This window comes from Aquimarina sp. 433, from assembly GCF_054054605.1.
On record NZ_JBSWZK010000003.1, the window covers coordinates 1 to 115,343 of the forward strand.

Sequence of the window (115,343 nt, forward strand, 5' to 3'; positions counted from 1 at the left end):
TATAGCATCGGGGCTCACCTCTTACCATTCCGAACAGAGAAGTTAAGCCCGTTAGCGCCAATGGTACTACAATCGTGGGAGAGTAGGTCGCCGCCTTCCTTGAAAACCCTTCATTATGACAATGAAGGGTTTTTTTATGCAGTAAACTGAAGCTGTATAGAATACATACCACTTACTGCTCATAGCAGCAAACAACTAAAAAGCACTCAGACAACAACCAAGAATACGTGCTACTGGAAAACCAGGAAGAATAGGCCTACATTGAGAAGCAACACTACAACTCTGACCAGTAGCACCACTGCCATTAGATGGACAACTAGACTGATAACCACTATTTATAATGGATTACCCTTGCTTGTTTAATTGAATAGTTAATAGATTGGTCTAGGGTAAATATTATGGATTTATTTTTGCTAAAAATAAACCCCCAAATTGGTACTTCAATTTGGGGGTTTTTAATAGAGATTATTTAACTAATTAGTCTCTAAGAATAGCTCTTGAAATTACAATTTTTTGTATTTCGCTAGTTCCTTCATATATCTGAGTGATTTTAGCATCCCTCATCAATCGTTCTACATGATATTCTTTCACAAACCCGTTTCCTCCGTGAACTTGTACAGCTTCTACGGTTACGTCCATGGCAGCTTGAGAAGCAGCTAATTTTGCCATTGCACCTGATAAATCATAATTTTCATGATTATCCTTGTCCATAGCAGCTTTGTATACTAGCATTCTTGCAGCTTCTATCTGTACATGCATATCTGCTAATTTGAATGCGATTGCCTGGTGATTCATAATCTCAGTGCCAAAAGCTTTTCTCACTTTAGCATATTCTTTGGCTAATTCATATGCTCCTTGCGCGATTCCTAATGCTTGGGCTGCGATACCGATACGACCTCCAGCTAAGGTTTTCATCGCAAATTTGAATCCGAACCCATCTTCACCGATACGGTTTTCTTTCGGTACTTTTACATCGTTAAAAATTAATGAGTGTGTATCACTACCTCTAATTCCTAATTTATCTTCTTTAGGTCCTATTTCGAATCCTTTCCATCCTTTTTCTACAATAAAAGCATTGATTCCTCTATGTTTCTTTTCCTTATCGGTTTGTGCTATTACTAAATAATAATCTGAAGTACCACCGTTAGTAATCCAGTTTTTGGTTCCATTAAGAACATAATGATCACCCATGTCTATAGCAGTAGTTCTTTGGGATGTTGCATCACTACCAGCTTCGGGTTCTGATAAACAAAAAGCTCCAATAGATTCTCCAGTAGTTAGTTTGGTTAAATACTTTTCTTTCTGTTCAGGTGTTCCATAAGTATCAAGTCCCCAACATACCAAAGAATTATTCACGGATACGATTACAGAAGATGATGCATCGATTTTGGATAACTCTTCCATAACAAGAACATAGGATAAAGTATCCATTCCTCCACCACCGTATTCCGGAGATGCCATCATTCCTAAAAATCCAAGTTCTCCCATTTTTTTTACTTGTTCTGTAGGGAATTCTTGTTTATTATCTCTTTCTATTACTCCTGGTAAAAGTTCTGCTTTCGCAAAATCACGAGCAGCATCACGTATCATTAATTGTTCTTCGGATAATTTAAAGTCCATATTTGATCCTTATTTACTGTGCGTGCATAACACGCAAATTCAACATTTCGATGAAAATAAATCGAGATAACCTCGATTTTTTTATTAATTCTACAAATATAAGCTATAATATGATAGTTTTGATGTTTTTTTAATTTTTTGATATTTTCTTTCAAAGGTTTGAATTTTGATTCCATTTTTATTGAATTTAGTGTTGTTTTGAAGCTTTATTATTCATTTGTCAATAGAAAATATTTTTGAGTTATTATTTTTTTAAATTCAGGGTTTGACCTGTTTAGTTTTTTATATTTGTGAAGTCACTTTGATGTGATTATATATTCAATTTATTAAATGATTTTTTATGAGACAGCACTAACTCCGTTTTAGGAGTGATTATTAATTATAGAAGTTAGGTTTTTAACAGAGACTGTTAGTAAAAGTGTGTTTAATAAATTGAAATTAAAAAATGAAAGAACTATTAAAAAAATACGAGAATAAAGCCCCAGAAATTGTTTTTAATTGGAGGGATTCTGAAACTGAAGCAGAAGGTTGGACTGTAATCAACTCTTTAAGAGGAGGTGCTGCTGGTGGTGGTACTAGAATGCGATTAGGATTAGATATGAATGAAGTACTTTCGCTAGCCAAAACGATGGAGGTTAAATTTACCGTATCGGGCCCTGAAATTGGAGGTGCGAAGTCAGGAATTAATTTTGATCCCAATGATCCAAGGAAAAAAGGAGTTTTGGAAAGATGGTATAAAGCGGTTTCTCCATTACTAAAAAGTTATTATGGAACTGGAGGGGATTTAAATGTAGATGAAATTCATGAAGTAATTCCAATTACTGAAAATTGTGGTGTTTGGCATCCTCAAGAAGGTGTTTTTAATGGACATTTTCAACCAACAGAAGCTGATAAGATTAATAGAATAGGACAACTACGTCAAGGAGTGATTAAAGTATTAGAAAATACAGTGTTTTCTCCAGATGTTTCTAGAAAGTATACTGTAGCCGATATGATTACAGGATACGGAGTGTCAGAAGCAGTTCGACATTATTATGATATCTATGGTGGATCTGTAGAAGGCAAAAGAGCTGTAGTGCAAGGTTTTGGTAATGTTGGATCCGCTGCAGCGTATTACCTTTCGGAAATGGGAGCGAAAGTAGTGGGTATTATTGATCATGCTGGAGGATTGATTAAAGAAGATGGATTTTCTTTTGAAGAAATCAAGGAATTATACCTTAATAAGAAAGGAAATAAACTATATAGCGAAACACTCATTCCTTTCGAGGAGTTGAATAGTAAAATTTGGTCTTTACAGACGGAGATATTTGCTCCTTGTGCAGCATCCAGATTGATTACTAAAGACCAGATTACCCAAATGATCAATTCTGGTTTAGAAGTGATTTCTTGTGGAGCTAACGTTCCTTTTGCCGATAAAGAAATATTTTTCGGCTCAATTATGGAATATACAGATGAGCAAGTAAGTTTGATTCCAGATTTTATTTCTAATTGTGGAATGGCAAGAGTTTTTGCCTATTTCATGGAAAGAAGAGTATTAATGACAGATGAGGCGATTTTTAATGATACTTCTAAAACCATTAAAGATGCCATTCAGAAAATTTTTAATAAAAATAGTTCTAAAACAAATATTAGTAGAACAGCGTTTGAAATAGCATTCAAACAATTAGTATAATCGTCACATAAATAATTTAAATATATCATGTTAAAATATTTTTTAGGTAATAGTCCAAAATGGTTCAAAATGGTAATGATAGGTTTTTTGCTTATCAATATCGCGGTCTATTTTATAAACCCAACAGTTTGTGCTTGGCTTTTTATTGCTGAATTTATATTCACACTTGCTATGGCATTAAAATGTTATCCTCTACAATCTGGAGGACTTTTAGCTATAGAAATTTTAGCGTTAAACCTTACAACTCCAAAAAATGCTTATCATGAGGTAGATCAAAACCTAGAAGTAGTATTATTACTAGTTTTTATGGTAGCTGGGATTTATTTTATGAAGCCTTTACTAATGTATATTTTTAGTAAAGTGTTTACAAAGATTAAATCAAAAATGGTACTGTCTGTACTATTTGTTTTTCTAGCAGCGGTACTATCAGCTTTTCTAGACGCACTAACAGTTACGGCAGTTCTGATTAGTGTAGCGGTAGGTTTTTATGGTGTGTATCATAAAATTCATTCGATGCCAGAGTCTGATTTTGATAAAGATGGATCTTTGGACAGAAAGGATTTGAGTGGAGAAACTTTAGAGCAGTTTAGAAGTTTTCTAAGAAGCTTAGTGATGCATGGTGTTGTGGGTACAGCACTTGGTGGTGTTTGTACTTTGGTTGGAGAACCTCAAAACTTACTAATCGGAGAAAGAATGGGATGGGATTTTATAGAGTTTTTCTTAAAAATGGCTCCGATTTCATTGCCAGTGCTAGTTGCAGGAATCATAACAACAATGGTGCTAGAAACTACAGGGTGGTTTGGCTTTGGTGAAAAATTACCAGAAGTAGCCAGAAGAATTATTGAAAATTATACCGATGAAGAAGATGCGAACAGGTCAGATAAATCAAAATATGGATTAATTGTACAAGGTGTATCGGCGATATTACTAATTATTGGATTAGCATTGCATTTGGCACCTGTTGGGTTTATTGGTTTAGCGCTGATCATTGTACAAACTGCTTTTATGGGTATTACAGAAGAACATCAGTTAGGAAAAGCGTTCGAAGAAGCATTACCTTTTACAGGATTACTAGTAGTTTTCTTTGTTATTGTAGCAATGATTCATGATCAACACCTATTCTCTCCAATTATCGAATGGGCATTGTCATTAGATCCTGCAAAACAGCCTTCTATGTTTTATGTGGCAAATGGAGTATTATCAATGATCAGTGATAATGTGTTTGTAGCGACAGTATATATTGGTGAAGTTAAGCAAGCTTTTGATAATGGAGCAATCACTAGAGAACAGTTCGAAAAATTAGCAATAGCCATAAATACAGGAACAAATTTACCAAGTGTTGCAACACCTAATGGTCAAGCAGCGTTTTTATTCTTGTTAACCTCTTCCTTGGCTCCTCTAATTGGCTTGTCTTATGGGAGAATGGTAAAAATGGCTTTGCCTTACACGATAATATTAGGTGGAGTAGGATTATTAGGAATAATTTATGTATTATAAGATTTAATAACAATATACTTAACCTATAGAATTAACGTTAGTATACTAACACTAAATTAACAGAAGGACATATGACCTATTTATTGACGCTCGGTATGTTAGCCCAAAATACCAAAGAAATTGATCCGGAAGCAGAAGAGAAAACACTTTCCATAATTGACTTATTATTAAGTGGTGGAACTGGTGGAGTAGTTATTATAGCCATTCTCTTTGTGCTTTTGTTTGTTGCGGTTTATATATATTTTGAAAGGATATTTGCCATCAAGGCGGCTTCAAAATATGATGAAAGTTTTATGCATCAGATAAGGGATAATGTAGCTAGTGGTAAAATTGAAGCTGCGAAAATTTTATGTGCACAAACAAATAACCCAGTTTCAAGATTAACGGAAAAAGGGATTTCTAGAATAGGAAACCCCCTTGAGGATATTAATAAGGCAATAGAAAACGCTGGTCGTTTAGAAGTTTATAAATTAGAGAAGAATGTAAGTATACTTGCTACTGTGGCAGGAGCAGCACCAATGATTGGGTTTCTAGGTACCGTAATTGGTATGATCTTAGCATTCCATAATTTGGCTTCAAGCTCTGGGAGTGCTGATATGGGATCATTAGCTGAAGGTATTTATACAGCTATGACAACAACGGTTGCAGGATTGGTAGTTGGTATTGTTGCATATATTGGATATAACCATTTGGTGGTTAGAACCGATAAGGTCATTCATCAAATGGAAGCAACTACGGTAGATTTCCTTGATTTACTTAACGAACCTGCATAATATGAATTTGCGAGGAAGAAATAAGGTAAGCCCAGAATTTAGTATGTCCTCAATGACGGATATAGTGTTTTTGTTGTTAGTGTTTTTTCTTTTAACATCCCCGACAATTACTCCAGAGGCATTAGATCTGATATTACCAAAGGCAAAAGGAAAAAGTTCTAATGTTCAGAATATATCTGTTAGCATAACAAATAAGTTGCAATACTACGTAGATAGTGAAAGAGTAAGTCAAACGAGGTTAGAATCTACATTGAAATCAAAGCTAGCAGGACAAAACGAACCTACCATAATACTAAGAGCAGAAGAAGGAGTGCCTATCGAGAAAGCAGTAGGTGTTATGGATATAGCAAATCGAAATAAATTTAAAGTAATCCTGGCGGTAAAACCAGAATAGTTTTAATGCTGAAATTAGATACTAAACATAAAAAGAAATCTTTTGTTATTACCACGATATTACACGTGTTAATTATACTGCTGTTGTTTTATTTAGGATTAAGTAATATCGATCCTGATCCTGAAGGAGGTATTGCGGTTAATTTTGGAACTACATTAACTGGTTCGGGTAAAGTACAGCCAACAGAGGCAATTAAGTCTTCTCCTAAACAAACCACTCCGGAATCTACACCAGTCGATCCATCTGAACCAGAGCCTGAAACACCTGAGATTACAGAAGAAGTCGTTACCCAAGATGTTGATGATGCTCCAGTGGTAGAGGAAAAACCTAAAAAAGAGCCTAAAAAGAAGGTTGAAAAGCCTAAGGAGAAACCAAAAGACAAACCTTCAGAAGAAAAACCAATAGATAAGCCTGTAAAAAAGCCAGTGGAGAAGGTTGAAGAAAAGAAACCGGATCCTAAACCTGATAAATCTACTTTAGACATCCTAGATAGCTTTGCCAATGGTCCTAAGAGTGATGGTAAAGCTAAAGGGGGAGAAGGAGATGATGGGAAACCTGGAGATAAGGGGAATCCTAACGGAAATCCTTATGCTACTAGTTATTATGGGCAGCCTGGTCCTGGAGGAACAGGAGGTGTAGGATACGGTCTTAATGGACGTGGACGTCCTACGAATTCTAAAGTTGTTCAGAAATGTAATGAAGCTGGTAGAGTGGTAGTTAAAATTGTAGTAAATAGACAAGGACGTGTTATACAGGCAATTCCTGGTGTTAAAGGAACTACCAATAGTGCACAATGTCTTTTGGATCCTGCAAAGAAGACTGCGCTTACTTTTAAATGGAAAGCAGACCCTAAAGCTCCTGCAAAACAAATAGGTTTTGTAGAAGTTACCTTTGGTTTAGGAGAATAATTAGTGTTTCCAGATATTCATTTTTTTTAAATAGCAGATATTAAATCTAAAGTATAGAATCATCAACTATAAAGAGACTACAGAATGGATGTTTGCGCAATTACCCATGTATCAACGTCAAGGGGCAAGTGCATACAAAATAGATCTAACTAATATTATCAAGTTAGCAGCTCATCTAGATAACCCAGAAAATAAGTTTAAGAGTGTTCATGTTGCAGGTACCAATGGAAAAGGGTCTACGAGTCATATGTTGGCTTCAGTGTTACAAGAATCAGGCTATAAGGTAGGTTTGTACACTTCTCCACATCTAAAAGATTTTAGAGAGCGTATTCGAATAAATGGTATTGTGATTGATGAAAATTATGTAGTGGATTTTATTGCTAAACATAAATCTTATTTAGAAAAAAATCAATTATCCTTTTTCGAAATGACAGTCGGTTTAGCTTTTCAATATTTTTCAGATCAGAAAGTTGATGTGGCGATTATAGAAGTAGGTTTAGGAGGCAGACTGGATTCTACTAATATTATAATGCCAGAAGTTTCTGTTATTACAAATATAGGCTTGGATCATACCCAGTTCTTAGGAAATACGCTTGCTAAAATAGCTTATGAGAAAGCTGGGGTTATTAAAGAAGGTGTTCCAGTTGTTGTAGGTAGAACTACACCAGAAACTAAAAAAGTGTTTTCAGAAATTGCTAATGAACGCGAGAGTGATATTTTATACGCATACAACTATGCAGGACCTGTATATGAAAGTGACTTAAAAGGAAATTATCAACAAGAAAATATAAAAACTGCATTGCAAACGATATCTATTTTAAAAGATAGAGGATGGAGCGTACAAGAAGAAGCTATTAAATCTGGATTAGCTAATGTAGTAAGAAATACAAGTTTGCTTGGCAGATGGCAAATATTAAAAAGTTCACCCAAAGTAGTGTGTGACACCGCTCATAATCAAGATGGGTTGAAAATTGTAATGGATCAGTTATCCGAAGAAAAATATCAAAAATTACATATCGTATTAGGAGTTGTTTCTGATAAAAATTTAGATGAAATTTTACCATTGTTTCCGAAACATGCTACGTATTATTTTGCAAAACCTGATATTAAAAGAGGTTTGAATGAAAAAAAATTACAGGAGCAAGCGTTAAAATTTAAATTAAAAGGAATAGCATATAATTCCGTGCAATTGGCGTATGATACTGCTATACAGAATGCTATGAATGAAGATTTGATATATGTAGGAGGTAGTACGTTTGTGGTTTCAGAAATAATTTAATTTTTCTTTCAAAATCTTTTGGTAGACTGCAAAACTGTGTTATATTTGCATCCGCAATCACGAATAAGGGTTGTTAAAAACATAAGGGCAATTAGCTCAGTTGGTTCAGAGCACCTCGTTTACACCGAGGGGGTCGGGGGTTCGAATCCCTCATTGCCCACAAGAAAATCCATTCATTTATGAATGGATTTTTTTATACACAATAGTTGCCTATAAAAGTAGTTTCTATTTATAAAAACTGTGTAGATAAAGTTTATAGCTAGAATAACATGTGTTTTAAGTAAATTATAAAATATAAAGATCATATGGAAAGATTTGGACTTACTAAAGAGAATTGGGATCAGTTTTTAGAATGGTTATGGAATTTTATACCTGATTTGATCTCTGCTGTCATTATTTTTTTTGTAGGAGTGTGGGTGATTAATATTTTTAGCAAAGCACTGCGTAAATTCTTTCAACAAAAAGACTATGACGAAACATTAGAGAGATTTTTATACGACTTAATTAATATAGGTCTTAAAATTTTATTAGTGGTGTTAGTTGTAACTCAATTAGGAGTTCAGACATCTTCACTTGTAGCGATTTTGGGTGCAGCTGGTTTGGCAATAGGGTTAGCGTTACAAGGATCTCTTTCAAATTTTGCTGGAGGAGTTCTAATCCTGTTTTTCAAGCCATTCAAGATTGGAGATTATATAGAAGCGCAAGGTGTATCTGGTACAGTAAAGGAGATCTCGATATTTACAACAAAAGTAAATACTTTTGGAAATCAATTAGCTGTCATACCTAATGGTAAGATATCTAATGGAAACATTATCAATTATTCGGCAGAAGAAAGAAGAAGAGGAAAGATAGAAATTGGTATTTCCTATGAAAGTAATATTAAAGAAGCGAAAGAAATTCTTTTAGATCTTATCAACAATCAGGAAAAGGTGATTAAGGATCCTGCTCCAGAAATTTATGTTACCGAATTAGGGGATAGTGCTGTAACCTTATCTCTAAGGTTTTGGGCTCTTAATGATGACTTTTGGCAAGTTCATTTTTATACAATTGAAGAGGCTAAGAAAAGATTAGAGGATAAAGGGATATCTATTCCGTTTCCTCAAAGAGATGTGCATTTATATTCACATGATAACAAGTCTTAAAGATGGATAAAGATTAGTTAGTTATTTCCTTAAATAATTTATAAAAAGAGTTAGTGTTGAGTATAAATCGTTAGATTTAGAATTAGTTTGTAGAAAAAAGTACTAAATGTCTAAATCTTTACTATTTATCCCTGATATTTCTGGGTATACACAATTTGTCCAAACTACAGAAATAGAGCATAGTCAGCATGTAATAGCAGAGTTGTTAGAGGTGTTAATTAATGCTAATACCCAAAATTTAAGACTAGCAGAAGTAGAAGGGGATGCTTTGTTTTTTTATAAAGAAGGAGAAGTGCCTTCCCAAGAAAAGCTATTAGCACAGATTGAAACTATGTTTACTGCTTTTTATAGTCATCTCAAGTTGTTGGAGAATAATCGTATTTGTCCTTGTAATGCCTGTGCTACAGCACCAAATCTTCAGCTTAAGATTATTGCGCATTGTGGAGATTTGCAATTTATTACTGTTCAGAATAAAAGAAAACCATTTGGTCAAGTTGTGATAGAAGCGCATAGGTTGTTAAAGAATTCTATTCCTAGTGATAATTATGTTCTTTTAAGTAGAGATTTGTCGTATCAAATAGGGCTTTCGGATGACTATAAAAGTCAATTATTTAATTTTTCGAAAGGAGAAAATGAATATGACGGTAAGAAGATTGATTATTTGTATTCTGAGATTGATAAACAATATCTTAAACTTACTTCTTATGAAACTCCTTATGAAGTACATTTTGATAAAGCCCCTTTCTTAACAATCCAAAAAAAATATAAAACTTCCGCAGAGGGTTTGTTGGAATATATTACAAATTACAGTTATCGTCATCATTGGGTTAAAGGTGTTGATGAGTTCGAGTACAATCCAGATGAAGTTACTCGTTTAGGAACGGAGCATGTTTGTGTGATTGATGGAAAACGACTCAATTTTACTACGGTGACAAAACCTGTAGATACTGGTAAATTAATTTATGGAGAATATACAACCGATATTCCTATTATTGATGGGATGTATCAATTTTATACTATCATTCCTGTGTCTCAAAGTTCGTGTGAAATCATAATAGAATTGTATCCTAAAGCGAACTCAATTTTTAAAAAGATGATCCTGTATTTTATAATGAAACGAAGTTTTCAAAAATCAATAAAAGAATCTCTTAATAACCTAGAGAATTATATAGCTACAGCTTAAGATTAGGTAGCGCCTTAGTTTAGAATATCCAAAACACGTTCTAATTTCATTCCACGAGATCCTTTGATTAGAACAGTACCTTGCAATTTTTCAAATGTTTCGTTTTGTTGTAAATCTTCAAAAGATCGATATTTTTTAACCCTAGGATCTGTCGTAGATGCTTGATAGAAATTTTCTCCAATTAGAAATATAACATCAAAAGATGTGGATGACGCCTTGTCTGCTATTTTTTGATGCTCCTCTTCTGCTGTTTTTCCAAGTTCGAACATGTCTCCAAGAAATACTGTTTTCGGATAGCTTTCTAATTGTTTTAAATTATCAATTGCAGCATTCATGCTCGAAGGGTTTGCGTTATAAGCGTCCATGATAATGGTAAAGTCATTTTTAGCAATGATTTGAGATCTATTATTCGATGGAATGTAAGATTCTATAGCTTTCTTGATTAATTTCTCGTCTACTTTAAAGTAAGAACCGATTGCTATTGCAGCTGCAATATTGGTAAAATTGTAAACTCCGATTAGGTTACTTTGGATTTCTAGATTTTTATAGGCGACGCTAACCATGGGATCTGCGTTCTGTAATTGTATACTAGCGTTACTACTGCCTTGTTGAGAAAAAGTGTAGGTGTTCATGCCGCTTGATGCTTTTAGAAGCTTAGGGTCTTCTGAATTCAAAAAAACGAGTTTGTCTTTTTCTCGTAGATGTTGATAAAGTTCGGTTTTTCCTTTTAAGACTCCTTCTATTCCTCCGAATCCTTCGAGATGAGCTTTTCCTATATTGGTTATGTATCCAAAGTCTGGCTGTGCTATATTGCATAAAAACGCTATCTCTCTTAAGTGATTTGCTCCCATTTCTACAATTCCAATTTCGGTGTTCTTATCCATAGATAATAAGGTTAAGGGAACGCCAATGTGGTTGTTTAAGTTGCCGCTGGTCGCTGTGGTATTAAATTGTGCAGAGAGAACGCAATTGATCAATTCTTTAGTAGTTGTTTTTCCGTTACTTCCGGTAAGTGCAATTATCGGAATGGCAAGATAGTTTCTGTGATAAGTTGCTAAATGCTGCAATGTATCTAGTACATCATTAACTACTATAAATTGGTCTGAAGTATGATATTGTTTATCATCAATTATGGCATAAGATGCTCCTTGTTTAATGGCTTCTTCTGCATATTCATTACCGTTAAAGTTTGCTCCTTTTAAGGCGAAAAAAAGATTGTTTTTCGCAATTTTTCTGGTATCTGTGCAAATGCCGCTACTTTCGAGAAATAATTGATGTATGTTAGAGATGTTCATATTATGAATAATGTAATTGTATTAAAAAGCCCTGAACAAATGTCAGGGCTTTATATATTTTAACGAACTTTTCTTAAAGTTTCTATCTAGGCTTTCTGTGCTTAGGTGTTTTCTTGCTTTTTGCTTTTTCACCTACACGAGACATTGCATTTCGGAATCCAATATAATCCGTAGCCATATCTTGTGGGAAGAATCTTCTCTGAGCAGGGTCTAACCAATATGCTCTATCCTTCCAAGAACCTCCTTTGTAAACTCTTACCTCTTCACTTACAATAGTAGTCCTCTTACTAGATTCATCATATCTTCTATCTAGCTTAGTACTGTCTGCTGCACTTGGTTCCACACTATGGATAGGAGAGTTGTACATTCTTCTATTAGGAATGTTTTCATCTTGGAAACCTTCGTAATATCTTGAAGAACTTTTGTCACCGTCTCTAAAGTTACGGTTGTCACTTTGTGTAAAGTTAGTTCTTAAATACGTTTCATTCTCATCAACTGGAGTTTGTAATATTCCTCCAGGTAAAACTCTTGCTACGATTTTTCCATTACTTAAAGTATCGTATATAATAGAATCTGTAGTAACAATTTTTACTGTTCCGTCAGGATTGATTGCATTTTTAGTGTATACATTTCCTCTGTAGTAGTTGAAATCGTTATACTCATCGTCTACGATTGGTCTGTAGACATCTGCTACCCATTCTGCAACGTTTCCTGCCATGTCATAAAGACCATAGTCATTAGGATCGTAAGAAGCTACTGGAGCTGTAATATCTGCACCATCATCACTCCATCCAGCGATTCCACCGTAGTCACCATCACCTTGCTTAAAGTTAGCTAATTGGTCTCCACGAGTTCTTCTTTTTCCAGAACGTGTATATTGCCCATCCCATGGGTATTTTTTTCTACCTCTGTAAATATTATAACTTCTTAATTCTACAAGTCCTAGAGCAGCATATTCCCATTCTGCTTCTGTTGGTAGTCTGTACTTTGGAAGTAATAATCCATCTTTACGCTGGATATATAATCCTGTAGAATCATTTCTTTTTTCATATTGCTCTGACTTCTTTCCTCCTCTGGTAGCTTCGTCATTACCTCCGTAAGTTTGTGAAGGTGCATTTAGATATGTGTCAGTATTAAAAGTGCTCTCAGCAGAAACATCTTCGAAAGGAGCATTTTCCTTAATTACTCTTTCTTCTTCAAGAATTCTTTCATTAACTCTGTCTGTTCTCCATTTACTGAATTCCACTGCTTGGATCCAGTTAACACCTACTACTGGATAGTTAGCGTATGCTGGGTGACGAAGATAGTTGTTCGTCATCATTTCATTAAATCCTAATCGATTTCTCCAAACTAAAGTATCTGGAAGTGCTCCGTGATAAATATTTTTATATTTTGGTTCTGTAGGAGGATAAACCCCTTTTAACCAATCAAGGTATTCCAAATACATCACATTGGTTACCTCTGTTTCGTCCATATAAAAGGATTGAACGTGTTGTTGTGTTGGAGTATTATTCCAATCATGCATCACATCATCCTGAACTCGTCCCATAGTGAAGGTACCTCCTTCAACAAAAACTAATCCTGGTCCTGTTTCTTGTTCTTTGTAATTTGTGTTTACCTGGAATCCGCCGTCTTTGGAATTATATTTCCAGCCAGTGGCTCTAGAACTGCTGCCGTAATCGGTTTTGTTACAACTAAACAGTAAGGTGCTAATGGTTAGGGCCATCAGAGACTTAAAAACTAACGCGTTTTTCATAATCTTAAGTTCGTTAAAGTAGAAATTAGGGCTTGCAATATAATAATTAACGTTAAATTTACCCTAATATTTTTAAAATAATATCAAATCTTTGAAAATTTATGTTTTCACGATTGACTTTGGTTTAACGTAATATTTTTGTCTTTATTATTATTTTTGAAGAAAAACAATAATTTTAGAGACACTAAAACGGCGCCAAACCCGTTATACGCTATGATGAAGAAAATTACAATTTTATATGCGCTATTGATTTCTACGTTTATTTCGGCACAGAAATCGATTCACATAGACATAAACTGGAAAGATGTAGAAATAAACACTTCTACTATTTCATTTACAGTTCCTGGGTTTGATGAAGAAAATTTTGAATACCAGGATGGCTTAGGAGTTCAATTTGTGACCAGATGGGAAGAAACTTCTCCGATAAATAATCAGACAGCAAGACTAGAAAACGTAGTATATAAAAGTATTTCTAGACAAGAGTTAAAAGGTTTGAATATTGATTTTATTCCAAGAAAGTTAAGCTATAATATTAGGTCTACATCGGCCAGGAATAAAAAAGCAGGCTTTTTAAGTGTTTTTCCTATTATAAGAATAGGTAATAGCTTTAAGAAAATCATTTCATTTGATGTGGTTTATCAAATAGGAAGAAGCGCAAGTGCAGTTGCGAAGAGAGCTCCTATAACTAATTCTGTATTGGCTACAGGAGACTGGTTTAGATTTTATGTAGATAAAACCGGTGTTTTTAGGATTACTCCAGAGTTCTTAGCTAGCTTAGGAATGAATGTTAGTGCTATTAATCCTAGTACCATAAAAATTTATGGTAATGGAGGTCGAATGTTACCATTGCTTAATGAAGAAAATAATGAGTTCGATCTTAGAGAAAATGCTATTCAGGTAGTAGGTGGGGAAGATGGTACTTTTTCTGGAAGTGATTACATTTTATTTTATGGTGAAGGGACTGAAGGATATTATAGCGAAGAAAATATTACGAACCTAAATTTATATGCTGATAAGTCTTATTATTACATAACTGCGGATGGTTCTAACGGAAGAAGGATCTCTAATTACACAGAGCCAACAGGAACAGCAGTTACTCAGATAAACTCGTTTACAGATTATCAGTTTTACGAAGTAGACGAATATAATATAGTAAAAGTAGGTAGAAGATGGTTTGGTGATAGATTTGATATACAAAGTGATCGCACCTATGATTTTGACTTTCCTAATTTAATTACTTCAGAACCCATAGAACTTAATGTTTACGCTGCGGCTACATCGGCTAGAACCTCTAGTATGAATGTAACAGTCAATGGCACTCAAGAAGCAATTTTGAGTTTTTCGCAGATCACTGGAACTACTTTAGGTTCTCCTAGAAACATTACTCAAGATATAACATCATCATCAGATAGAATAACAGTTGGGTTAAGCTATAATAATAATGGTAATCCCTCAGCAATAGGATATCTTGATTTTATAAGTCTGGAGGCTAAAAGAGCTCTTACAGGAACGAATAGTCAGATGCCATTTGTTTATGAGGAAGCGGCCACTTTAACCGGTATAGGTCAATATAATATAACTAATGCTTCGTCAATATCTCAGGTATGGGATGTTACCAATCCTGAGGCGATTAGTCGAATTTCAAATGATAGTAATGCTGCTACTCTAAGCTTTAGAGCCACAATGGGAGAAGCTAGGCAGTATATATCAGTTGTTCCTACAGATTATTTTAATCCATTAGCTGACCAGACCAGTAGGGTAAATAATCAGGATATTAAAGGAACTATATTTTTAAATAGCCAAGGTCAATTCGAAGATATTGATTATTTAATTGTAGCAAATAATGATTTAGTGCAATCTGCTAATCGTTTAGCAGATCATCATCGCAATCTTAATAATTATAATGTAAAAGTAGTTACATTAGACCAAATATATCACGAATTTGGAAGTGGTAAGCAAGACATTTCCGCCATTAGGAATCTTGTGAGATATATTTATGATAATGCTTCAGATCCAAATGAGCGACTAAAATATGTATGTCTTTTTGGAGATGCTTCTGTGGATTATAAAGGAATATTACTTAAAGAAAATTGTCCGGACAGTAATATTGTACCCACCTTTGAAAGTTTGAGTAGTTTTTCGTTGGTAAGTTCTTTCGCAACCGATGATTTCTTTGGTTCAATGGATCCTGTAGAAGGAAGAATGATTTCTAGTGATCAATTGGATGTTGCAGTAGGACGAATTTTGGCAGATTCTCCACAATTAGCAGATGCTATGGTTACTAAAATCATCAACTATGATAGTGAGCAATCTTATGGAAGATGGAGGAATTCTGTTCTGTTAATTGCAGATGATGTTGATGAAGATTGGGAGGAAACTATTCAGAGAAACTTAGATGAGCTTGGTGATGATTTAATAGTAAGAAAACCGTACCTAAACCTAACGAAAATATATGCCGATGCTTTTCAACAAGAATCTTCAGCATCAGGGAGTAGGTATCCTAAAGTAAATGAAGCAATCTCCACCGCTATAGAAACAGGTGCTGTGGCAATAGATTATTTTGGTCATGGTGGAGAAGATGGCCTAGCAAAAGAATTTATATTTAATAAGTCCGATGCGGTAGATTTAGCAAATACAAATCGCCTTCCTATATTTATAACGGTTACTTGTGAATTTACAAAATTCGATAATCCTTGTAGGGATTCTGCAGGTGAGCTTACCTATTGGAATACACAAGGTGGAGCAGTAGGTTTAATTAGTACTACCAGAGATGTTATCGTTACATTTGGTATTTCAGTAAATGACCGATTATCAGAATTTTTGTTTCCTGATGGTTCCGAATATCCTTCAATTGCAGAAGCAGTTCGGCAATTAAAGAATACCTATACAACCAATAGTAGGCGAGTAGTGTTCTTTTTTGGAGATCCTGCAATGAAAATGGCAATTCCTAAACCAAATATTCGGTTAACTGCTATTAATGATGCTCCTGTAACGGGAACAGTAGACACTTTTGAAGCCTTAGCTAGGATGAAAATTTCTGGAGAAGTGGTCAGCGAATCAGGTACTTTATTGTCTGATTATAATGGTGTTTTGTCTACCACAATATATGATAAAGATGTGGATAGAGTTACATTAGCCAATGATGGTGTACGAAATAGTTCGGGAGAAATCATTAAGTTAGACTTTGAAACCCTTGGAGAAATTATTTTTAGAGGAAAAGCATCTATCACAAATGGATTGTTCGATTTTGAATTTATAGTTCCTAGAGACATAGGTATACCAGTAGATAATGGAAGGATAAGTTTTTATGCATCAAGAAATGGAGCTTTAGAGGATCAAACAGGATCAGACGAAACCATCTTAGTAGGTGGACTCAATGAAAATGCACCTGAGGATAATGTGGGGCCACAAATTCAATTGTTTATGAATGATGAAAGTTTTGTTTCTGGTGGTGTAACTAATGACTCTCCCATATTAATAGCAAAATTAGAAGATGAAAATGGAATAAATACAGCTAGTGGAATTGGTCATGATATTTCAGCAATACTAGATGGAGATGAATCTAATCCTTTTATTTTAAATGATTTTTATGAAACCGAATTGGATGATTTTACTAGAGGTATTGTCAATTTCAAGTTCAGAGATTTGGAACCTGGTTTACATACGCTCACATTCAAAGGTTGGGATGTTTATAACAATTCTTCTACACAAGAAATACAATTTGTTGTAGCAGATGCATCAGGTTTTGCACTTAATAATGTATTAAATTACCCTAATCCTTTCGTAAGTCATACCGAGTTTTGGTTTGAGCATTCTGGGGCTATAAATGATGTTTTGGAGGTTCAGGTTCAGGTGTTTACCGTTTCTGGAAAGGTAATTTGGACCAACAATCAAACCTTGTCTGGTAAAACGAGTTATCGAGAAGACATCCAGTGGGATGGGCGAGATGATTTTGGAGATAAATTAGGAAAAGGAGTATACGTATACAAGATATCTGTAAAATCGACGTTAACAAATCAGCGGGTTGAGAAATTTGAAAAACTCGTCATCTTATAATAACTAAATAACTATATATTTGTCTAAATTAATTTTCACATGAGAAAAATCATAATCCTTGGCTTAGTGTTTTTCACACTATTCAACTACAAGACACAGGCACAAGAAGAACCGAATCGAGCTATAACAACAGCTACGCCATTTCTTTTAATTGCAGCAGATGCTAGAGCAGCTGGTCTAGCTGATCAAGGAGTTGCAACTTCAGCAGATGCATTTTCACAACAATGGAATCCTGCAAAGTATGCGTTTATTGGTAAGCAACAGGGAGTTGGTATTAACTATACCCCTTATCTGAGTAATCTAGTTGATGATATCTTTTTAGGGAGTGTAAATTACTACAACCGTTTTGGGCAAGATGGTAGAAGTGCTGTTGCAGCTAGTTTTAGATATTTTAGTTTAGGAGATATCGAATTTAGACAAGGGCCTAATGATGAACCAAATGTTCAAAAGCCAAATGAATTAACATTAGATGTTTCTTATGCATTACAATTAAGTCCAACATTTTCTATGGGTATTGCTGGTCGTTATTTGAGATCAGATTTAAGATTGCAAGGTTTGGGAGCCGATGCAAGTGCTGCAGGAAGTTTTGGAGTTGATGTAGCTGCTTTTTACCGTAGTGAAGAAATAGCATATAATTCTTTTAACGGTAGATGGAGAGCTGGATTAAATATTTCTAATATAGGACCTAAAATCAAGTATGATGATGCAGGTCAGGAAAACTTTATACCAACTACATTTAGATTAGGTGCTGGATTTGATTTCCTATTAGATGAATATAACAGGATTACACCTTCTTTAGAATTTGCTAAACTATTAGTTCCTAGTCCACAAGATTTTGATGGAGATGGTGATATAGATGCAGAAGATAATGCGGAGTACCAAAGTATCAGTTCTTTTGGAGCAATATTCTCTTCATGGGGAGATGCTGATGGAGGTTTTAGCGAAGAATTACAAGAATTCACATGGTCTCTGGGAGCGGAATATGTTTATAAAGATGTTTTCTCTTTTAGAGGAGGATACTTTAACGAAGCTGAAGAAAAAGGAGCACGTAAATTTGTGTCTCTTGGTCTTGGGTTTAAGTATACCATAGTGAATCTAGATGTGTCATATTTATTTAATGCTTCTTCTGTACAGAGTCCATTAGAAGGAACACTTCGTTTTGGTCTTTCATTCAATTTTGGAGAAGATTTTTACGACAGATAAAAGTTTCAGAAATAATATGAGAAAAAGTATCAGGCTTTATGTTTGATACTTTTTTTGTTTATAGTACATTGTGCAATCCTATAAGAATATTAAATAATCAATAATTTCTGATATCCATATTTTTAAAAATAGACAAGAAAGTGATAATAAGGATTCTCAATTTTGTAATCATTTTTTTGATATTTAATTACAAAAATGCAAGCATGTGAAAGAAATAGAAATTAAATCAACGCTACAGGTGTTCGACTCTTTCGAAGAGTTACCATTAGATGTTCAGAGTTTGATGGAAAAATCTTTTAAAATAAGAGATCAAGCATATGCTCCATATTCTGAATTCTTAGTAGGGGCAGCTTTGCTATTAGAAAATGATGAGATTGTGTTAGGAAATAATCAGGAGAATGCCTGTTATCCTTCAGGCTTATGTGCTGAGAGAGTGGCTATATATGCTGCAGGAGCTAATTTTCCTGGTGTACCTATTATAAGAATGGCGCTTTCGGCAAAATCCCTAAAACATCAGTTAGTAATACCGACTCCACCCTGTGGAGCTTGTAGGCAAGCAATAGCAGAATATGAATTGAACCAAAAGAAGCCAATTGAGATTTATTTTATGGGAGAGACAGGAAAAGTAGTAAAATCTTACTCTTTAGCTAATTTATTGCCTCTTATTTTTGATAATTCGTATTTATAACGTTTTCGTAGATTTTTATCCAAAAACTGCTTTCTCCTTAGTAATGAATATCTTATTTTTGTTTTTCGCTTAATTGAAAAATTAGCAGAAAAATTCTGTAATTGTTAGAGAGGTCAGTTGTGAAACTGACTTAATTTTGAAATATCATTACATTTTAGATGAAAAAAGTAACCAAAGAAGTTTACCTGAAGTGGTACGAAGATATGCTCTTCTGGAGAAAGTTCGAAGACAAATTAGCACAAGTTTATATCCAACAAAAAGTAAGAGGATTTTTACATTTATATAATGGTCAAGAGGCTATTTTAGCTGGAGCATTACATGCAATGGATCTTACTAAAGATAGAATGATTACTGCATACCGTAACCATGTTCAGCCAATCGGAATGGGAGAAGATCCTAGACGTGTAATGGCAGAATTATATGGAAAAGGAACTGGAACTTCACAAGGAATGGGTGGTTCTATGCATATTTTTTCTAAAGAACATAGATTTTATGGAGGTCATGGTATCGTAGGAGGACAAATACCTTTAGGTGCTGGACTTGCATTCGCAGATAAATACCATAAAAGGGATGCAGTTACTTTAACATTTATGGGAGATGGTGCAACAAGACAAGGATCACTTCACGAAACGTTCAATTTAGCAATGCTTTGGAATTTGCCTGTAGTATTCTGTGTAGAAAATAACGGATATGCTATGGGAACTTCTGTTGAAAGAACTGCAAATCATACAGATATCTGGAAGTTAGGATTAGGTTATGAAATGCCTTGCGGACCAGTAGATGCTATGAATCCAGTAAAAGTAGCGGAAGCTATGGATGAAGCGATTACAAGAGCAAGAACAGGAGGTGGACCAACTTTCTTAGAACTAAAAACGTATCGTTATAGAGGACATTCTATGAGTGATGCCCAAAAGTATCGTACAAAAGATGAGGTTGCTGAATATCAAAAAATAGATCCAATTACTCAGGTATTGGATGTTATCAAAGAAAAGAAATACGCAACGGATGATGAAATAGCAGCAATTGATAAAGCTGTAAAAGATAAGGTAGCAGAATGTCAAAAGTTTGCAGAAGAATCAGCATTCCCTGAAAAAAACCTTATGTATGATGTTGTTTACGAACAAGAAAATTATCCGTTTTTATCACACAAACCACAATAAATTATGGCTACAGTAATTAATATGCCGCGATTGAGCGATACCATGGAAGAAGGAGTGGTTGCGAAGTGGCTTGTTAAAAAAGGAGACAAGATTAGCGAAGGAGATATTCTTGCAGAAATTGAAACTGATAAAGCAACAATGGAGTTTGAATCCTTTTACGATGGGATTTTACTTCATATTGGGATAGAAGAAGGAGAAACAGCTCCTGTTGATAAACTATTGGCGATTATAGGAGATGAAGGAGAAGATATTTCAGGATTATTAAACGGAAGTACACCTTCTTCCTCATCTGATGAACCAAAAGAAGAAAAGGTAGAAGAAACAAATACTAGTAGCGAGGCATCTGCTGAAATTCCTGAAGGAGTAGAGGTAATTACCATGCCAAGACTTAGTGATACTATGGAAGAAGGAACAGTGGCTTCTTGGCTTAAAAAAGTTGGAGAAACTGTCGAAGAAGGAGATATTCTAGCAGAGATAGAAACTGATAAAGCTACTATGGAATTTGAATCCTTCTACAATGGTACCTTACTGCATATTGGTATAGAAGAAGGACAAACAGCACCTGTGGATGCTTTATTAGCCATTATAGGGCCTGCAGGAACTGATGTGTCAGGTATTAAGGATGGAGGTGTCACAAAAGCTTCAGCTCCAACAAAAGCTGAAGACGCGCCAGCTCCTAAAAAAGAAGAGTCAGTTGCCGCTTCTACAAATAATACATCATCTGGAGGAAGAATATTTGCTTCTCCTTTAGCTAAAAAGATTGCTGCAGATAAAGGAATTGATTTATCTCAGGTAAAAGGTACAGGAGAGAATGGAAGAATAGTTAAGAAAGATGTAGAATCATTTACTCCTGCTGCTGCACCGACAAGCACTGACAGTGTTAAAGAAACAACTTCCACACCAACAGTACAACCATATGTGCCTGCTGGAGAAGAAAGTTTTGAAGAAGTGAAAAATTCTCAGATGCGTAAAGCAATTGCTAGAGGACTTTCTGCTTCAAAGTTCAATGCACCTCACTATTATCTAACTATAGAAGTAGATATGGAGAATGCAATGGCTTCTAGGAAATATATTAACGGATTACCAGATACAAAAGTGTCATTTAATGACATGGTTGTAAAGGCATGTGCTATGGCGCTTAGAAAACATCCACAAGTAAATACACAATGGTCTGATGATGTTACCAAGTATGCAAAACATATTAGTATCGGAGTTGCTGTTGCGGTAGCTGACGGATTAGTAGTGCCAGTATTGCCTTTTACAGATCAAATGTCACTTACACAAATTGGAGCGAATGTAAAAGATCTAGCAGGTAAAGCAAGAAATAAAAAATTAACTCCTCAGGAAATGACTGGAAGTACATTCACAGTTTCTAATTTAGGTATGTTCGGTATTCAAGAATTTACTTCGATCATTAATCAACCTAATTCTGCGATATTATCTGTAGGTACTATTGTAGAGAAACCAGTTGTTAAAGATGGTCAGATTGTAGTAGGTAATACGATGAAAGTAACCTTAGCTTGCGATCATAGAACTGTTGATGGAGCTACAGGAGCACAGTTCTTACAAACCTTGAAACAATATCTGGAAAATCCAGTAACGATGTTAGCATAATTCCAGAAATGGAAATTTCATACTATAGATCCTACTTCTTGTGAAGTAGGATTTTTTATTTAATTCATTTCCATTAAAGTAAAACTTTTTCAAATTAATGAAAGCACATATTAGTAATATCCAAAGCACAACTTTATCAGATAAAACTTTCTTACTAAAAGAATATACCTTCAACTATCAGCATACAGAAGATGATATTGTCGAAGAACATTTAAGGGAGGTATATGATCATGGAGATGGAGCTTCTGTTTTATTATATAACCGATCTAAAAATACAGTTGTATTAACTCGACAATTTAGATTACCAACCCTTTTGAATGGGAGTTCATCGGGTATGAGTATAGAAGTATGTGCCGGATCTTTGGATGGTGATACTCCAGAAGTATGTGCTAAAAAAGAAGCGGAGGAAGAAACAGGATTTATTATTGAGACACTTGAAAAAGCATTTGAAGTATACGCTTCTCCAGCGGTAATGACAGAAATTGCCCATTTGTTTATTGCTGAGTATGATGATAATCAAAAGGTAAATAATGGTGGAGGTTTATCAGAAGAACAAGAATATATAGATGTTTTAGAGATCGAGTTCGAAAAAGCATTTGGTATGATAGCCTTAGGCGAGATCAAAGATGCAAGAACAGTAATGCTTTTACAATATCTAAAGATAAAAGGTATAATGAAAAGCTAATTCCAGTTAGATAAGTTCGCTTTTTAAGTATATTTAGCAAAAAATAATTCGTTAATCAAAATAAGAACTATAACGAGTATCACAAAAGGATATTAAATTATAGTAATGAAAGAAGTAAAAAAACAGAATATGAAACGTATTGCACTTTTTATAATAGCTATAGTGTTTATTAACTGCAAACAAGTAACTACAGCTCAGTCCAGTGAATCAAAAATTAAAGCTTCAGAAGTAGAAACTATTATGAATTTTTTAGCTAGTGATGAGTTAGAAGGCAGAGATACTGGATCTGAAGGATTGAAAAAAGCAGCAAAGTATATAGAAGATATATTTAAAAATTCTGGTATTAGTCCATATTTCGACACCTATTTACCATCTTTTGATGCGAAAGGAACGGAAACCTATGATGTAGTAGGATATTTAAAAGGTACAGATCCTGATTTGGCGAATGAATTTGTAATAGTGGGCGCTCATTTCGATCATATCGGAAAAGGAAAAGAAGTTAATGGAGATATTATTGCTAATGGCGCTAACGATAATGCTGCAGGAAGTACAGCTGTAATTTCTTTAGCCAAACATTTTGCAAAAGCTAAGGATAATAAGCGTAGCGTTCTGTTTGTGTTATTTGGAGCAGAAGAAAAAGGTTTGCTTGGATCAAAGCATTTGGCTAAGGTTTTAAAAGAGAAAAACTTGAATCTATATACGATGGTAAATTTTGAAATGATTGGAGTACCGTTGAATGACAAGTCTTATAAAGCATATATCACAGGATTTGAAATATCTAATATGGCGGAGAAAATGAATGAATACGCAGGGAAGGAATTAATAGGGTTTCTGCCTAAAGCTAAAGAGTTTCAGTTATTTCGCAGAAGTGATAACTATCCTTTTCATAAAGAATTTAATGTGCCTTGCCAAACGATTTCAACATTCGACTTCACTAACTATGACTACTACCATCATGTAGATGATGAAGTATCAGAAATGAATTTTGAATTTATGGCAGAACTTATCAATGATTGCGTTCCAGTAATGACAAACATATTAAATTCGAAAACACAGGAGATCAAACTCAAGTAATCCTTCGAAAAATACCTAAACGACTAAGTCTAGATCAAACCGAAATGTTTCTATACGACCGCGAAGAAACGATAAAACAACCAAATGAAAAACGTAATAATTACTGGAGCCAGTAGAGGAATAGGATTCGAAATGGCAAAATTATTCGCTGATGAAGGGCATCAGGTACTTGCACTTTCAAGAAATGAAAAACCTATATCAGCGTTAAACCACAAGAATATTTATGCTTTTTCTTGTGATTTATGTAGTTCCGATGATCTTTCAAAAGTGTCCAGTTATATTAAAGAAAATTGGAATAGCGTAGATATTTTGATCAATAACGCAGGTAAATTATTGAATAAACCTTTTGCAGAAATTAGTTCCAAAGAATTTGAAGAAGTATATAAAGTAAATGTTTTTGGTGTAGCAGAAATCACACGTTTATTACTGCCTTTTATGAAATCTGGAAGTCATGTTGTAACTGTAAGTAGTATGGGTGGAATTCAGGGAAGTATGAAGTTTCCAGGTTTAGCGGCATACAGTTCTAGCAAGGGAGCGGTTATTACTTTAAGCGAATTATTGGCAGAAGAATATAAAGATAGCGGAATAGCATTTAATGTATTAGCACTAGGAGCAGTACAAACAGAAATGTTGGAAGAAGCATTTCCAGGATATCAAGCACCATTGACAGCAATAGAAATGGCGACATATATCACTAATTTTTCACTTACCGGAAATAAGTTTTACAATGGTAAGGTATTGCAGGTTTCAAGTTCCACTCCTTAATTCATTTGGATCTTAAATTTTTGATTTTAAGTGTTATCTATTTAAGTAGATTAATTTTTCTATTTTAGAGAAGCTAATTTTCTTTAATAAATACTCACAAAATCATTTTAAATATGTCTAAAAAAATAGGATTACTTCTGCTATTGGTAATCTTAATTTCCTGTGCAAAAGAAAAACCAAATCTTACCGCAGAAATCAGTCAGAATTGGAAGTTTAAAAATACCAGAGATACACTTTGGCTTCCTGCTAATGTTCCCGGTACCGTTCATACCGATTTATTGAAGAACAAGAAAATCGAAGAACCATTTATTGGTAATAATGAAGAGAAACTACAATGGATTTCAGATGAAGATTGGGAGTATACTACAATATTTCAATTAAACGAAGAACAGTTAAAGAGAAAATATCATCAACTTCATTTTAAAGGATTAGATACCTATGCTACTGTTTTTTTGAATGATAGTTTATTGATCAATACAGATAATGCTTTTAGAACTTGGGATATTGATGTTTCTAATCGAGTTCGTAAAGAGAATACGCTTAGAATTATATTTAAGCATACTGATACGATCGAAAAACAAAAGATGAGTAAACTAGCTTATGAACTTCCGGTATCGGGAAGAGTTTTTACTCGCAAGCCACAATTTCACTATGGATGGGATTGGGGACCTACGTTCATTACTTCTGGCGTATGGAGGCCAATTATTCTAGAATCTTGGGATGATGTTTTTTTAAATGATTTATATCTCAAACAACAATCCCTTACAGATCAAAAAGCATCGTTGCAAGCAAAGCTAGATCTTACCATAACATCAGAAATTGAGCTCACCTGCAAGGTTTATGTTAATGATTCTGTGGTTTTACAAAAAGAGATTGCTTCCGTTCCAGGAAATCACTTATACGATTTGGATTTTGAGATTTTGAAACCTAAAAGGTGGTGGACTCATAATCTAGGAGAACCATATCTGTATGATATCAAACTACAGATAATTAAGGGTAGTAAAGAGATCGTTTCCAAGAGTGTTAAGAAAGGATTGCGTACTATAGAATTAATACAAGATCAAGACAGTGTAGGAAATACTTTTTATTTCAAATTGAATGATGTTCCTGTATTTATGAAAGGAGCCAACTATATTCCTCAACATATTTTTCAACCAGAAGTAAGGACTGAGGATTATCAACAAATCTTTACAGATGCTATGGCAGCCAATATGAATATGCTTCGTGTTTGGGGAGGAGGAATTTATGAAGAAGATATTTTCTACGATTTAGCCGATAAAAATGGAATCCTGGTTTGGCAAGATTTTATGTTTGCTTGTGCGATGTATCCTGGTGATGATGAGTTTTTAGAAAATGTAAAGCAAGAAGCTGTAGACAATATCAAAAGATTACGTAATCATTCAAGTATCGCTGTTTGGTGTGGCAATAATGAAAATAATGAAGCTTGGCATAATTGGGGTTGGCAAATCGATAGATCCGAAGAAGAAAAAGAAGAAATATGGAACAATTATCAAAAGCTTTTTAATGGAATCTTGCCAGAAGCAGTAGCAAGTTTAACAGATAACTCTTATTGGGAAAGTTCTCCTAAATACGGACGAGCAGATAAAAGATTTAAGCTAGAAGGAAGCGCACACGATTGGGGCGTATGGCATGATGCATTACCTTTTGAAAGATTTGAAGAAGAAATTCCAAGATTTATGAGCGAATATGGATTTCAATCTTTTCCATCCTATGAAGCAATTAGATATTTTACGCAGTTAGATAGCATCAATATTAATCATTCTAGTTTCCAAACACATCAAAAACATAATAGAGGATTTTCATTGATTAGAGAATATATGGAAAGAGATTTTCCAGTTCCGTCTGATCCAGAAGATTATGTATATGTTAGTCAATTGTTACAAGCGTATGGTATAACGAAAGGTATTCATGCCCATAGAAGAGCAATGCCCTATAATATGGGATCGCTATATTGGCAGTTTAATGATTGTTGGCCAGTAGTGTCATGGTCTGGAATCGATGGATTAGGAAACTGGAAGGCCTTGCATTACAAAGCAAAGAGAAGTTTTGAAAACTTAATACTGTCCTCACAAGTAAAAAATGATTCTTTATATCTACATGTTGTGAATGATCATCTTCATGCCAAAGAAGGAGCTTTAAAGATAACGTTCATGGATTTTGAAGGGAATGTATTGTGGAAGAATAAAGTGAATATAAAAGCTAAAGCGAATGCCTCAACAAAAGTATTAGAGCAAAAAATACCAAATGAAATTGTAGATGCACAAAGCGTGGTCATTACAACTGAATTTGAAGGAAAAAAAGCTAATTTTTACTTGGTGCGTCCCAAAGATCTAAGATTACCCGATCATAAAGTGCAATTAGAGATGACCAAGGTTTCCGACGGATACGAAATAACAGTTTCATCTTCATCATTACAGAAAGATGTATTTCTGTACGCTGATAAGAAAGGACATTTTGAAGATAATTTTTTTGATGTTTTACCCGGAGAAACCAAAAAGCTTTTATTTCAAACTAAAGGTGATATAAAGCTTGAAGATATCAAAGTCAAAACATTGAATAGTGTTATGGAAACCACATCTGTATAAGAAATGTATAGGAGTATAAGTAATTTAGCGATGCTATTGATATTATATTTTATCAGTAGCTGCGGTATGCCTCAAGATCCTGTAGTGTTTGGAGGTATTATTCCTCTACCTACAGAACAAAAAGTAGGAAAGGGTCATTTTCTGTTTTCTCAAAATACGTCCATAAAGTATCATCCAGATCTTAAAAAAACTGTACTGTATTTTAATAAACTGGTTGAAAAAGGAATTGGAAAATCGCTGGAAATACAACCTTCCAAAAATGAAAATTTTATCTCTTTTGAAATAGATACTACCATCACTAATATAGAAGGTTATCAACTAACCATTTCTGAGAAAGAAGTTTTGATCCGTTCCAAAGATCCTAAAGGTAGTTTCTATGCAATCCAGACGTTACGACAATTATTTCCGCCTTGTTTTGAAAATAATAGTTGTAATACTCCTTTTCAATTACCAGTGATTTCAATTTCTGATACGCCTAGGTTTTCGTATCGTGGAATGCATTTAGATGTAGGGCGACACCTTTTTTCTGTTAAGGATATCAAACAATATATAGAGATTCTTTCCTTATTAAAGTTCAATACGTTTCATTGGCATCTTACCGAAGATCAAGGTTGGAGAATCGAAATCAAAAAATATCCGAAGCTTACAGAAGTAGGAGCGTACCGAAAGGAGACTTTGGTAGGCCATTATAATGATCAACCACATCAATTTGATGGAAAAAAATATGGTGGATTTTATACTCAGGAAGAAGTGAAAGAGATTGTTGCATTTGCACAAGAACGGAATGTTACGATCATTCCTGAAATCGAAATGCCAGGACATTCTAAAGCAGCAATTGCAGCATATCCAGAGCTTGGTTGTGGAGATAAAATTGTAGAAGTTGCTACAAAATGGGGAGTTTTTGAAGATGTTTATTGTCCTACCGAAACGACATTTACTTTTTTACAAGATGTGTTGGATGAGGTAATGGAAATTTTTCCGAGTGAGTACATTCATATCGGAGGAGATGAAACCCCAAAAGCACAATGGAAAGCTAATGAATATTGTCAGAATCTCATTCAGAAAGAAGGACTTAAAGATGAGTTTGGATTACAAAGTTATTTTATCAAAAGAATTGAAAAATATTTGAATAGTAAAGGAAGAAAAATTATTGGTTGGGATGAAATTCTAGAAGGTGGTTTAGCGCCAAATGCTGTAGTAATGTCCTGGAGAGGTACAGAAGGAGCTATTTCTGCGGTTAAAGAAAAGCATCAAGCTATTTTAACACCATCTTCTCATTGCTATTTTGATTATTATCAGAGTGACAGAACCGATGAACCTCTGGCGATAGGAGGATATTTGCCATTAGAGAAAGTATATAGTTTTGAGCCAATTCCAGTCGGAATATCAAAAGAAGAAGCAACATACATTATTGGAGCTCAAGGAAATGTTTGGACAGAGTATATGAAAACTTTTGATAAAGTAACTTATATGGCATTTCCTAGAGCTATAGCATTAAGTGAAGTAGTTTGGAGTCCAGCTGAAACAAAGGACTATTCTGATTTTGTAAATCGATTAGTGCCTTTTCAAAAACGATTAGATATGCTAGGTATTTATTATGCAAATCATTTATATGAAATTAATGGAGATATAGATGTTAAGAATCACAATGTAAAGTACTCTTTGGAAACATTTTTTAAGGATAAAACAATTAGATATACTTTAGATGGAACTGATCCGATTGGAACCTCATTAGTATATGACCAACCTATTTTGATTGACAAAAATTATATGCTAAAAGCGAAGGTCTTTCAAGGAAAAGAGCCTTTGGGAGCTTTATTTACTCAGAATTTTTTGATCCATAAAGCAATTGGTGCTGCCGTAACTATAGATACAGAACCGCATCCATCATACAATGCTGGTGGTAAAGAGGCTTTAATAAATGGGATAAATGGTAGTAATAGTAGGTATGGCGATAAGGAGTGGTTAGGATTTTGGGGAGACGATGTGGAAATTACTTTAGATCTAAAACAAGCATCAGAAATACATGCAATAAAAACTCGGTTTTATAATGCAAATGGACAGTGGATCTATGCACCCAAAAAGGTTGAAGTTTCCTTCTCTCAGGACAATGTTTCTTATTCCAACGGAGTTTCTAAGGAATTAGATATGAAATTGTCAAAAGGATCGATTGTGCCGATTGCAATTGATAACAATATAAAATGTCGTTTTATAAAGATAAAAGTCAAAAATTACGGTGTCATTCCAGAAGGGCTACAAGGAGCAGGAAATAAAGCTTGGACATTTATTGATGAAATTATAATAGAGTAATAAATAGTATTGAATTATTGTGAAAACAGTTGTAATAGAGGTTTGTGCTAATTCTTTTGAGTCTGCTGTGAATGCGGAAAAAGGAGGAGCAGATAGAATTGAACTATGTTCAGAATTGGCAGTAGGAGGGATTACTCCTTCTTATGGTTTGATAAAAAAAACTGTAGAAGAAATTGCTATTCCTATTCATGTATTGATTAGACCCCGAAGCGGAAACTTTACGTATTCAGATACTGAATTCGATATTATGAAAAAAGATATTGTTTTTTGCAAGTCCATAGGTTGCACTGGAATTGTTTCTGGAGTTTTACACGAAGATCATACACTAGATGTAAAAAGGACTGAAGAATTGATTGAGCTTGCTTCACCACTATCTTTTACATTTCATAGGGCCTTTGATTGGATCCCTAATCCAGAAAAGACAATTCGAATTTTAGAAGAGATAGGAACAGATCGAGTTTTAACCTCAGGACAGCAGGTAAAAGCTCTGGATGGTATTAATTTACTTGTAAAGCTAAGGGATAAAGTTTCAAAATTAAAGATTTTACCTGGAGGGGGAATTGATGCAGATAATGCTAAAGTTTTTAAAGACAATAATTTCGAAGAAATACATTTATCTGCAATTTCAATTGTAAAATCAGGAACACCTATTAAATTATCTATGAATAATCTTAAGATGGTTGATGATGACTTGACTACGTTTTCGGATTTACAAAAAATTCAGAAAATTAAAGAAGCTATAAAATGATAAGGTAATTTTTTTGTAATAATTGTCGATTAAGAGTAGGGTTTTTACTAGTACAACTGTTTTTTATGTATGTCACACAGTTTAATAATTTACTCTTAATTCAAAAAAATGAAAAAATTTTTATTTTGTTTGTTATGTTGTTTTTACATAACAAGTTTGTTTTCACAACAAGGGGTTGGTCCAAGTACGATTGCAAAAGGAAACTACAAAGGAAAAACCAAACCGTTTAAAGATTATCCAACTATTAGTCAGTCTAAAGCTGAAGAATCTGTTAAGGATCTTACAATAATTTTTAATAATCTTCGAGCTAATGAAAAAGTAAATCAAAATGCTTTGCCAATAGGGGCTGATCCTAAAAGACAGGAACAGTTTGGTATATCTGCGAATAATAATTTAGGGCTTAATATAGAAGGTATAGACCGTAATGATGCAGGAGGCGCATTACCTCCTGATCCATCAGGAGCAGTTGGTCCTAATCATTATGTTCATGGAGTTAATGTTGCTATAAAGATATTTGATAAAAGTGGGAATGTGTTGGCAGGTCCTACTTCATTATCTGATTTTTTAGGTTCTGGTAACAATGATGGAGATCCAATAATCATGTATGATCACTTAGCAGATCGATTTTTTGTAAGCCAATTCAGAGTTTCTGATAATGCCTTAATCGTAGCTATTTCAGAAACACCAGATCCTACAGGAGCTTATAATATGTATGAGTTTCCATTAGATGCATTTCCTGATTATCCTCATTATGCTATCTGGCCAGATGGATATTATTTAACCGCAAATAAAAACGCAGGAAATACTACATATGTTTTAGATCGTCAGGCCATGATTGCGGGAGATCCAGATGCTCAAATTATAGGATTTGATCTTCCAGGAATTGAAAGAAATCCTAATACCGTTTTTAGTCCAGAGCCTGCAAATTTGGTTGGAAACGACTTTCCTGTAGATGTGCCTGGGTATATTGTGTATTTCCAAGATGATGGATGGAGTAATTCAATTACCCAAGATGAATTAAAAATATGGGAGATTGAGATCGATTTTACCAATCCAGGTAATAGTACAATCTCACAACCTTTAGATATTCCTATTACTGCTTTTGATAGCGTTTTTGCTCCTTTTGGAACAGGAGACGTTGAACAACCTGGAACTTCTCAAAAGGTCGATATGATAGGAGGAGTGATATCGTATGCGGCTAACTATAGATCGTTTACAGATCATAACTCTTGGCTGATTACTTTTAACGTAGATGTAGACGGTAATGATACTGCAGGAATTCGTTGGATAGAATTAAGAAATAGTGATACCGAAGGTTGGTCTGTATACCAAGAAGGAACGTATGCTCCAAATGACGGGCATAGTAGATTTATGGGAAGTGGATGTATTGATGCTTTAGGAAACATCGGTCTAGCATTTAATATTGCAAGTGCAACACTAGAGCCTGGTATTAGATATACTGGACGATATGTAAATGATCCATTAGGACAAATGACATTAGCAGAAGAGACTATTATAGATGGAGCAGGAGTACAGACAATATCAAATAGATTCGGTGATTATTCTCACTTAACGATGGATCCTGATCAATTTACTTTTTGGCATACGGCTGAATATTTTAAAGATGATAATATATGGGCCACTAGAATTGCTTCTTTCAGTCTTACTTCTGGTTTGCCTACTGATGTTGGGGTAAGTGCTATTGTTTCGCCAAATGACGGCTTGCTTACCAATGCAGAAACTGTAGAGGTAAATATTAGAAATTTTGGTACAGATCCTCAACAAAATATTCCTGTAGAATTAAGAGTTGATGGGGTTTTAATCGCTACTGAAACTTTTACAGGTACAGTGAATCCAAATGAATCCGTAAGTTATACGTTTACTGCTACTGTTGATCTTTCTAATCCAGGGCAAGTATATACCATAGAAGCAAATACTGTGTTAACAGGTGATGGGTTAGCACAAAATGATGACGCTTCAAAAGAAGTTAAAAGTTTATTAGCAAGAGATGTAGGTGTTGTTGATATTTCTGCTCCTTCAACTGGATCAGGATTAGGTTTAGAAGATGTAATGGTGGATATCACTAATTTTGGAGGAGAAACTGCTACCAATATAGAAGTACAATACATTTTAGATGGAGGTACACCTGTTGTAGAGACTGTTCCAGGACCAATTGCACCGCAAGAAACTGCTAGTTATACATTTACAGCTCAGGCAGATTTAAGTACGATTAATGTTACTTATACGATAGATGCTAGAACAAATTTTAATGGAGATCAATTAGCAAGTAACGATGATTTTTCTAAAAGCGTTACTCATACGGTTTGTACGCCAGAGGCTACTGCGGGATGTAATGTAGATGGAATTAAACAATTTGTTCTTAATACAATTAACGCCGATGATGGAGGTAGTGGGTGTAATACAGAAGGAGGTCTTAACGTTAACGGGTATTCGGACCGTACCAATCTATCTACGGTATTATCTAATGTTGATGGTGATAACGAATATATATTACAAGCACAACACAATTGGCAAGATGGAGCTGATATAGAAGCACTTTCGGTTTGGATCGATTTTAACGACAACTTTATTTTCGAACCATCTGAGCAGCTAATTGCCGGAGAATTTTTCCGATCTTTTGGTGTTTTAGAAGACTTTAATTTGGTAATCCCAGTCGGAGCTAATCCAGGAAGTCACATTTTAAGAGCGAAAGCTATTGATACATCAGCAGGTGGAGATATTAATGATCCTTGTGGGGATTTTGATTTCGGAGAGGTACACGACTACACTGTAGAAATTGATCAGACATTAAGTGTAGATGAAAGAGAATTTAACAATGCTCAATTAACAGTGTTAACGAAACCAGATAATAAGTTTGAAATTAGTTTGGTTCCTCAGAATACATTAGATACAGAAATTTATATCGGTGTGTTTAATATGTTAGGACAACAACTAAAAGCATCTTCTCTTAGCCGAATAGGAAATGAGTATAGAATAAATGTAGATATGGCACAAGCAACAACAGGCCTATATTTCTTTAGAATAGGAGATGGGAGCAATCGATTTGTGAAAACTGTAAAGGTAGCAGTGCAATAAAACTTTTAGGTTGATTAGAATTTGTAAGCGGTTGTGACCAAATTTATAGGTTGCAACCGCTTTGTTTATAGGATACAATTTAATTTGAAGATTATAAGATGGTTTTACTCTTCATCCATCCATAATATAGGATATATCCGTAACAACAAATCACTAAAATAAATGCAAGCTTAAAGCCTATATGATCAGTTAGCAAACCAAATAAAGGAGGGATAATCGCTCCTCCTACTATAGCCGTACATAACAATCCCGAAGCTTTTGGTTTTAAATCTCCCAGTCCATCGATGGCCAAAGTAAATATAGTTGGAAACATAATGGAATTAAATAATCCAACTGCCAGAATACTCCACATAGCTATGTAACCACTAGTAGCGATAGAAATTAATATTGATATGATTGCCAAAGAAGCGAAAAGTGCTAAAACTTTTCCTGGTTTCATGATTTTGGTAAGATAAGACCCCACAAAGCGCCCAATCATAGCCCCAGACCAATAAAAAATTACAAAAATTCCAAGTAGTGCTTTTGCATCTGCTCCTTCCAAACTTTTAAAGAAAATAGTGGCAACAAAATCAGCTATACTCATCATAGTACTACTCTCTTTAATAAGAGGAACCATATTCATGTCTAGAAAATAATTGACCAAATAGCTACCAATAGCTACTTCTGCACCTACATAAAAGCAAATACCTAAGACTCCTAAAATAAGTCCTTTTTTTGCAAAAGCTTCCGCATAAGTTCCAGTAGATGTTTCATTAATTAGTTTTGGGAGTTTGGCAAAAAAGAAAATACCACTTATCGCGATTATAAATACTGCTAAACCTAAAAAAGGATTTTGAACAGCAGCAGCTTCTGATGCTAAATACGTTTCCTTAACACTTTCCGATAATTGCTCGATTTCCTCCTTACTTTTGATAGTATCGCTTAAAATAAATAACGCTCCTACTGCAGGTGCGATTGCGGTCCCAAGAGAGTTAAAAGCTTGGGAGAGATTTAGTCGACTCGATGCTCCATCTTCACTACCTAGTACAGCCACAAAAGGATTAGCGGCAACTTGCAAAATGGTCATTCCGCCAGCGAGTATAAAATAAGCCAGCATAAAAATCCCGAAAACTCGATAGGAAGCTGCTGGATAAAATAGTAAACAACCTGTTGCCATGGTTAATAACCCTAAAATAATTCCTTTTTTATATCCAATTTTTGAGAGAATGTAACTAGCAGGAATGGATAATAAAAAATAGGCTCCAAAAAAGGCAAATTGTACTAATCCTGCCTGAAAATAAGATAAGGTAAATAGCTCTCTTAGTCTAGGGATTAAAGAATCTACTAACACCGTAATAAAACCCCAAAGAAAAAAGAGTAGAGTTAACAAGATAAAAGAACTACGATAAGATGTGTTGTTTGACATGGCTATGGTTTAAGAGGTATGATAAAATTTAGTAAGTACATTCTCATTAACTCCATCTTGGTATTTCATAATAGAAAAACCTTCATGGATGCAATAATGACCAATTTCTCCAGCTTTATTAATAGCAACATAAGCTACTTGAAAATCTTTGTATTTGTCGTTTTTGGTCACAATACGACGAATCGCTTCTTCGCATGCTTTTTGAGGGCTCATACCGTTACGCATTAATTCTACGATTAGAAAACTTCCCACAGTTTTTAGAACTTCTTCGCCCATTCCTGTAGCCACAGCACCACCTATCTCATTATCTATAAATAAACCAGATCCAATGATGGGAGAATCACCAACGCGACCTTTCATTTTATACGATAAACCCGATGTGGTACAGGCACCTGCAATATCGCCATTTTTGTCAATCGCTAGCATGCCTATAGTATCGTGATTTTCGATATTAATGATAGGTTTGTACTCTGAAGTTTTTTTCCATTCTTCCCATGCTTTTTTAGATTCTTCGGTGAGTAAGTTTTCTTTAGCAAATCCTGATTGATATCCAAATTCTTCTGCTCCTTCACTGGCAAGCATAACATGTGGAGTATCTTCCATAACTTTTCTGGCTAAAGCAGCAACATTAGTGATATTTTCTACACACAAAACCGCACCGTAATCTCCTTCAGGGTTCATGACACAAGCATCTAATGTTACATTACCTTCTCGATCTGGAGCACCTCCTTTTCCAACGGTTGTATTTTTTAGATTTTCTTCTTCCACAGCAACTCCTTCGATTACAGCATCCAACGCAGGTTTTCCAGATGCTAGCGCTTCTCCAGCTTTTGCATTTGCTTTGGTAAAACGCCAGGTGCATACTGCAATTGGAGTAGAGGTTGTATTTGTCATAATTTCTTGTTCTTTTCGTGATTGTTCCTCAGATTGTTTTTTACAACTTATTAGTGTGGTTCCTAAAGTAATTCCAACACTGGTCAGTGAGGTGTTTTGAATAAATTTTCGTCTTTTCATTAGTTTACAGTGATTTCGTCTGCAAAAACCCAAGCTTTGCCATCATGGTTACTACCAATATGCCATTCTGGAATGGTCCCAACGGTTTGCGCTTTAATTTTTATAAACTGAGCCTTGTTTACAATGGAGGAAGCTTCTACTTTTTTTATAGATACTTCCGCAGAAGGAGTTGTCGATTTTATAAAGGTATTTTTATCTAATAGATTCCACTGTTTTCCATCTTCAGAGATCCAGAATTCTACTTTTTGTGGATAAAAGATCCAACTTCTTTGATCTTCTAGAAAACCAATGGATATGGTGTTGATATTTTTTATTGATCCTAAATCCAGAGTAGCGATAAGATCTCGATTATGAAAGCCTTGCCATGAACCTGAACGATAATCCATAGCTCCTTTGATACCATTAATTAAAGCATCGGGTCCACCACCATTATAGCGATTGGCATATTCATTCTCGAGTGATATTTTTAGATTAGGATTAATTTTAAAAAATTCGGTTTCTATAATTGGACTTTTAATTCCATTTTCTACGGCAAAGGTTTTTAAAATTGAAGGTTGAGTAATACTGATTGGAGTTTCATATTTTTTGAATTCTTCATTATCTAATGCGAAAAAGATCTCTGCTTCTTTATTGATACTTTGTAACGTAATTTGAGATTTCTCTTTAAAAGCAATATCACCTTCTGCTATAAAAGGAGGAGAGGTAATTAAGTGCTCTTCGATTTGTGTTTTTGGGATGTCGGTATCATTGGTTCCCCAAGTTGAAGGAGTGTTTGTCATCTCAAACACCAACGAACCTCCATTCGTGATATCTTGATGTTTGATGTAGGTATATGGATACTCTTTTCCGTTTAAAGAAGCACTAGCGATATATTTGTTAGCATCGTTGATGTTGTTTGCTACCATAGTAAATTGATTGCCGTTTTCTAATTGTATCGTTCCTTTTTCGAATAATGGAGTACCAATCACATAATGATCACTACCAGGAGTAACCGGATAAAAACCTAAACTGCTTAACACATACCAGGCACTCATCTGTCCACAATCCTCATTACCAGAAATCCCATCAGGAGTATTGGTATATAACTTGGTTAGTATTTCGTGTACTTTTTCTTGAGTTTTGTGTGGTTTGTTGATAAAGTTATAGAGGTAAGCTATGTGATGACTAGGTTCATTACCATGTGCATATTGTCCTATCAGTCCGGTAATATCAACTTGATGCGCTCCAGAAGTTTGATCTTTTGCAGTAAAAAGAGCATCCAATTGCTGCTCTAACGCTACTTTGCCACCCATTAGGTTGATAAACCCAGAAATATCCTGTGGAACGTAAAAGCTATACTGCCATGAATTTGCTTCGGTATAATTAAAGTTCACTTCATAAGGATCAAAAGGTGTAAACCACGTATTTCTATAACGGCCTCTCATAAATTTAGTAGACGGATCAAAAACGTTTTTATAATATTGAGCACGTTGGGTATAAGTTTTTGCATCGTCAGATTTACCCATTGCTTGCGCCATTTGTGCAATCGTCCAATCGTCATACGCGTATTCTAGGGTTTTGGATACCGATTCTGCCTCTTCTTCCACAGGAATAAAACCTCTACTTTTATAAGATGCTAACCCTAATTTGTTTTGAGTAGCACTATGTTTCATAGCTTTCAATGCTTTTTCGGGATCATAATTCGAAATTCCTTTTAGGTAAGCATCAGCAATCACCGGTACAGCATGATATCCAATCATACAATGGGTATAGTTACCGGCTAGATCCCAAATTGGCATAATACCACCTTCATCATATTTGGCCAAAAATGTATTGATATAATCATTAGTCCTTTTTTGATCAATGATCGTATACAGAGGATGGGTTGCACGATAGGTATCCCAAAGAGAAAATACCGAGTAGTATTCAAAGTCTTTGGTGTTATGGATGTTGAGATCCATGCCACGATAACGTCCATCCACATCTTGATATAAATTAGGAGCGATCATCGTATGATATAAAGCCGTATAAAAATTTGTTTTGTAATCTGTATTAGGACTTTCGATTACTATTTTTTTAAGCTCTTTTTCCCAACTGTCATTAGCTTCTTGTTTGATTTGATCAAAGGTTTTATTGCCAACTTCTGTAGTGAGGTTTTGTAAAGCACCCTCTTCATCAACTGCAGAGATTCCTATACGGATGCTTAATTCTTCAGAGGTTTTGCTATCAAATTCTAAGGCTACTTTAGTTCTATTTTCGTTAAAAGTTTTGTTGGTAATTGGTTTTGAAAAATGCATATGATAAAACAACAATTGTTTTTCTGCCCATGCTTTGGAATGACGATAGCCATTAATTTCTGTATCAGAAATGATGTTTATGTTATGATCGAGTAAAGCATCTCTATGTTCTAGATCCAAAATCACCAATTGTTTTTGACCTTTTGGGAATTTATAGCGGTGTATGCCCGCTCTTTTGGTTACTGTCAAAGCTACATCTATATTGGTAGTGTCTAAATGTACTTGATAAAATCCTGGAGCAGCTTTTTCGTTAGCATGTGAAAAATGCGCTCGATAGCTCTTTTGACCATCTGCTCCATTATTAAAAACAATCGTATCGGTTGGCATTAATAAGATGTCTCCGTAATCAGATACTCCAGTACCACTAAGATGTGTATGGGAAAACCCATAGATATAGGAATCCGTATAATGATATCCAGAACAACCATCCCAACCGTCTAGTCTGGTATCAGGGCTTAATTGCATCATCCCAAAGGGCATTGTTGCACCTGGATATGTGTGTCCATGACCACCAGTACCTATAAATGTATTAACATAACTAGTAAGGGGAACATCGCTAGAAGCTGGATGAATGATGGGTTTTTGTGTGCAAGAAAAGAAAAAAGTTATTGCAAGTATTGCAAATACCTTAGAAAAAGACGTCATAAGTTGTGTGAATCTTAACGTTAACGCTTCTAAGGTACTAAAAAAAGAGATTTTTATTGTACTCTTAACTTCATGTTATCTATTCAATTGGATACTAGGCTTCGAGATGGATGCTGAACTTGTCGAAGTACAGCCCTCTGCGAAGTACAGTCCCCTAATAATCCAATCGAACCCTGAGGTTCTCGAAGGGTGAGAATTGTAAATGAATCTATCAAATAGCTAGTTGTATAAACAAACAAAAAAACAGGTACGGCAGCCAAACTCAATTTAGACATCGCCGCACCTGTTACATCCTAATAATGGTACTGCAATTATGAAGTATACAATGTCATTTTGTATCAAATTAGGACACATCACATATTAATCACTCTAAGTTCATTGCATATGACATTACCTTACTGAATAGTTGCTATATCAATTACCAGCGTACATGATAATTCTAGTACTTTCGATATTATCATTAAAGCCGCCACCAAGTGTACCAACTTCTCTATAGATCTGATAACCATTGACATTTGGATTTCCACTATCTATCCAATACTCTCTTGTACCTTGTGATTGATTTTGTCCTTTGAACATAGTAAATCTTACAGAGCCACTTTCTCGTCCTACCTGCCCCCACAGGGTCAAACTTGAAATTTTATTCGTCGATAAAGGTAGAACATTTTTAGCGTAGTTCTTTTGAGTGCCCTTCCAAAGTTTTGCTGTCGTAGCCCAATGAGCATAAATACCTCCGTTTCCATAGGTATCAACAAATCCAGCCAACATTGCAACGCCCTTATTGGGAGCTCTGGAAGTACCACCAGTTCTTTTTAGCATTTCATTAGCTATCCATTCTGTTATCTCTCTTTTGGATTTCTTACTTCTACCATCATCTTCCATTTCATCTTCTGAAAATAAAACGATATCTGATTTTTCCTTGTCGTCTATATCTTGTACTACAGTTCCATAAGCGTTTTTAAATATCTCGAACAGTTCTTCATCTTGCAATACCTCTAATGCAGGATACGTTTTGCCATTATAAGGCATGGTTATTTTGTCTGTAGTTAATAAGACTTCTCGATACTCTTCATCAAGGATAGGAATCAATGCTGTTTCATCTTGTATTTCGGTTTCTTTTTCGCAAGAGGTCATACTACTTAATAGTATGGCTATGATAAGTATAATATAATTTGTTGCTTTCATAATTTTATTTTTAATATAATTACATACCTTTTAATCGTAATATCCGTTTCTCCAGCATTTTCTTGCTTGATTTATACATGAAATAGATACTGAACTAAAAGCTACAACACCGATAACCCTCCTACAATTATTTAAAGAGTATTCAGATATGTCAAGTTGAAGATTATTATTTGTACCATCACAGGCCTTAGTAGATAATGAGCTAAAACCAACATTTATGAACATGCATCCAAGAAAGTCAGGTATGCATTCCCAATCTGTTTTTGCGTTTACATTGGCTAATACGTTACTCTCGTTATCGGAAATAAAATCCGTGGTAAGTTTATTGATTTGATTTTTAACGATGCTTGAATTGGTTAAATACTCGATAACATCATCTTTCTGATTTTCCTGTAAATGTTTAAACTCTTTGAGATATAAATCAGATTCATTAAATACGTCAAAATCTTCTGATAAATGTTCCATAAAGTTTGGAGTAACCCCCAATAAGTTTGCCTGTGTAATGATATCGTTGTCATAAACGGCTTTCATGAATTCACTAGTAAAAGAAGATCGTTCTTCTGGAGTTAAATCAAGTTGGATCTCAGTACTTCTTGTACTTAAAAAATTAAAAGCCGCTTCGGATTTAAAAAATCTTCCATCCTCAATCATTTTTTCGGCAAGCAGCTGGCCTGTTGTGTCTTTTTCGATAGCACTCTCCTTCTCGCAAGAGACAAAGATCGATGTTAAAAAGACCAATGCCATAATGGTCTTAAAGTTTACATAATTTTTCATAAATTTTGGTTTTAAAAATTAAACAATTTGTGTGTATATAAATCGCGATTATATTCGATTGTTGATTATAAGTTTTGTATGTCTTCATCCTTAATAAAATAATTCGGTTAATCCCTTGATATTTTAAGCGTTCCCGTTATTCTGTATCTTACATTTTGCATCTACAATATAATTTATGGTGCAATCTAATTAGTTGGAGAATGTAGTGATGGTTTCTTTACTACAATTCAGAACATCTGATTTATTTTTAAGCATGGTGACCTGTAGATATAGAGAATACACTAAAAACAATATTCCTAGCAACGATAATACTAGTACTGTTCTGAAAATATTTTTGATGTTCTTCAAAATGTTAAGGTTTTAAAAGTGAAAAAAGTTTGTGTCTAAATTCACAAATGGTGATTTTGAAAATTATAATTCTGAGGTAAATTTATTTGTTTTGATTACAAAAAATAGACTGTAGTGTTTATCAAAAAGTCAGCTAAGTTGTCAGCAAAATGTCACCGGAATTAAACAATTTTGTTTTGTGATATTTTTTTTATGATATTACATCGTAGCTTCTTAGAACATTAATAGTTTCTATAATATATTGCGTTTAAAACCTATGAAAATGATTTCTAAAAAACTGATAGTTATACTTCTTGTTCCTTTATTATCTTTTTCAAAATCTGATTCGTTATTGCTAAAAAAACGTATTGATAGTTTATCATATTTGCTTTATGATTATTGTCATAGAGATTATCTGCAATATTGTGATATATTAGAAAACGCTAAAGAAATTGATTATCATGAAGGAGTTTTGAGGTCACACATTGGACTAATTGGCTACTTTAGTTTTTATAAAAATTTGGATTCAGTGTTTTATCATAGTAAAGAATATGAAAAATATGAACAGATTTATTCTAACAAAAAGATAAAATTTCAGTACCATAATGAAATGGCAATGTCTATGACATACTTTTTTTATCAACCAAGTATTGGGTTTAATCATATTATTGAGGCCTATGCTATAGCTGATAGCGATAAAAAAAGAGCGGATATAAGTCTAATGCTAATGGATAACTTTTCTTTGAAAAATCAATATGCGAAAGCTGTTGAATTAGGTGAATCTTTAATAGAAAAAGGTCTTTTCAACAAGCAGACCAATCCAAAGGCATTTAATGATTTAGAATCTGCTTTACATTATGGTTATCAAGGTCTTGGTAATGTAGAAAAAAGTGTTTCTCTGATTGCTTCATTAGAGAAATATTATTTTGAAAATGAACAAAAAGATAATCTTAGCAAACACATATTAGCCTATATAAAATTGTACAAAAGTTATAATTATTATCTACAACATCAGTACCAAAAGGCTATTGACTCTTTAAATGCGAATTATGATTTTGTAAGTACAAATTGGGATGCCGGACTATCGATACATCATGAATTTTTAGCTTTATCTTATGCAGGTTTAAAAGATTTTTATCAAGCAAAAAAAGCAATCAAAAGATCTTTTAAGCAAGCTGAATTTAATAGGTTACCAGAGCTTTATTATAAAACAGCAAGTTACTATAAAGAATTAAATAAAAAAGATTCTGTTATTTATTATTTTGAACTTCGGGATCAATTGATTGATAGTATACGAGATGAAGAAGAAAAGTTATTTATAGATTATTTTCAAACTAAAAAAGAAAACATAGATATTACTCTTGATAATAAGGCCATATCTGAAGAAAAAGAATTGTTAACCAAACAAAATTATGATAAAACAAAGTCACTATTAGTATTGGTTTTGTTTCTGGTACTCCTAATTTTCATTTTTGTATGGCTGATAAAACAATATAAAGTAGTGCGGAAAAAAGTAGTTTTTGTCAGTAAAGAAAAAAATCAACTACATACCAAAATAGCAATCAAAGATCATAAAATCACAACTACGTTAGTGAGACAAGAACAACAATTAGATCATTTAAAAAACATTAGGAATGAAATGGGACTATACTTAGAGTCTGATAAAAGTAAAATATTCAAAAAAAATTTAAGTATGCTTGAGAAATTTATTACTAAAGGTATTGGTAAAGATGATGTTATTGATGAGTTGATCTATCAAAATCAAGAACTAGTAGTCGCCTTAAAACAAAAAGTTTCCAAATTATCCAAAACGGATCTGGTACATTGTATCCTTGTTTATCGAGAGATTAATATTAAGGATTCTGCAGATCTATTACATATAAATAATAATACAGTACGCACAGCGAGGTATCGTGCGAAATCTAAATTAGGTCTATCTAAAGAGCACTCTATGTCACAATTTCTTGATCAATTGGTAAAAGGTGGGGAAGTGAGTTTGTAATGTACAATTTTTTATTTCCAGTAACATCAATCGATCTAATGATAATTGGGATTTCATCGAGAGATGCAAGGAATATATATAAAATATCCCCACTAAATATCCGTAAGTTTTAAATACTTATAAAACTGGTGTACAGTAAGTACTTTTTTAAAATCTTCGTTTTGGAAGTACACGATATTACTTAAATCTTTGGATTTTTCACTAGCTGAAGCATTTGATTGAATTACCTTATTCGCTTGCTTAGAGTATTTAATGATCATCTTTTTGATACGATCACTGGCATAATTGCTTAGATTTAATTCCTGCTGTAATAAAACTGCTCTTTTTTCCGCTAATTCTATAAATCTTTTGTCCTCAGCTTCTTTCTTTTTCTTTTCTTCTTTTTTCTGCTCTTTGGTTAGTTCTACCGTTTCCGTATGAACTTCCAATTGATCTTGCGCCATATTAGAGGAACAGATCATAAGTACTACTAAAAATGTAAAAATTCTCATAACTTTTTCCTTTAAATTTTCCCTTCCAAATGTTAAATCTTGGGTTTCAAAAATATTAATAATTGATTAACAACAAGTTAAAAAGTTAAAATACTCGATAAATGCTAATTTTTTTACGATAAACAACCTTGTTTTTAATGGTTTTATGTGTTTAAGTAGGTGGTAAAACCGTAAAAAACAGATAAAAACAAGGATTCTACTTTTGCTTTTTGGAGGTTTTTAACCTTTCAAAAGAAACTTTAGAGGTTCTAAACTTAACTCCATCAATCAGTGTTGATGAAGTTTTGATGTAAGAAATAACTGTGTCTTTTTCTAAGTTACCAAACTGAATTTCTGTAGTTATTATTGTAATTGAGTCCGAAAAGTTTTTGGGTTGATCTAGAAACCTTATTTTTTCAATGTGATTACGATTCTTGAGATCGAATAAATATGTAGTGTCAGTTACGGTTTTAAATTCTGGATGTTTTTGAATGAGTAGCTGTTTATCCAAGTAGTCTTGTAATTTTTCAGAAACTAGAATCGTGTATGAATCTTCAAGAATATCAAAGGACATTTCTTCTTCGTAAGAATCCATAACAATTTCATCATTAATCACTTCAGTAGCTTCCATGTTTTTGTAAGAGTTGTTGGAGCACCCTAGAAGTATAAATGATATGAGAATATACATAAGTTGTTTCATGATTTGATCTTAAATTTTAATTTAACAACTTGTCCTTCGGATCTTCTGGATTCGATAATCTCAATATTTTGCAAGCTTTTTGTTGGGGTAGTTAGCTTATTTATAAATTCTATTTTAGAATATACTTCTATTCCTAATCCCGATGGTAATACTTGGAATATCACGGCATCATCGGCAATCATTTTTGATAACTCCTTCTTTCTATTCTTCCAGTTATCCAATTTTCCATTGGCATAATAATGAAGCATTAAAGCATAATCATCCGTGCTAACTCTAATATTTTCTTTAGTTATAGTAGATATACTTCTATAAATGGTATCGGTTTTGTGATAAGGTGATTTAATGACAAAATGAATAAAATCATCTTTGGTTGTCCAGGTAAAACAGCCTAAACTGTCACTTTTTGTATAGTAAGGAGATTGTTCATTATTGAGTACGATAATCTCGATAGGGTTTTTAGTAATCGGTTCGTTTCTGTCTCTATCTATAAAGCAAAAATTAAAGGTGTTCGATTTTGGTATCAAAAAGTACGCTGAGGTTATAAATAAGATTCCAATGAGAAAGAAAACAATCCATTTCCGTTTTGCAGTTTTCTTTTTGGTATTGTTGGATATTATCTTAGAATTTTGAGTCTTAAAATCGTTCCAATTTTCATAGCCACAATATTCGGATAACATATTAAGGATGTCAACTCTTGGAATTTTTTCTGAAGAGGTTTTAAAATAATTATAGAATGACTTTTCACTAATACTACCCTTTACTTCTTTCCTTAAGTCTTCTTGAAACAAGATAATATCTTGCCCTTTCCACTCGGTTATATCATTAGTGGAGGCAGAATTATGCTTCAAAAATTGTATTGCTACCTTTTTTTTGAGAAGGGAAAAAACGATATGTTCTTTTGTTTGTTCGATTATAATGTGTTGGAGTATAGTGGTTTATATTTTGTAAAATAGTTTACAAAGGTTTTACAACAGGTCTACAAGCCTCTCTACTATGGTGATACTAGGTTTGTTTTCAGTTTAACAATGTAAAAACAATTAAGATGAAAACAAAGACAATTAAGAAAATCGAATATGCATTTCTGGTTTTGTGTATGATGATATTAAGTTCATGCAATCAGTATACGAATAGAAGTTATAATGTAACAGAAAGTATCGTGTTAGATACAAATGATGAACTTGCTTTAGAGACAGCAGCTAATGCTGAAAATTATAAAGAAATTATAGAAAATGATTTTAAAAGAGTAGCATTTTCTCCGTTATCTACATTCTCCATAGATGTTGATAAAGCCTCCTACAGTAATATTCGAAGAATGATTAATAATGGCCAAGAGATTCCTGCAGATGCTGTGAAGATCGAAGAAATGATTAATTACTTTAAGTATAGCTATGAACAACCAAAAGATCAACATCCTTTTGCAATTCATACAGAAGATATCAATACTCCATGGAATGAAGGTACTCAATTAATAAAAATCGGAATCAAAGGAAAAGAAATACCCACGGATGATTTTCCTGCATCCAATCTTGTCTTCTTAATAGATGTTTCTGGATCGATGAACGCTACTAATAAACTTCCTTTATTAAAGAAAGCTTTTAGATTACTTGTAGGACAGTTAAGACCAAAAGACAAGGTGTCGATTGTAGTATATGCGGGAGCTGCTGGTGTGGTTTTAAAACCAACATCTGGTAAAAACAAAGAGAAAATATTAGAAGCACTAAATAATTTAGAAGCGGGTGGATCTACTGCGGGTGGAGAAGGGATTCAGCTTGCCTATAAAATAGCTCAGGAGCATTTTATAAAAAATGGAAACAACAGAGTGATTCTAGCTACTGATGGTGATTTTAATGTGGGAGAAAGTAGTGATGTAGCAATGAAAGAATTAATAGAGGAGCAAAGAAAAACAGGGGTGTTTCTTACTTGTTTAGGTTTTGGAATGGGAAATTATAAGGATAGTAAGTTAGAAGTACTTGCTGATACTGGAAATGGGAATCACGCATATATAGATTCTATGCAAGAATCACAAAGGGTATTAGGAACAGAATTTGGAGGAACGCTTTACACGATTGCAAAAGATGTGAAAATTCAGGTAGAATTCAACCCTAATAAAGTACAAGCATATCGATTAATAGGATACGAAAATCGTTTGTTACATGATGAAGATTTTATAGATGATACTAAAGATGCAGGTGAATTAGGTAGTGGACATACTGTCACCGCTTTATACGAAGTAATTCCAGTAGGTATAGAAAGCAAGTATCTTAAAGATATTTCCAATTTGAAGTATACAAAAAAAGAAGCTTATGATTCTTATCAGGATGAATTATTCACAGTAAAGTTTCGATATAAAAAACCAAAAGAAGATCAAAGTATAGAAATCATCCATACACATACAATGGATATGGAAAAACTAATGTCTAGCGATTTTGGATTTGCTGCTTCGGTAGCTTGGTATGGAATGAAATTAAGAAACTCTAAATATTTAGAAAATAGAGCAGTGACTGATATCATTTCGCTTGCACAAGAGAACAGAGGAGATGATGAGTTAGGTTATAGAGCAGAATTTATACGGTTAATGAATAGCTATGAAAATTATGAGTAGGAGAAATAGAAATTTAGAATCTTGAATTTGATGATTTTTTTGGAGAAAAAAGAAATCATAATTTAAATAAAGCGCATCGAGCGGATGCGCTTTATTTTGTATTTTGCGAAAATGAAGGAAATCTTAGCAAGATACATTCCGGAAAGAGCATTAGACCCAGCATTTGACCTTATCGTAAAATGCAATGTGCATCTTAAAATTGTTAATGAACGAGTTACAAGGCATGGTGATTATAGAAAAACTCCTGATGGGAGGCATCAGATTACCGTAAATGCTTCTCTTAATTCATATCGTTTTTTGATCACTTTAATTCACGAAATAGCTCATTTAGTAGCTTTTGAGAAATACGGACGTTATATAAAACCTCATGGTATTGAGTGGAAACGTACTTTTCAACAATTAATGCTTCCGTATATTAATCCAGATATTTTTCCATCAAAATTATTACCTGTTATTGCAAATCATTTTAAAAATCCAAGAGCAAGTAGTGATACCGATACAAAATTAGCACTTGCTTTAAAACAATTTGATCCAGAGAATGATAAAAATTATATCTTTGAAATACCGTTGGGAGGAAAATTCAGATTGTATAATGGGAAAATTTTTCAAAGAGGGAATAAACGCGTAAAACGATACGAGTGTATTGAAATCAGCACAGGTAGGATTTACCTATTTAACCCCAATGCTGAAGTTGAACTATTATAAATGAACTTATGAAAAAAAACTATTATGCTATTTTAATGGCAGGTGGCGTGGGGTCTAGATTTTGGCCTGTAAGCACCGCAGAGTTTCCGAAACAGTTCCATGATATGTTAGGAACAGGCGAAACATTGATTCAAAGAACATTTAAACGTTTGGAGAGAATTATTCCAACAGAGAATATTTTTATTCTCACAAATGAACGTTATAATGATCTGGTATTAAGTCAGCTTCCAAAGGTGACACAAAGACAAGTTGTTACAGAACCAGCAATGAGAAATACTGCTCCTTGTATTTTATATGCAGCTCTAAAGATTCATAAAGAAAACTCTGATGCTGTTATGGTGGTGGCGCCGAGTGATCATTGGATTGAAGATGAAACAGCTTTTACCAATAATTTAGAGCAGTGTTTTGAAGCTTGTGGCGCTCAAAATATTTTAATGACATTGGGTATTCAACCTACTTTCCCAAATACTGGATATGGATACATACAGTATCAAGAAGAGGCTAAGCCTATTAAAAAAGTAGCTCAATTTACCGAAAAACCAGATTATGAAACTGCAAAACAGTTTTTGAATCAAGGAAATTATTTGTGGAATGCAGGAATCTTTATTTGGAGTGCCAATAATATTTTAAGTGCTTTTAAAGAATTTCAAAAAGAAATGACAGCATTGTTCGAAAAAGGAATGGATGTTTACAATACCAATGAAGAAGAAGATTTTATAGCGAATAATTACCCTCTTGCGGAAAACATATCTATAGACTATGCTATTTTAGAAAATGCTAAGAATGTATATGTACTTCCCGCTACTTTTGATTGGAATGATCTGGGAACTTGGGGCTCTTTGTATGATAAATTAGAAAAAACAGAAAGTAATGATGCGATCGTTAATGCTAGGGTACTTTCGGAAGATGCATCGGGGAATATGATTCGAACGTCGGATGACAAAATAGTTGTTGTTGATGGTCTAAATGATTATATTATTGTGGATAAAAAAGAAGTACTATTAATTTATCCTAAAAAGAAAGAGCAAGACATAAAACAAGTACTGAAAAAAGTTAAAGAGACCTACGGGGAAAAATACGGATAATACGAATGGAAGAAAATACAAATCAGCCTATTAATTCAGATCACGAGGGACACAAAGAATCTGTAAAAAGAGATGCCAAAGGACTTTTTGAAAGTATGAAGCTATTTCTTTCTGGCTTATTGGATATAAGATCTGATACTGATCGGGATCAAACCATAGAAGATGTAAAAAAGGATATACCTTTTAAGGGGCATACGGCTTGGATTTTGATATTTTCAGTATTTGTGGCTTCTATTGGTTTAAATGTTAGTTCAACGGCAGTCGTTATCGGAGCCATGTTAATATCTCCATTAATGGGTCCAATCGTTGGAGTAGGATTGTCAATTGCCATTAATGATATCGATACACTCAAGCGTTCTTTTGTGAATCTAGGAGTAATGGTTGGACTTAGTGTACTTACTGCTACGTTATATTTTGCCTTATCTCCGTTAACAGAATTAACGCCTGAGTTAGAATCAAGAACTGCTCCTACTATTTTAGACGTATTTGTAGCTATTTCAGGTGGTTTGGCACTAATTGTGGCTAAATCTAAAAAAGGGACTATGCCTAATGCTATTGCTGGAGTAGCAATAGCTACAGCATTAATGCCTCCTTTGTGTACGGTAGGATATGGGATTGCAGAGCTAAATGCAGGATATGCGTTAGGTGCCTTGTATTTATTTAGTATTAATGCAATTTTTATTGCCTTATCTACTTTTATTGTAGCAAAGTTGTTACGTTTTCCAATGTTGCGTTATGCCAATGCAGCTAAAAGAAAACTTACTGCTAGAATAGCCTCTGCAGTAGCAATTATCATGGTGATACCGGCAATTTGGACGTTTTACAATATTCTGAACGAAACAAATGCAGATCGTGATTACAAAGGGTTCTTAGCTAACGAAATAGAGGCAAATGAAAGTTTGTATTTGCGGAAAGAGTTTTATGATTTTGATAATAAGTCGATCAAGCTATATTTTGATGGAGAGATTGCAGATGCAACCGTTAGTGATTTGCAAAATGAACTTGAAAAGTATGAACATATCAGTGACTTTACACTGAAAATCAGCGGTAATAAAGCACGAGGAATTGAACAAATATCAAAAGCGAATGATCGATACATTGTAGAATTGAATCGATTAGAAACAGAGAATGAAGCCTTGTTGGATAAAGTAGAAGATCTGAAAATTCGTCTAGCATTGCTTGAAACCCAATTAACAGAGGCGCAAAAAGTAGTTCCCGTAGATATACTTCCTTATAATAATATCGCAAAAGACGCTAAAATTCGTTTCCCAGATCTTTCTGAGTTAGGATATGGAGAAGTGCTACAATCTAATTTCTTAAAAGTAGATACCGTAAAAGTTATCTTCCCTCAATGGAAATTTCAGGTTTCTGATAGCTTGAATACGGTTAGAAATAAGGATTTACGAGAATGGATTACTGCAGAACTAAAGGCAGATACTTTATTGGTGAGGTAATATTGTCGATTTTAGAAATAATAAGTTTAAGCTTTCAAAATGATTAGACCAAAAATAATAAGTGTCTTACTTACTTTATGTACGATTTCAATAGTCTATTCTCAAAGTAATTTACATATACCGAGGGAAATACAAAAAGCTTATAAAAATCAGACGAGATCTGTTGATGGTAAACCCGGAAAAAAATATTGGCAAAATTCTGTTGATTATAAAATAAACGTAAGGGTATTTCCAGAGACAAGAATAGTGGAAGGGAATGAAATTGTGAATTTTACCAATAATAGCCCTGATGAATTATCTGAAATGGTTATACGTTTATATTATGATGTATTTAAAAAAGGAAATAAAAGAGATTCACGTGTAAACCCGAAAGATATAGGAGAAGGTGTAGAACTGAAAACGATTATCGTTGATGGAGTTGATTATGATCTTGCTAATAGTGATAATATCAAAAGATATGGCACCAATTTGACTGTTAGACTAAGAGAACCTTTAAAGTCAGGTCAAGATTTAAAGCTGGAATTTGAATGGCAACAAAAAGTGACATTAACTCTTGATAGAACAGGAGCAAAAGATGATACTTCTTTTTTTGTAGGATATTGGTATCCACAAGTATCCGTTTATGATGATATTTTTGGTTGGGATAGGCTAGATTATACTTTAGATACTGAATTTTATAACAACCTATCTAATTTTGATGTAAATATTACAGTTCCAGATAATTTTCTAGTTTGGGCTACTGGTACGTTAGAGAATGGTGAAAAGGTATTGCCTAATAATATTTACAAAAAATTTTTAAAAGCAAAAGAATCTAAAGAGGTAATAGAGGTTGTTAATGAGAAAGATCTAGAAGGATTAAAACTAAAATATAATACTTGGAATTTTACAGCAAAGGAAGTTACAGACTTTGCTTTTGCGATGAGTGATCATTATTTATGGCATGCAGCTTCGGTAAATGTTGCTGGGAAAGATATACTAATTAATTCTGCGTTTCCTAAAGATGAGGTTGAAAAACACAAGAAACTCACTTCTATTCAGCAAAAGGCAATGAAGCACTTTTCTGAAGATGTTCCTGGTATTCCTTATCCTTATCCTGTTTTTTCAACATTCATCGGTCTTAGATATTCTGGAAGTGGTATGGAATTTCCGATGATGGCTAATAATGGTGGTTCTGGGGTGCCGGTTACTGTTCATGAGTTGTTTCATATGTATTTTCCGATGTATGTTAGAATAAACGAGAGACGATTCGCATGGATGGATGAAGGTTGGGCGGACTTTATGGAGAATTTAGTGATTCATAAATTCTTCAATGAAGATAAATCTAATTCTTTTTACTCTCGTTTTAAATTAGTGACACAAGGTACCTTAGGTACTATTGGAGATTTACCAACGGTAACGTCTTCTCAATACACTGGTGATAGTTACGGATATCAAGCCTATAGTTTGCCTTCGCTTACTTACGCTTTGCTATATCAATATTTAGGAGAAGAAAAGTTTTTCGAATGCTTTAATTCTTATGTAAAGAGATGGGCAAAGAAGTCACCAACACCATATGATTTCTTTAATACATTTGAAAATGTTAGCGGAGAGGATTTAAGTTTTTTCTGGAAACCTTGGTATTTTGAAATGGGATATCCTGATTTAGGAATCAAATCATTTGAGGAAGGAAAATTAATTGTAGAGAAAGTAGGATACAAACCAATACCAATAAGTATTGAGGTAGTCTATAAAAATTCAAAAAAAAGCTACTCTAAAATTATAGATCTTTCTGTCTGGAAAAATGATAATAGAACCTATGCTATTCCAATTCCAAATCATGATCAAGTAGAATCAATAGTTTTGAATTCAGATTTTCCTGATTTTAATGAAACAGATAATTTTTTCCCTCCTTTAAAAGATAGTTATGAAGAAAAGGGAGTAAAGAGTTCAATCGTTGGTCAGTATTATGTAGAAGATTATAATATAGAATTGAGCATTGCAAAAGAAAATGAGGCTTTAGTTATTTATTCGAATTCTTGGGTATGGCTAAATACAATTCTTATTCCTAAAGATTCAGTTAATTTTAATACTTCGGACAAAACAGGAGTTTTAAAATATCTAGAGGATGTATCAGGTAGGGACGAAATTGAACTTGAGTATCCAAAATATAATTTAAAGCTTAAAGGAATTAAGAAATGATATAATTGCTTGTTTTCTGAAAATCTAAAAATCGGATGAAATTAATATACTGGATATCTACTTCGCTAATTGCTCTGTTTTTATTGTGGAGCTCATATTCTTATATGTTTAGCAAAGCTACTATTGATGGCGTTAGAGATTTGGGATTCCCGGATTTTTTCAGAATACAATTAGCGATCCTTAAGATATTAGCAATCGTTATATTAATAATTCCACAAGTTCCGCTTCCGATAAAGGAATGGGGATATGCTGGTATTGGATTATTCTTTATAACTGCAATCGTTGCACATATCGCTCATAAAGATTCTATATTCATCTCGTTAATAAATATAGTTTTTATTGGGTTGCTGATACTTTCTCATATGTATTTGCATAAAATCCTAAAAATGTAAATTTTAGTTTTTAAAATCGACACTTTAAAGAATTGTCATTAGCAAAGTAAACGAGAATAACTATTATTTGAGTTGTTGTTACAATCCTTTTAATTGTGCGTCTCTAACTTTTTTGAATAGGTTAGAAGAGTATACAAACTCGGTAACGGCTTCGTTATCCGTTCGGAAAATTTGACTTTTATCACCTTCCCATTCTAAATGACCATATCGTAGGAAGACAATCTTTTCTCCAATTTCCATAACAGAATTCATATCATGTGTATTAATGATGGTAGTAATGTCATTTTCTTCAGTAATCTCCTTGATGAGGTTGTCAATAACGATTGCTGTTCTAGGGTCCAGGCCAGAGTTTGGCTCATCGCAAAATAAGTATTTTGGCCTTGTTACAATTGCTCTCGCAATGGCAACACGTTTCTGCATACCGCCACTAATTTCCGAAGGAAGTTTGTTATTCGCATTTTCTAGATTTACACGTGCTAATACTTCATTTACACGTACCAGCATTTCTTCCTTTTTTTGTTTTGTAAACATCATCAAAGGAAACATTACATTTTCTTCTACCGTCATAGAATCAAATAATGCACTTCCCTGAAAAACCATACCCATTTGCTCTCTCAGATCTCTTTGCTGTTGCTCGTTTAACTCAGAATAAGTTGCGCCATCATAACAAATGCTTCCTTGCTCTGGAGTAAACAAACCAAGCATGCATTTTAAGAAAACTGTTTTACCACTTCCACTAGTACCAATAATTAGATTGGTTTTTCCTCGTTCGAAGGTAGTAGTAATTCCTTTTAAAATTTCTTCTCCATTAAACCCTTTATGTATGTCTTTTACTTCTATCATTAGCTTAATAATAATTGAGTTAGTACATAATTAGCGATAATAATTACTACTGTTGTCCATACGAATGCGGATGTACTGGCTTTTCCCACACCTAAGGCACCACCTTTCATATAATATCCATGAAAAGAAGGGATCGTTGCCAATAAGAAAGCAAAAATGGTTGTTTTTATAAAAGCATATACCAAATGATATGGAATGAACTCTTCTCTAAGTCCTGCTAAAAATTCGGTACCAGATACAAAACCTCCATAAACACCTGCTATATAAGCTCCGAATATCCCAACAAACATAGCGATGGCAATTACAAATGGGTACATAAACATCGCGATAACCTTTGGGAAAACTAAGTAGTTTAGAGAATTAATTCCCATTACCTCCAAAGCGTCAATTTGTTCGGTAACTCTCATAGTACCAATGCTAGAAGTGATATATGAACCCACTTTACCTGCCATAATCACCGATAAAAAAGTAGGAGCAAATTCCAGTATTACCGATTGTCTAGATGCAAAACCAATGAGCTGTTTCGGAATCAAAGGATTGGTGAGATTTAGTGCAGTTTGAATCGCAACTACAGCTCCGATAAAGAATGCTAAAAACACTGTAATTCCTAAAGACCCAAGAATAAGGTCATTAATTTCTTTAAAAATCAAATTTTTAAGTACAGACCCTTTAGTCATTCGACTAAAAACACCTCTTAACATTAAAAAATAGCGACCTATATCGTCGAGATAAAACATAAACTCTTCGTTAGAAGGGCTAAAATAGAAAAAAAAATATCGACAGCATTTAACCTTCTATTAAAGTTTTACTTTTGTGGATATGGTATTTTTGTCATCCAAACGAGAACAAGAAATGATAAGGAAGATTTTTTTAGGTATAATTTTGTTAGTTATCACCATTCAATGCAACACAAAAGAAACGAATGTGGTAGCTGTTAATTCTGATCAAGCAATTTCTGTACGTCCAAAATTGGTCGTTGGTATTGTTGTAGATCAAATGCGATACGATTATTTAACTCGATTTTATGATCGCTTTGGAGAAGGAGGTTTTAAAAGAATGGTGAAAGAAGGATTTAATTGTAAGAATAATCATTTTAATTATATCCCTACGTATACAGGTCCTGGACATGCTTCGGTTTTTACAGGTACTACTCCGCAAAATCATGGTATTATTTCCAATAATTGGTATGATAAATTTGGAAAAGCGATGGTGTATTGCGCGAGTGATTCTTTGGTAAGAGCTGTAGGTTCGGATAGTGAGATGGAAAGGATGTCTCCTCGTCGAATGAAAACTACCACATTTGCAGATCAAAACAGGTTACATACCCAACTAAAAGGAAAAAGTATTGGTATTGCCATAAAAGATCGAGGAGCAATTCTACCAGCGGGTCATTCAGCAAATGGTGCGTATTGGTTTAGAGGAAAGGATGAAGGAAAATGGATTACGAGCACATATTATAGAGATGACCTACCAGAATGGGTAGAAAAATTTAATAATTCAGATGTCGCAGCATCTTACTTAAAGGAATGGAATACTTTGTACGATATTTCAACTTATGAAGAAAGCGGTGATGATGAAAATGATTTTGAAAGAGGTTTTAAAGGAAAAGAAAAAGCTACGTTTCCTTATGATTTAGCACAACTTAAAGATCAAAATGCGGGGTATGATATTATCAAAGGATCTGCATTTGGGAATAGCTTAACGACAGATTTTGCAATCGCCGCATTGGATGGAGAGTCACTGGGAGCGGATGATATTACCGATATACTTACGCTTAGTTTTTCTAGCACAGATTATGTTGGGCATAATTTTGGAGTAAATTCTAAGGAGATTCAAGACACTTACTTGCGATTAGATAAGGATTTAGAGCGCTTTTTTACAACATTGGATGCTAAAGTTGGAAAAGGAAACTACACGGTTTTCTTAACCGCAGATCATGGTGCTGTGCATGTACCTTCATATCTACAAAAAGTAAATATACCTTCTGGTTATTTTGATATGGTTGAAATAGCAACCAGTATTATGGAATTCACCAAGAAAACCTTTAAAGTAAAAGGGTTAATAGAGAAAGTAGCTAATGATCAGGTATTTTTTGCGTATGATGTGTTAGAGAAAAACAATATTGATACACAGGAATTACAAAAAGCAGTAGCACATCATATATTACAGTATGATCAGATTGATAAGGTCTTTACTAGAGAGCAATTGCAAACAGGAACATTTACCGAAGGTATTGCTGCACTGATTCAAAAGGGATATAACCAGAAGAGAAGTGGTGATGTAGTATATGTGTTGAATCCTTCTACGATTGCATATTCTAGAACAGGTTCTACCCATGGAAGTGGCCTAAACTATGATACACACGCACCATTATTATTTATGGGAAAAGGAATTAAACAAGGAAGCACTACGCAAAAAACGACTATTCCAGATATAGCACCCACCATTTCCGCTTTGTTAGGAATTACATTTCCTAATGGAGCTACTGGAGATGTATTGTCTTTTGTACTGGATGAAAAATAAGAAATACTACTAAAACCCTTATTATGTTTGATAATAAGGGGTTTGTTTTTTAGAATAGAGTGTCTTTATTATAATTTTAATTCTTTAAAAAGCGTAACCAATCTAGGGTCTGAAGGCCTTGGAGCATCCGCATTTACAATTTTACCTTCTTTGTCAATAAGAATAAATCTTGGAATACCTTGGACATCATAGTCTCTGATAAACTTCGAGCTCCAACTATTATCAGCAAATAGTTGAATTCCTGAAAGTTCTTTTTCTTTTATCATAGTCTTCCAAGCATCATGATCTCGTTTGTTGTCTACAGAAATACTAACAAACTTAATTTTCTCATCATATTCTTTTTCAAGTTTTTTTAAGGAGGGTATTTCTGCTATACAGGGTTTACACCAAGTTGCCCATACATCGATATATACATAATGATCTTTTAAGTCTGCAAGTTTTGTAGAACCACCGTTGTAGTTTTCATAATCGAAAGTAGGAGAGTCATTTCCTTTTGTTAGCAACTTGATTTTATTAAAACTTTCTGTAATTCTTCTTTGAAAAGCTGTGTCAGTTGACTTTGCCATTAAAGCCTTGTATATTTTTTCAGACTCTGGATTTCCTGCTGAGATATACCATGTCATTTCATCCATAAGACTATTTCTTATATAGTCGTTTTTAACATCAGATAAACCATCAATAAAAGCATCATAATAGGGAATACTATCTTTAAAAGATTGTTTTCTTTTTTCTCTACCATAATTGGAAGAAACTAGAAATCTGTATGCATTTGAAGTTTTAAAATCACTTTCATTGGTGAGATCAATACTATTTAATTCTTTTTCTAAAGAATTAGTAGTTATTGAATCTGATTTGCTTAGTGTTGATGGATTATAATACAGGTAAAAATTGATGTGAAATAAATAATCATAATGATTATATTTTTGTTGCTCACTAATAAAAGTGGTATCATTTATTTTACTATTAGTAAGTAAGCCAGAAAGCTCATTTTTATGAGAAAGAATTTTTTGTTTAAAATCGACGGGATTTGAATTGTTTAAAGTATCTCTTTGACCTTCAGTTTCTTCAAATTTTTCTTTTACAAGATATTTGGTAGCAAGATAACTATTAACATTAGCGGCTTTTCCTGTGTATTGTATGGATTCATCAAATTCCTTTGTATCAATAGATAAAGTAAGGTCTTCTCCTTTTTTTAGATAAATTTCAGATGATTCTGAACCAATAGAAAAGCGATAGTATCCATTTTTAGTAATATCCAAGGTATCCATAAAAGTTCCGTCCTCTTGGATGTCAATTTTTTTAGTGAAATCATTTCCTCGAACCGAAAGTTTATCTGCATTTTTATTAACTACTTTTCCTGAAAAAATGACATATTCTATAGGTGTAGTTTTTTCTTTTGAACAAGAAGCTAATAAGAAGGCGGTTATAAGAGTATATAATATTTTAGTTTTCATCTATTATGGATATTTATGGTTTTTACTGATGAGACGGAATCATCAAAGAGTCATTTGATTATTATAAATTTAATTCTCTTAGTTTATTTCATAAAGGTAAGATTTGTTTTTAAAGATAGAATTTAATTCTAAGATCATCTAATATAAAAAGGGATGGAATTCAAATTAATCGTTTGTAGATAGATTCGGCACTATGAACTGCTCCTTCCATATATCCTCCATGTATTGGAGACGTTTCTGTTCCTCCGATGAAAAAACTGTTATTTAAATATCCTTGCTGATAATATGCATGGCCATTATTTTGATGTGGGAAAATAAATTCTGATGCTGGAAAAAGTGTATAGATTTCGTTTTTCCATACCATATCTTCGTATGATAAGTAATTTAGTGCATCATCACCGAATAATTTTTGTAATTGGTTAAATACTTTAGAAATTCTTTCCTCTTTTGAATATTCCGACATTCCGTTTTGCAGGAATCCTTTTAAAGCAAAACGATCATTTTCTACATTAGAATGATCATATAATTCTGTAATGGGGCCAACATTACTAAATACAGTACCAGAATACTTTTTTTCTTTCCAAAATGGCTTTGTATACGAGATTCCAAATTTAATAGATTCTCCCATCCAGGTATGGGTTTTGTTTACGATCGTAGTTAGTTCTGGCGGTAATGGTGGATATATTTCAATTGAATTTGCTAGAAGCCTTGGTGGGAGTGTAGAGACAACTTTATCGCAGAAATAGGTGTTGCGTTCTGTTTTTATAGCGAACTTATTATGCTCATATTCGATGTTCGTTACTTTCTCGTTAACAAGTAATTCTGTGTTGTCCAGAAAAGATGAGAGTTTATGAATAATAGTGCTAGTTCCATGCTGAATTCTATAACTGGGTTGTTGATTCGTAGGTAATTGAATTTTTTGTGGAGGAGCTGTAGAAAGCGGTTCAAAAAGAGCAATTCCTTCCATAAATTGCTCAAAAATTGGGATTTCCAATTCTTCTAATAATTGTAGTAGTCTTTGATGATGCTTTCCAAACCAAGTGGCACCCATTTCTATTGGAGTGTTTTTTGCAGAGTTTATAGTTAGTATTCTTCCTCCAATTCTATAATTGGCTTCTAAAACCTTAACAGGAACACCACTGTTTTTTAACCTGTAAGCTAATAATAAACCGGTGAGTCCAGCACCTATGATAAGTACTTCTGTTTTCATTTTGTAGTGTAAAAGTAAAAGAGTAAAACTCCTAAAAATAGGAGTTTTACTTCTAAAATCTAATTAAGAGATTACTCGTCCATTAAATGTGTGCCGTGAACAACTGCGGCTCCTGCTCGTAATGCAGCAGAAATAAAAGTCGCTTCCGCCAACTCTTCCTGCGTGGCACCTGCCTTAATAGCATTCTTTTTATGAATTTCTAAACAATATGGGCATTGCGTAGTAAGCGCTACAGCAACTGCCATGAGTTCTTTATATTTCACAGGAATTGCTCCTTCTTGTAATGCAATGCTGTCAAAAGCCTGAAAAGCTTTCATAGCTTCTGATGCATTCTTTCCTAGTGTACCTAATTTCTTTAGGTGGTTCATGTCATACATAGCTATTCTTTTAGGGGTTTAGTTTCTTCCTGCGATTACACCTCCATCAGTATCCCAAATAGCTCCTGTTACCCAAGATGCTTGATCTGATAAAAGGAAAGTGATGCTATTAGCTACATCCTGTGCGGTACCATTTCTTCCAATCGGATGAAAGTTATTAAATCCTACTAGTGCTTTTTTAGCTTCGTCAGCACCTCCAAAAACACCATTATAAACAGGGGTTTCTACCACTGCAGGAGATACTGCATTTACTCGGATACCATGATCCGCAAGTTCCATGGCCAGATGCTGTGTTAAAGAATGTAATCCTGCTTTTTGCATTGAGTAGGCAGAAGAAGGTGTAGCTTTTACGGCCTGTTTTGCCCACATAGAACCTACATTAACAATAGATCCTGTATTATTTTCTTTCATTTTTTGAGCAGCAGATTGTGTGATAAAAAAGAATCCTCTGTTTAAATCTTGATATGAATCGTAATCCTCTACCGTATGATCTAAAAATGCTTTTGGTCCAAAAATACCGGAAGCATTTACTAAATAATCCAAACGATCTAAATTACCAATAGCAGTACGTAATTGTTCTACATTACTCTTGTTCGTGATATCTACCTGATGCTTAATGATATTTTCCCCATCCGCAATCTTAGAAGTATTTCTTCCTACTACATGCACTGTAGCGCCACCATTGATTAATGATTCTACTGTTGCTTTTCCGATTCCACTTGTTCCACCAATTACTAGTGCTACTTTGTCTTTAAATTGTGTCATTGTATTATATTTAGTTTAATTAATAATTAGACAGACAAGTCTGTCTTTGTGTATTCAAATTTTTTTATTCTAGAATTTTTTTACATAGCGATAACGAAGCTTCAATAGGCCAAGTGTTTTGATGTAGTTTGCTTTCTGAAATGGCTCCTTCATATAGTAAATAAACCTTTCTGGCTAATATCATATTTTCATTATCAGATTCTTGACTATGATTTTCTGCAATCAATTCTTTAATGAAGTCTATAAAATCATTCTTTTGTTGCTGAATCTCTTCTCGTACAGTTTCATTTTCTTTTGGCATTTCCGTATAGGTATTTAGACACCAACATCCATTAAAGTCTTTTTGGTCAAAAAACAACTTTAAAAATTCAAATAGTGCGTAGATACGATCTTTACCTGGAGCTGCCTGATTTACAAATGCATTGATATCTTTTGTAAAAGTGACATTTTTGGATTGCAAGTATGCGATACATATATCCTCTTTAGAAGGGAAGTGATTATACAACGTAGCTTTGGCAATGCCAGCTTCTTTTATAATCTCATTGATTCCAGTAAGATTATATCCTTTACTATAGAATAAATTAGAAGCAGTTGTTACGATATGATCCCTAACTTTTGAGTGTCTCATGGTACAAATATATAAAAAAATCACAAAAGTAGACAAGTCTGTCTACTTTTGTGATTTGATTAACAAGTTTTACACTTGGTAAAAGTTTTAGTGAATAAAAGAATTCAAAAAAAATGAAGCCTTAATCCAATGCTGTATATCCTTTATATTTTGGTGTAAAAGTTAATGGGTCGTTGGTGTTTATTCTTTGGATGTTAGGACCTGTTCGATCTCCAAAAGATTCTATACGTCCAGAATTAATTAAGCTAATATGGTCTATTGTGCTAATAGCCCATCCCGGATCTTCATATTTTATTGCTCGCCCTCCTTTTCCTGAATCGACAAAAACCAAATTATCCATATTCAGTTTTTGAACGCCCCATAACAGTACCACGCTTCCTAGATCCTTGTTGTTTACATTTACAAAAGTCGAGTTTTTTAATTCTAAAAAAGGACCAGTTGTACTTTCATCATTACCCATTCGTAATAAGGATATTGCATTACCCATTACTTTACTAAAATGACAATTGTCTATTTTGATATATTCCGCATTATAGCGACCTCTATTTTCATTTTCGCCATCCAAACTAATTGCGTTTCCAGAAATATTATGAAAAATAGAATTCTTAAAAACAATAGTATCTGCGTACGTATTTTTGTGAGCTCTAAATGCTGTTTTTCTACTTGCATCGAAATTTTTGAATTCGCAGTTGTTTACCTTTAGTTTATAATGAGCAATCATTGGTTTTGAAGAAGTTGTAATTGCAGATTGTGCAATACCATTTTCAGAAGCCCCATCGAAAATAACACCATCTACAGAAAGACTTCCTCCGTTATCAATAATAATCAATGGTTTTTGAAATTCATTTTTGTCGTAGGTAAATACTGTCGGCGTTTTACTGTCAGAATTGATAAGAACAATGGACTTATCCAATATCAACGGTTTAGAAAATGTATATGTTCCTGGTTTTAAACGGATCGTATCCCCAGAAGAAGCACTTTTAATGGCTTGGAACAAAACATCATTTTCATTTCCTGATACTTGCACGGCGCTGGAATTTTTATTGACTATCTGATAGTATTTTTTTTGAGGAGTATACCAAGTAGGACCTACTTCTTTTTTGGTAAAAGGAAGTTTAGGTTGGTAAGATGTGCTTTTTAATAAGCCATCGTCTGGATCTTTAGTAAACTCTAGATTCGTTGTTTGAAAACCTTTATGGTTAAATGTTTTATCCGAAGAAACTACTTGATTTTCAGAAAAGGTAAATGTCCCATATTCAGAAATGGCTTCAAATACCTGTTTTCTATTGGGATGGTAAAAGATGTTATTTGTAAATCGTATATCTATTGGAGGATCCGTTCTCTCATTATCGGCTCCAACTCCAAACTGAATATGATCACACTTTAGAAATTTATTCCCTACAATATCTGTGTTTTCTGCTTTATGGTATCTGTTTATTAGGGAGTTAGGAACTCCATTCATAATGGGTAAAGCTCCAAAGAAACGTTTTCCCTTTAGTTCTTGAAAATGATTATTTTTTATCGTGTGTCCTGCATTGATAACACGAACACCACCTGTTCCCGGTTTATTATTTCCGATAAAGAAATTATTTTCAATTAGATTTCTATTTCCGTGTCTAAGCGCTAATACGCCTGCAGATTCATAAAACACATTATTTCTAACAATGTTATCACTAGATTTTAGAGAAACAATTTCTACTTCACCATCACACTGTTCGAAATAGTTATTTTCTATGATCGTTCTGGATGCACTCAAGGAATATGTAGAGACACCTACTCTTAGCGTTTCTCCTCCGTTTGACCCAAGATTAGGTCTATAGCCAAAATAGTTATGATCAATCTGGTGGTGATTCTCAAGACTATTTTTATTGTTTAATCGAACAACTAAGGTAACTCCTGCGTTTAGTTTTCCTCCAAAATAACTATGATCCACTCTATTATGCTGACCATGTAGATGTATCCATTCAGATTTGTCAAATCTATTTTCTGGATTAAAATGATCGATTGCAATTTCTGTTAATCTGCAATGATTAGCCAATTTACCATCATCTGTTTTGAAACTTATTAGAGCATCTTCTTTGGTAAAACCATCTGTAAAAACAAATCCTTTTAAAATTAAATGTTGTCCACTTATTTTTATAGAAGTATTACCAGAAAAAATTACCTTACCTTTTTCTTCTGCGCTAATGATAATAGGTTTTTCTTCTGTTCCTTCGGCAGAGATTACTAATTGGGCGTCTTTCCAGATACCATTTTTTAAAACGATCTCATCTCCAGGTTTTGCACTTACAATGGTTGCATTAAATTCTTTAACATTGGTTACGGTTTGGTCGTCATTAGAAGCTTTGGTTTTGTTCGTTTCAGAACAAGAATTGATAACCAGAAGCATTGCCATTAAATAACCGTAGAATCCACTTTTTTTCATTTGTTTTTTTTGAAATATTCGTACTAAACATTTCCCATTAAACACTATAATTGTTCAATGCTTCGGTTGAAGTGGATACCTAAAATTGTGTGTGAAGGCAATTTAGTTTTAATTTTTATAACTACCAAGTTATACTGGTAGTTTCGGTTTGATGCCATAAAAAAAGACAATGTGCAGAAGGATTAACGTCTGCACATCATTAGAGGTGTTATTCGCAATAACAGGCAGGTTGTAAAGGCCAAGCGTCTAAAGAATCACATACCCATGCCGGACAAGCCGGTTCGCCACCTTTTACTTGTTTTTGTGTGTTCTTACTAAGAACTTCTACCCCTTTTACATCTAGAATTTTGTGTAACATAATAATAATTTTATTGATTCTATTTACTTAGTGCTATAATCGGGGAATATGTTACTTTAAAAGAATGTTAAATTTGTGGCAATATTTGAAAAATGAGCAAGTCTTATTTGTTCCTAGTGATGTCCGAATTTTGTGTTGAGTTATTCAGATCACAAAATTTTGCTAAGCATTTTTTTCCATCTTAGTTTTCGAATAAATGTTCCTTCCGAAGCAGATACCAGAAATGGTTGCTCTGCATTTTTTGCTTTTAAAAAACCTCTGATATAATCAATAATTAGTTTTGGTTTCTTTTTTAATAAAGCCAATTTTATAGAAGCAATTAATGTAATGATAAAGCCATAGCGCATTCTGTAAAAAGCTTCACCTTGTTTGTATTTGGCCTTTGGATTATAAGTGTTACCTGTAGGTTTTAAGTGCTTTACGTGTAAGGATGTGTCGGTCTTTATTTCCCAATTATGGTACTGTGCTAGGAGCTCATCTATAGTATCCCAACCCATTGCGGGTTTTAATCCTCCAATAGCATCAAAACAAGCTTTTCGATATGATTTTAACGCACCTCGGATATGATCCTTGTTAGTTAAGTTTTCCAAAACCCATGCATCGTTTTTTTGGATATAACAAAAACCTCCGAACATCCCTGTTTTGGGATTGTTTTTAAAATTAGCAATAAGAGTTTCCAAATAATTTTTGGGAAAAATAAGATCAGCATCAAATTTAGAAATGATATCGTAGTTACTGTCTAAAGTTTTAAAACCCTGATAAAAAGCATTGATGACTTTGCTTCCTGGCATATGATCTGTAGAGGAGTTGGTATTTACTAAAGAAATATAAGGGTGTTTATCTATAAATTTTTGAACTTTAGCAGAGGTGCCATCGGTAGAATTGTCGTCTACTACGACTATCTTTTTTGGAAGAACTGTTTGGTTTACTAATGATGTTAAGGTTTGACCAATCAAAAGTTCTTCGTTATGTGCTGGTATGACAATATAGATGTTCAAAAGTATCCGAATTGATAAAATCTATTTCCGTTCTGCGTATACAATATAATATCGTGGTGTAAAATACCTTAGTAAAGGTCTAAAACCAATTTTTTTAATTGGATGTGTCCATTTCTTTTTGGCTTTTATCTCCCAACCAGCTTTTTCTAGTAACCAATCGAATTGCCAATCTTCAAACTCATGATAATGTCGATCCCAAGGATCTGTTTTACTTCTATAGGCTGGAGAAAACCAGAGTTTTAATGGTATGGAAGCAACTAATTTGTTGGCTTTAATATCTCTTAAAACATTGAAAGGAGCGATGAGGTGTTCGAAAATTTCGAAAGCAGTAACCACTTCGGCTTCACTGGTCATTACTGCTTTTGTTTCTAGATCAAGATCTTCTCCAGATGTATTGCTTACTGTATAACCCTCTTTTTCCATGAATTCTACAAACGGATTGGGAACTCCCAGATCCAGTATCGTAGCAGGAGCAGTTACATGCGCTCTTAAGAATTCTAGTGTTTCTTTGTATCTCTTGTGAGGAAAAGTTCCTTCGTACATCTACTTGCTGATTATAATCTTACTATTGGATGTAAAAATAGACATTTAGCAAGATCCAGATGTTGTTTGTAGTAAATTTTGTTACGAATCAATTGATTTTTAATTGAATCACTGTAGCAATTGATAGCGCTCTTGTTTTCATAAGATTGGCTTTTTCGCCTTTAAAGCTTTGATCTATAACACTTGTAAATAAATCCATCCACGTATCAAAATCAATTTTTTGCATTGTCTTTTTTGAGTTTAAGTTTTGATGAATTTGTAAGACGTTTTTTTTATAACTTCCAGTATAGAATAACTGCTGTTCCCAGAAATCAGTGATATGGGGTATGTGATCTTCTAGATTGATTTGAGCAATTTCTGTGAAGAAAACACCAATTTTGTGGTTTTTAATAGCTCGCCGATAAAACTCCCAAAGGATATATTCAATATCCTCGCGACTTTTTATATCATTAATAAAACTCTTGTCCAAAAATACCCTGATTTACTTAAAAAGAACAAAATTACAAGGTATATGGACAAGAATGATGGTTTTGGGTTACATTTTTTGTTTGGATACGATTAAATCTCTTAGTTCTTGTTGTTTTTCTTTTTCGATCATTTTTTGATGTGCAAATGCAAAAATGGCATTCTCAACAACTTCATTTTCTCGTTCGCCAGAGAGAATATAGGATATACTAGTTTTTGAATATTCTTTTTTATTCGGATTATAGATTTTGTTTTGATTTAAATATGCTTGTATTTTTTTTACGTGCTTACTTCCAATAACCTTTAGAATTGCAGCACGCTCCTCTGGTGTGATCATAAATAAGTTGGCTAATGTTTTTGGTATAAGTATCTTTGTGAATATAATGTTATCGTTTTGGTATACAATATTATATAAAATATTGGATATACACAAATAATAGTCAATATTTTGGATAAAAAAGATAAAATTTTAGATAGAGTTATCCTATTTGCAGCACATCTAGGCGTTAGTTTAAGAAGTTTTAGCCTTTCTATAGGGGCAAGTGCGGGTTATTTGCACAGATTACAATCCGCAGATAGTAATATTGGTGGTGATTTTATAGAAAAAATTATACAATTGTATACAGAAATTAATCCAGTTTGGCTGATTACTGGAGAAGGGGATATGCTAAAAGAAGGGCAGATGATGCAAGAATCTGCAGCTTTATATGGTAAAAATGATTTGTTTAAACAAGTTTTACTCCAATATCTTGATGATAAAGATATTAGAGAAAAACTTGCTGAGATTACTAACAATTTTGATCATTAGATCGAGAATTATAAAGGATTTTTAGCACTCCTTTTTAATAAATTTCTTTCGTTTTTATAGCCTCTTCAAGATCTATATTTACTGTGTTTAAACTATTAAAAAACTTCTTTCCGTCTTTTCTTTTTACAGTAATAACGGTCTTCGATTTTTTTTCTGCTCTTTCGGTTACGGTTACCTGTAATCCTATGATTTTCTTGTAATTTGGGTTTCCTCCTCTTTTTATGATAAAGTTAGTTTTTGGAAATAAAATGTGTTGATAAGTGTTTCCAGAAGGTGCCCCAATGGTAATAACGTCTCCCACAGTCACGGTTTCGGAATTTAGTTTGTTCGAGTCTTGAGCTTGCAGTATGCCTATAGAAAGACATGCAAGGAAAATTAATTTTTTCATGTTTATACGTATTGAGTTAATAATTGAGAAATGTATAGCCTAAATTTACAGGTATTTAGGTTAACACTAAAACATAAACTATGGTTAAATAATAGTTAATATATTATAATATGATAGTAATACTATTAATTTTGTGTCAAATAGTTTTACTTATGAAATACATACTTCAAGACTTAAAAGTAAATATCAACAATAATATATATTTAAAAGATCCAGAATCATCTGATTTAGGTAAGAAGATTGTGGAGTTCAGCATTCTTTTAATAAATGATATAGGGTTTGATAGTTTTACCTTCAAAAAACTAGGAGCAAAGATTGGCTCTAATGAAAGCTCTATCTATAGATATTTCGAAAACAAGCATAAACTCTTATTGTATCTTACTTCGTGGTATTGGGGTTGGTTAGAATATCAGTTGGTCTTTACTACGAACAGTATTTCAGACGCCAAAGAAAAACTAACCAAAGCAATTGAAATTATTACAAGAGCTACTAAAGAGGATTCTGCATTTTCGCATATCAATGAAGTACTGCTTAATAAAATTGTTATTAACGAATATTCAAAATCGTATCTGACGAAAGAAGTCGATAATGAAAATAAAGAAGGATATTTCTCTATTTATAAAAGACTAATTAATCGTATTAAAGATATGATCATAGAGGTGGATAATACCTATCGTTACCCTACAAGTTTAGCGAGTACTGTAGCTGAAGGTGCTTTGCATCAGCATTTTTTAAGAGATCATTTTTCGTCATTAACAGATTGTGATGACCAAATCACCCCTACAACCTATTTTATCGACTTAGTATTTAATTCATTAAATCACACAACTAATGGCTAAAAATATTCTTACCGCTTGGCAACGTCTTATGGGGTTACTAAAGCTGGACAAAAGAGATATTCTACAGATTTTTTATTATGCAATTTTTGCTGGATTGGTAAGTTTATCGCTTCCTTTGGGTATTCAGGCGATTATCAATTTGTTGCAAGGAGCTCAGGTGAGTACATCTTGGGTGATTCTTGTGATTTTGGTAACAGCTGGTGTGCTGTTTGTGGGAATACTGCAGTTTATGCAAATACGTATTATAGAAAATGTGCAGCAAAAAATCTTTACAAGAGCCTCATTTGAGTTTACGTATAGATTTCCAAAAATAAAAATGAGTGAGTTACGAAATTACTATCCGCCCGAATTAGCGAATAGATTTTTTGATACGCTAACCATACAAAAAGGATTATCTAAAATTTTGGTTGATTTCCCAACTGCATTGGTACAGATTGTATTTGGGCTTTTATTACTATCTTTTTACCATCCGTTTTTTATTATATACGGATTACTATTATTGGTGCTAATTTACATTGTATTTAAGTATACTGCTACAAAAGGATTGGAAACAAGTTTAAGTGAATCCAAAAGTAAATACAAAGTAGCACATTGGATACAAGAAGTTGCTAGGTCTATAGTAAGTTTCAAATTGTCAGGAAGAACAAGTTTAGCGCTTAGTAAGAATGATAATCTAGTGGCGGATTATTTGGATTCTCGAGAGAGCCATTTCCGAATTTTAGTACTCCAATTTATTCAGATGATAGGTTTTAAAGTATTGGTAACGGCTGGTCTGCTGCTTATTGGTGGAGTACTTGTATTAAATCAGCAAATGAATATAGGACAATTCGTTGCAGCGGAAATCATTATCATTTTAGTGATAAGTTCCGTTGAAAAGTTGATCGTAGGATTAGAATCTTTTTATGATGTTTTAACTTCTTTAGAAAAGATAGGTCAAGTTGTGGACAAAGAATTAGAACCTCAAGAAGGTGAAAAACCTTTTAAAGATGATGAAGGATTTGAGATAGAGTTAGACCACGTTTCTTATGCAGTCCCAGATCGAGATAAAAAAATTATCGATGATATTTCATTAAAAATTACAGAGAGTTGCACCATTCTAATTCAAGGGCCTAATGGTTCAGGCAAATCAACACTTTTGCGATTGATTGCCGGATTGATAGAACCAGATAATGGAAGTATCTATATCAATAATATTTCGCTAAAAGGGGTGAATCTCAACTACTATCGTGGATATATAGGGCAATCTTTGATCGAGGAATCTCCTTTTGAAGGAACCATTTTAGAAAATATCACTTTTGGAGATCCAAATATCTCTAGCGAGCAAGTATACTGGGCTTTGGAAAAAGTAGGTTTGCTACAATTTGTAAAAGAACAGCCTAAAGGATTATTAACTATGTTATATCCAGAGGGTAAACAAATACCGTTTACGGTAGCTAAGAAAATAGTATTAGCTCGTGGGATCGTTACGAAACCAAAATTATTAATACTGAAAGATCCTTTAGATCAGTTTAATGAAGCCGAAGCAACTAGAATTATGGACTTTCTGGTAGATCCTGAAAATCCTTGGGCACTAGTGGTTGTAAGTGAGAATACGAAATGGATCTCAAGATGTGGAAGAGTGATTACAGTGGATAATGGTAAAATAATTAGTGAAAAGTAAAAGAGTCATGTTAAATATTTCAAATAAAAAATTGAATAAAACTGTTGATATTTTAGGGTATAAAGCATCACAGAAAGTATTTGGGAAAGACCATTATAAGTACTTTAATAGATTCTTATTGGCTTTTACGATTATAGTATTTATAATTTTATTTTTTCCTTGGACGCAGAATATTTCGGGAACTGGCTATGTTACTACATTAACGCCAGATCAAAGACCACAAACAATCCAATCACCTATTCCAGGTCGAATAGAAGAATGGTATGTAAAAGAAGGAGATTTTGTAAAAAAGGGCGATACTATTTTACGAATTTCTGAAATTAAGAATGAGTATTTTGATCCAAATCTGGTAGAGAGAACTGGAAAGCAGATCAAAGCGAAATCCATGGCTGTTACTTCTTATGAAGAAAAAGTAAAGGCACTAGGAAATCAGGTAACGGCGCTTACACAAGAACGAGCTTTAAAATTAAAGCAGGCCAATAATAAACTACTACAGTCTAGATTAAAAGTTAAGAGTGATAGTATAGATCTTGAAGCAGCTAAGACGAATATTAGTATTGCAGAGAGACAATATAACCGTACGCTACAATTAGAGAATGAAGGTTTAAAATCGCTAACAGATGTAGAAACGAAACGACTAAAACTTCAGGAAACACAGGCAAAATTAATTTCTCAGGAAAACAAATTACTAGCTAGTAAGAATGATGTGATCAATGCACAGATCGAGATGAACAGAATTCAGGCAGAGTATGCTGAGAAGATTTCAAAATCTCAGAGTGATCGTTTTACAGCACAATCCAGTCAGTTTGATGCTGAAGCGCAGGTGACAAAACTGGAGAACGAGTATACCAATTATGAGATTAGAAATGGCCTTTATTACATTAAAGCACCTCAAAATGGATATATCAATAAAGCCATTCAATCAGGAATCGGAGAAACATTTAAAGAAGGAGATCGATTGGTAGGCATTATGCCTTCGGATTATGATTTGGCTGTAGAAACTTTCGTAAGGCCAATTGATTTACCCTTAGTTCATCTTGGAGAGGAAGTTAGGATACAATTCGACGGTTGGCCGGCTATTATATTTAGTGGATGGCCCAATGTTTCTTACGGTACCTACGGAGGAAAAATTGTAGCCGTAGAAACCTTTATAAGTCCTAACGGAAAGTATAGAGTTTTAATATCACCAGATACCAATGATCATGCTTGGCCTGATGGAATACGGGTAGGTTCTGGAGCCAATACCATTGCCTTATTAGAAGATGTACCTATTTGGTTCGAGCTTTGGAGACAATTAAATGGTTTTCCTCCTAATTATTATCAGCCAGAAGATAAAGTAGCCACTACAGCAAAAAAATAATCTATGAACAAATTTTTGTTACTCAGTTTTCTTTTTGTCTCAGCAACATTGTTTTCGCAAGAGCAAGATCCTTTAATTCTTAATTTCCAGGAGTACTTAGGATTTGTAAAGAAACATCATCCTATTGCGAAGCAAGCGGAACTAACAATTAGTGTAGGTGAAGCAAACTTGTTAAAGTCAAGAGGAGGTTTTGATCCCAAGATCGAAGTTGATTACGATCGTAAAGATTTTAAAGGTTCGGAATATTATGATTTGCTAAATGCTACTTTTAAAGTGCCAACGTGGTATGGGATTGAGTTAAAAGCAAATTTTGAACAGAATGAAGGAATCTTTCTAAATCCTGAAAGAACAGTACCAGATGAAGGACTGTATAGTGCGGGAATTTCAGTACCTATCGCTCAGGGATTGCTCATTAATGAGCGTATGGCCGCCCTTAAAAAAGCGAGGTTGTTTAGAGATCAGACTAAAGCAGATAGAGATATTTTGGTGAATGAGATTTTGTATAATGCGTCCTTGGCCTATTTTAACTGGTTGGAGGCTTATAACGAAAAAGAAATCTATCAAAATTTCCTAATCAATGCGCAAACTCGTTTTGAAGGAATAAAGAAAAGTGCATTGGCAGGTGATAAAGCCATTATAGATACGGTAGAAGCTAAAATTACGGTGCAGAACCGCCAATTGAGCTTGGAACAATCTAAAGTGAAGCTGATGAAATCATCCTTAGAGCTTTCTAATTTTTTATGGATCGGAAATAATATTCCTATAGAGTTACAGCCTAATGTTATACCTGATAATGATGTAGACGCGGTAATCGATCAGACACTGCAAATACAACAAGCTATGATTTCTGAAGTGGATTTAGAAAATCATCCTAAGCTAAGATCTTTAAATTACAAGATTGAAGGATTAGAAGTGGATCGAAAACTAAAAGCAAATAAATTGTTACCAAAAATCAATTTAGAATACAATTTTTTAACACCATCACCAGAAGTTGCTAATTCGTTTAATAATGCGGACTATAAAGGAGGAGTGACTTTCGAGTTTCCTTTGTTTTTGCGCAAAGAACGAGGAGCTGTAAAGTTAGCGAAGTACAAAATTCAGGATAGTCAATATGAGTTGGCTAGCGTACAATTACAAATCGAAAATAAAGTTAATGCAATTACCAATGAATTGGATTCCTTTACCACGCAAAATCAACTTATTGCTGATATCGTAAATGATTATACCACGCTTTTAAGAGCGGAAGAGCGCAAGTTTAGTTTTGGCGAAAGCTCAGTTTTTTTAATAAATTCCAGAGAAAGTAAATTAATAGATGCTGAGTTAAAACGAAACAAATTGCAAAATAAATACTTTAGTACTAAAGCTAAATTGTTTAAAAATCTAGCGGTAAACCCAGAGAATTTATAATTTTTGTCTTTTTCTGTTCCGTATATCGTAGAGCACCAATGGGTTATCTTTTGTTGGTGATTTTTTCTAGAATTATTGAGCTATTTATAATTAAAATATGGGAATATTCCCTATCATTGCAAAAAATAGAAAAACGGGTATATTCCCCTATTTTTAAAAAAAACAAGGATCTGTATTTTTAGCGATGGAAAACACCCCATTAAAGTAATTATAAAGAATACTCAATATGTCGACCGCATTTTCTATGATGGTTACACAAATTGTAAGTGAAAGTAGTGCAGATTCCATTCCCAATCCTGCTCGATCTGGATACTTTTGTAAGCCAAGTAAATTTTTATCAGAATTAATTCGATTTGTATCCATGATGCAAGTAATGAAAGTAGGGGTAAGTAGTGAAATTGCTTCGATAAAAAATGATTTGGAAATCGCTAACCAATCTCCAGTAATTACCAGATCAGATAACCGATTATATACGCTGATGGTAAAAGCAATTGATCGAATTCGTAAGGTGTGCGTAGCAGAAGGAACTGCTGCAGAAAATAGTAAGGAAAGAGAACTGGCAGAAACCTACGCTTGGTCGGTAGCAGGTTGTAATATGTTCTTGCAATATTCTGAATCTATTGGAGATTAATAATCATATGCCAATCATATTGTTATCTTCATATCTATAAGTCGGTGTAGATTGATTTTTCAAATCATAGTAATTCGTATTTTTGATCAACATGCTCTAAAAACATTTAGGAATGGATCAAGATGTTGTGCTAAGACCTTTAGAAATATCCGATAAATCTGTATTAGCTAAGCTTGCTAATAACAAGAAGATATGGGATAATTTACGAGATTATATACCTTTTCCGTATGATGAAAACGATGCCGAATATTTTATCAATCAAACACTAGAAGAAAATCCTAAACAGAATTTTGGGATTGTCTATCAAGGAGAACTTTGTGGCGTCATAGGAGTGATTCTACAACAAGATGTATATCGTAAATCAGCAGAGATTGGATATTGGATAGGAGAACCCTTTTGGGGAAATGAAATTGCCACTAGAGCAGTACGATCAATAACCGAATATGGATTTAATGATTTAGATGTACAAAGGATCTATGCAGCTATTTTTGATTACAATAAAGCTTCTATGAAAGTACTAGAAAAGAATGGATTTCAGAAAGAAGGTATATTTAAAAATGCCATTTTTAAAAATGGAAAATTATATGATGAACATAGGTTTTTTAAGCTTAAATAAATGTGTTTATTAGTTTCGAGGTAGTTTTTAAATATATGTTTTTTAATTATATCTAAACATGATCTATTTAACCATGTTAATTTATGTAAAAGAAGGGAAAGAAAGTATTTTCCATGAGTTTGAAGATATGGCAATTCCTTTATTGATTGAATATAATGGGAAACTTATTTATAGAATCCGACCTACAAAAGAAACTTTTATATCGTATCAAGAAGAATTACCATACGAGATTCATTTTTTATCATTCCCTTCTGACGAGGATTTTATCAGTTTTGCCAATGACAAACGCAGAAAAGAGTTTCTGCATCTCAAAGAAGCTTCTATCCAATCTAGTTTTTTGGTAAAAGGTGAGCGTTTATGAATATCTTAATACATATGTTTTTATGGCTTACAAAAACGTTGTTTACAGTCACGTCTGGAAACTTTATAAATATTATAAAATACAATGAAGACTGAATTTAAAATTCAATCTTCATTGTATATAGCGATGAAATTATGATCTTATACTTTTAATAAGAATTCTTTATTACTTTACTGGTGTTCAATATTTTGTTGTTCGAGTTAAATAGTCTTATAAAGTAAATTCCGTTAGGAAGGCTTTTGGGTACGTTAAGACTATTAGAAGATCTTATGTTATCTGTTTTATATACTTCTCTACCATATACATCCACAAGTTGTATACTGAAGGTTTCAGTACTATTATTAGGTAGTTCGATGGTTAGGTTTGTTGAAAAAGGATTAGGGTATATAGAAACATTGATGATCTCATTAACCCCCGTTCTGTTAGATAGACTTTGACTAGCGCCAGCACAAATTATTTCGAATTCTCTGATCGACGACCAATTTCCGGTATAGCCAGAGGCACCAGTAATGGTAAGCTTTACATATCGGACAGATTGTGTAGAAAAACTTCTATGAATTACAGCGCCACCAGATGTGTTATTAGAAGCATCAGTTAACACAGAAAAATCTGAAGTCGCAGAACTGCTAGAGCCTTCTACAATAAACTGATAGGCTCTATTATTATAAGGATACACATTAATTTCGCCAACTGGGTATTCATCTCCCATATCTATTACTACATTTTGAGGAAAACCTTCTGCAGACCATCTGTTTTCTGTATTATCATCTATAATGTTGTTTGCAGGATTAGTAGTCTGTTGATTGCTATAAGAAGAGACGCTTCCACCTAAACTCAAGTTGCTTCCAGAAGTACAATTTGGAATATCTATAGCGTTGCCAAATGCTCTAAATTCTAATATACTAATCCATGGTCCAGAATATTCGTATGCTCCAACAACAGTAACTCTAATATAGCGAGCCTCAATAGAAGAGATAATATCAGTTACAGGAGCGGAGATTGTTCCTGGTGTGGTATTATTTCTTCTGTCAATTATTTCAGTAAAAGAACCATTAGATTCAGTGGCGATTTCTAAAGAGTATTGATATACTCTATCTTGATAAAATACCAATTCTGTTTTCTGAATGCTAAAAATATCACCAAGATCTACTGTAAAAGATTGCGGAAAACCGTTAACGGACCAACGTGAATTGGTAGATCCATCAACAAGATTAGAGGCAATATTACCTCCATCTGGTGTTCCAGTAGCAGTCACAGGTTTGTTTAAAGCTAAATTGGTTCCAGAGGTCAAAGGAACTACAGTTATTACAGTGGTATCTGTAAACTGACCATCTTCTGTTGTTACTGTAATAGTGGCTTCTCCTGTACTGAAGGTATTGATAAGTCCATCTGCATTGATAGTGGCAATAGCTGTATTACTACTAGTATAAGTTATATTTTGATTAGTGGCGTTAGCAGGAGATATGATCGATGTTATAAATGTTGTACTTCCAACTTCTATAGGACTATCAAGAGGAACAATACTCACCGAATCTACTGGAATATTAGATGTTGTGCCCGATTGGATAATGGTAATTGTTCTGGTTATAGAACCGCCAGTCACGGTTACAATACCTGTTCTTGAAGATGTTTCCGAATTTGCTGTTACGCTAATGTTGGTAATTCCATTATTAATACCAGAAGTAGGGCTTACCGAAATCCAAGAACTGTCGTCAGAAACCGTCCAATTTACATTAGAAGTAATTGTAAGTTCTTTACTGCTAGCACTAGCATTAAAATTATCTACAGAAGATACAATTAATACATCTGTTGTAGAGTTGTCACAGGAATTTAAAGGATTGCCATTAGCATTTACAAAACAAGCACCAACATTTACAGCAATATCATTATCACTATATGGCGATTGTGAGATAGAAGATCCAGCATTAGTCCCCGAAATAGTAAATATTTCTCCATTACTAGATGCAGATAAGTTTGTTGCCGAAAATCCGCTTATTGATGCTCCTAAAGTTGTATTGCTATATACATTTCCAGAATAAGATAAAGAGGAGCCAATAGCCGAAAAATCACCATTATCATCTTCGGTGATAACATCAGTTGTATTTGGTGATCCATCGGAAAAGAAAATAACATTATTAGAAACAATCCCAGTATTGTCGTTGGTACCTTTGTCTCCGTTAAAGAATAATGGAGCATTGGTGTTTACTATGGTATTATTAGAAACGGTAATATCTTCAGATTTTTGATAACCATTAGATACACTTGTGGAGTTGCAATTATCTTGAGAATTTGTAGAGCCTCCCATAAAAGTAATTCCGTTATTCCATTTTGCCTGATCAATTACTGTAATACAATCCTGAATGTAGTTATTGCTTATTTCGTGGTCGCTATCTACGATTCTAATTCCGCCTGTTCCGTCAACATTTTCTCCTAAAAAGTAATTGTTTTTTACTGTCGCTCCAGAACCATGACGTAGAGTTAAAGATCCTCTACATCGTCGAAATGTATTGTTCTGATAGGTGTTATTATCACTTTTATTGGTAATTATTTCATTTTCACCATCTGCTTCAACAAAATAGTTGTTGCTAACGATGGTTCTACAATCTACATTCTGAAATTCGCTAGTTCCTACTCGGATGGTTTCACTATCTCCAGAATTTGACAGAGAAGGATCTATTTTTTCGTATTTATAAAAATAATTATGGCTTATGGTATGTCCTACAATATCACAGCGATTATTTGCTGCATTGTATTCCAGTTCTACTAAAACTAGGGCTCCAGCGGTAGACTTGTTTAGAAAAGAGCAATACAACACATTGTTATTGTTACCGTATAAAACTACCCATCGATGTTTTACAACAGCTCCATCTTGTTCGGCTTCTGCAGCATCGCCAGGTTCCACGCCTAAACCATCGATGACACAGTTTTGAATAGTGGAATTCTGGGCGTAAGTTGTTCCATTTCTAAACTGTATGAAATTACTAGCTCCGTAGCCTCCCTGCCAGTGAAATCCTTCGACAATCAGAAAGTTTCCGGCAATATCCATCTGCAATCCATTATTAAAAATTACTCCACCTGGAGTTTCAGCTCTTAAAATAATCGGATCGGAGGAAGTTCCGTTAGCTTTAAAAACTAATCTTTCATCAGAATTATATGTTCCGTTTTTCCAGGTTACTATATCACCAGGGAGTAAGCTTAGATTTTTAAACTCATCGATAGAGTTAATGAAGTATTCTGTTGCAAATAGATGCGAGGAAAATAAAAAAAGAATGATTAATATTTTTTTGAACCTTCTTTTGTCAACAGGTAAAATGGCTACAAGGTGTTTTTTTTGTTTGCTAGATAGATAATAAGAGTTGTGATTTTTCATGTGATATTTGTTAAATAGATAGTTGTTTTATCGTAAAGTGCTTGTTGGTGTTAGTTCATATGGGAGTTTTTTTAAAAAAAAGGGGGTTCTTTGAAAAAAATACTGTTGTTTAAATAAATCAAATTGGTCAACCAATTTAAAAATAAATAGATGATATATCAATTTTTTGTGTTTAAAAATCATGAAATATCAAAAAAAAGGTTAATTAATTGAGTAGTTTATTTTCGTTGTAGGTTTTGGTTATACTATATCTCATTTTTATGGTGCGAATATTAGTGCTAGATTTTTTCTGATTCTTGTAAACTTTATTTTTTAGAAGACTACCGACAATACTTAAAAAATTATATACTAATTTTGGAAAGATGAAAGCCGTAGGAATTGAAATTGATAAAAAAAGAGCTATTTGTGTTATCGTGTCTAAAGATGCTAACGGTATATTACAGAATGTGACAGGTAAGACTAAATACATCGAAATAAAGGATGATCATAACAATCAAGAGATACAAGATTTTCTGCAAAAGGTAGAAACTTTTTTTGATGAGGTAGCACCTAACAGTATTGGTATTATTAGTCGACAAACAAAAGGCAAGTTTGCCGCAGCTTCAGTTTCTTTTAAACTAGAAGCACTTATTCAGTGTTATAAAAAAACAGAAATAACTTTTGTTTCTAAACAGACATTAACGGCATATTATAAGAAAAATGAGCTTCCTGTTTCTTATGATAATGCATATCAGGAAAATGCTACTCGCTTGGCAACCTACCTTTTGAGATAGCAATTTTATTGGCGAATAGGAAAAATTCCATTTTAAAAGGAAAAATTCCAAATTTCAGATATTTCTTTTTAGATTTGTAACCCAAAACAAAGGTAATGTCAGAAAAATTATATGCTGTTATTGATGTGGAAACTACTGGTAAAGGCATTCATGGAAATCGCATTACAGAAATTTGTATTGTTGTATTAAAGGGACATACGGTTATAGATAAGTTTACTTCTTTGGTAAATCCTGAGTGTCCAATTCCTCCATTTATTACTGGGTTAACAGGTATCGATAATGATATGGTACGAGATGCTCCAAGATTCCATGAGATTGCTCAGCGTATCATTGAATTGACTACAGGAGCAATTTTTGTAGCACATAATGTAAATTTTGATTATAACGTAATCAAAGAAGAGTTCAAGAATCTAGGGTACTCTTTTGTGCGAAAAAAATTATGTACCGTTCGATTATCCAGAAAACTCATTCCTGGAATGTTTTCATACAGTCTTGGTAAATTGTGTTCTGCTCTCAATATTCCTCTCGAAGACCGGCATAGGGCTGAAGGCGATACGGATGCTACTGTTGTTTTATTTCAAAGAATTTTAAGCTTAGATCCAGAGTTTAAGGTTATCAATAAGTTTTTAAATGTTCGTTCTAAAGAGGCAACATTACCACCACACCTAAAAGCAGAAAACATTGATCAGTTGCCAGAAGAGACTGGGATATATTTGTTCAAGGATCAAAAAGGGAAAGTAATTTATGCTGGCAAAGCAAAGAATATAAAACAAAGGGTAGTTAGTCATTTTTACGATAAAAAGAATAAAGAATATGCCTTAGGTCAGGAAACCTATACGATCGATTATGAAGTAACTGGTGATGAGTTAGTAGCGTTATTGCTTGAAGCTGAAAAAATTAGAAAACACTATCCTAAATTTAATAGAGCGCAAAAAAAACCAGTAGCTCCTTATTGTATCATGTATTATACAAATAGAAAAGGAGTAATTCAATTAGCAATTGATAGATCACATACTTTTGATCACTCTATAGAAATATTTTATACGAGGGCTGAAGCGATTGAAAAATTAGAGCAATTATGCGAAAAGTTTCAATTATGTCCAAGGTATTGCAGTTTACAAACTACCACAGAACGATGTTCACATTATAAGATTAAAAATTGCAAAGGTATCTGTATTGGAGATGAGTCAGTGGCGTTGTATAATATGAGAGCTCAGCAAGCATTGTCTTCATTAAAAAAGGATCAGAAGAGTTATTTTATTAAGGGGAAGGGTAGAACTTTTAATGAGCAAAGTTTTGTAATGATTCAGGATGGTGTTTATAAGGGTTTTGGATATCTTCAGAATGATGAGCAAATCCTAAATTCAGAAGATTTTGATACTTATTTGCAACTGCAAAAACACACCTATCATACTACTAAAATCATAAAAAGTTATTTGAGAAAACATGGGGATAGAAATATTGTCCCTATCTAAATTGAATCATTGTCTTTTGTTTTTTAGAAATTATAACAAAATAATAGCATTTCACTAACAGCTAATTTAGTATTTTGAAAGACTTATTAACTCATAATTGTCTTGTATTATAAGCTGTTCTGACTAATTTGATTCCAGTAAAGATGATTATTTTGAGCATGCTTTTTCGACAATTAAATACAAAAAATATACTGATGAAAAATATCTTTTTAGTACTTATTTCCTTTTTAGCGATATCCATATACGGTCAGAAAACAATTGATTTTCAATCAAAGGATGGACTGATGATAACTGCAGATTTATATGAAGCAACGGATAGTGATTCTTTTATCGTTCTTTTTCATCAAGCAGGTTGGAGTAGAGGAGAGTATATGGAAATAGCTCCTAAGCTTACCAAGATGGGGTATAATTGTCTTGCGGTAGATCAGAGATCTGGCATGATCGTAAACGAACGATTAAATCATACAGCAAGAGAAGCAAAAAAAGAAGGTAAAAAAACTGAATTTATTGATGCGTATCAAGATGTAGAAGCAGCGATTGCCTTTGTAAAAAAAACATATCAACCTAAAAAGTTGATCATTTGGGGAAGCTCCTATTCTTCATCTCTAGTCTTAAAATATGCTGGTGATCACCCTAACGATATCAATGGAGTACTGTCATTTTCTCCAGGAGAATATTTTGGTAAGAAAAACTATATCTCTAGTAGTGCTACTAATATTAAATCCCCGGTATTTATTACTTCAGCAAAAAAAGAGAAAAAGAACTGGTCAGGAATTTATGAAGCTATAGTATCAGATAAAAAGCAGTTCTTTCTTCCAGAAACAGATGGTAATCATGGGTCTAGAGCGCTATGGGAACGATTTTCTGATAATGAAAGTTATTGGAAGGCTGTAAAGGGTTTTCTAGAAACGATCTAATATAAATAAGAATGCCTGGCTCTTAAAAAAAAGTACCAGGCATTTTTATTTGAAATAAAGAAGTTTAGATTAAACCTCTTCCATATATTCTTCTATAGGCGCACAAGTACAGATAAGATTTCTGTCTCCGTATGCATCATCCACACGTCTTACTGTTGGCCAGAATTTATTATCAGCAACATATGCTAATGGATAAGCAGCTTGTTCTCTTGTGTATGGGAAATCCCAAGAATCTGCTGTTAGCATAGCTAAGGTATGTGGCGCATTTTTCATAACGTTATTAGCATCTTCAGAACTAGCTTCTGCAATCTCCTGACGTATACTAATCATAGCGTCACAAAAACGATCTAATTCTGCCTTACTTTCACTTTCTGTAGGTTCTATCATGATAGTTCCTGCAACAGGAAATGAAACCGTAGGTGCATGGAATCCATAATCCATAAGGCGCTTTGCAATATCAGTTACTTCAATACCATGTGCTTTAAAAGGACGACAGTCTACAATCATTTCGTGTGCAGCACGTCCTCTTTCACCAGAATACAATGTACTGTAATGACCATCTAATCGCTCTTTGATATAGTTTGCGTTTAAGATAGCGTATTCAGTAGATTCTCTAAGTCCTTTTGCACCAAGCATGGTAATGTATCCATAGGATATTAAACAAGCTAATGCAGATCCCCAAGGCGCTGCAGAGATCGCTGTGATTGCTTGATCTCCACCAGTGGTAATTATAGGGTTGCCTGGTAAAAATGGAACTAATTGTTTTGCTACACAAATAGGACCTACACCAGGTCCACCACCACCATGAGGAATGGCAAATGTTTTGTGTAAGTTTAAGTGACAAACATCTGCTCCAATTGCTCCAGGATTTGTTAATCCTACTTGGGCATTCATATTAGCACCATCCATATATACTTGTCCACCATTATCATGGATAATCTGTGTGATTTCTCTAATGTCAGACTCATATACTCCGTGAGTAGAAGGATAAGTTACCATTAATGCAGAGAGATTGTCTTTGTATTTTTCTGCTTTTTCTCTTAGATCCTCAACATCGATATTCCCTTCTTCGGTAGCTTTTGTAACTACTACCTTCATTCCTGCCATCACTGCTGATGCCGGATTGGTTCCATGAGCAGAAGAAGGAATTAGACAAATATTTCTGTGGTGATCACCCCTCGCTTCATGATAAGCGCGAATAACCATTAATCCTGCAAACTCTCCTTGTGCACCAGAATTAGGTTGTAAAGAGGTAGCTGCAAAACCAGTAATCTCTGTTAATTGGTCTTCTAACTTTTTTAATACTTCTTGATATCCTTGTGCTTGCTCTACAGGAACCAAAGGATGGATATTACCCCATTGTGGATTACTTAAAGGAAGCATCTCCGAAGCGGCATTCAATTTCATGGTACAAGAACCAAGAGGAATCATAGAATGATTTAACGATAAATCCTTACGCTCAAGTTTCTTGATATAACGCATCAATTCAGTTTCAGAATGATAGGTATTGAAAACATCATTTGTTAAAAATGGTGTATTTCTTTTTACTGAATCTGGAATGTTAGTTACGCTATTGTCAGGAGTAACATCAATAGCATCTTTTCCTGAAGCTTCTGCAAAAATCGAAACTATGTTATTTAGGTCAGCTAGTGTTGTTGCTTCATTTAATGAGATAGATACTACATTGGTATCTGGATAGTAAAAATTGATACTTTGAGCTTCTGCTATTTCTTTGATTTTATTTGCATCTGCTTCAATTCTAATAGTATCAAAGAAACTAGTATTTAGTTGTTTGTAACCAAGTTTGGTTATAGTATCCGCTAGGGTTGTAGCGGCACTATGTACTTTGGTGGCGATATATTGTAATCCTTCTTTTCCGTGATATACTGCGTACATACCAGCCATTACTGCTAATAAAACCTGCGCGGTACAAATATTAGAAGTCGCTTTGTCGCGCTTGATATGCTGCTCACGAGTTTGTAAGGCCATACGTAGCGCTCTATTGCCATTCATATCTTGAGTAACCCCAATAATTCTCCCAGGAATATTTCTTTTGTACGCTTCTCGAGTAGCAAAATAAGCGGCATGTGGTCCTCCATATCCTAATGGAATTCCAAATCGTTGGGTTGTTCCTATTACTACATCAACATCAAAACTACCAGGCGACTTTAAAGAAACAAGACTTAAGATGTCTGCAGCTACGGCTACTTTTATTTCTGATTGGTGTGCTTGTTCTACAAATGAAGCATAATCATATACCTGTCCCGATACTCCAGGATATTGCAAGATTGCGCCGTAGAAATCAGTAGAGAAATCAAATTTAGTATGATCACCAATAACCAGTTCAATTCCTAATGGAATCGCTCTTGTTTTTAACAATGAAATAGTTTGTGGTAAGATTTCTTCAGAAACGAAAAATTTATGAACATTTTCTTTTTTCTGAGTTCTGGATCTAACAGCAAATAACATGGTCATTGCTTCTGCCGCAGCGGTACTTTCATCTAGTAACGAGGCATTTGCCAATTCCATACCAGTAAGGTCACAAACCATAGTCTGGTAGTTTAGCAAAGCTTCTAGTCTTCCTTGTGCGATTTCTGCCTGATAAGGAGTATAAGCAGTATACCATCCAGGGTTTTCTAAAATGTTACGCTGTATCACTGCCGGCAAACATGCTTCATGATATCCTAAACCAATATAAGTTTTAAAAACTTTATTCTTCGCAGCTAATTGCTGTATATGAGCAGAATACTCTTGTTCGCTCATAGCTTCATCAAGTTGCAGTGGAGCTTTTAGTAAAATATCATCAGGAACAGTTTCATAGATCAGTTGATCCATAGATTCTGCCTTGATCATAGATAACATATCATTAAGATCCTTTTCTGAAGGACCTATATGACGTAGTTTAAACGAGTCGGTTTTCATAGCAAAAAACAGTTGAGATTGAAAGCGCAAAAGTACATATTTAATCCATAAAAATTTCACAATTAATTAACCTTACGCTATCAAGTTTTTAACCAACTTAGACGGTTATTAACAGATTCCCCTAAATTTGGAACGTGAAAACCATTAAAAGTATATTTGATTTTTACCTAAACAGCAGTATCCATGTGGCATTAGCTGTAGCAGCATTGGTTAAAATAACTTTTTTGAAGTTCGAAATTTTAGGAGGAGATACTTATGTGTATTTTGCATTTTTTGGATCAATCGTAGCATACAATTTCGTAAAATATGCTTCAATTTCAAGATTGTATCATCGTAGATTAACAAAATCTATGACCAAAATTAGGGCGTTAACCGTTATCAGCAGTATTGTTTTTGTTTATTTTGGGTATCAATTATCCATAGATACAATAGTATTTATGTTGCCATTTATATTATTGACGATTTTATATACGGTACCTGTTTTTCCAAATAAAAAGAACTTAAGAAGTGTTGCTGGAATTAAAATCTTTATTATCGCCGTTACATGGACAGGAATTACCGTAATAGTGCCCATATTATATGCAGAAGGGAACTTAGGTTTCGATATGACTATTGAAGCAATACAACGTTTTCTTTTTATTGTAGTAATTATGTTGCCTTTCGAAATAAGGGATCTACAATATGATGCCAAAGAGTTGGAAACGATTCCTCAAAAAATAGGAATTACCAGGACTAAAGTTTTTGGAAGTATTGTCTTAGTAACTTTTTTGTTGCTTACCGCATTTAGAGATGAACTAACTTCTACCGAGATTTTAAGTACAGTTTTTATAACTATTATCAGCTTATTGTTTTTATGGGGTACTGATAAAAAACAATCGGAATACTTTTGTTCCTTTTGGGTCGAAAGTATTCCGATGATATGGTTGTTTATATTGGTTCTGATGCAAAGCCTATTCGGCTAACTTTTTTCTTAATTGTTCTTTCATTTTCTCCTTCATAGAAGTTTCCATTACTTGAACATTAGAATTTTTTATCGTTTTTGTGAGCTTTGTATTCCTTTTAGAATATGCTCTGGTTACCTTGCAATACACTAACCTGATATTTAACTTGATGATCTCTAAAAAAGAGGCTTCACCATATTGATTTTTATCACAGATAAATTTTGCTTGTTCGCAAGATACAAATAAACTATTACTCGTTTTCATTACAATTTTAATCTTATTTTTTGGGGCATTATTAACTTTTTTTATTCCATTTCAGACATTTTTTTCTTTAACTGCTCTTTCATAGAATCCTTAGCCGATTGATTGATACTAATGACTTTAGGATCTTTAAATAATTTTGTTAGTTTCGTATTCTTAGACGAATATTTTCTGCAAGCCTTACAATAAATTAAATGGATATTTAATTTTATTTTTTCCCAAAGTGAGGCTTCCTTATATTGATTTTTATCGCAAATGTGATTTGCATCTTCACAACTTACAAATATTTTGTTTCCAGTACTCATATTATATTAAAACCAGTTTTTTTCTAAGCATTCTGCCATTGCTGTACGTGCTCGGTGAATGATTACCCAGAGGTTAGACGCGGTGATATCGAATTCATTACAGATAGCTTCTGTATCAAATCCTTGAATTGTTTTCATAGAAAAAATACGAGCTTGTTTCTCTGGTAATTTGCCAATACAATTATGTATAGCTACTCCTAATTCCGTATTCTCTATTTTTCCTTCAGCATTTTGATCAAAAGGATCCGCTACTCTCTCTTCGAGCCAATCACCTTCAGTCTCACCATCATTTGTGTAATTAATACGTACTTCAGCTTTTCCTTTATTACTATTAATTTTTCGGTAATGATCAATAATCTTTCTTTTAAGAATCGAAATAAGCCATGTGCGTTCGCTAGCTTCACCCTTAAAATTTTTCATTGATTTTAGACCTGCAAAAAAGGTCTCCTGCACTAAATCTTGTGCAATCTCTCTATCATCGACCCTTACTATAGTATAATTAAACAAATAATCACTGTATTTATCAATCCACGTATTAGGGTCTATCGTGTTTGTAGGCATATGTTATCGGCTCTTTTTTCCAAAAATATGATAAAAAGTTGAATCTCAAAGAAGTTTGTACTTCCGAATTACCGCAAAAAGAGCTTATCTATAGATATATACCTGTAATTGGGTATTTTTTGAAGTGGACGATGAGGTTAAGTTTGCTTAAACATTTTTAATCAATCCGTCATTTGATAAATCCTGATTTATTAACGCTGTTCGATAAAATTAAAAGGAGTATCATCATCTGCCGGTTAAACAAAAAAAGTAGAAATAATGAAAAAAATTACTTGGTTACTAATACTTCAACTAGGATTTTTGGTTAGTGTGCAAGCTCAAGAAGTAGAAAAAAACTTTGTTCCCTATTATATAAAGGATGGGAATGTACAATCATTTGAGCGTAAAGGTGCTAAAATAGAAGCCAAAGCAATAGGTTTTGGATACGGAGGAGTGAATCAATATTTGACCATATTTAATAGTAAATATTCAGATGTTAGATTTCGTCCAAATGAACTTCCGAAATTTATCATAGCACTAGACGAAGGAATAGATCCGCTAGATATTGTTATTATCTCTAAGGCAGATGTCGTAAAAAAACGAAAGAAATACAGACGATTTATACAAAAAGGAAACTCTATGGGTGGAGGAAGTAAAGATATTAGCGAGCATTTGGTGATTCCAGAATTAAAAAAAATAGAAGGTAATTTATACGAGATGGTAATGCCAGCTTTAGCTCTTGGAGAATATGCTTTTCAGCCAATTTATAAAGGAACTGAAGCGAATAATATCATGGGAACCTCTGGAGATGTGCGTATTTATTGTTTTGCGATCGAAGAGTAATATAAAGTTGATATCCTAATACAATAGTTAAATTGGGAGTGGTTAACCTGAAAAGTCATTAATGAAATCTTATTACCGAATTGAGTGATGAATCCTTGTAATGTTTGGTTATATACTCAGCCTGAAATGCCCACGATGGCAGATTCGTAATAGTTTTTTCAGAACTTTTCAGGTTTACTCTTGAATATACACTGTTTTTTCGGTTTCGATTTTAATATGATCATTTCTAATTTTTAAAAAAGTGATGAGATGTTTTTTTAGAAGCAATCGATCAAATAGGCGACCTATAAAACCATAAGGAGTTTTGTATTCCAAAACATCGATCATTTCGGTCCCAGAAGACGTTTCTTTAAAAATATGCTGATGCTTAAAACTTTTAAAATGACCTTTGATCATTTCATCAATAAAATAAGTAGGATACCTAAGTGATGTTATTTTACTTTGATGTTGTAGGGAGCAACCAAAATGTTTTCCTCTCCAAGTTACGGTTTCGTATAGATTGATCAAACCTGATGTTTTTCCTGCAATAGCTTTTTCTCTAGTTTTGTGAGCGGATTTCATATGAAGATCTATATTTCTAGCTGCATCAAAGACAGTTGCTATAGGAGCCTTAATCATTGTATGTAATGTAATAATAGTCATAATTATGAAGTAAGTTCTTTAGTTGCTTCAGTAAGATCTGGATATGTAAATTGAAAACCCGCTTCTTGCATTTTTTTCGGAATTACATTTCTACTTTTTAAAATGAGTTCAGTTTCAGTTTTGATCATACGAGCTCCGATCTCCAAAAGAAATTTTGGTAATGGGATTCCAATGTTTATGTTCGTCACTTTTCTTAATGTTTGCATCAGCGTCTTGTTATCCGATGGATTAGGTGCTACGATATTAATTGGACCTTCCATCTCAGGATTGTTAATAATAAACTCCAAGCTTCTTGCAAAATCAATTTCATGGATCCAACTAAATTTTTGATTTCCTTTTCCTTGTTTGCCTCCAAATCCAATTTTCACAAGATTAAGAATTGGTTGTAAAGCACCACCCTTTTTTCCTAATACGATAGAGGTTCTTAGTGCTACTTTTCTAGTTTTTGGAGTATGATGAGAAAAGAATGCATGTTCCCAATTGGTGGCTACGTTTACAGAAAATCCAGTTCCTATTTCACCGTTGATTTCATCCATTTCCATATCTAGAGAATGTCTGTAGATTGTAGCTGTAGAAGAATTTAACCAGACTTTTGGAGGATTTACACAGTTAGAAATTACTTTTCCTAAAACATTAGTAGATTCTACTCTAGAGGAAAGAATAAGGTCTTTGTTTTTTTGATGATATCTACAATCCACTGATTTTCCAGTCATATTGATTAAGACATCTGCACCTTCTAATTCGCTTTGCCAATTACCAATGGATTTTGCATCCCATTGTACATATCGGATATTATTCAACGTTCTGTTTTCTCCACGAGTTAGTATGATGATGGTATCAACTTTATTTTTGAAATATTCTACCAAAATATCTCCTAAAAACCCTGTGCCTGCTGCTATAACTAGTTTTTTCATTCGTATTCTTTTTAAAATAATAAAATAGGTAACCAAGCGAGTCTGTATAGAACCCAAGTTGCTGTAAGATAGGAGGGTAGTTTTAGTTTTTTTACTCTCCTAGCATGTTCAATGATCATTAAACTAACCACTATTAGAAATAGAAGAACTTTGATTTCTACACTTATCAACGCTACTTGATATAAAAACAATAATGGAATTAGTACTAAAGAGCCTAATAAAGAAACTGTAATCATATGACATAAGTATGTATGAATTTTTCTTTTAATGCATAACATTATAATACCACCTTGCCAGATTAATTGGCCTGCACACATTACTATTTCTATGGATAGTTTATCATTAGTAATCAATTCTGGCAATTCTTTGGCATAATAAAATAATGTAATTGTTGAAATCAGGGTAGCGATCCCAATATAACTCCATTGATATATGATTTTAATTGTCATCTTTAATATACCTTATTTTTCAGCTGTTACGATGTAATATCCAAAACTTTGCATATGCAAACCAGATAGTAGGGCAAACAAAGAGCCTTTTAGGTTTTTCCAGCTTTGTACTTTTAGATTTTCTTTTCTGATCAATTTTTTGAAAATAAATCCAGTAATCGCAAATGGTACATGAAGTACAGAAGGAGCAACTCTAAAGGATACATCTTCTATAACTACTTTTTTGAATCCAATACGTTCTAATGACTTTTTTACATTTTGAATGCTTCCTAATCCTTCTAAACTCCATCCCTTGCACAGTTGCTTATAACAATAATGGCTTCCTATACATAATTGATCTTCTTCTTTCTTAAGAAAGGCATCTGCAATCACTAACTTGCCTCCGGGTTTAATAATTCTATACGCCTCAGAGAGGGCAGTATCACTATGGCCAGAATGGCAAAAGCTCTCTATAGCGTAAGCACTATCAAAACTGTTATCGGCAAAAGAAGTATGATTGTAATTTTCCTGTAAAATAAGTCCATTCATTTTATGAAGTCTCTTGTTTCCTTCAGTCACCTGAAAAGAAGATAGTGTTACACCTAGCATATGAAGCCTTGGGTATTTTCTGAGTCCATATTTCATAGTGCCTCCAATACCACAACCAAGATCCGCTACAATACCTTTTTGCTTATTAAATTGTAATCTTTTAAAAACTTGATTATTCATCTCGTTGAGCATAGTGTCTCTTTTAAAAAGGGTAGTTTTAAAAGGAATGTAATACCCAAAATGCATATTGAAATCTTTGCTCCAGAATTCATAATCTTCAGTAGCTTCGTTATAAAGCTCTATGAGTTTTTCTTTGTTTGATTTTTGAAATCTAATTTTATGTAAAAGAGGGATGGTGGTGTTCATAATTTTAAGTATTAATTATAAAAAGAAGGCTTAAATTCAATTTGTTCTACATACTTCTTTATTTTGTAGGTTACATAGACAAAATAAGAAGCAATACTCATCGGGATTACAGAAAAGAAAAACAATCCAAATAGGCTTTCAAAGTTTTGGTTTAGGATAAGAAATGATACCCAATACAAGACAAATAAAGACCAATAGCCAACTATCAATTTTTTAGATTGGATATTCAGTTTTTTCCAATATGCCAGTATAGAACACGCTAGAACAAACTGAATAAAACCTAGTGGAATTTGAGCTAATAGTCCTAGATAAACCGTTATGTAAAGTATAAGCGTGATAATAAAACTCCATTTGTTAATGTTATGTATCGTTTTCATAATTCTAATAGTTTTAAAGTTTCAATAATTTTTGAAACATATTTTGAAAAAGAAAAGGAATTGCTTCCTCTCTTTTGCTTAAAGTATGTTTTCGTTGTTTATTTAATCAGTTTCATTAATGTCTTAGTGATCCAATTCGATTCTTGATTTACAATTTTATTCATCATCGTATCCGCACTATCTGCCAGTTCATAGAGCGATTTGGTTTGCTTAATCAGCTCTTCTGTTTTTTTAGAGCCGTCATTTTCAATTCCAGATACTTCTCTTAATACTTTAATCACAGGCTTTATTTCACGTCTGCTGCGTTCTTTGGCTACTTGTCTGGCAAGTTCTTGTACATCTTTTTCCGAAACGAAATACTCTTTACGTTCTCCTGGTTTACTTTCTTTAAAAACAATACCCCAATCCATTAATTGACGTAAGTTCATACTCGTGTTACCTCTAGAGATATGTAACTCTTCCATAATGTCCTCCATAGAGAGGGGTTCTGGAGATATCCATAACAAAGCATGAATTTGTGCCATGGCTTTGTTGATACCCCAAAGAGTTCCTAAAGCTCCCCAAGTGGAAATAAATTTATCTTTTGCTTCATTGTAGTTCATAGGACAAATATATAAAATATTTTAAACTTTCAGTAATTTTTGAAAGTTTAATTTTTATAGATACATTAAAACATGTATTTATGGTACTTTTAAGCTATAGTTTTTTGAAAGCAGAGATATAAAAAAAAGGGGTTCAATATCATACTGAACCCCGTTTTTTAGCATTGTGTTATATTACTTAATCAATCCTGCACGTTTTAATAAAGCTTCGGGCTTTGGTTCTTGTCCTCTGAAACGTTTATATAAGGTCATTGGATTTTCAGTACCTCCTTTAGAAAGTACGTGATCCTTAAACTTGGTTGCTACTTCTTTATCAAAGATCCCTCGCTCTTTGAAATAGTCAAAAGCATCTGCGTCTAATACTTCTGCCCATTTATAAGAGTAATACCCCGCAGAATATCCTCCTTGAAAGATATGAGAAAAGGCAGTACTCATACAATTTTCTGCTACATCAGGATATAAAGACGTGCCTTCAAAAGCCTTTTTCTCATGTGTTTTTACATTTTTAATTTCACTAGGATCGTTGGCATGCCAAGACATGTCTAATAGCCCAAAGCTTAATTGGCGTAACGTAGCTAAGCCTTCCATAAAAGTGGATGATTCCTTTATTTTTTGAATCAATTCCATCGGAATTACTTCTCCTGTTTCATAATGTTTAGCGAATAGTTCTAAGGCTTCTTTCTCGTAACACCAGTTCTCTAAAACCTGACTTGGTAACTCTACAAAATCCCAATAAACACTGGTGCCAGATAATCCAGGATATATGGTGTCTGCGAGCATTCCGTGTAATGCGTGTCCGAATTCATGAAATAAGGTAGTAACTTCATTAAAAGTTAATAGTGATGGCTTACTAGGTGTTGGTTTTGTAAAATTGCAAACTATTGAAATATGCGGTCTTATATTTTCTCCATCTTTTCTCATTTGAGGTTTATAAGACGTCATCCATGCACCATTTCGTTTTCCAGCTCTTGGGTGAAAATCAGCATAGAACACTGCAATAAAATTGCCATCAGTATCTTTTACATGATAAGTTTTTACTTCTTCATGGTATTTGTCTACTTCATTGGTCTCTTCAAATTGTAATCCAAATAAGTTAGAAGAAACTTGGAAAACACCATCAATTACATTTTCTAATTTAAAATATGGTTTTAATTTTTCATCATCTAGATCAAAAAGCTTTTTCTTTAGCTTTTCTGAATAATAAGCTCCATCCCATTTTTGTAATTGATCAATACCATCTAATTCTTTAGCAAAATTTTCTAATTGTTTGAATTCTCTTTCTGCTGCTGGTTTCGCTTTTTCTAATATCTCATTTAAAAAGGAGAATACTTTTTCTGGAGTTTCGGCCATACGTTCTTCTAAAACGTACGCTGCGTGAGACGAATATCCAAGAACTTCCGCACGTTGGTGTCTTAATTTTGCAATCTTCAGAACAATTTCTTGATTGTCTAACTCGTCATTATGGAAACCTTTAGAAGCAAACGCCAGAGACATTTTTTTTCTTAATTCTCTATTATCTGCATAGGTCATAAAAGGAATATAGCTAGGATAGTCTAAGTTGATTAACCATCCTTCTTTTTCCTTGGATTCGGCAAGCGCTTTTGCTGCTTCTTTAGCACCTTCAGGTAAACCAGAAAGATCAGCTTCATCGGTTAATAGCATCTCAAATTTATTTGTTTCTGCTAGTACATTTTCACCAAATTTTAGACTCAATTGAGAAAGTTCTTTGTCAATTTCTCTTAGTTGTTCTTTTTTATCATCTGGAAGATTAGCTCCATTTCTAGAAAACGATTTATATCTTTTTTCTAATAATGTGCTTTGTTCTGCAGAAAGATCAAGGTTACTTTTGTTTAAATAAACCGTTTCAATTCTTTTAAAAAGATCTTTATTTAAAGCAATATCATTTCTAAATTCTGATAATAGAGGAGAAGCCTCTTGTGCTATTTTTTGAATCTCCTCATTAGTTTCAGCACTATTTAAGTTAAAAAATATGCTTGTAACACGGTCTAAAAGCTCGCCACTATATTCTAATTTTTCTATAGTGTTAGAAAAAGATGGTTTTTCTGTATTTGTTACAATAGTGTCTACTTCTTCTTTTGCAATAGATATAGCATTTTTAATCGCTGGTAAAAAATGCTCGGATTGTATCTGAGAAAAAGGAGCTAGGTCAAAAGATTCTAATAAAGGATTTTTCATGTACTTATACTATTTTTTTGAAGGTCACATGGAACTCATCATTAATCATTTGCTGTTCTATATATTAAACGTGATGAGTTTTCTCATGATTTATTATTCTGTTCTTTAAATCTGTTTTCTAAAACAAAGTGTGATTTTGTCGAAAAAATGTGCTTTTTATCGATAATCAAGGATCTAATTCAATCACTTTTTGCTACAAAGATATAGGATAGAATTAGATTTGTGTAGGTTTATTAGTAATGGTCTAAACAAAGTAATAAACACATTATTGTAATCAGGGGTATGGATGTCAATAATATTCTTTGTAAAGATCAAAAATTAAAAGAGTTGCATGAAATGTAGCTCTTTTTTTTGTTAATAAACTGTCAAAATCTACTATTCTGATAGAGAATTCTTTAAAATGTCTGGTTTTTCCATGAGAAAAATTCAAAAAAAAGTAAAATTTAAGCTTTTTATCGGTAAAATATGTAATTTATCGAAATTGTTAATAAGTTTTGAGAGATAATTATTGCGTAATTAAAGTAAGGGTTTACCTTTGTACTAGGTTTTAAGAGTATGGTCTTACGATGAATTTTTTGTGTAATATATTTAAGTTGGTTAATAAATATTGTTATATTCTATTGTAAGACCTGATATTGGAAGAGCCGCTGAGGAGCGGCTCTTTTTTTTATACTCTTTTTTTATGTATTACATATTAATCTGCTTAGCGCCTTCGATTACTTTTTGCTTTAATCCTTCTTTGTAAACTAGTATTTTATCTAATACACATTTGTCTGATGCACCGATAATTTGTGCGGCAAGAATTCCCGCATTCATAGCGCCATCAAGGGCTACAGTTGCTACAGGAACTCCTCCAGGCATTTGAAGAATCGATAATACAGAATCCCATCCATCGATAGAGTTTCTTGATTTCACAGGAACTCCTATTACAGGAAGAGGAGATAGAGATGCTACCATACCTGGTAGATGTGCAGCTCCTCCAGCACCTGCAATGATAACAGATATTCCGCGAGTATGAGCATTTTTACCGTAATCAAATAATTTTTCAGGAGTACGATGAGCAGAAACAATATCTACTTCAACTTCTATATCAAAACCTTTGAGAATTTCAATTGCTTTTTCCATTACGGGCATATCGCTTGTACTTCCCATAATGATTCCTACTTTGCTCATATAATTGTTTTTAATTTTAATTAATATTTGATGTTTTTAATCAAAGCATACATATGCTTTCGAATTACAAAAAACCAATTTTTTAGCGTATTTATTCGCTTATCACTCTTATAGTATTTTTTACTTTTTCGGCTATTTTTCTGGCTTCTGAAATATCTTCATTTACAATAGTAACGTGTCCCATTTTTCTGAAGGGTCTTGTTTTCTTTTTACCATAAATATGAGGAGTAACTCCATCCATATTCATAATGGTCTCAATATTTTCATAGACTACATTCCCCGAAAATCCTTCAGCACCAACAAGATTTACCATAATTCCTGCTACTTTACTTTCTGTAGCTCCTAGAGGTAAATCTAAAATAGCTCTTATATGTTGCTCAAATTGATTTGTGTAACTTGCTTCAATACTATAGTGTCCGCTATTGTGCGGTCTTGGAGCTACTTCATTAACTAAGATTTCATCATCTTTAGTTTGAAACATTTCTACAGCCAGTAGCCCTACGTGTTCAAAAGCTTCCGAAACTTGTTCTGCTATTGCTCTAGCTTTTTCCGCAATTTCATTGTCTATTCTAGCAGGACAAATAACATATTCTACTTGGTTTGCTTCTGGATGAAATTCCATTTCTACTACAGGATACGTTTTAATTTCTCCTTTGGGGTTACGAACAACAATTACCGCTAGTTCATTTTTGAAATCAATTAACTTTTCTGCGATACATTCATTATCAGGTAGTTTGGCAATATCTGCTCCAGTTCTAATAATAGAAACACCTTTACCATCATAGCCACCTTGCGTACTTTTCCAGACAAAAGGAAGTTTTACCTTCCCATTGGTAATGCCTTCTGCCAAGTGTGCTTTATTAGAAAATTGTACAAATGGAGCAGTTGGTATTTCCTGTTTTTTATAAAAAAGCTTTTGCCTGCCTTTGTTTTGTATTTTTTCTAAAGTGGCAGCATTAGGATATACTTTTATGCCTTCTTTTTCTAATTGGGCTAATGCTTTGGTATTTACTGTTTCAATTTCAAAAGTGAGTACATCTACTTTTTTTCCAAAATTGTAAACAGTATTATAATCCATTAGGTCTCCTTGCTGAAAATGATCACAAGCAATTCTACAAGGGGCATCGGGGTTGGGGTCAAGAACATAAGTGCAAATATCATATTTCCGGGTTTCATACAGCATCATCTTACCTAATTGGCCACCACCCAGAATACCTAGCTTAAATTCTGACGAAAAATAGTTTGTCATTGTTTTGGAGTATCTAAAAATTGCCTTGGGCAACAAAAATAAATTTTTAATAAGTAAAAACCTTAATATTATACAGTAAATGCAGTAGATAACTAATATAAGTGTTGTTTGTAATCACTATCTTTGCGCCTTTAAAAACAAAAAGGCCACCGTGATAATCTAATACTATGACGATTACACTGCACGATTTAAAATTTACACCCTTTATTGCCGAAGATGAAATCTCAGCAGCAATAGATACATTATCTCTTAATCTTTCTAATGATTTATCGGATAAGAAACCACTTTTTTTAGGGGTGTTAAATGGTGCGTTTATGTTTGTTTCAGAAGTATTGAAACGATTTAATCATGAATGTGAGATAAGTTTTGTAAAATTAGCCTCTTATGATGGTATTCAGACAACTTCTGAAGTATCTAGACTTATTGGTTTACAGGAAGATGTTTCTGATAGAACTGTTGTTATTCTAGAAGATATAATTGATACAGGTCATACCATAGAGGAATTGATCGACATACTAAAAAGTAAAGGTTGTACCGATATAAAAATTGCTACCTTATTTTTTAAACCAGAGGCATATACCAAAGAAATTCATATAGACTATATTGGGATAGAGATCCCAAATCGATTTATTGTGGGATACGGATTAGATTATAATGGTTTAGGACGAAATCTTACAGAAGTTTACCAATTAAAACAAGACAACATGACAAATTTAGTGTTATTCGGACCTCCAGGAGCAGGAAAAGGAACACAAGCAGAAGTTTTAAAAGAAAAATACAATCTAGTACATATTTCTACAGGAGATGTATTTAGATACAACATAAAAAATGCTACAGAATTAGGTACATTGGCAAAATCATATATTGATAAAGGTCAGTTGGTTCCTGATGAAGTTACTATCGATATGCTAAATGCTGAAGTAGATAAAAACCCTGAAGCAAAAGGATTCATTTTTGATGGTTTTCCTAGAACAGAAGCGCAGGCTGATTCCTTAGCAGAATTATTAACTTCTAAAGGATCAGAAGTTAGTGCTATGGTCGCATTAGAAGTGGATGATGAGGTATTGGTACAACGCTTATTGGAGCGCGGAAAAACATCGGGACGTCCTGATGATGCCGATGAAGGAGTGATTAGAAATCGTATTAAAGTATATTATAACGAAACTGCGATTCTTAAAAACTACTACCAAAAACAAGATAAATATTATGGAGTAGATGGAGTAGGAGGAATTGAAGAAATCACTGAGCGTCTTAGTTCGGTAATCGATACTTTATAATTAAGAAAGTTCATGATATGGTCAAAAAACTTAAATAGTTTTTTGACCTGTTCAGAAAGTACCAGAAAATGAATCATTGGATACGCTTCCAATTGATCTAAAAAGATATCACGTAGGATGACAGAAGGGAATTTTGTAGATTATGTAAAGTTGCATGTAACTTCAGGAAATGGAGGTAAAGGATCCGTGCATTTACATAGAGAAAAGTATATCACCAAAGGAGGACCAGATGGAGGAGATGGAGGTCGAGGTGGTCATATCATTATTAGAGCAAATGCTAATATGTGGACTCTGTATCATCTAAAGTTTAAAAGACATTTTAGAGCGGAGCATGGAGGACACGGAAGTAAAAATAGAAGTACAGGAGCCGATGGAGGAGATGTTTTTATAGATGTTCCTTTAGGTACTGTAATAAGAGATACAGAAACACAGAATATTCTTCATGAAATTACGGAAGCAGGACAAGAAATTATCATTGCCGAAGGAGGAATGGGAGGAAGAGGAAACTGGCATTTTAAGAGTTCTGTAAATCAAACACCTCGATACGCACAACCAGGTGTGGAGGGACAGCAGCATGATATTACGCTAGAATTAAAAATTTTAGCGGATGTAGGATTGGTAGGTTTTCCGAATGCAGGAAAATCAACATTGTTATCTGTGATTACTTCTGCAAAACCTAAAATTGCAGATTATGAGTTTACCACATTAAAGCCAAATCTTGGTATCGTAGAATACAGAGACTTCCAGACCTTTGTGATGGCTGATATCCCTGGTATTATAGAAGGGGCTGCAGAAGGAAAAGGAATCGGGCATCGTTTCTTAAGGCATATAGAACGTAATTCTACTTTATTGTTTTTAATACCTGCTGATGCAAAGGATATTAAGGAGCAATACGAAATACTATTAGATGAATTACGAAGATACAATCCAGATCTATTAGATAAAGAGCGATTAATTGCTATATCAAAATGTGATATGCTCGATGATGAATTAAAAGCAGAGTTGCGAGCTGAGCTAGATGAACAGTTAGAAATTCCTTATCTGTTTATTTCTTCAGTTGCTCAGCAAGGTTTACAAGAGCTTAAAGATAAGTTATGGCAAATGCTTAACTAATCTTTACGCATACTACTTTTTTATACAACATTATTGTTGTTTCTTATTGTAAAATTAGTTTTGTAGCAATATCAAATTTTTCCATTTTAAGAAAATATATTCCTTTGGAATATCCATTTAGGTCAACAGTTTTACCGTTACCATTTTTTACTTCTTTTCCAGTGATATCATATACAATCCAATTTGTGCTTTTAGGTAGGTTGTAATCGCCGGTACTTGGATTGGGGAAAATTTTGTTGGATATATCATTAGACTCTTCGACGGATAAAGTATTGGTGTAAAAATCCCATTCGTTGATTCTTTGTTCCGATACTCTAAATTCATCAAACCATACGTAAAAATCTTTGTCCTTAGGAGCGTAATTGTCATAATCAGAACCTCCTAAGAAGGTGGAAATGAGAATATGATTAATAGTTATGTTTTCTCTATTTTCTGAAGGGTTTCTATAGTAATTGAAATAGTCAGAACCAACGAAATCATAATTTACACCATCTACCCAACCTTCAAAAAGGCCATCATTACCATTTGGACTACTTTCCAATACGTAATGTAGTTCGATATTGTGCCATCCTTGTGCTTTCAGATAGTTTTCATATTCAAACGAACAAATGTTATCACCATCTACCACTCGATCTCCCCAAAAGCGTAATTCATTTTCATCTTCATTAGCAGCATCATCAGCAGGTTCTTGTTCTCCAGGAAGCTCCATATAAAACTGAATTCCACCTCCTTTTCGAAACATAATTCTACCTTTCCATCGATTTCTATCTCTTTCTCCATCAGGAGTATTTGGATCTGATCCACCTAAGCTTGGGAGCTTTCCGCCACATAAACTAAAGTCAAAATCATCGCTAAATTTAATCCAGTACGAAAGATATAAATCCGAAGATTCATAATAATTATCTTTAAAGGTATTCATTAATGGAATTCTAGTGTCTATTCCAGAATTCCCTGTTTTTAATAAGCCTTTTGGGTATTTTACTTTTAAAGAAACACCTCCTGGATCGATACTGTTTTCATAATCTACGGATGCTCTGTCTTGTGTATCATCTTTTTGACCATTTACTAGCTGACCGTCGTAAAAACCAATTCCGTTAGAAGTGGGGAAGTCATCCTTTAGTTCATTTTCTGTATACGTATCTCCAACTCGCAAATGATCAAAGCTAATATGGTATTCATCATTTGCTAATAATGGATCTGGAGCAAGTACTATATTTCTTTCTGAGGTGACCTTTATGGTTTCGTACTTAAGTGCGCCAATTCTTAATTGAGTATTGCTATTACCTGAGGGCAAATTAAAATTACCGCTTTCATCAGTTTTAGTGTAATTATATACATTATTGGCATCACAGACTAAAGCATTTTCTACTGGATTTCCTGATTGATCTTTTACTGTTCCTGATAATTGAGCATGTACGCAAGTAACGGATGTAATAAATACTAGGAGATATGTCAATCTCTTCTTCATGAGGTTAAGAGTTTGCTAAATAATAGTATAGCTCTACAATATTTACTTTACTATTATTTATGGTTTACGTTGGTTATACTGCAAACCTAATGTAAAAAGCAAATCTTTGTTCTGTTTACTAAAATTTTTTTACGAAAATTTACTTAAAAAATAATTTATTAGTTTTTCTAGAAGTTCTTCCTAGTTGTTATTTACTATTTTTTGGAATCGCTTGGAATTGGAGGAGGGCCTTCTGGTACAATAGCTTCATAAACTTCATCTCCTTTACGTTCTTTATATTCAGCTTTTACCTTTTCTAAAGCTTTTGGATCTTCGTAAAGATCGGTCATAGTCATTGCCATTGCTTTTGATGCATACAACATTCCTTTATGTCCAATACTCATTCCACCACAAGCAACAACAGCCCACGAATGCCATGGTGTGTCTTTAGGAGCTGTGGTAACTCCAAGATTGATATTCGGAACATTCCAGCTAACATCTCCAACATCTGTAGAACCACCACCAGGATGTTCTTTTGTTTCTTCCAGCGGATTAATAGCACTATCCATACCAACTTGTTCTTTCTTGGTAACCTCTTGAATTTTTTTACCAAAAGCAATTTCTTCATCTGTATAAGTGATTGGTCCTAAAAGTTCTAAGTTCTGTTGCATCAATTTTCCACCTTCACGATTAACTAAGACTTCATAAATTCCTGAAATTAGAGAGATTTTATAATCTACATTCGCCATAATCGCAGCTCCTTCTGCCATTTTTTTAACACGCTCATATACTGGTATCATTCCAGAACGTTTAGTGTCTCTTACTCGCATCCATAATCTGGAATAATCGGGTACTACATTTACTACTTGCCCTCCATCCTGAATATGGTAATGCATTCTCACGGTTGGTTTTACATGTTCGCGGTAATAGTTGATACCTGTCGTATAAAGTTCTAATGCGTCTGAAGCACTTCTACCGTTCCATGGATCGGCAGAAGCATGTGCTGCCTGCCCAAAAAATTCGACTTTAAAATCTACCAATGCCAGAGAACTTTGAACATCAGCTTTGGTAGAAGCTGATGGATGCCAACTAATATTAGCATCAACACCATCCCATAAGCCTTCTCTAACCATCCAGATTTTCCCGAAGTACTTTTCTTCACTCGGAGTTCCAAAAAACTTAACAGTTCCTTTAATTTTTCCAGATTCTATTAATTCTTTTACTGCAATTGCAGCTCCTAAACTTCCTGCACCAAACAGGTTATGTCCACATCCGTGACCAGCGCCTCCTTCCGTTAATGCAGCTTTTGTAGGTTGTGCTTTTTGAGATATTCCTGGTAATGCATCAAACTCTCCAAGTACACTAATTACTGGTTTTCCTGAACCATAAGAAGCTACAAAGGCAGTTGGCATTCCTGCTACACCTCGTTCTACTTTGAAACCTTGTTTTTCTGCATAATCGGCCAGTAACTTAGATGATTGATTTTCCTCGAAAGCAGTTTCTGCTAATGCCCAAATTTGATCGCTGATATCGATTAACTCTTTTTGATGCTTTTCTACAGAAGCAATAATGGCTTGCTTGGTAGATGATAACTTTTTTTGACTATATATTGGAGTAAACGCTAATACAGAACAAAAGAATAGATTTATGAAGTTGAATGATTTCATATGATAGTCTGAATTGAATGAGTTTGCTTGTGATACGAGTCATAAAAATAAGACTTTTTTATGGTTTCAATCCTATATAAAGAATTACCTGTAATAAGCTGGGGTTAAAGATTTAAATGTATTTGTATAAAACGCTTACGGTACAACCACAGGTCCATAAAAACGATTACTAACTTACTACTTACGAATACTCATTTGTTAACATTTCTTAACGTTAATTACAATAGATTTAACCCAAGATAAAGTAATAGAATAGATATTAAGTTGTTATCCATACTTAAGAATTAATAATAAATCAATTTTTAAAATGAAGATTAAAACCCCATTTAATTTTTTAGCTCTTATTCTTATCATAACTTTTGTTTCTTGCGATAATTTGGTTGTAAAGAAAAATCCAAATGCAGGAAAAAATGACAAGTTAATTGCACAAGCTGATATACCTGTAGAAGAAAATAAAAATCTTACCATCAATGAGATTTTATCATTTGATATTGCTTTTACTCAATTAAATGAAATCGTAAAATCTTCAGAATTTTCTGAGAAATTCAAAGGAGAAAAATCATTTACTGTTTTTGCACCTTTAAATGGAGCGTTCTCTAAACTTCCAAAAGGAACGTTAGAGGATCTTAAAAAAGAAGAAAACAAAGAAAGCTTAGCAGCTATTTTAAATTGTCATATTATACCAGGTACGATAAACGAACAAGATATTATCAAAGCAATTAATGAAGGAGGCGGAAGTGTTAAATTAAGAACTCTTGGAGGAAACAAATTAATAGCTAGTAGGAAAAGAGGAAAGATATACTTGATCGATAAAAATGGAAATGCTGGAAGATTGATGAAAACAGATATTGAAGCTACAAACGGAATGATTCATACCCTTGAAACAGTTATGCTTCCGAAAAAATAAAAGACCATAATTTAATGTGTTTGTTTAAAACCGGGAAACCTCACAATAGATAGAGTTGTGAGGTTTTTTTTGTTTTGTAAGGTTATAGAGGTTTAGAAAACACTTTATTGCTAACTACTCTAAATTCTAGAGCAACTAAAATCAGAATGATGAAAGCCTCAAGACCAAAATAAAAGAATCCCCATAGCGTCATCTGATCATAATAAAAGATAACCGCCCCTACAGTTATAAAACAATAGATTAGATTAGCAAATGCGATTATTTTTACGAAAAATTCATATTTTAAAGGGTTTAAGAAAAAGCAAACAGTAGAATATAGGAGCAGTACGATTGCTATTATGGCCAAAAAATGTAGTGCTTTTAGTGGAATTCCTATGAGCTGTCGTATAGCAGGAAGTAAAATGGATAAAAACACCAAAGTTAGTAATGCGCCTATTCCATCAACTAAAAATAATAGTTTAGGATTTTTCCTAAAAAATGGAACTAATGATGACAAGATATAGCTCATTAATTGATATGTTTTCTAACTATAATATATATCAAAAGCAATTAGTTTAGATAGAGCAGAAAACCTCTTAATAGCATGGTTTATTTCTGCTTTAACCTTTACCAACATTAAATGAATAAGTAGCTACAATATCACCATTTATTCTAAGATGTGTGTCATAACGTCCTTTATTTTTAAAAGTACAAGTGAAAGATGTGATGTTATTGTTGTTTTGAGTATTGTAGATATGAATATTTTTTTCTTCTGATCCTGAGTAATAAACCAATTCAATATGATCTTTTTTGATTTTCCGTGAAGATTTAAAACTAAAAACGACTTCGGTATTTTTAGGTATAGCTGTATCTAATTTATTCGGTGAGACGGGCTGTATATCGTTTGCAAAAGCTTCTCCATAGATCAACGGAGCGCTTACAAATGAAGAGACTTTTATCGTATCATCTAATAGCCATTCTTGATGTATTGGAAAGTGATTTTTGGCAAAAAATACTGGATCAGTTAAGAAATAGCCGTCATTATAGGAAGTGATAAAAACACCATATTCATCGAGGTAGCCACTAGACCAAGTAGCATCACATAAGTACCATTTGTTATTTAGCTTAACAGCATTCCAAGAATGATTAGGCATTTCTAATTTTTTGATATTAGAGGAAACAGACCTGCCATAACCATCAATAATTTTACAAGAAATGTCGACCAAATTGCAAAGTTCTTTAACCAAATATGCATATCCTGTACACATGGTTTTCTTTTTGTTTACTAATCTCTTGAATACTTTTTTCTTGTATTGATGATTCCATTTCATAAATGAAACGGAATCATTTCGATACTTCCTTCTTTTTCTACTTACCTGAGAGAATTGCACTTGATCTCCTTTTATATTTTGACAAACCCATGTGTATATCGCTCGGAATTTCTCTACCTCAGTAGGTAATTCATTAGTTAGCTGATACGCTAACAACGGAAGATTTTCTAATGAAGCTCTTTTGTAAGAAAAAGCAATCTTATCCGCTTTGGTAAAGTCTACGGATTTAAAATCCGAAACTTGGGAAAATACATTGCAAGCAATTAGAAGAAAGAGTGTAGTGCTAAGAAAAAATTTCATGTGTATGCTTAAATTAATCTTTTGTAGAACTATATAATTTTTTCACAGCTACTTTTCCCATCAGAACACAACCATCTGGTTTTAGATTTACATTAAGTGCAATATTGTTTCCAGAGGTGTTATCTTGAATTTTTACTTTTTTTGACGTAAAACCAATATAGCTAAATACCAGAACATCTCCTTTTTTTAGCATTACTGGAAATTCAAAATTGCCATCAAAATCTGTTGATGTACCAATGGCAGTTCCTTCTAGTAGGATATTAGCACCTGGTAATGGATTTCCGCTTTCGGAAACAATACCCTTAACTATAATCGAATTGTCATTAATAGCACTTTGAAGTTTTGAAGGATTATTAATTGAGTTTCTTGTTTGATTATCTATGTTTTGCGCATGAGTCTTAGCAAAAGAGAATAATGCCATACAAGCTATAGTGATTGCTCCCAAAACATTAAACTGGCTTTTTCTAAATTCCTTGTAAGTAGTTAATTGGTGTTTCTTAAATCGACCACAAACGTTATTCGAGGATTGGCTTTTAAAGTAGTTTGTAATTTCTACAGAAGTCATACCCGAAAAATCTATTACTTCTTTTGTACAATGATTACAAAATCCACCTTTATCTGTTGGAGAAAAGTTTTCGAAATTCTGATGGCATGGCTCTTTGATGTTTACAGTAAATTGATTCATAATCTTATTCTTTTTAGTTTATACATCAAACTTAGACGCTTTGTTTTGTATATAAAATGTAGAATTAGGGAACACAGCTTTTAGATAGGTAAACATTGCTTTTTGCAGAGTGAAGAAGAGTTATCTTGGCAGTTAAATGAGTTAATCTCTATTTGTATTGTAAATCTTTGGTTGTATCCATCTTATCATAAAGTAACCAACAATTAAACCAATAAATGAAAAAAAGATGTCATTAATATCATAGACATTATTGCCTCCAAGGTTATGAATTTTTAGTTCTTGAGTTATCACATATACTCCAGCTAGTATAGTTGCTAGTACGTAAAGTTTGTAGATGGAGATTTTTGTTTTTTCGGGGAGTATACGGAAATTAATATAAAGACCTATTCCTGTTAGTAGGAATGTCCCTATGATTGATTCAAAGAAATTGGGTAATGAAAGTAACACGATTTTAACCCAGTTATAGGTGCTGCTATTTAAAACAGTTGGTCGAATGAATTTGAGTATAATAAACAGGAAGACTAGTATCGTTTGAATTCTCGCTAGTTTCAATAAATCGGTCATGAAAATAATTTTGTTGATGCTTACTGGTCTATTAAATACATGAAATGTTACTCATCCATACTCTATTGCATAAAATGATTATTAATTCTTTAGAGGGGTATTCATCCAGTAGTTGGATAATATTTCGGGAGAGATAACAGATTTACTTTTAAAGATTGGTTTGGTTTTTATCATAAATAAGCTGTCACGTATTGCTTTTGTATCTATGGATAATTCTTGTACAAAAAACTCTCTGTACTGATGGAAAGAAACTGATTCTCTTTGGTTGATGAGGTTTCCTTCTAAATCTCTGATGTTTTTAATTTCTATAGCGATTGCTCTATGGCTTTGCTTTTTTTGCTTGCTAATAAGCTTGGTGCCGAAAACTAATTTTCTCTTTTTAGGATATATATAGATGTTTTTTTGTAGTAGTCGAATACTGTCTATTTGTAGTTTAGTTCCATAATACCATAGGCTATAATTTCTTTTTCTAAGAGCCTCTCTTGAAAAAGGTCTTTTATTAAGAACAATTTCGAAACGTTTTTGCATTTGATTTACATATACTTTTTCAGGGAAAAATTTTGGAGGATATGATGTTTCAAATGTATTATCAAATGAAATATAACTTGGATACATTTTTTCAAAACGTTCTTGGTATTCTATAATGATTTCATAGAGTAATTTTCCAGATGTTTTTTCCGTTGTATTTTTTTCTTCATCTTCAGGTTTAGATGAGTCAAAAACTGAATATATCATCTTATAGATTTTGAAATCTCCTTTGCTGATATAGATTTTTCCAGAAACCTTTATGTTTTGCTGGGTTTTGGAAATACCAATGGTATATAATGGTATATTATCAATAGAAGTAGAGGGAAGTATTTTAAATCTATGGTTCTTTATGAAGTTTCTGTTAAATCTATTCACAAAATCATAAGTATTTATACGATAGTTTCGGAGTGCATCATGTAATCTTAAGAGTGTATATTCATTTCCGCCTTGTCCATTCAATGTTGCGTTGTTAGATATAATTTTATCTCTATTTACATAATTATAGGGTTTGGCGGCAATAGTATCAACGGGAAAGTCTAAATTATTTTTGTATTCTAATATTTTTATTTTGGTTTCTTGTAAATCATCAGATTCAAAACCTTTATCAAAAACTTCTAAAATGGCTTCATTTAAATTTATATAAGATTGATCTTTTATTTGGTAATCTCTATAATAGCCTACATATGAAAAAGGAGAAAATGGATGATTTTCTGGTATCTTTTCTATGGCTAGTCGTACAATTATATTTGCTCCATATCGTTTTATCTTTTTGGTATTCGTTACAACGACTTCTTCCAATTCTTCAATTTTCTGAACTAATGATATGACATTAACTTGTTCAGATTTGAGTTGAGATAATAGTATGTTTTTAGAGATATATCCTATTGAAGATACAACTAGCGTATCGCTTATGTTTTGAATGTTCGTAGGAATCTTAAATCCACCATCTGCATTTGAAATTAGACCTTGAGATTTATTTTTGATTCTAATGGTTGCAAAAGAAATCGGTTCTTTGGTTTTAGAATCGACTAATTTTCCTTGTATAAATTCACTTTGTTGTCCAAATACTATAATCGATTGAAAAATAAATAAAAAGAAATATGGTTTTGGTGTCAGTTTTGAAAACAAAGACATACCGTTTTTGATTGAATTTGATTAGATGAATTGTAAAACGTATTAAAAATAAAGCTTAATTCTTTGTTTCACAATGGTATATGTTAAAATAACAATTCTGTAACATAATTGAAGTAATAGTAGTACTATTTAAAATTTTACGTTTTTGCTAATTCAAAAACGGTAATTTCTGGTCTTACATTAAATCGTACCTGATATAAATGTCCGATGGCTCTGTTGATGTATAGTTTTCTTCCATTGGTAAGATCAATTTCTCCAGCATCGTATTTTTTATTCTTAACCGGAAGTAGAGGAGGTTTTAGAAAAGGTGGTTTGCATTGTCCTCCATGGGTATGCCCAGATAATATCCATCCTTCATAATCATCCCAAACATCTAGATCACAAACATCCGGATTATGGCAAAGTGTGATATTAGCTTCGTTCTTGTTTTGTTGTGATAATATTTGTTTTGGGTTAAAGTTTAATCCCCAATAATCATCAATTCCAATAATGTTTAGCCCGTTTATTTTTTCCGAGTTATTACTTAAAATTTGAATTCCAGCTTGTTCGAGTTGGTTGGTAATTTGATCAGCAACATCCTGTTCAGACCATTCCTCTCCATAATCATGATTGCCAAGAACTCCATATGTGCCAATTTTTCCTCGAACTGTGTACTTCAGAACGTCGTCTAACTGCGCAAATTGTTGTTCATTTTCGTAGCTAACATAATCACCTGTATATACTACAAAATCTGGATTAAGTTTTTGAGCTTTGATAAAAGAATCAATGATGTATTGATAATCAAATTCATTTCCAATATGTACATCACTAATTTGCATCAGTGTTTTTCCAATAAATTGATCTGGGAGATTTTTCACAGGCATTTTTCTATGAACAAATTCTAACCAAAAAGGTTCTATTTGCCAAGTGTAAAAACCTGTGGCAATAGCAATTCCAGCAGTTCCTAATATTCCTTTTTTTATAAACTTTCTTCTATTCATACATTTTTTGAGAATAATGCTAGGATACTAACTCGATAAACAACAGTGGATTTACGTGTTTTTAGGTTTATTATCTAAAAAATTATTCAAAAATACAATTCTTTTATCTGTTGAATAAATTTTTAGGTTGAATGACATCTACTCGTACTATTTTATCATTCTCAAAAGTGAAAATTTCAACAATGTTTTGACCAATCTTATCAGATTCATCAAGCCAAACTTTGTCATGTAGAATTACTTTATCATCTATTTCCACTAGGTGTTGTATTTCAGATATAATATTTGGATGACTTTTAAAATGGTTCTCTCTATTAGCTTTCAAATTTTCTCTTCCATGTATCTTTATTTCAGATTCAACAAAGACCTTTACATTTTGATCAAATCCAAGCACGTATTTTTCAGCATTTTTTTCGTTAACGGCATCAATTATAGAAACAATCGTTTTACTATTCTTTCCTGAAATTTCATAAGTGGGTTTGGAGTTATTAGTGCAACTGATGAAGCATAGACCGATTAGTACGGATAGTATTTTAACGGTGTTCATAATTCCCTTTATTTTTTGTTCTTTTTATTCCACTCTCCCCAGTTTTTAGATTCTTTTCGCCAAAGAGGTTTTGCTTCTATATCTAAAGAGTGTTCGGGATACAAAACGTACCAAGTTGTTGCAGTATATCGATCAGTACCACCACCAACAATAGAATCTTTGAGATAATTGGTCATGAAGTTGGTAGCATAGCCGTTAGTTCCTGAAATTTTTGTCCAATGGTTTTGTGTTCTGAATCGAAGTTTAAGAGAGTCATTATCAATTGCTGGAGCTTGACCAACAATGGTATTGATTTGTGCGAAAACTTCTTTTCCTTCAAAAATGGTTAAAAAGGTTGCATCGGCAATATGTTCGACCCGATTACCACCCCAACCAATTCTAACTGGATATCCTAATCGTACCGCATCGATTAATTTTGATTTATCTCCGTAAATGATATCACCACTTTCATCATTTTGAAAAACCTTTTGCCAACCGGCATTAGATTTTTGAGGAGAATTACAAGAACAGCACAGGATACATATTAAACAAAGAATTTTTACTAAGTGATTTGTTGTTTTCATTTTGAACAATTTTTATTAGCATTTCTTTTAATAAGATGATATATCCTATGGAAGTGTTCATCCGATATAATGAGTAACCAGCTCTTAATGTACGACTAATTTTTACGGTATATTGAATTCTTATTTAGCAATTACTTGTAAATGTATAATTAGGTGTGCGTATTTAGTGAACTTTTACCCGTACTCCTTTGGAATGGCTACTAAATTCTGGAGCGTACATACTTTGAATGGTAGTAATACCATTAGAGAAATCCCCTTTATTATTGACACGTAGATCATATTCAAACACGTGTACTCCCTTTGGTAAATAATCAAAGAAGAAATTGGTAGATGCATCTTTGGTACTTTCATAATAACCCAATCCATCCTGCCATTTGTATTTAGAGATAACATTGGTAGGTTCTAATCCAGATGCTCGCATATCTTTCATATGTACAAACTCGAAGTTGTTTTTTACATTGAGCTCTACACGCACAGTGATTAGGTTACCTATCTTAAGTTTTTCGCTACTCGTAATTCTTTTTAAAATCGTTCCTTCGGTAGTATTTTGTTTAAGAAAAAGTTCTTTTTTGATTATAATTTTATCTTCTTTTGGACCAGTAATTTTATCGAGATCTTCAAAATATTGCCAATAATATCCTCCGTACTGCGGCACAGCACTTTTGTTTTGCACCGTTATATGGTCCATTGTATTAGTGATCTCTTCTGCATTCCATTGTATTTTACTATATCCGGTACCTGCTTCAATTGTATTCATTGGGAGCAATTCAGTTTTATTTAATGTTGTTCCAAATGAAATTTCCGCGTTTTTTTCTACAGATAACCAATCACTACCTTGTAATAGTAGGGCATAAATGGCTTCTGTAGTCGCTTTAGTGGTACTCCAACTTTCTAGTTGTTTCTTTTTTAGTAACCACGTTTTTAATTCATTAATAGTATTAGTGTTACCGGTAATTTCAGAAAAAGCTTCTATAATCAATGCTTGCAATTCTATAGGAGATTGATACCAATACCAACCAGATTTGTTTTCTTTCCAGTACATTCCGTTTTCCTTAGATATTACTGCGTTTTCTGCTAATGTTCTAATAATGTTTTTGGCGATTTTGGAGTCACCATATCTATATAGTATTAATGCCAGCATAGTTTTTTGAAATAGACTTTCTTGCATCCATTTGTTTTGCTCTTTGCGAATATGTTTCCTGTAAATACTATCGATTTTTTTGCTTATTGGATATTTTTCATTCCAAAAGCTTCGTGCATAGAAATAGTGAAGATCACTTCTGGAAAAAGCGTATGTGCTGTCGATACGTAGTTGCTGCTTATAATTTTCCAAGTATTTACTGTCCAGATAAGCGATTGCTTTTTTTGCAATAACATTAGAGGTGTAGGCATGTTCTGTATCTATTTGTAGTTTTTTAAGATGTCCCAATCCAGATACAATATGTCTGGTAATATACTGATTTGTATTACCGCCACTAAACCATGGAAATCCTCCTGAAGTATCTTGCATGCCTTTTAGTTTATCCAAAATAGTTTCTTGTTTTGTGGTGATTTTGACAAGATCAAATAATTCTGCTAATCTTGTTTGTTGTTCTTTTTCATTTTTAGAATTTCTGAGCCATGGTGTTTCCTGAATCAATATGCTTTTTAACTCTTGATTCTTTTCTAGATCAGATACTAATTTTCCATTTGCTTTCCAGCTGTCAAATACTTTTTTAATTTTCGGATTGCTGTTCAAGATATGACTAGCGATCTCATTACTATAATATTTGGCAAAGGTTTGCTCTGCACATTCGTATGGATATTCCATTAGATAGGGCAATGATTTTATGGCAAACCAGGTAGGGTTGGTCGTATATTCTAAGGTGATCTGGTGGTTTTGCCTGGTAACAGAAGGTTGATCTATCATTTTAGGAAACCCAAACGTTTTTTGTTCTCCGGGACGTACCCACATAGGAATACTTTCTGTCACTAACATTCTATTGGTTAAAACTGGAATCACACTTTCTTCTCCATCACTAAATTTACCAGCTTTTGCTACAATCTTGTAGCGGATAGCTTGTACGGATTTTGGGATGTATAATTTCCAACTTACAGAAGTATTTCCTCTAGCATCTATAGCAAAGTTTTGTACAGTATTGTTATCTAGAAAAAGTGTTTTTAAATCGTTTTGAGAAACTTCATCAATTAGGGTTAGAGATGCCAGTCCTTTCATTTTCTTAATGTCCATATTAGCAATTTTAGCTGATATAGTTACAGTATCGCCTTCTCTTAGAAAACGAGGAATATTAGGAACAATGCTTAGTTGTTTTTGGGTAATTACTTCGCTTTGAATTAATTTCGTATTTAGTTGTTTGTCATAAGCAAATGCCTGAAATTTCCATCGAGTCAACGCTTCCGGAGAAGTAAAGCTAAAGCTTACGTTTCCTTTTTTATCGGTTTGTAACTGTGGAAAGAAGAAGGCCGTTTCTTTCAAGTTTTTTCTTGGTATCACTTTTTGTAATGCTTCTACACCTTTTTTAGTAGTAATGATAATAACACCGTTAACGGCTTTACTTCCATAGATGGCTTTGGCAGCACTACCTTTTAATACTTGCATATCTATAATATCCTCGGTGTTTAGCGATTGTCGACCTTTTAGAAAGGGTACTCCATCAACAACGATTAGTACTTTTTCTTTATCTTTTACAGAAGCATATCCTCGTATTTTTATAGAGGAAGAAGATCCAGCCGCCGCTGTTGCTGATGCAATTTCTACCCCTGCAACTTTTCCCATCAACGTCTGATGATATATACTGCTAATCTCTTGTGAACTTACAGTTACTACAGAAGCAGTTACACTTCTTGTTTTCCTAGTTCCATAACCTACTACAACCACTTCTTCTAACTCCGATGCATCTTCTCTCATCATTATGGAAGCTCTATTGTTATTTCCTTTGATTTCCGAAGAAATAAACCCTAGATAAGAAAATATAAGAAGATCATTTTTGTCAGCTTCAATTGTAAATAACCCATCAAAATCTGTTTGTGTTCCGCGAGTTGTTCCTTTAATCACAATATTTACTCCTGGTAATGGATGCCCGTCGGCATCTGTTACAATACCGGTGATTGTTCCTCCTGTTGCCTTTAATCGTTTACCTTTTTTAGGTTTTGTCGGTTTAGAGTGATATGAAATGGTTCTTAGATAGTTTCTATGACCTCGTTCTGGATTAGAAAAATGAAATCCAAAGGTATTGATTGAATTATAGGTGAAATTCCGTGGGCGATAGTATTTTACCTGTAGGTTTTTTATCCAAATAGAAAGGTTTCTAAACGAAATCTGTGTTTGTATACTGGGAAGATTATTATAGTAATAGGGTTCTGCAATGGGTATTTTTATATCACCTTGCCACTCGTGACTAAGGAAGGTGTCCAAAGACATATCATACATGGAAGCTAGTATTTCTGCAGAAGCAGCTTTGTTGTTATTGTTTAAAATTTTAAGCTTCCAAGTCTCATTGTTGCCTGGTTCTAGTTTATTTCTGAAGGTCTCCAACTCAATGTTTAGATCCGTACTTTCATCTTGATGTGGAAAATAATGCGCAATCCTTTCAGTCCAGATGCAATTATACTTTATAAAAGAAGCTTGTATATCGATTTGATCTTTTTTTTGCTTTAAATGTATTGGTATGTTGTATTTACCATTAATAATTTCTACGACATCTTTAAAAATCACTTTATTTTTTTGATAAGCTTCTACATGAACAAATAAAGATTTTGCAGCGGTTCTTAATTCTATGTTTAGGATATTTTTAGTCTCTACTTGACTATCATTTATTTTAAAATTAAAAATTTGATTATCTGCAAGGTATTTTTCTTTTGGATTGGTGAGTGTAAATTGGTGTTCTGCAGTAATGTCATACCCAAACTCATCTTTAGTATGAAATTTAGCAACGTATTTTCCTCCTTTCCAATTTTTTATGTTGCCTAATGTTATTTTATCGTCTTTCTCGGTATTTATGGTATAAGTTTTTATAATATCCTTATCGTTATGTGTATCGAGGTCTTCGTTTTTATATGCATCGTTCGGAAACAATTTAACAAATGTATCTTTTGGAATTTGTTGAATATCTGGTGAGTTCCAGGGTCTTTTACGTAAAACTTTATTTGGATGTTTTAATTTATAAATGGATACCGTTCCTTTATAACCTATTGGATGATTGTTCAGATTTTTGATGCTTACATAAAGTGTATTATCTGTTTTATCTGATAATAAGTTCTGATTCATAAGGATATTAGCTTCTAAGCTATGGTAGCCTAGTCTAATGCCTTGCGTTTCATTTCTCGTTTCACCATTGATATCAGTAATCTCAGCATTTATGTTATAATTATATATGAGGTTAGATACTGATTTAGTTGTTGAGTTGATTGAAGGAATAAAAGAGATAACAAAATTACCTTGCGAATTTGTCGTTGTACTTCCTGTGATCACAACTTCTTCTCGATCGTCGAGTAATTGATAATTTCTTTCTCTGGTAATTGTATAATTTACTTTGGTATTGGATATTGCTGCTCCTAAAAAAGCTTTAGCTACTCCTTTAATTTTTACAGAATCATTTAGGGTATAGGTTTCGGTTATTTTATCGAATGTAATTTCAAACCTAGGACGCTTATATTCCTCAACCCTAATTGTATGTTCTTCTACTTCAAAATTATACATATCCTCCCAGAACTTAGAGTCCTCTTCATAATCTTCGTCTATTTCTATAGTGAATTCCCCGTTTAGTCTATTTGTAGGTAACGTAAATTCGCCATGTACAGAACCGAACTCGTTTGTTTTAAGACGTAGTTCTTTAACTTCATCATTATTGGCATCATATAATGTGACGGTTACAAATTCTCCAGCAACTGGGCTAGATTTTTTCTTATTTCGTTGTGTTAAAACTCCTTTGAAATATACTTTTTGCCCAGGTCGATAAATACTTCGATCTGTGAATATTTTGGCTTTAGCTTCTAAATCCTTTGAATAACTTCTATGATATCTTTTAGATACATATTTGGGATTAATAAATGTTTCCAGAAAAAGAGAATCATTACCTTTTGATACGAATGTATTTAGTTGATGTGATTTCTCTTCTAGGTTGATTGTTGCTTTTCCGTTTTCGTTGGTGATGAGTTTTCTTAAAAAAGGCATTTCTTTTCTAGTATCTTGTAATGATATAGAAGCATTTTCTATGGGTGATCCACTATATCTATTCACGACCTGATAACTGGTTTTTTGGTTTCCAGAGAAGGAAATTAATGCTAAAGAGCTAACTTGGATATAATTAATACCATAGATATCATTTTTGAAATCTGTACTAGGATTTTTTCTAACGATAATAAGATATTTTCCTGATGTTAATTCAGGTAAAATTACCTCGGTTGATCTTTCTATGTGATACTGATCCTTTGGTAAATTATATATCTTTTTTTTGACAGGAATGTGGTTTTTGGTAAAATCTGTGATTAAAGAATCAATATCATAGTAGCTATCCTTTATGGATTGATAAGAAAAAGGTACTTTATAAAATGAAATATGGATGCTATCGATATCTTTATATTTAATGAGAGCTCTACTTTTTTTGTTAGGTATAAGAAAATTTTCTGTGGTAATTTTTAAACTTGGATTGGTAATTAATTCTTTAAGTTTTTTTGCTTCAATTCCTGGAGGGGTATTCGGTGCTTCTTTTAGAATCTGATCACATATTTCTATAGCTTTCGTATTGTAATCTGGACGAAAATAGATATGCATATTATTTTTATAATACTTTGCTAAATCTAAGAATATCGGTATTCTAGATATTCCTGTGTATTGTGATTGTAAATTTTTTAATGCATCGAAATACAAGTTCTTTTGAGAGTTATTTTTTTGTTTAACAAATTTTAAACGATCTAAAGCTGTATGAATAAGCGATAAAGAATCTTTTCTTAGTAAGTGTATTTTTTCAATACTTTGATATAATTTCAAAGTGTTTTTTATGAATGAAAATTCATTCTCATTACCAATTTCTTTAGTGCTAAAAACGGTGGGGATACTATAATAATCGGGTAGGATAGGAGCAAGATCCTTTTTTGTATGGGAATAGTTGTTTGAATGATAAAAACCAATAGCTCTATTGGCTAAAAGATCATACAGTGTATTTCGGTATTTTTGGTCATTATCTCCAAGTTTTAAAATTTCTGAAAATACGGTGTCATTAATTATTAAAAGTTGTTCTGGTTGTTTTAGAGAGTTTTGATAGTGTGTGTGTATTTGTTCGTTTAATGTGTTGATATCCCAAGTTCTATAATCTAAGGATATAATTGTGTCAGTACTAGTTCGGTTTCTGATTTTATATGCATTGCTGTCTAGATAGTTTTCTAAACTTTTAGCAAGAATAGACTCTAGAATATTTTTAGTAGGGAATTTTGTTTTCTTTATCTCAGAAAGTAACATTTCATATACATTACTTTCCGCATTTTCCTCCAATAGAAGTTTATACTTAGCTTGGTATAAAAATGATTTGATGATTTGCGATTGGTTGTCTTCTCGCTGTGCTAGTTTACGTATTAGATCAATTTCTTTGTACGCAGATCTCGTTTTGCCTTCAAGTTCTAGGTTTTCAATTTTTGCCCATAGTTTATCGTACTTATATTGAGCACTACTGCTGATTGTAAGAAAGAAAAGTAGGAAGAAGATGTAGTATAGATTTCTCATAGTAGTTAGTTTATTACTACGAAGTACATAAATCAATACAACTTATAACATCAAGAATGAGCGAATGAGGTATTTGGATTAGGGAAGTGATATATGTTAAACATTCTCTTCTTAATACATATGGAAGAAGAGAATGTTTAATATAGAATACAATATTCTTTATTCCTCATAGATATCAAATTCTGCAGAAACAGCTTTCATTAATTCTCCATCTTCGAAATCACTATCAGACATTGTAGAGAGTTTTTCTAAGTAGAGGTCGAATTGTCCATTTTTAAAAATGGTTAGCATTTTACCACCTTCTTTACAGCTAGCCGCATGCCATACGTTTGGAGGAACGGTTATGGTATCTCCAGGTTTTGCGATAACGGTCTCATCATCAAAAATTAATTCTACTTCTCCTTCTAGGATATAAAATACCTCGGTCATAATTTTATGATGATGTCTTGCCAGGTAGAAACCAGGTTTTAAGGTGTCTTCTACAAAGCATAATTCACCATTTGTTGTATCTGAAGAAAGTTTGATAAAACAGTGATCCTGAGAATAGTTATAGTTTTCTCCTTGTCCGTTTCTAATAATTTCTTTGTCTTTCATTTATGAATATTTTTAGTGAAACCAAATTCGTTTTAATGTGTTTTCTTTTTTCTGGATTAAATGGAGTATAAAACCAGCAATATGTAATAGTAATAAAAGGAACATCATTTTAGCAATGATATGATGCGATAGCATAATCGGATGAAATCCATCTGCACTGATTTCAGGTAAATCTTTCCAATTTCCTGATTGTAAAGAAGGTACTATTCCTTCCAAAACAAGTGATAGGAATCCAGATGTACACATCCAAAGAATAACCAGATAGAATCCATAATAAACACCTTTTCTTAGTTTTTCTCTGAATGATGTAGTTGGATACAAGTTCTTAGGTTTAGTATCGCTGAATAGTGCAATGATTCTGATAATTGTTAATAAAAATACCAAACTTCCCATTGAGAAATGCAATTGATATAGGAAGTATTTTTCTGCACTTACGGATAGGTGTTCCATTTTAATTCCTGTAAAGATGAGTCCAAAAATCAATACTGTAGAAACCCAATGAATCCATACGGTTCGATTGCTATATGTAGAAAGTGATGTGTCCATCGTTTTTAATTTGGGGTTATAGACTGCTTATCAAATAAACTTTACCATTATACATGGGTTGTAAATGATATGTTGGATTTTGACTTATCACATCCAAAAAGTGCTGTGTTTCTTTCATGTCTGCATTATCTACATAAACCAAAGTATCTTTATGGAAATTAGGTGCTAACATTCGGAATAGTGGTAGATAGAGATCTTTCCAACCATCTAAAACCAAAAGATCTAT

General features: G+C 33.4%; 97 protein-coding genes, 1 tRNA gene and 1 rRNA gene (1 of these 99 running past the window's edge). 47 read left to right on the top strand and 52 right to left on the bottom strand.

All coding sequences use genetic code 11. The features are described from left to right. A 5S ribosomal RNA gene (gene rrf / locus ACWNT5_RS06815) occupies positions 1–99 on the top strand; the annotation flags it as partial. Between the two features lie 378 nt (positions 100–477). On the opposite strand, the gene ACWNT5_RS06820 is transcribed toward rrf, so the two are convergent. After that, the gene (locus tag ACWNT5_RS06820; RefSeq protein WP_299608695.1) at positions 478–1,620 is read right to left on the bottom strand and encodes an acyl-CoA dehydrogenase; all 1,143 of its coding nucleotides are present in this window, start codon (positions 1,618–1,620) and stop codon (positions 478–480) included. 445 nt (positions 1,621–2,065) lie between these two features. On the opposite strand from ACWNT5_RS06820, the gene ACWNT5_RS06825 reads away from it, so the two are divergent. From ACWNT5_RS06825 to ACWNT5_RS06865, 9 genes are all read left to right on the top strand, one after another. Continuing rightward, positions 2,066–3,292 carry a Glu/Leu/Phe/Val dehydrogenase dimerization domain-containing protein gene (locus ACWNT5_RS06825; protein ID WP_299608692.1) on the top strand — a complete coding sequence of 409 codons (1,227 nt, stop codon included), beginning with the start codon at positions 2,066–2,068 and terminating at the stop codon, positions 3,290–3,292. Between the two features lie 27 nt (positions 3,293–3,319). Beyond that, on the top strand, positions 3,320–4,789 hold the full coding sequence (gene nhaB, locus ACWNT5_RS06830) for a sodium/proton antiporter NhaB (protein ID WP_299608689.1): 1,470 nt from the start codon (positions 3,320–3,322) through the stop codon (positions 4,787–4,789). Positions 4,790–4,860: 71 nt separating this feature from the next. Continuing rightward, on the top strand, positions 4,861–5,562 hold the full coding sequence (locus ACWNT5_RS06835) for a MotA/TolQ/ExbB proton channel family protein (protein ID WP_425545868.1): 702 nt from the start codon (positions 4,861–4,863) through the stop codon (positions 5,560–5,562). A gap of 1 nt (position 5,563) precedes the next feature. After that, a complete protein-coding gene (locus ACWNT5_RS06840) occupies positions 5,564–5,956 on the top strand; it encodes an ExbD/TolR family protein (protein WP_299608688.1) in 393 nt (130 codons plus the stop codon). Between the two features lie 5 nt (positions 5,957–5,961). Next, positions 5,962–6,864, top strand: coding sequence for an energy transducer TonB (locus ACWNT5_RS06845; RefSeq protein WP_299608686.1), 903 nt, complete (start codon positions 5,962–5,964; stop codon positions 6,862–6,864). A gap of 61 nt (positions 6,865–6,925) precedes the next feature. Continuing rightward, positions 6,926–8,143, top strand: coding sequence for a bifunctional folylpolyglutamate synthase/dihydrofolate synthase (locus tag ACWNT5_RS06850; protein WP_456517187.1), 1,218 nt, complete (start codon positions 6,926–6,928; stop codon positions 8,141–8,143). A gap of 85 nt (positions 8,144–8,228) precedes the next feature. Next, positions 8,229–8,303 (top strand) — tRNA-Val (locus tag ACWNT5_RS06855). A gap of 145 nt (positions 8,304–8,448) precedes the next feature. Continuing rightward, complete coding sequence (locus ACWNT5_RS06860) at positions 8,449–9,285, top strand: mechanosensitive ion channel family protein (RefSeq protein ID WP_299608683.1); 837 nt, start codon at positions 8,449–8,451, stop codon at positions 9,283–9,285. 106 nt (positions 9,286–9,391) lie between these two features. Continuing rightward, on the top strand, positions 9,392–10,468 hold the full coding sequence (locus tag ACWNT5_RS06865; protein WP_456516953.1) for a DUF2652 domain-containing protein: 1,077 nt from the start codon (positions 9,392–9,394) through the stop codon (positions 10,466–10,468). A 14-nt stretch (positions 10,469–10,482) separates the two neighbouring features. Here the strand turns inward: ACWNT5_RS06865 and ACWNT5_RS06870 are convergent, their stop codons facing one another. Together ACWNT5_RS06870 and gldJ are read right to left on the bottom strand one after the other, a co-directional pair. Continuing rightward, positions 10,483–11,763, bottom strand: a complete 1,281-nt coding sequence (locus ACWNT5_RS06870) for a UDP-N-acetylmuramoyl-tripeptide--D-alanyl-D-alanine ligase (RefSeq protein ID WP_299608678.1) — start codon at positions 11,761–11,763, stop codon at positions 10,483–10,485. Between the two features lie 82 nt (positions 11,764–11,845). Beyond that, positions 11,846–13,519 carry a gliding motility lipoprotein GldJ gene (gene gldJ, locus ACWNT5_RS06875; RefSeq protein WP_299608675.1) on the bottom strand — a complete coding sequence of 558 codons (1,674 nt, stop codon included), beginning with the start codon at positions 13,517–13,519 and terminating at the stop codon, positions 11,846–11,848. A 213-nt stretch (positions 13,520–13,732) separates the two neighbouring features. Between gldJ and porU the strand changes: the two genes are divergently transcribed. The 12 genes from porU to ACWNT5_RS06935 all read left to right on the top strand — a co-directional run bounded on the left by porU (position 13,733) and on the right by ACWNT5_RS06935 (position 33,524). Then, on the top strand, positions 13,733–17,575 hold the full coding sequence (gene porU / locus ACWNT5_RS06880; protein WP_456516954.1) for a type IX secretion system sortase PorU: 3,843 nt from the start codon (positions 13,733–13,735) through the stop codon (positions 17,573–17,575). Between the two features lie 39 nt (positions 17,576–17,614). Then, complete coding sequence (gene porV / locus ACWNT5_RS06885) at positions 17,615–18,778, top strand: type IX secretion system outer membrane channel protein PorV (RefSeq protein WP_299608672.1); 1,164 nt, start codon at positions 17,615–17,617, stop codon at positions 18,776–18,778. Positions 18,779–18,983: 205 nt separating this feature from the next. Continuing rightward, positions 18,984–19,466 (top strand): cytidine deaminase, encoded by a 483-nt coding sequence (locus ACWNT5_RS06890; protein WP_299608669.1) that lies wholly within the window; start codon positions 18,984–18,986, stop codon positions 19,464–19,466. A 158-nt stretch (positions 19,467–19,624) separates the two neighbouring features. Then, positions 19,625–20,626 (top strand): pyruvate dehydrogenase (acetyl-transferring) E1 component subunit alpha, encoded by a 1,002-nt coding sequence (gene pdhA / locus ACWNT5_RS06895; protein ID WP_299608667.1) that lies wholly within the window; start codon positions 19,625–19,627, stop codon positions 20,624–20,626. A 3-nt stretch (positions 20,627–20,629) separates the two neighbouring features. Then, positions 20,630–22,240, top strand: a complete 1,611-nt coding sequence (locus tag ACWNT5_RS06900; protein ID WP_456516955.1) for a 2-oxo acid dehydrogenase subunit E2 — start codon at positions 20,630–20,632, stop codon at positions 22,238–22,240. A 97-nt stretch (positions 22,241–22,337) separates the two neighbouring features. Next, the gene (locus ACWNT5_RS06905; RefSeq protein ID WP_299901129.1) at positions 22,338–22,925 is read left to right on the top strand and encodes an NUDIX domain-containing protein; all 588 of its coding nucleotides are present in this window, start codon (positions 22,338–22,340) and stop codon (positions 22,923–22,925) included. Positions 22,926–23,030: 105 nt separating this feature from the next. After that, positions 23,031–23,999, top strand: coding sequence for a M20/M25/M40 family metallo-hydrolase (locus tag ACWNT5_RS06910; protein WP_456516956.1), 969 nt, complete (start codon positions 23,031–23,033; stop codon positions 23,997–23,999). An 84-nt stretch (positions 24,000–24,083) separates the two neighbouring features. Beyond that, positions 24,084–24,764 carry an SDR family NAD(P)-dependent oxidoreductase gene (locus tag ACWNT5_RS06915; RefSeq protein ID WP_456516957.1) on the top strand — a complete coding sequence of 227 codons (681 nt, stop codon included), beginning with the start codon at positions 24,084–24,086 and terminating at the stop codon, positions 24,762–24,764. 113 nt (positions 24,765–24,877) lie between these two features. Further along, entirely contained in the window at positions 24,878–27,370 is a 2,493-nt protein-coding gene (locus ACWNT5_RS06920; protein WP_456516958.1) for a beta-mannosidase, read from the top strand. Positions 27,371–27,373: 3 nt separating this feature from the next. After that, positions 27,374–29,680: a beta-N-acetylhexosaminidase gene (locus ACWNT5_RS06925; protein ID WP_456516959.1), complete on the top strand. Its 2,307-nt coding sequence runs from the start codon at positions 27,374–27,376 to the stop codon at positions 29,678–29,680. Positions 29,681–29,699: 19 nt separating this feature from the next. Further along, positions 29,700–30,428: a copper homeostasis protein CutC gene (locus ACWNT5_RS06930; protein WP_456516960.1), complete on the top strand. Its 729-nt coding sequence runs from the start codon at positions 29,700–29,702 to the stop codon at positions 30,426–30,428. 108 nt (positions 30,429–30,536) lie between these two features. Beyond that, positions 30,537–33,524, top strand: coding sequence for a GEVED domain-containing protein (locus tag ACWNT5_RS06935; RefSeq protein ID WP_456516961.1), 2,988 nt, complete (start codon positions 30,537–30,539; stop codon positions 33,522–33,524). 91 nt (positions 33,525–33,615) lie between these two features. Here the strand turns inward: ACWNT5_RS06935 and ACWNT5_RS06940 are convergent, their stop codons facing one another. From ACWNT5_RS06940 to ACWNT5_RS06960, 5 genes are all read right to left on the bottom strand, one after another. Then, on the bottom strand, positions 33,616–34,929 hold the full coding sequence (locus ACWNT5_RS06940; protein WP_299901112.1) for a sugar MFS transporter: 1,314 nt from the start codon (positions 34,927–34,929) through the stop codon (positions 33,616–33,618). Between the two features lie 9 nt (positions 34,930–34,938). Beyond that, complete coding sequence (locus ACWNT5_RS06945) at positions 34,939–35,943, bottom strand: isoaspartyl peptidase/L-asparaginase family protein (RefSeq protein ID WP_456516962.1); 1,005 nt, start codon at positions 35,941–35,943, stop codon at positions 34,939–34,941. Continuing rightward, complete coding sequence (locus tag ACWNT5_RS06950) at positions 35,943–38,864, bottom strand: GH92 family glycosyl hydrolase (RefSeq protein ID WP_456516963.1); 2,922 nt, start codon at positions 38,862–38,864, stop codon at positions 35,943–35,945. The genes ACWNT5_RS06945 and ACWNT5_RS06950 overlap by 1 nt, the downstream gene beginning before the upstream one ends. Before the next feature lie 414 nt (positions 38,865–39,278). Beyond that, positions 39,279–40,049, bottom strand: coding sequence for a hypothetical protein (locus ACWNT5_RS06955; protein WP_456516964.1), 771 nt, complete (start codon positions 40,047–40,049; stop codon positions 39,279–39,281). A 30-nt stretch (positions 40,050–40,079) separates the two neighbouring features. After that, positions 40,080–40,793: a hypothetical protein gene (locus tag ACWNT5_RS06960; protein ID WP_456516965.1), complete on the bottom strand. Its 714-nt coding sequence runs from the start codon at positions 40,791–40,793 to the stop codon at positions 40,080–40,082. Between the two features lie 640 nt (positions 40,794–41,433). Here ACWNT5_RS06960 and ACWNT5_RS06965 point away from each other — a divergent pair. Further along, complete coding sequence (locus ACWNT5_RS06965) at positions 41,434–43,152, top strand: hypothetical protein (RefSeq protein WP_456516966.1); 1,719 nt, start codon at positions 41,434–41,436, stop codon at positions 43,150–43,152. 92 nt (positions 43,153–43,244) lie between these two features. Here ACWNT5_RS06965 and ACWNT5_RS06970 read toward each other — a convergent pair whose 3' ends face one another. The 3 genes from ACWNT5_RS06970 to ACWNT5_RS06980 form a co-directional block, all read right to left on the bottom strand. Next, a complete protein-coding gene (locus ACWNT5_RS06970) occupies positions 43,245–43,643 on the bottom strand; it encodes a hypothetical protein (protein WP_456516967.1) in 399 nt (132 codons plus the stop codon). Between the two features lie 196 nt (positions 43,644–43,839). Beyond that, positions 43,840–44,253, bottom strand: coding sequence for a hypothetical protein (locus tag ACWNT5_RS06975; protein WP_456516968.1), 414 nt, complete (start codon positions 44,251–44,253; stop codon positions 43,840–43,842). Positions 44,254–44,318: 65 nt separating this feature from the next. Beyond that, positions 44,319–45,170 carry a hypothetical protein gene (locus tag ACWNT5_RS06980; RefSeq protein WP_456516969.1) on the bottom strand — a complete coding sequence of 284 codons (852 nt, stop codon included), beginning with the start codon at positions 45,168–45,170 and terminating at the stop codon, positions 44,319–44,321. 194 nt (positions 45,171–45,364) lie between these two features. On the opposite strand from ACWNT5_RS06980, the gene ACWNT5_RS06985 reads away from it, so the two are divergent. The 6 genes from ACWNT5_RS06985 (at position 45,365) to ACWNT5_RS07010 (ending at position 52,738) form a co-directional block, all read left to right on the top strand. Further along, entirely contained in the window at positions 45,365–46,924 is a 1,560-nt protein-coding gene (locus tag ACWNT5_RS06985) for a vWA domain-containing protein (protein ID WP_456516970.1), read from the top strand. Positions 46,925–47,035: 111 nt separating this feature from the next. After that, positions 47,036–47,629 (top strand): SprT-like domain-containing protein, encoded by a 594-nt coding sequence (locus ACWNT5_RS06990; protein WP_456516971.1) that lies wholly within the window; start codon positions 47,036–47,038, stop codon positions 47,627–47,629. Positions 47,630–47,637: 8 nt separating this feature from the next. Beyond that, positions 47,638–48,714 carry a mannose-1-phosphate guanylyltransferase gene (locus ACWNT5_RS06995; RefSeq protein ID WP_456516972.1) on the top strand — a complete coding sequence of 359 codons (1,077 nt, stop codon included), beginning with the start codon at positions 47,638–47,640 and terminating at the stop codon, positions 48,712–48,714. Between the two features lie 5 nt (positions 48,715–48,719). Further along, entirely contained in the window at positions 48,720–50,168 is a 1,449-nt protein-coding gene (locus tag ACWNT5_RS07000) for a DUF389 domain-containing protein (protein ID WP_456516973.1), read from the top strand. A 39-nt stretch (positions 50,169–50,207) separates the two neighbouring features. Further along, positions 50,208–52,346 carry a M1 family metallopeptidase gene (locus tag ACWNT5_RS07005; RefSeq protein ID WP_456516974.1) on the top strand — a complete coding sequence of 713 codons (2,139 nt, stop codon included), beginning with the start codon at positions 50,208–50,210 and terminating at the stop codon, positions 52,344–52,346. 35 nt (positions 52,347–52,381) lie between these two features. Continuing rightward, entirely contained in the window at positions 52,382–52,738 is a 357-nt protein-coding gene (locus tag ACWNT5_RS07010; RefSeq protein WP_299608617.1) for a DoxX family protein, read from the top strand. A gap of 78 nt (positions 52,739–52,816) precedes the next feature. Here ACWNT5_RS07010 and ACWNT5_RS07015 read toward each other — a convergent pair whose 3' ends face one another. Then, the gene (locus ACWNT5_RS07015) at positions 52,817–53,581 is read right to left on the bottom strand and encodes an ABC transporter ATP-binding protein (protein WP_299608614.1); all 765 of its coding nucleotides are present in this window, start codon (positions 53,579–53,581) and stop codon (positions 52,817–52,819) included. After that, positions 53,581–54,318 (bottom strand): MlaE family ABC transporter permease, encoded by a 738-nt coding sequence (locus ACWNT5_RS07020; protein ID WP_299608611.1) that lies wholly within the window; start codon positions 54,316–54,318, stop codon positions 53,581–53,583. The genes ACWNT5_RS07015 and ACWNT5_RS07020 overlap by 1 nt, the downstream gene beginning before the upstream one ends. A 115-nt stretch (positions 54,319–54,433) precedes the next feature. Between ACWNT5_RS07020 and pafA the strand changes: the two genes are divergently transcribed. Next, on the top strand, positions 54,434–56,104 hold the full coding sequence (gene pafA, locus ACWNT5_RS07025) for an alkaline phosphatase PafA (RefSeq protein WP_456516975.1): 1,671 nt from the start codon (positions 54,434–54,436) through the stop codon (positions 56,102–56,104). Between the two features lie 68 nt (positions 56,105–56,172). Here pafA and ACWNT5_RS07030 read toward each other — a convergent pair whose 3' ends face one another. The 11 genes from ACWNT5_RS07030 to ACWNT5_RS07080 all read right to left on the bottom strand — a co-directional run bounded on the left by ACWNT5_RS07030 (position 56,173) and on the right by ACWNT5_RS07080 (position 65,664). Next, a complete protein-coding gene (locus tag ACWNT5_RS07030) occupies positions 56,173–57,558 on the bottom strand; it encodes a TlpA family protein disulfide reductase (RefSeq protein ID WP_456516976.1) in 1,386 nt (461 codons plus the stop codon). A gap of 160 nt (positions 57,559–57,718) precedes the next feature. Continuing rightward, on the bottom strand, positions 57,719–58,768 hold the full coding sequence (locus tag ACWNT5_RS07035; protein WP_456516977.1) for a flavin monoamine oxidase family protein: 1,050 nt from the start codon (positions 58,766–58,768) through the stop codon (positions 57,719–57,721). Between the two features lie 71 nt (positions 58,769–58,839). Next, entirely contained in the window at positions 58,840–59,145 is a 306-nt protein-coding gene (locus ACWNT5_RS07040) for a carboxymuconolactone decarboxylase family protein (protein ID WP_456516978.1), read from the bottom strand. Positions 59,146–59,163: 18 nt separating this feature from the next. Further along, complete coding sequence (locus ACWNT5_RS07045) at positions 59,164–59,910, bottom strand: SDR family NAD(P)-dependent oxidoreductase (RefSeq protein WP_456516979.1); 747 nt, start codon at positions 59,908–59,910, stop codon at positions 59,164–59,166. Between the two features lie 64 nt (positions 59,911–59,974). Continuing rightward, a complete protein-coding gene (locus tag ACWNT5_RS07050) occupies positions 59,975–60,538 on the bottom strand; it encodes a TetR/AcrR family transcriptional regulator (RefSeq protein WP_299608597.1) in 564 nt (187 codons plus the stop codon). A 121-nt stretch (positions 60,539–60,659) separates the two neighbouring features. Further along, positions 60,660–62,963 carry a chondroitinase-B domain-containing protein gene (locus tag ACWNT5_RS07055; protein ID WP_456516980.1) on the bottom strand — a complete coding sequence of 768 codons (2,304 nt, stop codon included), beginning with the start codon at positions 62,961–62,963 and terminating at the stop codon, positions 60,660–60,662. A gap of 208 nt (positions 62,964–63,171) precedes the next feature. Beyond that, on the bottom strand, positions 63,172–63,321 hold the full coding sequence (locus tag ACWNT5_RS07060; RefSeq protein ID WP_456516981.1) for a hypothetical protein: 150 nt from the start codon (positions 63,319–63,321) through the stop codon (positions 63,172–63,174). Positions 63,322–63,470: 149 nt separating this feature from the next. Beyond that, a complete protein-coding gene (locus ACWNT5_RS07065; protein WP_456516982.1) occupies positions 63,471–64,319 on the bottom strand; it encodes a glycosyltransferase in 849 nt (282 codons plus the stop codon). 21 nt (positions 64,320–64,340) lie between these two features. Next, on the bottom strand, positions 64,341–64,862 hold the full coding sequence (locus tag ACWNT5_RS07070; protein ID WP_299901059.1) for a class I SAM-dependent methyltransferase: 522 nt from the start codon (positions 64,860–64,862) through the stop codon (positions 64,341–64,343). 88 nt (positions 64,863–64,950) lie between these two features. Further along, on the bottom strand, positions 64,951–65,331 hold the full coding sequence (locus tag ACWNT5_RS07075) for a group III truncated hemoglobin (protein ID WP_299608586.1): 381 nt from the start codon (positions 65,329–65,331) through the stop codon (positions 64,951–64,953). A 66-nt stretch (positions 65,332–65,397) separates the two neighbouring features. After that, a complete protein-coding gene (locus ACWNT5_RS07080; protein WP_299608585.1) occupies positions 65,398–65,664 on the bottom strand; it encodes a recombinase family protein in 267 nt (88 codons plus the stop codon). A gap of 111 nt (positions 65,665–65,775) precedes the next feature. Between ACWNT5_RS07080 and ACWNT5_RS07085 the strand changes: the two genes are divergently transcribed. After that, positions 65,776–66,135, top strand: a complete 360-nt coding sequence (locus tag ACWNT5_RS07085; protein WP_299608582.1) for a hypothetical protein — start codon at positions 65,776–65,778, stop codon at positions 66,133–66,135. 34 nt (positions 66,136–66,169) lie between these two features. On the opposite strand, the gene ACWNT5_RS07090 is transcribed toward ACWNT5_RS07085, so the two are convergent. After that, positions 66,170–66,523 carry a hypothetical protein gene (locus tag ACWNT5_RS07090; RefSeq protein WP_456516983.1) on the bottom strand — a complete coding sequence of 118 codons (354 nt, stop codon included), beginning with the start codon at positions 66,521–66,523 and terminating at the stop codon, positions 66,170–66,172. A gap of 152 nt (positions 66,524–66,675) precedes the next feature. Here ACWNT5_RS07090 and ACWNT5_RS07095 point away from each other — a divergent pair, with 152 nt between their 5' ends. The 7 genes from ACWNT5_RS07095 to ACWNT5_RS07125 all read left to right on the top strand — a co-directional run bounded on the left by ACWNT5_RS07095 (position 66,676) and on the right by ACWNT5_RS07125 (position 73,397). Continuing rightward, complete coding sequence (locus ACWNT5_RS07095) at positions 66,676–67,362, top strand: TetR/AcrR family transcriptional regulator (protein WP_299608576.1); 687 nt, start codon at positions 66,676–66,678, stop codon at positions 67,360–67,362. Beyond that, positions 67,355–69,022 carry a peptidase domain-containing ABC transporter gene (locus tag ACWNT5_RS07100; protein WP_299608573.1) on the top strand — a complete coding sequence of 556 codons (1,668 nt, stop codon included), beginning with the start codon at positions 67,355–67,357 and terminating at the stop codon, positions 69,020–69,022. Before ACWNT5_RS07095 ends, ACWNT5_RS07100 begins: the two co-directional genes overlap by 8 nt. Before the next feature lie 7 nt (positions 69,023–69,029). Next, positions 69,030–70,382 (top strand): HlyD family secretion protein, encoded by a 1,353-nt coding sequence (locus tag ACWNT5_RS07105; RefSeq protein WP_299608570.1) that lies wholly within the window; start codon positions 69,030–69,032, stop codon positions 70,380–70,382. Positions 70,383–70,385: 3 nt separating this feature from the next. After that, on the top strand, positions 70,386–71,789 hold the full coding sequence (locus ACWNT5_RS07110; RefSeq protein WP_299901048.1) for a TolC family protein: 1,404 nt from the start codon (positions 70,386–70,388) through the stop codon (positions 71,787–71,789). 226 nt (positions 71,790–72,015) lie between these two features. Continuing rightward, the gene (locus ACWNT5_RS07115) at positions 72,016–72,420 is read left to right on the top strand and encodes a hypothetical protein (RefSeq protein WP_299608567.1); all 405 of its coding nucleotides are present in this window, start codon (positions 72,016–72,018) and stop codon (positions 72,418–72,420) included. 112 nt (positions 72,421–72,532) lie between these two features. Then, complete coding sequence (locus ACWNT5_RS07120; protein ID WP_456516984.1) at positions 72,533–73,036, top strand: GNAT family N-acetyltransferase; 504 nt, start codon at positions 72,533–72,535, stop codon at positions 73,034–73,036. A gap of 58 nt (positions 73,037–73,094) precedes the next feature. Then, positions 73,095–73,397: a hypothetical protein gene (locus tag ACWNT5_RS07125; protein ID WP_299901043.1), complete on the top strand. Its 303-nt coding sequence runs from the start codon at positions 73,095–73,097 to the stop codon at positions 73,395–73,397. Positions 73,398–73,545: 148 nt separating this feature from the next. On the opposite strand, the gene ACWNT5_RS07130 is transcribed toward ACWNT5_RS07125, so the two are convergent. Next, complete coding sequence (locus ACWNT5_RS07130; RefSeq protein WP_456516985.1) at positions 73,546–76,767, bottom strand: chondroitinase-B domain-containing protein; 3,222 nt, start codon at positions 76,765–76,767, stop codon at positions 73,546–73,548. 362 nt (positions 76,768–77,129) lie between these two features. Between ACWNT5_RS07130 and ACWNT5_RS07135 the strand changes: the two genes are divergently transcribed. The 3 genes from ACWNT5_RS07135 (at position 77,130) to ACWNT5_RS07145 (ending at position 79,932) form a co-directional block, all read left to right on the top strand. Further along, positions 77,130–77,540 (top strand): DUF3010 family protein, encoded by a 411-nt coding sequence (locus tag ACWNT5_RS07135; RefSeq protein ID WP_343913045.1) that lies wholly within the window; start codon positions 77,130–77,132, stop codon positions 77,538–77,540. A gap of 95 nt (positions 77,541–77,635) precedes the next feature. Then, the gene (locus tag ACWNT5_RS07140; protein WP_456516986.1) at positions 77,636–79,015 is read left to right on the top strand and encodes an exonuclease domain-containing protein; all 1,380 of its coding nucleotides are present in this window, start codon (positions 77,636–77,638) and stop codon (positions 79,013–79,015) included. Between the two features lie 194 nt (positions 79,016–79,209). Then, positions 79,210–79,932, top strand: coding sequence for an alpha/beta hydrolase (locus ACWNT5_RS07145; RefSeq protein ID WP_456516987.1), 723 nt, complete (start codon positions 79,210–79,212; stop codon positions 79,930–79,932). Positions 79,933–80,001: 69 nt separating this feature from the next. Here the strand turns inward: ACWNT5_RS07145 and gcvP are convergent, their stop codons facing one another. Further along, a complete protein-coding gene (gene gcvP / locus ACWNT5_RS07150) occupies positions 80,002–82,854 on the bottom strand; it encodes an aminomethyl-transferring glycine dehydrogenase (RefSeq protein WP_456516988.1) in 2,853 nt (950 codons plus the stop codon). A gap of 134 nt (positions 82,855–82,988) precedes the next feature. Here gcvP and ACWNT5_RS07155 point away from each other — a divergent pair, with 134 nt between their 5' ends. Next, positions 82,989–83,816, top strand: a complete 828-nt coding sequence (locus ACWNT5_RS07155; protein ID WP_456516989.1) for a hypothetical protein — start codon at positions 82,989–82,991, stop codon at positions 83,814–83,816. On the opposite strand, the gene ACWNT5_RS07160 is transcribed toward ACWNT5_RS07155, so the two are convergent. From ACWNT5_RS07160 to ACWNT5_RS07170, 3 genes are read right to left on the bottom strand one after another with little or no spacing between them, the layout of a single operon-like run. Beyond that, positions 83,805–84,059, bottom strand: coding sequence for a hypothetical protein (locus ACWNT5_RS07160; RefSeq protein WP_299901021.1), 255 nt, complete (start codon positions 84,057–84,059; stop codon positions 83,805–83,807). The two genes, ACWNT5_RS07155 and ACWNT5_RS07160, sit on opposite strands and share 12 nt — an antisense overlap. A 41-nt stretch (positions 84,060–84,100) precedes the next feature. After that, positions 84,101–84,361, bottom strand: coding sequence for a hypothetical protein (locus ACWNT5_RS07165; RefSeq protein WP_299608543.1), 261 nt, complete (start codon positions 84,359–84,361; stop codon positions 84,101–84,103). Positions 84,362–84,367: 6 nt separating this feature from the next. After that, positions 84,368–84,922 (bottom strand): sigma-70 family RNA polymerase sigma factor, encoded by a 555-nt coding sequence (locus tag ACWNT5_RS07170; RefSeq protein WP_027392615.1) that lies wholly within the window; start codon positions 84,920–84,922, stop codon positions 84,368–84,370. Positions 84,923–85,180: 258 nt separating this feature from the next. On the opposite strand from ACWNT5_RS07170, the gene ACWNT5_RS07175 reads away from it, so the two are divergent. Continuing rightward, positions 85,181–85,744, top strand: a complete 564-nt coding sequence (locus ACWNT5_RS07175; RefSeq protein WP_456516990.1) for a hypothetical protein — start codon at positions 85,181–85,183, stop codon at positions 85,742–85,744. 174 nt (positions 85,745–85,918) lie between these two features. On the opposite strand, the gene ACWNT5_RS07180 is transcribed toward ACWNT5_RS07175, so the two are convergent. The 9 genes from ACWNT5_RS07180 to ACWNT5_RS07220 all read right to left on the bottom strand — a co-directional run bounded on the left by ACWNT5_RS07180 (position 85,919) and on the right by ACWNT5_RS07220 (position 94,240). After that, positions 85,919–86,386 (bottom strand): SRPBCC family protein, encoded by a 468-nt coding sequence (locus tag ACWNT5_RS07180; RefSeq protein ID WP_456516991.1) that lies wholly within the window; start codon positions 86,384–86,386, stop codon positions 85,919–85,921. A 2-nt stretch (positions 86,387–86,388) separates the two neighbouring features. Continuing rightward, positions 86,389–87,300 carry a TIGR01777 family oxidoreductase gene (locus ACWNT5_RS07185; RefSeq protein ID WP_456516992.1) on the bottom strand — a complete coding sequence of 304 codons (912 nt, stop codon included), beginning with the start codon at positions 87,298–87,300 and terminating at the stop codon, positions 86,389–86,391. An 11-nt stretch (positions 87,301–87,311) separates the two neighbouring features. Next, the gene (locus tag ACWNT5_RS07190; RefSeq protein ID WP_456516993.1) at positions 87,312–87,749 is read right to left on the bottom strand and encodes a hypothetical protein; all 438 of its coding nucleotides are present in this window, start codon (positions 87,747–87,749) and stop codon (positions 87,312–87,314) included. 12 nt (positions 87,750–87,761) lie between these two features. Further along, the gene (locus ACWNT5_RS07195; RefSeq protein WP_456516994.1) at positions 87,762–88,643 is read right to left on the bottom strand and encodes a methyltransferase domain-containing protein; all 882 of its coding nucleotides are present in this window, start codon (positions 88,641–88,643) and stop codon (positions 87,762–87,764) included. Between the two features lie 11 nt (positions 88,644–88,654). Further along, positions 88,655–89,020, bottom strand: coding sequence for a hypothetical protein (locus tag ACWNT5_RS07200; protein WP_299608528.1), 366 nt, complete (start codon positions 89,018–89,020; stop codon positions 88,655–88,657). Between the two features lie 98 nt (positions 89,021–89,118). Continuing rightward, positions 89,119–89,622, bottom strand: a complete 504-nt coding sequence (locus tag ACWNT5_RS07205; RefSeq protein ID WP_219009096.1) for a GbsR/MarR family transcriptional regulator — start codon at positions 89,620–89,622, stop codon at positions 89,119–89,121. Between the two features lie 174 nt (positions 89,623–89,796). Continuing rightward, positions 89,797–91,818 carry a M3 family metallopeptidase gene (locus ACWNT5_RS07210; protein ID WP_456516995.1) on the bottom strand — a complete coding sequence of 674 codons (2,022 nt, stop codon included), beginning with the start codon at positions 91,816–91,818 and terminating at the stop codon, positions 89,797–89,799. A gap of 687 nt (positions 91,819–92,505) precedes the next feature. Continuing rightward, the gene (gene purE, locus ACWNT5_RS07215) at positions 92,506–92,991 is read right to left on the bottom strand and encodes a 5-(carboxyamino)imidazole ribonucleotide mutase (protein WP_456516996.1); all 486 of its coding nucleotides are present in this window, start codon (positions 92,989–92,991) and stop codon (positions 92,506–92,508) included. A gap of 91 nt (positions 92,992–93,082) precedes the next feature. After that, entirely contained in the window at positions 93,083–94,240 is a 1,158-nt protein-coding gene (locus ACWNT5_RS07220) for a 5-(carboxyamino)imidazole ribonucleotide synthase (protein WP_456516997.1), read from the bottom strand. A 167-nt stretch (positions 94,241–94,407) separates the two neighbouring features. On the opposite strand from ACWNT5_RS07220, the gene ACWNT5_RS07225 reads away from it, so the two are divergent. Next, the gene (locus tag ACWNT5_RS07225) at positions 94,408–95,517 is read left to right on the top strand and encodes an adenylate kinase (RefSeq protein ID WP_456516998.1); all 1,110 of its coding nucleotides are present in this window, start codon (positions 94,408–94,410) and stop codon (positions 95,515–95,517) included. A gap of 117 nt (positions 95,518–95,634) precedes the next feature. After that, complete coding sequence (gene obgE, locus ACWNT5_RS07230; RefSeq protein WP_299608512.1) at positions 95,635–96,630, top strand: GTPase ObgE; 996 nt, start codon at positions 95,635–95,637, stop codon at positions 96,628–96,630. Between the two features lie 43 nt (positions 96,631–96,673). Here the strand turns inward: obgE and ACWNT5_RS07235 are convergent, their stop codons facing one another. Both ACWNT5_RS07235 and ACWNT5_RS07240 read right to left on the bottom strand, forming a co-directional pair. Beyond that, complete coding sequence (locus ACWNT5_RS07235; RefSeq protein WP_456516999.1) at positions 96,674–98,098, bottom strand: polysaccharide lyase; 1,425 nt, start codon at positions 98,096–98,098, stop codon at positions 96,674–96,676. A gap of 194 nt (positions 98,099–98,292) precedes the next feature. Next, positions 98,293–99,744: an amidohydrolase gene (locus ACWNT5_RS07240; protein WP_299608507.1), complete on the bottom strand. Its 1,452-nt coding sequence runs from the start codon at positions 99,742–99,744 to the stop codon at positions 98,293–98,295. Positions 99,745–100,051: 307 nt separating this feature from the next. Between ACWNT5_RS07240 and ACWNT5_RS07245 the strand changes: the two genes are divergently transcribed. Together ACWNT5_RS07245 and ACWNT5_RS07250 are read left to right on the top strand one after the other, a co-directional pair. Further along, on the top strand, positions 100,052–100,651 hold the full coding sequence (locus ACWNT5_RS07245) for a fasciclin domain-containing protein (protein ID WP_299608504.1): 600 nt from the start codon (positions 100,052–100,054) through the stop codon (positions 100,649–100,651). A 338-nt stretch (positions 100,652–100,989) separates the two neighbouring features. Next, entirely contained in the window at positions 100,990–101,154 is a 165-nt protein-coding gene (locus ACWNT5_RS07250; protein WP_299608501.1) for a hypothetical protein, read from the top strand. Positions 101,155–101,250: 96 nt separating this feature from the next. On the opposite strand, the gene ACWNT5_RS07255 is transcribed toward ACWNT5_RS07250, so the two are convergent. The 11 genes from ACWNT5_RS07255 to ACWNT5_RS07305 all read right to left on the bottom strand — a co-directional run. Next, positions 101,251–102,261 carry a transglutaminase domain-containing protein gene (locus tag ACWNT5_RS07255; RefSeq protein ID WP_299608497.1) on the bottom strand — a complete coding sequence of 337 codons (1,011 nt, stop codon included), beginning with the start codon at positions 102,259–102,261 and terminating at the stop codon, positions 101,251–101,253. 13 nt (positions 102,262–102,274) lie between these two features. Then, positions 102,275–102,946: a carboxypeptidase-like regulatory domain-containing protein gene (locus tag ACWNT5_RS07260; RefSeq protein WP_299608495.1), complete on the bottom strand. Its 672-nt coding sequence runs from the start codon at positions 102,944–102,946 to the stop codon at positions 102,275–102,277. A gap of 141 nt (positions 102,947–103,087) precedes the next feature. Further along, the gene (locus tag ACWNT5_RS07265; RefSeq protein ID WP_299608494.1) at positions 103,088–103,510 is read right to left on the bottom strand and encodes a hypothetical protein; all 423 of its coding nucleotides are present in this window, start codon (positions 103,508–103,510) and stop codon (positions 103,088–103,090) included. Between the two features lie 81 nt (positions 103,511–103,591). Continuing rightward, on the bottom strand, positions 103,592–105,172 hold the full coding sequence (locus ACWNT5_RS07270; RefSeq protein WP_299608490.1) for a carboxypeptidase-like regulatory domain-containing protein: 1,581 nt from the start codon (positions 105,170–105,172) through the stop codon (positions 103,592–103,594). Positions 105,173–105,309: 137 nt separating this feature from the next. Beyond that, positions 105,310–106,152: a metallophosphoesterase gene (locus tag ACWNT5_RS07275; protein ID WP_456517000.1), complete on the bottom strand. Its 843-nt coding sequence runs from the start codon at positions 106,150–106,152 to the stop codon at positions 105,310–105,312. Positions 106,153–106,255: 103 nt separating this feature from the next. After that, complete coding sequence (locus ACWNT5_RS07280; RefSeq protein ID WP_456517001.1) at positions 106,256–106,696, bottom strand: hypothetical protein; 441 nt, start codon at positions 106,694–106,696, stop codon at positions 106,256–106,258. Positions 106,697–106,704: 8 nt separating this feature from the next. Next, complete coding sequence (locus tag ACWNT5_RS07285; protein WP_456517002.1) at positions 106,705–107,259, bottom strand: hypothetical protein; 555 nt, start codon at positions 107,257–107,259, stop codon at positions 106,705–106,707. A gap of 163 nt (positions 107,260–107,422) precedes the next feature. After that, on the bottom strand, positions 107,423–113,977 hold the full coding sequence (locus ACWNT5_RS07290) for an alpha-2-macroglobulin family protein (protein ID WP_456517003.1): 6,555 nt from the start codon (positions 113,975–113,977) through the stop codon (positions 107,423–107,425). A 159-nt stretch (positions 113,978–114,136) separates the two neighbouring features. After that, positions 114,137–114,571, bottom strand: coding sequence for a cupin domain-containing protein (locus tag ACWNT5_RS07295; RefSeq protein ID WP_299608477.1), 435 nt, complete (start codon positions 114,569–114,571; stop codon positions 114,137–114,139). 12 nt (positions 114,572–114,583) lie between these two features. Further along, entirely contained in the window at positions 114,584–115,117 is a 534-nt protein-coding gene (locus ACWNT5_RS07300) for a cytochrome b (protein WP_456517004.1), read from the bottom strand. A gap of 16 nt (positions 115,118–115,133) precedes the next feature. Then, positions 115,134–115,343: the 3' end of an O-methyltransferase gene (locus ACWNT5_RS07305; protein WP_299608472.1), read on the bottom strand. The gene runs 417 nt beyond the window's last position; 210 of the gene's 627 nt are visible here — the last part of the coding sequence; its start codon lies beyond the right edge, outside the window; it ends in the stop codon at positions 115,134–115,136.

What these genes read in the sequence shown, in the direction of transcription:
- ACWNT5_RS06820 (WP_299608695.1), bottom strand. Translation starts at nt 1,620, where the DNA reads ATGGACTTTAAATTATCCGAAGAACAATTAATGATACGTGATGCTGCT.
- ACWNT5_RS06825 (WP_299608692.1), top strand. Translation starts at nt 2,066, where the DNA reads ATGAAAGAACTATTAAAAAAATACGAGAATAAAGCCCCAGAAATTGTT.
- nhaB (WP_299608689.1), top strand. Translation starts at nt 3,320, where the DNA reads ATGTTAAAATATTTTTTAGGTAATAGTCCAAAATGGTTCAAAATGGTA.
- ACWNT5_RS06835 (WP_425545868.1), top strand. Translation starts at nt 4,861, where the DNA reads ATGACCTATTTATTGACGCTCGGTATGTTAGCCCAAAATACCAAAGAA.
- ACWNT5_RS06840 (WP_299608688.1), top strand. Translation starts at nt 5,564, where the DNA reads ATGAATTTGCGAGGAAGAAATAAGGTAAGCCCAGAATTTAGTATGTCC.
- ACWNT5_RS06845 (WP_299608686.1), top strand. Translation starts at nt 5,962, where the DNA reads ATGCTGAAATTAGATACTAAACATAAAAAGAAATCTTTTGTTATTACC.
- ACWNT5_RS06860 (WP_299608683.1), top strand. Translation starts at nt 8,449, where the DNA reads ATGGAAAGATTTGGACTTACTAAAGAGAATTGGGATCAGTTTTTAGAA.
- ACWNT5_RS06865 (WP_456516953.1), top strand. Translation starts at nt 9,392, where the DNA reads ATGTCTAAATCTTTACTATTTATCCCTGATATTTCTGGGTATACACAA.
- ACWNT5_RS06870 (WP_299608678.1), bottom strand. Translation starts at nt 11,763, where the DNA reads ATGAACATCTCTAACATACATCAATTATTTCTCGAAAGTAGCGGCATT.
- gldJ (WP_299608675.1), bottom strand. Translation starts at nt 13,519, where the DNA reads ATGAAAAACGCGTTAGTTTTTAAGTCTCTGATGGCCCTAACCATTAGC.
- porU (WP_456516954.1), top strand. Translation starts at nt 13,733, where the DNA reads ATGATGAAGAAAATTACAATTTTATATGCGCTATTGATTTCTACGTTT.
- porV (WP_299608672.1), top strand. Translation starts at nt 17,615, where the DNA reads ATGAGAAAAATCATAATCCTTGGCTTAGTGTTTTTCACACTATTCAAC.
- pdhA (WP_299608667.1), top strand. Translation starts at nt 19,625, where the DNA reads ATGAAAAAAGTAACCAAAGAAGTTTACCTGAAGTGGTACGAAGATATG.
- ACWNT5_RS06900 (WP_456516955.1), top strand. Translation starts at nt 20,630, where the DNA reads ATGGCTACAGTAATTAATATGCCGCGATTGAGCGATACCATGGAAGAA.
- ACWNT5_RS06905 (WP_299901129.1), top strand. Translation starts at nt 22,338, where the DNA reads ATGAAAGCACATATTAGTAATATCCAAAGCACAACTTTATCAGATAAA.
- ACWNT5_RS06910 (WP_456516956.1), top strand. Translation starts at nt 23,031, where the DNA reads ATGAAAGAAGTAAAAAAACAGAATATGAAACGTATTGCACTTTTTATA.
- ACWNT5_RS06915 (WP_456516957.1), top strand. Translation starts at nt 24,084, where the DNA reads ATGAAAAACGTAATAATTACTGGAGCCAGTAGAGGAATAGGATTCGAA.
- ACWNT5_RS06920 (WP_456516958.1), top strand. Translation starts at nt 24,878, where the DNA reads ATGTCTAAAAAAATAGGATTACTTCTGCTATTGGTAATCTTAATTTCC.
- ACWNT5_RS06925 (WP_456516959.1), top strand. Translation starts at nt 27,374, where the DNA reads ATGTATAGGAGTATAAGTAATTTAGCGATGCTATTGATATTATATTTT.
- ACWNT5_RS06935 (WP_456516961.1), top strand. Translation starts at nt 30,537, where the DNA reads ATGAAAAAATTTTTATTTTGTTTGTTATGTTGTTTTTACATAACAAGT.
- ACWNT5_RS06940 (WP_299901112.1), bottom strand. Translation starts at nt 34,929, where the DNA reads ATGTCAAACAACACATCTTATCGTAGTTCTTTTATCTTGTTAACTCTA.
- ACWNT5_RS06945 (WP_456516962.1), bottom strand. Translation starts at nt 35,943, where the DNA reads ATGAAAAGACGAAAATTTATTCAAAACACCTCACTGACCAGTGTTGGA.
- ACWNT5_RS06950 (WP_456516963.1), bottom strand. Translation starts at nt 38,864, where the DNA reads ATGACGTCTTTTTCTAAGGTATTTGCAATACTTGCAATAACTTTTTTC.
- ACWNT5_RS06955 (WP_456516964.1), bottom strand. Translation starts at nt 40,049, where the DNA reads ATGAAAGCAACAAATTATATTATACTTATCATAGCCATACTATTAAGT.
- ACWNT5_RS06960 (WP_456516965.1), bottom strand. Translation starts at nt 40,793, where the DNA reads ATGGCATTGGTCTTTTTAACATCGATCTTTGTCTCTTGCGAGAAGGAG.
- ACWNT5_RS06965 (WP_456516966.1), top strand. Translation starts at nt 41,434, where the DNA reads ATGATTTCTAAAAAACTGATAGTTATACTTCTTGTTCCTTTATTATCT.
- ACWNT5_RS06970 (WP_456516967.1), bottom strand. Translation starts at nt 43,643, where the DNA reads ATGAGAATTTTTACATTTTTAGTAGTACTTATGATCTGTTCCTCTAAT.
- ACWNT5_RS06975 (WP_456516968.1), bottom strand. Translation starts at nt 44,253, where the DNA reads ATGGAAGCTACTGAAGTGATTAATGATGAAATTGTTATGGATTCTTAC.
- ACWNT5_RS06985 (WP_456516970.1), top strand. Translation starts at nt 45,365, where the DNA reads ATGAAAACAAAGACAATTAAGAAAATCGAATATGCATTTCTGGTTTTG.
- ACWNT5_RS06990 (WP_456516971.1), top strand. Translation starts at nt 47,036, where the DNA reads ATGAAGGAAATCTTAGCAAGATACATTCCGGAAAGAGCATTAGACCCA.
- ACWNT5_RS06995 (WP_456516972.1), top strand. Translation starts at nt 47,638, where the DNA reads ATGAAAAAAAACTATTATGCTATTTTAATGGCAGGTGGCGTGGGGTCT.
- ACWNT5_RS07000 (WP_456516973.1), top strand. Translation starts at nt 48,720, where the DNA reads ATGGAAGAAAATACAAATCAGCCTATTAATTCAGATCACGAGGGACAC.
- ACWNT5_RS07005 (WP_456516974.1), top strand. Translation starts at nt 50,208, where the DNA reads ATGATTAGACCAAAAATAATAAGTGTCTTACTTACTTTATGTACGATT.
- ACWNT5_RS07010 (WP_299608617.1), top strand. Translation starts at nt 52,382, where the DNA reads ATGAAATTAATATACTGGATATCTACTTCGCTAATTGCTCTGTTTTTA.
- ACWNT5_RS07015 (WP_299608614.1), bottom strand. Translation starts at nt 53,581, where the DNA reads ATGATAGAAGTAAAAGACATACATAAAGGGTTTAATGGAGAAGAAATT.
- ACWNT5_RS07020 (WP_299608611.1), bottom strand. Translation starts at nt 54,318, where the DNA reads ATGTTTTATCTCGACGATATAGGTCGCTATTTTTTAATGTTAAGAGGT.
- pafA (WP_456516975.1), top strand. Translation starts at nt 54,434, where the DNA reads ATGATAAGGAAGATTTTTTTAGGTATAATTTTGTTAGTTATCACCATT.
- ACWNT5_RS07030 (WP_456516976.1), bottom strand. Translation starts at nt 57,558, where the DNA reads ATGAAAACTAAAATATTATATACTCTTATAACCGCCTTCTTATTAGCT.
- ACWNT5_RS07035 (WP_456516977.1), bottom strand. Translation starts at nt 58,768, where the DNA reads ATGAAAACAGAAGTACTTATCATAGGTGCTGGACTCACCGGTTTATTA.
- ACWNT5_RS07040 (WP_456516978.1), bottom strand. Translation starts at nt 59,145, where the DNA reads ATGTATGACATGAACCACCTAAAGAAATTAGGTACACTAGGAAAGAAT.
- ACWNT5_RS07045 (WP_456516979.1), bottom strand. Translation starts at nt 59,910, where the DNA reads ATGACACAATTTAAAGACAAAGTAGCACTAGTAATTGGTGGAACAAGT.
- ACWNT5_RS07050 (WP_299608597.1), bottom strand. Translation starts at nt 60,538, where the DNA reads ATGAGACACTCAAAAGTTAGGGATCATATCGTAACAACTGCTTCTAAT.
- ACWNT5_RS07055 (WP_456516980.1), bottom strand. Translation starts at nt 62,963, where the DNA reads ATGAAAAAAAGTGGATTCTACGGTTATTTAATGGCAATGCTTCTGGTT.
- ACWNT5_RS07060 (WP_456516981.1), bottom strand. Translation starts at nt 63,321, where the DNA reads ATGTTACACAAAATTCTAGATGTAAAAGGGGTAGAAGTTCTTAGTAAG.
- ACWNT5_RS07070 (WP_299901059.1), bottom strand. Translation starts at nt 64,862, where the DNA reads ATGTACGAAGGAACTTTTCCTCACAAGAGATACAAAGAAACACTAGAA.
- ACWNT5_RS07080 (WP_299608585.1), bottom strand. Translation starts at nt 65,664, where the DNA reads ATGATCACACCAGAGGAGCGTGCTGCAATTCTAAAGGTTATTGGAAGT.
- ACWNT5_RS07090 (WP_456516983.1), bottom strand. Translation starts at nt 66,523, where the DNA reads ATGAAAAAATTAATTTTCCTTGCATGTCTTTCTATAGGCATACTGCAA.
- ACWNT5_RS07095 (WP_299608576.1), top strand. Translation starts at nt 66,676, where the DNA reads ATGAAATACATACTTCAAGACTTAAAAGTAAATATCAACAATAATATA.
- ACWNT5_RS07100 (WP_299608573.1), top strand. Translation starts at nt 67,355, where the DNA reads ATGGCTAAAAATATTCTTACCGCTTGGCAACGTCTTATGGGGTTACTA.
- ACWNT5_RS07105 (WP_299608570.1), top strand. Translation starts at nt 69,030, where the DNA reads ATGTTAAATATTTCAAATAAAAAATTGAATAAAACTGTTGATATTTTA.
- ACWNT5_RS07110 (WP_299901048.1), top strand. Translation starts at nt 70,386, where the DNA reads ATGAACAAATTTTTGTTACTCAGTTTTCTTTTTGTCTCAGCAACATTG.
- ACWNT5_RS07115 (WP_299608567.1), top strand. Translation starts at nt 72,016, where the DNA reads ATGTCGACCGCATTTTCTATGATGGTTACACAAATTGTAAGTGAAAGT.
- ACWNT5_RS07120 (WP_456516984.1), top strand. Translation starts at nt 72,533, where the DNA reads ATGGATCAAGATGTTGTGCTAAGACCTTTAGAAATATCCGATAAATCT.
- ACWNT5_RS07125 (WP_299901043.1), top strand. Translation starts at nt 73,095, where the DNA reads ATGATCTATTTAACCATGTTAATTTATGTAAAAGAAGGGAAAGAAAGT.
- ACWNT5_RS07130 (WP_456516985.1), bottom strand. Translation starts at nt 76,767, where the DNA reads ATGAAAAATCACAACTCTTATTATCTATCTAGCAAACAAAAAAAACAC.
- ACWNT5_RS07135 (WP_343913045.1), top strand. Translation starts at nt 77,130, where the DNA reads ATGAAAGCCGTAGGAATTGAAATTGATAAAAAAAGAGCTATTTGTGTT.
- ACWNT5_RS07140 (WP_456516986.1), top strand. Translation starts at nt 77,636, where the DNA reads ATGTCAGAAAAATTATATGCTGTTATTGATGTGGAAACTACTGGTAAA.
- ACWNT5_RS07145 (WP_456516987.1), top strand. Translation starts at nt 79,210, where the DNA reads ATGAAAAATATCTTTTTAGTACTTATTTCCTTTTTAGCGATATCCATA.
- gcvP (WP_456516988.1), bottom strand. Translation starts at nt 82,854, where the DNA reads ATGAAAACCGACTCGTTTAAACTACGTCATATAGGTCCTTCAGAAAAG.
- ACWNT5_RS07160 (WP_299901021.1), bottom strand. Translation starts at nt 84,059, where the DNA reads ATGAAAACGAGTAATAGTTTATTTGTATCTTGCGAACAAGCAAAATTT.
- ACWNT5_RS07165 (WP_299608543.1), bottom strand. Translation starts at nt 84,361, where the DNA reads ATGAGTACTGGAAACAAAATATTTGTAAGTTGTGAAGATGCAAATCAC.
- ACWNT5_RS07170 (WP_027392615.1), bottom strand. Translation starts at nt 84,922, where the DNA reads ATGCCTACAAACACGATAGACCCTAATACGTGGATTGATAAATACAGT.
- ACWNT5_RS07175 (WP_456516990.1), top strand. Translation starts at nt 85,181, where the DNA reads ATGAAAAAAATTACTTGGTTACTAATACTTCAACTAGGATTTTTGGTT.
- ACWNT5_RS07180 (WP_456516991.1), bottom strand. Translation starts at nt 86,386, where the DNA reads ATGACTATTATTACATTACATACAATGATTAAGGCTCCTATAGCAACT.
- ACWNT5_RS07185 (WP_456516992.1), bottom strand. Translation starts at nt 87,300, where the DNA reads ATGAAAAAACTAGTTATAGCAGCAGGCACAGGGTTTTTAGGAGATATT.
- ACWNT5_RS07190 (WP_456516993.1), bottom strand. Translation starts at nt 87,749, where the DNA reads ATGACAATTAAAATCATATATCAATGGAGTTATATTGGGATCGCTACC.
- ACWNT5_RS07195 (WP_456516994.1), bottom strand. Translation starts at nt 88,643, where the DNA reads ATGAACACCACCATCCCTCTTTTACATAAAATTAGATTTCAAAAATCA.
- ACWNT5_RS07200 (WP_299608528.1), bottom strand. Translation starts at nt 89,020, where the DNA reads ATGAAAACGATACATAACATTAACAAATGGAGTTTTATTATCACGCTT.
- ACWNT5_RS07205 (WP_219009096.1), bottom strand. Translation starts at nt 89,622, where the DNA reads ATGAACTACAATGAAGCAAAAGATAAATTTATTTCCACTTGGGGAGCT.
- ACWNT5_RS07210 (WP_456516995.1), bottom strand. Translation starts at nt 91,818, where the DNA reads ATGAAAAATCCTTTATTAGAATCTTTTGACCTAGCTCCTTTTTCTCAG.
- purE (WP_456516996.1), bottom strand. Translation starts at nt 92,991, where the DNA reads ATGAGCAAAGTAGGAATCATTATGGGAAGTACAAGCGATATGCCCGTA.
- ACWNT5_RS07220 (WP_456516997.1), bottom strand. Translation starts at nt 94,240, where the DNA reads ATGACAAACTATTTTTCGTCAGAATTTAAGCTAGGTATTCTGGGTGGT.
- ACWNT5_RS07225 (WP_456516998.1), top strand. Translation starts at nt 94,408, where the DNA reads ATGACGATTACACTGCACGATTTAAAATTTACACCCTTTATTGCCGAA.
- obgE (WP_299608512.1), top strand. Translation starts at nt 95,635, where the DNA reads ATGACAGAAGGGAATTTTGTAGATTATGTAAAGTTGCATGTAACTTCA.
- ACWNT5_RS07235 (WP_456516999.1), bottom strand. Translation starts at nt 98,098, where the DNA reads ATGAAGAAGAGATTGACATATCTCCTAGTATTTATTACATCCGTTACT.
- ACWNT5_RS07240 (WP_299608507.1), bottom strand. Translation starts at nt 99,744, where the DNA reads ATGAAATCATTCAACTTCATAAATCTATTCTTTTGTTCTGTATTAGCG.
- ACWNT5_RS07245 (WP_299608504.1), top strand. Translation starts at nt 100,052, where the DNA reads ATGAAGATTAAAACCCCATTTAATTTTTTAGCTCTTATTCTTATCATA.
- ACWNT5_RS07250 (WP_299608501.1), top strand. Translation starts at nt 100,990, where the DNA reads ATGGCCAAAAAATGTAGTGCTTTTAGTGGAATTCCTATGAGCTGTCGT.
- ACWNT5_RS07255 (WP_299608497.1), bottom strand. Translation starts at nt 102,261, where the DNA reads ATGAAATTTTTTCTTAGCACTACACTCTTTCTTCTAATTGCTTGCAAT.
- ACWNT5_RS07260 (WP_299608495.1), bottom strand. Translation starts at nt 102,946, where the DNA reads ATGAATCAATTTACTGTAAACATCAAAGAGCCATGCCATCAGAATTTC.
- ACWNT5_RS07265 (WP_299608494.1), bottom strand. Translation starts at nt 103,510, where the DNA reads ATGACCGATTTATTGAAACTAGCGAGAATTCAAACGATACTAGTCTTC.
- ACWNT5_RS07270 (WP_299608490.1), bottom strand. Translation starts at nt 105,172, where the DNA reads ATGTCTTTGTTTTCAAAACTGACACCAAAACCATATTTCTTTTTATTT.
- ACWNT5_RS07275 (WP_456517000.1), bottom strand. Translation starts at nt 106,152, where the DNA reads ATGAATAGAAGAAAGTTTATAAAAAAAGGAATATTAGGAACTGCTGGA.
- ACWNT5_RS07280 (WP_456517001.1), bottom strand. Translation starts at nt 106,696, where the DNA reads ATGAACACCGTTAAAATACTATCCGTACTAATCGGTCTATGCTTCATC.
- ACWNT5_RS07285 (WP_456517002.1), bottom strand. Translation starts at nt 107,259, where the DNA reads ATGAAAACAACAAATCACTTAGTAAAAATTCTTTGTTTAATATGTATC.
- ACWNT5_RS07290 (WP_456517003.1), bottom strand. Translation starts at nt 113,977, where the DNA reads ATGAGAAATCTATACTACATCTTCTTCCTACTTTTCTTTCTTACAATC.
- ACWNT5_RS07295 (WP_299608477.1), bottom strand. Translation starts at nt 114,571, where the DNA reads ATGAAAGACAAAGAAATTATTAGAAACGGACAAGGAGAAAACTATAAC.
- ACWNT5_RS07300 (WP_456517004.1), bottom strand. Translation starts at nt 115,117, where the DNA reads ATGGACACATCACTTTCTACATATAGCAATCGAACCGTATGGATTCAT.